This window comes from Microbacterium sp. ZW T5_45 (genome assembly GCF_044987415.1).
GTDB lineage: Bacteria > Actinomycetota > Actinomycetes > Actinomycetales > Microbacteriaceae > Microbacterium.
Genome location: NZ_JBJDRJ010000006.1, coordinates 1 through 113,672 on the forward strand (window position 1 = coordinate 1; position 113,672 = coordinate 113,672).

Annotated in this window: 110 protein-coding genes and 3 pseudogenes (1 of these 113 running past the window's edge); 80 read left to right on the forward strand and 33 right to left on the reverse strand. The window is 66.9% G+C overall.

The window, feature by feature from the left end:
- From ACI3KS_RS04095 to ACI3KS_RS04115, 5 genes are all read left to right on the forward strand, one after another.
- The coding region (locus ACI3KS_RS04095) for an integrase core domain-containing protein (protein WP_404915485.1) at positions 1-244 on the forward strand (244 nt) is incomplete at its 5' end.
- A gap of 517 nt (positions 245-761) precedes the next feature.
- Positions 762-1,298: a TetR/AcrR family transcriptional regulator gene (locus tag ACI3KS_RS04100; protein ID WP_404915487.1), complete on the forward strand. Its 537-nt coding sequence runs from the start codon at positions 762-764 to the stop codon at positions 1,296-1,298.
- Positions 1,295-1,645, forward strand: coding sequence for a DMT family transporter (locus ACI3KS_RS04105; RefSeq protein ID WP_404915489.1), 351 nt, complete (start codon positions 1,295-1,297; stop codon positions 1,643-1,645). The genes ACI3KS_RS04100 and ACI3KS_RS04105 overlap by 4 nt, the downstream gene beginning before the upstream one ends.
- Positions 1,642-1,968: a DMT family transporter gene (locus ACI3KS_RS04110; protein WP_404915491.1), complete on the forward strand. Its 327-nt coding sequence runs from the start codon at positions 1,642-1,644 to the stop codon at positions 1,966-1,968. Before ACI3KS_RS04105 ends, ACI3KS_RS04110 begins: the two co-directional genes overlap by 4 nt.
- Before the next feature lie 38 nt (positions 1,969-2,006).
- Positions 2,007-2,612 (forward strand): GNAT family N-acetyltransferase, encoded by a 606-nt coding sequence (locus tag ACI3KS_RS04115; protein WP_404915493.1) that lies wholly within the window; start codon positions 2,007-2,009, stop codon positions 2,610-2,612.
- Positions 2,613-2,668: 56 nt separating this feature from the next.
- Here ACI3KS_RS04115 and ACI3KS_RS04120 read toward each other — a convergent pair whose 3' ends face one another.
- From ACI3KS_RS04120 to ACI3KS_RS04165, 10 genes and pseudogenes are all read right to left on the reverse strand, one after another.
- Positions 2,669-3,049 (reverse strand): ACT domain-containing protein, encoded by a 381-nt coding sequence (locus tag ACI3KS_RS04120; protein WP_404915495.1) that lies wholly within the window; start codon positions 3,047-3,049, stop codon positions 2,669-2,671.
- Positions 3,046-3,738 (reverse strand): GntR family transcriptional regulator, encoded by a 693-nt coding sequence (locus ACI3KS_RS04125; protein ID WP_404915497.1) that lies wholly within the window; start codon positions 3,736-3,738, stop codon positions 3,046-3,048. Before ACI3KS_RS04125 ends, ACI3KS_RS04120 begins: the two co-directional genes overlap by 4 nt.
- Before the next feature lie 107 nt (positions 3,739-3,845).
- Entirely contained in the window at positions 3,846-4,457 is a 612-nt protein-coding gene (cysE, locus tag ACI3KS_RS04130; protein ID WP_404915499.1) for a serine O-acetyltransferase, read from the reverse strand.
- Positions 4,458-4,549: 92 nt separating this feature from the next.
- Positions 4,550-4,783, reverse strand: coding sequence for a glutaredoxin domain-containing protein (locus ACI3KS_RS04135; RefSeq protein WP_404915766.1), 234 nt, complete (start codon positions 4,781-4,783; stop codon positions 4,550-4,552).
- Between the two features lie 102 nt (positions 4,784-4,885).
- Positions 4,886-5,839, reverse strand: a pseudogene (trxB, locus tag ACI3KS_RS04140) (thioredoxin-disulfide reductase); the annotation flags it as partial.
- A gap of 63 nt (positions 5,840-5,902) precedes the next feature.
- Entirely contained in the window at positions 5,903-6,262 is a 360-nt protein-coding gene (locus tag ACI3KS_RS04145; protein WP_404915501.1) for a thioredoxin family protein, read from the reverse strand.
- A 223-nt stretch (positions 6,263-6,485) separates the two neighbouring features.
- Positions 6,486-6,827 carry a hypothetical protein gene (locus ACI3KS_RS04150; protein ID WP_404915503.1) on the reverse strand — a complete coding sequence of 114 codons (342 nt, stop codon included), beginning with the start codon at positions 6,825-6,827 and terminating at the stop codon, positions 6,486-6,488.
- Positions 6,824-7,684, reverse strand: coding sequence for a cytochrome c biogenesis CcdA family protein (locus ACI3KS_RS04155; RefSeq protein ID WP_404915505.1), 861 nt, complete (start codon positions 7,682-7,684; stop codon positions 6,824-6,826). Before ACI3KS_RS04155 ends, ACI3KS_RS04150 begins: the two co-directional genes overlap by 4 nt.
- Positions 7,685-7,691: 7 nt before the next feature.
- Positions 7,692-8,447: a DsbA family protein gene (locus ACI3KS_RS04160; RefSeq protein WP_404915507.1), complete on the reverse strand. Its 756-nt coding sequence runs from the start codon at positions 8,445-8,447 to the stop codon at positions 7,692-7,694.
- A complete protein-coding gene (locus tag ACI3KS_RS04165; protein ID WP_404915509.1) occupies positions 8,444-9,100 on the reverse strand; it encodes a TetR/AcrR family transcriptional regulator in 657 nt (218 codons plus the stop codon). Before ACI3KS_RS04165 ends, ACI3KS_RS04160 begins: the two co-directional genes overlap by 4 nt.
- Before the next feature lie 112 nt (positions 9,101-9,212).
- On the opposite strand from ACI3KS_RS04165, the gene ACI3KS_RS04170 reads away from it, so the two are divergent.
- From ACI3KS_RS04170 to ACI3KS_RS04180, 3 genes are all read left to right on the forward strand, one after another.
- Positions 9,213-9,962 (forward strand): SDR family NAD(P)-dependent oxidoreductase, encoded by a 750-nt coding sequence (locus ACI3KS_RS04170; RefSeq protein ID WP_404915511.1) that lies wholly within the window; start codon positions 9,213-9,215, stop codon positions 9,960-9,962.
- A 73-nt stretch (positions 9,963-10,035) separates the two neighbouring features.
- Positions 10,036-10,413 carry a carboxymuconolactone decarboxylase family protein gene (locus tag ACI3KS_RS04175; protein WP_404915513.1) on the forward strand — a complete coding sequence of 126 codons (378 nt, stop codon included), beginning with the start codon at positions 10,036-10,038 and terminating at the stop codon, positions 10,411-10,413.
- Positions 10,414-10,462: 49 nt separating this feature from the next.
- On the forward strand, positions 10,463-11,131 hold the full coding sequence (locus ACI3KS_RS04180) for an SDR family NAD(P)-dependent oxidoreductase (protein WP_404915515.1): 669 nt from the start codon (positions 10,463-10,465) through the stop codon (positions 11,129-11,131).
- Positions 11,132-11,188: 57 nt separating this feature from the next.
- Here the strand turns inward: ACI3KS_RS04180 and ACI3KS_RS04185 are convergent, their stop codons facing one another.
- The 4 genes and pseudogenes from ACI3KS_RS04185 to ACI3KS_RS04200 all read right to left on the reverse strand — a co-directional run bounded on the left by ACI3KS_RS04185 (position 11,189) and on the right by ACI3KS_RS04200 (position 17,357).
- On the reverse strand, positions 11,189-12,106 hold the full coding sequence (locus tag ACI3KS_RS04185; RefSeq protein ID WP_404915517.1) for a ketopantoate reductase family protein: 918 nt from the start codon (positions 12,104-12,106) through the stop codon (positions 11,189-11,191).
- A 641-nt stretch (positions 12,107-12,747) separates the two neighbouring features.
- Complete coding sequence (locus tag ACI3KS_RS04190) at positions 12,748-13,692, reverse strand: Ig-like domain-containing protein (protein WP_404915519.1); 945 nt, start codon at positions 13,690-13,692, stop codon at positions 12,748-12,750.
- A 137-nt stretch (positions 13,693-13,829) separates the two neighbouring features.
- A pseudogene (locus ACI3KS_RS04195) lies at positions 13,830-14,957 on the reverse strand (glycosyl hydrolase 53 family protein); the annotation flags it as partial.
- A gap of 129 nt (positions 14,958-15,086) precedes the next feature.
- Positions 15,087-17,357 carry a beta-galactosidase gene (locus tag ACI3KS_RS04200; protein WP_404915521.1) on the reverse strand — a complete coding sequence of 757 codons (2,271 nt, stop codon included), beginning with the start codon at positions 17,355-17,357 and terminating at the stop codon, positions 15,087-15,089.
- Positions 17,358-17,649: 292 nt separating this feature from the next.
- Here ACI3KS_RS04200 and ACI3KS_RS04205 point away from each other — a divergent pair, with 292 nt between their 5' ends.
- From ACI3KS_RS04205 to ACI3KS_RS04220, 4 genes are all read left to right on the forward strand, one after another.
- A complete protein-coding gene (locus ACI3KS_RS04205; protein ID WP_404915523.1) occupies positions 17,650-18,954 on the forward strand; it encodes an ABC transporter substrate-binding protein in 1,305 nt (434 codons plus the stop codon).
- Positions 18,955-19,026: 72 nt separating this feature from the next.
- Positions 19,027-20,001, forward strand: a complete 975-nt coding sequence (locus ACI3KS_RS04210; RefSeq protein ID WP_404915525.1) for a carbohydrate ABC transporter permease — start codon at positions 19,027-19,029, stop codon at positions 19,999-20,001.
- A gap of 3 nt (positions 20,002-20,004) precedes the next feature.
- The gene (locus ACI3KS_RS04215; protein ID WP_404915528.1) at positions 20,005-20,952 is read left to right on the forward strand and encodes a carbohydrate ABC transporter permease; all 948 of its coding nucleotides are present in this window, start codon (positions 20,005-20,007) and stop codon (positions 20,950-20,952) included.
- A gap of 19 nt (positions 20,953-20,971) precedes the next feature.
- Complete coding sequence (locus ACI3KS_RS04220) at positions 20,972-22,051, forward strand: LacI family DNA-binding transcriptional regulator (protein WP_404915530.1); 1,080 nt, start codon at positions 20,972-20,974, stop codon at positions 22,049-22,051.
- Positions 22,052-22,105: 54 nt separating this feature from the next.
- Here ACI3KS_RS04220 and ACI3KS_RS04225 read toward each other — a convergent pair whose 3' ends face one another.
- Entirely contained in the window at positions 22,106-23,386 is a 1,281-nt protein-coding gene (locus ACI3KS_RS04225; RefSeq protein ID WP_404915532.1) for a bifunctional o-acetylhomoserine/o-acetylserine sulfhydrylase, read from the reverse strand.
- Between the two features lie 234 nt (positions 23,387-23,620).
- Between ACI3KS_RS04225 and ACI3KS_RS04230 the strand changes: the two genes are divergently transcribed.
- From ACI3KS_RS04230 to ACI3KS_RS04250, 5 genes are all read left to right on the forward strand, one after another.
- Positions 23,621-24,001, forward strand: coding sequence for a thioredoxin family protein (locus ACI3KS_RS04230; RefSeq protein ID WP_404915534.1), 381 nt, complete (start codon positions 23,621-23,623; stop codon positions 23,999-24,001).
- Between the two features lie 118 nt (positions 24,002-24,119).
- Positions 24,120-25,538: a rhodanese-like domain-containing protein gene (locus ACI3KS_RS04235; protein WP_404915536.1), complete on the forward strand. Its 1,419-nt coding sequence runs from the start codon at positions 24,120-24,122 to the stop codon at positions 25,536-25,538.
- Positions 25,539-25,636: 98 nt separating this feature from the next.
- Positions 25,637-25,912 (forward strand): rhodanese-like domain-containing protein, encoded by a 276-nt coding sequence (locus ACI3KS_RS04240; protein WP_404915538.1) that lies wholly within the window; start codon positions 25,637-25,639, stop codon positions 25,910-25,912.
- Between the two features lie 21 nt (positions 25,913-25,933).
- Positions 25,934-26,251, forward strand: coding sequence for a hypothetical protein (locus ACI3KS_RS04245; RefSeq protein WP_404915540.1), 318 nt, complete (start codon positions 25,934-25,936; stop codon positions 26,249-26,251).
- A complete protein-coding gene (locus ACI3KS_RS04250) occupies positions 26,241-26,516 on the forward strand; it encodes a metal-sensitive transcriptional regulator (RefSeq protein ID WP_404915542.1) in 276 nt (91 codons plus the stop codon). The genes ACI3KS_RS04245 and ACI3KS_RS04250 overlap by 11 nt, the downstream gene beginning before the upstream one ends.
- Positions 26,517-26,548: 32 nt before the next feature.
- On the opposite strand, the gene ACI3KS_RS04255 is transcribed toward ACI3KS_RS04250, so the two are convergent.
- Genes ACI3KS_RS04255 through ACI3KS_RS04270 form a run of 4 tightly spaced genes read right to left on the reverse strand, consistent with a single transcriptional unit; the run spans position 26,549 to position 29,699 of the window.
- Positions 26,549-26,884 (reverse strand): hypothetical protein, encoded by a 336-nt coding sequence (locus ACI3KS_RS04255; RefSeq protein WP_404915544.1) that lies wholly within the window; start codon positions 26,882-26,884, stop codon positions 26,549-26,551.
- Positions 26,885-26,933: 49 nt separating this feature from the next.
- The gene (locus tag ACI3KS_RS04260; protein ID WP_404915546.1) at positions 26,934-28,097 is read right to left on the reverse strand and encodes a hypothetical protein; all 1,164 of its coding nucleotides are present in this window, start codon (positions 28,095-28,097) and stop codon (positions 26,934-26,936) included.
- Positions 28,094-28,963, reverse strand: coding sequence for a cytochrome c biogenesis CcdA family protein (locus ACI3KS_RS04265; protein WP_404915548.1), 870 nt, complete (start codon positions 28,961-28,963; stop codon positions 28,094-28,096). Before ACI3KS_RS04265 ends, ACI3KS_RS04260 begins: the two co-directional genes overlap by 4 nt.
- Before the next feature lies 1 nt (position 28,964).
- Positions 28,965-29,699 (reverse strand): DsbA family protein, encoded by a 735-nt coding sequence (locus ACI3KS_RS04270; protein ID WP_404915550.1) that lies wholly within the window; start codon positions 29,697-29,699, stop codon positions 28,965-28,967.
- Between the two features lie 116 nt (positions 29,700-29,815).
- Between ACI3KS_RS04270 and ACI3KS_RS04275 the strand changes: the two genes are divergently transcribed.
- Genes ACI3KS_RS04275 through ACI3KS_RS04285 form a run of 3 tightly spaced genes read left to right on the forward strand, consistent with a single transcriptional unit; the run spans position 29,816 to position 31,772 of the window.
- Positions 29,816-30,397: a hypothetical protein gene (locus tag ACI3KS_RS04275; protein ID WP_404915552.1), complete on the forward strand. Its 582-nt coding sequence runs from the start codon at positions 29,816-29,818 to the stop codon at positions 30,395-30,397.
- The gene (locus tag ACI3KS_RS04280) at positions 30,394-30,771 is read left to right on the forward strand and encodes a BlaI/MecI/CopY family transcriptional regulator (RefSeq protein ID WP_404915554.1); all 378 of its coding nucleotides are present in this window, start codon (positions 30,394-30,396) and stop codon (positions 30,769-30,771) included. Before ACI3KS_RS04275 ends, ACI3KS_RS04280 begins: the two co-directional genes overlap by 4 nt.
- Positions 30,768-31,772 (forward strand): M56 family metallopeptidase, encoded by a 1,005-nt coding sequence (locus tag ACI3KS_RS04285; RefSeq protein WP_404915556.1) that lies wholly within the window; start codon positions 30,768-30,770, stop codon positions 31,770-31,772. Before ACI3KS_RS04280 ends, ACI3KS_RS04285 begins: the two co-directional genes overlap by 4 nt.
- Positions 31,773-32,094: 322 nt before the next feature.
- On the opposite strand, the gene ACI3KS_RS04290 is transcribed toward ACI3KS_RS04285, so the two are convergent.
- The gene (locus ACI3KS_RS04290; RefSeq protein WP_404915558.1) at positions 32,095-32,289 is read right to left on the reverse strand and encodes a three-helix bundle dimerization domain-containing protein; all 195 of its coding nucleotides are present in this window, start codon (positions 32,287-32,289) and stop codon (positions 32,095-32,097) included.
- A 132-nt stretch (positions 32,290-32,421) separates the two neighbouring features.
- On the opposite strand from ACI3KS_RS04290, the gene ACI3KS_RS04295 reads away from it, so the two are divergent.
- The 3 genes and pseudogenes from ACI3KS_RS04295 (at position 32,422) to ACI3KS_RS04305 (ending at position 35,357) form a co-directional block, all read left to right on the forward strand.
- Entirely contained in the window at positions 32,422-33,087 is a 666-nt protein-coding gene (locus ACI3KS_RS04295; RefSeq protein WP_404915560.1) for a hypothetical protein, read from the forward strand.
- Positions 33,084-34,106: pseudogene (locus ACI3KS_RS04300) on the forward strand (AMP-binding protein); the annotation flags it as partial. The gene ACI3KS_RS04295 and the pseudogene ACI3KS_RS04300, both read left to right, overlap by 4 nt.
- A gap of 58 nt (positions 34,107-34,164) precedes the next feature.
- Positions 34,165-35,357, forward strand: a protein-coding gene (locus ACI3KS_RS04305; RefSeq protein WP_404915562.1) for an IS3 family transposase whose coding sequence is annotated in 2 segments (ribosomal slippage) — positions 34,165-34,449 and positions 34,452-35,357 — 1,191 coding nt in all. Because the reading frame shifts where the segments join, the coding sequence is not laid out codon by codon here.
- Positions 35,358-35,894: 537 nt separating this feature from the next.
- On the opposite strand, the gene ACI3KS_RS04310 is transcribed toward ACI3KS_RS04305, so the two are convergent.
- On the reverse strand, positions 35,895-36,551 hold the full coding sequence (locus ACI3KS_RS04310; RefSeq protein ID WP_404915564.1) for a hypothetical protein: 657 nt from the start codon (positions 36,549-36,551) through the stop codon (positions 35,895-35,897).
- Positions 36,552-37,319: 768 nt separating this feature from the next.
- Here ACI3KS_RS04310 and ACI3KS_RS04315 point away from each other — a divergent pair.
- From ACI3KS_RS04315 to ACI3KS_RS04325, 3 genes are read left to right on the forward strand one after another with little or no spacing between them, the layout of a single operon-like run.
- Positions 37,320-37,871: a hypothetical protein gene (locus ACI3KS_RS04315; RefSeq protein ID WP_404915566.1), complete on the forward strand. Its 552-nt coding sequence runs from the start codon at positions 37,320-37,322 to the stop codon at positions 37,869-37,871.
- A gap of 33 nt (positions 37,872-37,904) precedes the next feature.
- Complete coding sequence (locus ACI3KS_RS04320; RefSeq protein ID WP_404915568.1) at positions 37,905-39,005, forward strand: fatty acid desaturase family protein; 1,101 nt, start codon at positions 37,905-37,907, stop codon at positions 39,003-39,005.
- The gene (locus ACI3KS_RS04325; protein WP_404915570.1) at positions 39,002-40,003 is read left to right on the forward strand and encodes a diacylglycerol/lipid kinase family protein; all 1,002 of its coding nucleotides are present in this window, start codon (positions 39,002-39,004) and stop codon (positions 40,001-40,003) included. The genes ACI3KS_RS04320 and ACI3KS_RS04325 overlap by 4 nt, the downstream gene beginning before the upstream one ends.
- Here ACI3KS_RS04325 and ACI3KS_RS04330 read toward each other — a convergent pair whose 3' ends face one another.
- Entirely contained in the window at positions 40,004-40,168 is a 165-nt protein-coding gene (locus tag ACI3KS_RS04330; protein ID WP_164479568.1) for a hypothetical protein, read from the reverse strand.
- Positions 40,169-40,802: 634 nt separating this feature from the next.
- Between ACI3KS_RS04330 and ACI3KS_RS04335 the strand changes: the two genes are divergently transcribed.
- The 9 genes from ACI3KS_RS04335 to ACI3KS_RS04375 all read left to right on the forward strand — a co-directional run bounded on the left by ACI3KS_RS04335 (position 40,803) and on the right by ACI3KS_RS04375 (position 50,665).
- Complete coding sequence (locus ACI3KS_RS04335) at positions 40,803-42,164, forward strand: acetyltransferase (RefSeq protein ID WP_404915572.1); 1,362 nt, start codon at positions 40,803-40,805, stop codon at positions 42,162-42,164.
- Between the two features lie 282 nt (positions 42,165-42,446).
- On the forward strand, positions 42,447-44,150 hold the full coding sequence (locus tag ACI3KS_RS04340) for an MDR family MFS transporter (RefSeq protein ID WP_404915574.1): 1,704 nt from the start codon (positions 42,447-42,449) through the stop codon (positions 44,148-44,150).
- Between the two features lies 1 nt (position 44,151).
- Positions 44,152-44,607 (forward strand): MarR family winged helix-turn-helix transcriptional regulator, encoded by a 456-nt coding sequence (locus tag ACI3KS_RS04345; RefSeq protein WP_404915576.1) that lies wholly within the window; start codon positions 44,152-44,154, stop codon positions 44,605-44,607.
- A 67-nt stretch (positions 44,608-44,674) separates the two neighbouring features.
- Complete coding sequence (locus tag ACI3KS_RS04350; RefSeq protein ID WP_404915578.1) at positions 44,675-45,208, forward strand: MarR family winged helix-turn-helix transcriptional regulator; 534 nt, start codon at positions 44,675-44,677, stop codon at positions 45,206-45,208.
- Positions 45,209-45,319: 111 nt separating this feature from the next.
- Complete coding sequence (locus ACI3KS_RS04355; protein WP_404915580.1) at positions 45,320-46,150, forward strand: NADPH-dependent oxidoreductase; 831 nt, start codon at positions 45,320-45,322, stop codon at positions 46,148-46,150.
- A gap of 197 nt (positions 46,151-46,347) precedes the next feature.
- The gene (locus tag ACI3KS_RS04360) at positions 46,348-48,366 is read left to right on the forward strand and encodes a DHA2 family efflux MFS transporter permease subunit (protein ID WP_404915767.1); all 2,019 of its coding nucleotides are present in this window, start codon (positions 46,348-46,350) and stop codon (positions 48,364-48,366) included.
- The gene (locus ACI3KS_RS04365) at positions 48,359-48,946 is read left to right on the forward strand and encodes a TetR/AcrR family transcriptional regulator (RefSeq protein WP_404915582.1); all 588 of its coding nucleotides are present in this window, start codon (positions 48,359-48,361) and stop codon (positions 48,944-48,946) included. The genes ACI3KS_RS04360 and ACI3KS_RS04365 overlap by 8 nt, the downstream gene beginning before the upstream one ends.
- A gap of 80 nt (positions 48,947-49,026) precedes the next feature.
- Positions 49,027-49,611, forward strand: a complete 585-nt coding sequence (locus ACI3KS_RS04370; RefSeq protein WP_404915584.1) for an NADPH-dependent FMN reductase — start codon at positions 49,027-49,029, stop codon at positions 49,609-49,611.
- A 415-nt stretch (positions 49,612-50,026) separates the two neighbouring features.
- A complete protein-coding gene (locus ACI3KS_RS04375; RefSeq protein ID WP_404915586.1) occupies positions 50,027-50,665 on the forward strand; it encodes a hypothetical protein in 639 nt (212 codons plus the stop codon).
- Between the two features lie 75 nt (positions 50,666-50,740).
- On the opposite strand, the gene ACI3KS_RS04380 is transcribed toward ACI3KS_RS04375, so the two are convergent.
- From ACI3KS_RS04380 to ACI3KS_RS04390, 3 genes are read right to left on the reverse strand one after another with little or no spacing between them, the layout of a single operon-like run.
- Entirely contained in the window at positions 50,741-54,202 is a 3,462-nt protein-coding gene (locus tag ACI3KS_RS04380) for an error-prone DNA polymerase (RefSeq protein ID WP_404915588.1), read from the reverse strand.
- Positions 54,202-55,740 carry a DNA polymerase Y family protein gene (locus ACI3KS_RS04385; protein ID WP_404915590.1) on the reverse strand — a complete coding sequence of 513 codons (1,539 nt, stop codon included), beginning with the start codon at positions 55,738-55,740 and terminating at the stop codon, positions 54,202-54,204. Before ACI3KS_RS04385 ends, ACI3KS_RS04380 begins: the two co-directional genes overlap by 1 nt.
- A complete protein-coding gene (locus ACI3KS_RS04390; protein ID WP_404915592.1) occupies positions 55,737-56,585 on the reverse strand; it encodes a hypothetical protein in 849 nt (282 codons plus the stop codon). Before ACI3KS_RS04390 ends, ACI3KS_RS04385 begins: the two co-directional genes overlap by 4 nt.
- A 141-nt stretch (positions 56,586-56,726) precedes the next feature.
- Between ACI3KS_RS04390 and ACI3KS_RS04395 the strand changes: the two genes are divergently transcribed.
- Genes ACI3KS_RS04395 through ACI3KS_RS04415 form a run of 5 tightly spaced genes read left to right on the forward strand, consistent with a single transcriptional unit; the run spans position 56,727 to position 59,992 of the window.
- Positions 56,727-57,197 carry a prepilin peptidase gene (locus tag ACI3KS_RS04395; RefSeq protein ID WP_404915594.1) on the forward strand — a complete coding sequence of 157 codons (471 nt, stop codon included), beginning with the start codon at positions 56,727-56,729 and terminating at the stop codon, positions 57,195-57,197.
- A 37-nt stretch (positions 57,198-57,234) separates the two neighbouring features.
- Entirely contained in the window at positions 57,235-57,447 is a 213-nt protein-coding gene (locus tag ACI3KS_RS04400; protein ID WP_404915596.1) for a response regulator, read from the forward strand.
- Positions 57,440-58,072, forward strand: coding sequence for a CYTH domain-containing protein (locus tag ACI3KS_RS04405; RefSeq protein ID WP_404915598.1), 633 nt, complete (start codon positions 57,440-57,442; stop codon positions 58,070-58,072). Before ACI3KS_RS04400 ends, ACI3KS_RS04405 begins: the two co-directional genes overlap by 8 nt.
- A 52-nt stretch (positions 58,073-58,124) precedes the next feature.
- On the forward strand, positions 58,125-59,282 hold the full coding sequence (locus tag ACI3KS_RS04410; RefSeq protein ID WP_404915600.1) for a type III polyketide synthase: 1,158 nt from the start codon (positions 58,125-58,127) through the stop codon (positions 59,280-59,282).
- Positions 59,279-59,992 (forward strand): methyltransferase domain-containing protein, encoded by a 714-nt coding sequence (locus tag ACI3KS_RS04415; protein ID WP_404915602.1) that lies wholly within the window; start codon positions 59,279-59,281, stop codon positions 59,990-59,992. The genes ACI3KS_RS04410 and ACI3KS_RS04415 overlap by 4 nt, the downstream gene beginning before the upstream one ends.
- Positions 59,993-60,044: 52 nt before the next feature.
- On the opposite strand, the gene lpdA is transcribed toward ACI3KS_RS04415, so the two are convergent.
- Both lpdA and ACI3KS_RS04425 read right to left on the reverse strand, forming a co-directional pair.
- Complete coding sequence (gene lpdA / locus ACI3KS_RS04420; protein ID WP_404915604.1) at positions 60,045-61,442, reverse strand: dihydrolipoyl dehydrogenase; 1,398 nt, start codon at positions 61,440-61,442, stop codon at positions 60,045-60,047.
- Between the two features lie 9 nt (positions 61,443-61,451).
- Positions 61,452-62,096 carry a copper resistance protein CopC gene (locus tag ACI3KS_RS04425; protein WP_404915606.1) on the reverse strand — a complete coding sequence of 215 codons (645 nt, stop codon included), beginning with the start codon at positions 62,094-62,096 and terminating at the stop codon, positions 61,452-61,454.
- A gap of 102 nt (positions 62,097-62,198) precedes the next feature.
- Between ACI3KS_RS04425 and ACI3KS_RS04430 the strand changes: the two genes are divergently transcribed.
- From ACI3KS_RS04430 to ACI3KS_RS04440, 3 genes are all read left to right on the forward strand, one after another.
- Complete coding sequence (locus ACI3KS_RS04430; RefSeq protein ID WP_404915608.1) at positions 62,199-62,684, forward strand: FHA domain-containing protein; 486 nt, start codon at positions 62,199-62,201, stop codon at positions 62,682-62,684.
- Positions 62,684-63,367 carry a MerR family transcriptional regulator gene (locus ACI3KS_RS04435; RefSeq protein ID WP_404915610.1) on the forward strand — a complete coding sequence of 228 codons (684 nt, stop codon included), beginning with the start codon at positions 62,684-62,686 and terminating at the stop codon, positions 63,365-63,367. The genes ACI3KS_RS04430 and ACI3KS_RS04435 overlap by 1 nt, the downstream gene beginning before the upstream one ends.
- Before the next feature lie 99 nt (positions 63,368-63,466).
- The gene (locus ACI3KS_RS04440; protein ID WP_404915612.1) at positions 63,467-64,012 is read left to right on the forward strand and encodes a MerR family transcriptional regulator; all 546 of its coding nucleotides are present in this window, start codon (positions 63,467-63,469) and stop codon (positions 64,010-64,012) included.
- Between the two features lie 88 nt (positions 64,013-64,100).
- On the opposite strand, the gene ACI3KS_RS04445 is transcribed toward ACI3KS_RS04440, so the two are convergent.
- Entirely contained in the window at positions 64,101-64,913 is an 813-nt protein-coding gene (locus tag ACI3KS_RS04445; RefSeq protein ID WP_404915769.1) for a ParA family protein, read from the reverse strand.
- A 92-nt stretch (positions 64,914-65,005) separates the two neighbouring features.
- Here ACI3KS_RS04445 and ACI3KS_RS04450 point away from each other — a divergent pair, with 92 nt between their 5' ends.
- The 3 genes from ACI3KS_RS04450 to def all read left to right on the forward strand — a co-directional run bounded on the left by ACI3KS_RS04450 (position 65,006) and on the right by def (position 71,037).
- On the forward strand, positions 65,006-68,413 hold the full coding sequence (locus ACI3KS_RS04450) for a pyruvate carboxylase (protein ID WP_404915614.1): 3,408 nt from the start codon (positions 65,006-65,008) through the stop codon (positions 68,411-68,413).
- Between the two features lie 63 nt (positions 68,414-68,476).
- On the forward strand, positions 68,477-70,546 hold the full coding sequence (locus ACI3KS_RS04455) for a MinD/ParA family protein (RefSeq protein ID WP_404915616.1): 2,070 nt from the start codon (positions 68,477-68,479) through the stop codon (positions 70,544-70,546).
- Complete coding sequence (gene def, locus ACI3KS_RS04460) at positions 70,546-71,037, forward strand: peptide deformylase (RefSeq protein WP_404915618.1); 492 nt, start codon at positions 70,546-70,548, stop codon at positions 71,035-71,037. Before ACI3KS_RS04455 ends, def begins: the two co-directional genes overlap by 1 nt.
- 66 nt (positions 71,038-71,103) lie before the next feature.
- On the opposite strand, the gene ACI3KS_RS04465 is transcribed toward def, so the two are convergent.
- On the reverse strand, positions 71,104-72,936 hold the full coding sequence (locus ACI3KS_RS04465; RefSeq protein WP_404915620.1) for an AMP-dependent synthetase/ligase: 1,833 nt from the start codon (positions 72,934-72,936) through the stop codon (positions 71,104-71,106).
- Between the two features lie 128 nt (positions 72,937-73,064).
- Between ACI3KS_RS04465 and ACI3KS_RS04470 the strand changes: the two genes are divergently transcribed.
- Both ACI3KS_RS04470 and ACI3KS_RS04475 read left to right on the forward strand, forming a co-directional pair.
- On the forward strand, positions 73,065-73,763 hold the full coding sequence (locus tag ACI3KS_RS04470) for a lysophospholipid acyltransferase family protein (protein WP_404915622.1): 699 nt from the start codon (positions 73,065-73,067) through the stop codon (positions 73,761-73,763).
- A 27-nt stretch (positions 73,764-73,790) separates the two neighbouring features.
- Entirely contained in the window at positions 73,791-75,131 is a 1,341-nt protein-coding gene (locus tag ACI3KS_RS04475) for a class II 3-deoxy-7-phosphoheptulonate synthase (protein WP_404915624.1), read from the forward strand.
- 147 nt (positions 75,132-75,278) lie between these two features.
- Here ACI3KS_RS04475 and pknB read toward each other — a convergent pair whose 3' ends face one another.
- Positions 75,279-77,225: a Stk1 family PASTA domain-containing Ser/Thr kinase gene (gene pknB, locus ACI3KS_RS04480; protein WP_404915626.1), complete on the reverse strand. Its 1,947-nt coding sequence runs from the start codon at positions 77,223-77,225 to the stop codon at positions 75,279-75,281.
- Positions 77,226-77,301: 76 nt separating this feature from the next.
- On the reverse strand, positions 77,302-78,303 hold the full coding sequence (locus ACI3KS_RS04485) for a LysM peptidoglycan-binding domain-containing protein (protein WP_404915628.1): 1,002 nt from the start codon (positions 78,301-78,303) through the stop codon (positions 77,302-77,304).
- 129 nt (positions 78,304-78,432) lie between these two features.
- Between ACI3KS_RS04485 and ACI3KS_RS04490 the strand changes: the two genes are divergently transcribed.
- Complete coding sequence (locus tag ACI3KS_RS04490) at positions 78,433-78,786, forward strand: Rv2175c family DNA-binding protein (protein ID WP_404915630.1); 354 nt, start codon at positions 78,433-78,435, stop codon at positions 78,784-78,786.
- On the opposite strand, the gene ACI3KS_RS04495 is transcribed toward ACI3KS_RS04490, so the two are convergent.
- Positions 78,787-79,875 (reverse strand): polyprenyl synthetase family protein, encoded by a 1,089-nt coding sequence (locus ACI3KS_RS04495; protein ID WP_404915632.1) that lies wholly within the window; start codon positions 79,873-79,875, stop codon positions 78,787-78,789.
- Positions 79,876-79,972: 97 nt separating this feature from the next.
- On the opposite strand from ACI3KS_RS04495, the gene ACI3KS_RS04500 reads away from it, so the two are divergent.
- From ACI3KS_RS04500 to ACI3KS_RS04630, 27 genes are all read left to right on the forward strand, one after another.
- Complete coding sequence (locus ACI3KS_RS04500; RefSeq protein ID WP_404915634.1) at positions 79,973-80,350, forward strand: DUF3040 domain-containing protein; 378 nt, start codon at positions 79,973-79,975, stop codon at positions 80,348-80,350.
- Between the two features lie 246 nt (positions 80,351-80,596).
- Positions 80,597-81,028 (forward strand): division/cell wall cluster transcriptional repressor MraZ, encoded by a 432-nt coding sequence (gene mraZ, locus ACI3KS_RS04505; protein ID WP_404915636.1) that lies wholly within the window; start codon positions 80,597-80,599, stop codon positions 81,026-81,028.
- Positions 81,029-81,133: 105 nt separating this feature from the next.
- Positions 81,134-82,072 (forward strand): 16S rRNA (cytosine(1402)-N(4))-methyltransferase RsmH, encoded by a 939-nt coding sequence (gene rsmH / locus ACI3KS_RS04510; protein WP_404915638.1) that lies wholly within the window; start codon positions 81,134-81,136, stop codon positions 82,070-82,072.
- Positions 82,069-82,638 carry a hypothetical protein gene (locus tag ACI3KS_RS04515; RefSeq protein WP_404915640.1) on the forward strand — a complete coding sequence of 190 codons (570 nt, stop codon included), beginning with the start codon at positions 82,069-82,071 and terminating at the stop codon, positions 82,636-82,638. Before rsmH ends, ACI3KS_RS04515 begins: the two co-directional genes overlap by 4 nt.
- A 29-nt stretch (positions 82,639-82,667) precedes the next feature.
- Positions 82,668-84,449 carry a peptidoglycan D,D-transpeptidase FtsI family protein gene (locus tag ACI3KS_RS04520; protein ID WP_404915642.1) on the forward strand — a complete coding sequence of 594 codons (1,782 nt, stop codon included), beginning with the start codon at positions 82,668-82,670 and terminating at the stop codon, positions 84,447-84,449.
- A 31-nt stretch (positions 84,450-84,480) separates the two neighbouring features.
- A complete protein-coding gene (gene murF, locus ACI3KS_RS04525) occupies positions 84,481-85,893 on the forward strand; it encodes a UDP-N-acetylmuramoyl-tripeptide--D-alanyl-D-alanine ligase (RefSeq protein ID WP_404915644.1) in 1,413 nt (470 codons plus the stop codon).
- Positions 85,890-87,002 carry a phospho-N-acetylmuramoyl-pentapeptide-transferase gene (gene mraY / locus ACI3KS_RS04530; protein WP_404915646.1) on the forward strand — a complete coding sequence of 371 codons (1,113 nt, stop codon included), beginning with the start codon at positions 85,890-85,892 and terminating at the stop codon, positions 87,000-87,002. The genes murF and mraY overlap by 4 nt, the downstream gene beginning before the upstream one ends.
- The gene (gene murD / locus ACI3KS_RS04535; RefSeq protein WP_404915648.1) at positions 86,992-88,530 is read left to right on the forward strand and encodes a UDP-N-acetylmuramoyl-L-alanine--D-glutamate ligase; all 1,539 of its coding nucleotides are present in this window, start codon (positions 86,992-86,994) and stop codon (positions 88,528-88,530) included. Before mraY ends, murD begins: the two co-directional genes overlap by 11 nt.
- Entirely contained in the window at positions 88,499-89,704 is a 1,206-nt protein-coding gene (gene ftsW, locus ACI3KS_RS04540; RefSeq protein ID WP_404915650.1) for a putative lipid II flippase FtsW, read from the forward strand. The genes murD and ftsW overlap by 32 nt, the downstream gene beginning before the upstream one ends.
- A complete protein-coding gene (locus ACI3KS_RS04545) occupies positions 89,701-90,786 on the forward strand; it encodes a UDP-N-acetylglucosamine--N-acetylmuramyl-(pentapeptide) pyrophosphoryl-undecaprenol N-acetylglucosamine transferase (RefSeq protein ID WP_404915652.1) in 1,086 nt (361 codons plus the stop codon). Before ftsW ends, ACI3KS_RS04545 begins: the two co-directional genes overlap by 4 nt.
- A gap of 75 nt (positions 90,787-90,861) precedes the next feature.
- Entirely contained in the window at positions 90,862-92,262 is a 1,401-nt protein-coding gene (gene murC / locus ACI3KS_RS04550) for a UDP-N-acetylmuramate--L-alanine ligase (RefSeq protein WP_404915654.1), read from the forward strand.
- Between the two features lie 2 nt (positions 92,263-92,264).
- Positions 92,265-93,206, forward strand: a complete 942-nt coding sequence (locus ACI3KS_RS04555) for an FtsQ-type POTRA domain-containing protein (RefSeq protein ID WP_404915656.1) — start codon at positions 92,265-92,267, stop codon at positions 93,204-93,206.
- Positions 93,207-93,388: 182 nt separating this feature from the next.
- Positions 93,389-94,543: a cell division protein FtsZ gene (gene ftsZ / locus ACI3KS_RS04560; protein WP_404915658.1), complete on the forward strand. Its 1,155-nt coding sequence runs from the start codon at positions 93,389-93,391 to the stop codon at positions 94,541-94,543.
- The gene (locus ACI3KS_RS04565) at positions 94,540-95,262 is read left to right on the forward strand and encodes a YggS family pyridoxal phosphate-dependent enzyme (protein WP_404915660.1); all 723 of its coding nucleotides are present in this window, start codon (positions 94,540-94,542) and stop codon (positions 95,260-95,262) included. Before ftsZ ends, ACI3KS_RS04565 begins: the two co-directional genes overlap by 4 nt.
- 43 nt (positions 95,263-95,305) lie before the next feature.
- Positions 95,306-95,785 (forward strand): cell division protein SepF, encoded by a 480-nt coding sequence (locus ACI3KS_RS04570; protein ID WP_404915662.1) that lies wholly within the window; start codon positions 95,306-95,308, stop codon positions 95,783-95,785.
- A 5-nt stretch (positions 95,786-95,790) separates the two neighbouring features.
- A complete protein-coding gene (locus ACI3KS_RS04575) occupies positions 95,791-96,087 on the forward strand; it encodes a YggT family protein (protein ID WP_404915664.1) in 297 nt (98 codons plus the stop codon).
- A gap of 152 nt (positions 96,088-96,239) precedes the next feature.
- Entirely contained in the window at positions 96,240-96,836 is a 597-nt protein-coding gene (locus ACI3KS_RS04580; protein WP_404915666.1) for a DivIVA domain-containing protein, read from the forward strand.
- Between the two features lie 9 nt (positions 96,837-96,845).
- Entirely contained in the window at positions 96,846-97,490 is a 645-nt protein-coding gene (lspA, locus tag ACI3KS_RS04585) for a signal peptidase II (protein WP_404915668.1), read from the forward strand.
- Positions 97,491-98,411, forward strand: a complete 921-nt coding sequence (locus ACI3KS_RS04590; protein ID WP_404915670.1) for an RluA family pseudouridine synthase — start codon at positions 97,491-97,493, stop codon at positions 98,409-98,411.
- 31 nt (positions 98,412-98,442) lie between these two features.
- Complete coding sequence (locus tag ACI3KS_RS04595; RefSeq protein WP_404915672.1) at positions 98,443-99,015, forward strand: GNAT family N-acetyltransferase; 573 nt, start codon at positions 98,443-98,445, stop codon at positions 99,013-99,015.
- Positions 99,016-99,072: 57 nt separating this feature from the next.
- Positions 99,073-99,678, forward strand: coding sequence for an RNA polymerase sigma factor (locus tag ACI3KS_RS04600; RefSeq protein ID WP_404915674.1), 606 nt, complete (start codon positions 99,073-99,075; stop codon positions 99,676-99,678).
- Positions 99,653-100,654, forward strand: a complete 1,002-nt coding sequence (locus ACI3KS_RS04605) for a hypothetical protein (RefSeq protein WP_404915676.1) — start codon at positions 99,653-99,655, stop codon at positions 100,652-100,654. The genes ACI3KS_RS04600 and ACI3KS_RS04605 overlap by 26 nt, the downstream gene beginning before the upstream one ends.
- Before the next feature lie 158 nt (positions 100,655-100,812).
- Positions 100,813-104,331, forward strand: coding sequence for a DNA polymerase III subunit alpha (gene dnaE / locus ACI3KS_RS04610; protein ID WP_404915678.1), 3,519 nt, complete (start codon positions 100,813-100,815; stop codon positions 104,329-104,331).
- Positions 104,332-104,398: 67 nt separating this feature from the next.
- On the forward strand, positions 104,399-105,868 hold the full coding sequence (locus tag ACI3KS_RS04615; protein WP_404915680.1) for a hypothetical protein: 1,470 nt from the start codon (positions 104,399-104,401) through the stop codon (positions 105,866-105,868).
- A 2-nt stretch (positions 105,869-105,870) separates the two neighbouring features.
- Positions 105,871-107,175 (forward strand): histidinol dehydrogenase, encoded by a 1,305-nt coding sequence (gene hisD, locus ACI3KS_RS04620; protein WP_404915682.1) that lies wholly within the window; start codon positions 105,871-105,873, stop codon positions 107,173-107,175.
- Positions 107,176-107,184: 9 nt separating this feature from the next.
- Complete coding sequence (gene nrdR, locus ACI3KS_RS04625) at positions 107,185-107,643, forward strand: transcriptional regulator NrdR (protein ID WP_404915684.1); 459 nt, start codon at positions 107,185-107,187, stop codon at positions 107,641-107,643.
- A gap of 23 nt (positions 107,644-107,666) precedes the next feature.
- Entirely contained in the window at positions 107,667-108,689 is a 1,023-nt protein-coding gene (locus ACI3KS_RS04630) for a quinone-dependent dihydroorotate dehydrogenase (RefSeq protein ID WP_404915686.1), read from the forward strand.
- A 72-nt stretch (positions 108,690-108,761) separates the two neighbouring features.
- Here the strand turns inward: ACI3KS_RS04630 and ACI3KS_RS04635 are convergent, their stop codons facing one another.
- Positions 108,762-109,331 carry a DUF3043 domain-containing protein gene (locus ACI3KS_RS04635; RefSeq protein ID WP_404915688.1) on the reverse strand — a complete coding sequence of 190 codons (570 nt, stop codon included), beginning with the start codon at positions 109,329-109,331 and terminating at the stop codon, positions 108,762-108,764.
- A 46-nt stretch (positions 109,332-109,377) separates the two neighbouring features.
- Between ACI3KS_RS04635 and ACI3KS_RS04640 the strand changes: the two genes are divergently transcribed.
- The 4 genes from ACI3KS_RS04640 to ctaD all read left to right on the forward strand — a co-directional run.
- Entirely contained in the window at positions 109,378-110,781 is a 1,404-nt protein-coding gene (locus ACI3KS_RS04640; RefSeq protein ID WP_404915690.1) for a dipeptidase, read from the forward strand.
- Positions 110,782-110,856: 75 nt separating this feature from the next.
- Positions 110,857-111,219, forward strand: a complete 363-nt coding sequence (erpA, locus tag ACI3KS_RS04645; protein WP_404915692.1) for an iron-sulfur cluster insertion protein ErpA — start codon at positions 110,857-110,859, stop codon at positions 111,217-111,219.
- Positions 111,220-111,316: 97 nt separating this feature from the next.
- Positions 111,317-112,219, forward strand: a complete 903-nt coding sequence (gene coxB / locus ACI3KS_RS04650) for a cytochrome c oxidase subunit II (protein ID WP_404915694.1) — start codon at positions 111,317-111,319, stop codon at positions 112,217-112,219.
- 3 nt (positions 112,220-112,222) lie between these two features.
- On the forward strand, positions 112,223-113,672 hold the 5' portion of the coding sequence (ctaD, locus tag ACI3KS_RS04655) for a cytochrome c oxidase subunit I (RefSeq protein WP_404915696.1). It continues 281 nt past the right edge of the window; the window shows 1,450 of its 1,731 coding nt (coding positions 1-1,450); the start codon lies at positions 112,223-112,225; the stop codon falls past the right edge of the window.

Sequence of the window (113,672 nt, forward strand, 5' to 3'; positions counted from 1 at the left end):
GGTCGGCACAGTCGGCGACAGCTATGACAACGCCCTCGCCGAGGCCGTGAACGGGCTCTACAAGGCCGAACTCATCCATGCCCGCCCAGCCTGGCCCTCCGTGACCGAGGTCGAGTTCCAGACGATGAACTGGGTCGACTGGTGGAACAACAAGCGTCTCCACGAAGCTCTCGACTACGCCACACCAACCGAGATCGAAGCCGCCTACTATCAATCACAGAACGCCGAACCGGCGCTCACATAGACAACGGAACAGAACCCAGGGCGGTTCAGTTCGTCGTCGACCAGCACAATACGCATAAGCCGAAGCGTCGCAACACAATCTATGGCGAGTCTAAGAAGAGCCTCCGGGCCGCAATCGCGATGTCAAGAGCAGAAAACGAAGGCGAATGAACACATTCGAAACGAACTCCGCTTCCCAGCCCTTCAGCATGCGGCGAGATGTCGCTGAGGGTTCGCGCTTGTCGCGTTCCTCTGTCTGATTCCCGTAATCGAGAGAATCGTCCACGGCAGGGCCGGCGTGCTCCTTGTAGAGCAGTTCGCTCACCCCGCACTCAAGATCGCGAGCCGCTGGTGATCAAGAGCGGGAACGTGACGTCTCAGGGGTGGCCGCGGGCTTGCTGGACGACGAATCGTGACGGTCGGCCTACACGGGATGAGGTGTGGATCACCACTCTCTAGCATCCCCTTCTCTCGCTCATTCTCTCGCTCACAGCGTTCTGCCAGCGAAACTCTACCGTACGTAAGGTAGGGTTATGATCATGAGAACAAGTTCACGCACAGATATCCTCGAGGCTGCGATGCGCGTGGTAGGTGATGTCGGCGGCGCCGACATCACCTACCAGTCCGTCGCCAGCGAAGCGGGGCTGACCAAGGCCGGCCTGATGTATCACTTCGCCACGAAAGACGCGCTGATGATCGCAGTCATCGAACATGTGATCGAACGGTGGCAAGCCGAACTGCAGCACGTGCTCGACGTGCCGATCACTGAGTCGACACTCGACGAGCGCGTTCGTGCTTTCGTGCGGTTCGCGGGCGAGGGCGGCGTGACGCAGGGGGAATTCGTGGTGTTCTCCGAAGCTGTCCGCCGCCCCGAGCTCTCCCGGCCATGGCTGGAATACCTGCAGACCTGGTTCGGGTTCGGCGACGGCGTCGACACGACACCGCTGCTGCTGGTCTGGTTGGCGGCGAACGGGCTGTGGGTAGCTGAGGCCACTGGCATTCTGACCATCGCTCCCGCTCAACGAGAGGCTCTGCTGATGCGTCTGACTGCACTGATCGAAGGGAGTCTCGAATGAAGAAATGGCTGATCCTGGGCGGGGCGATCGTTCTGGAAGTTGCCGCGACTCTGTCGTTGCGTGGCGCGATCGACAATCCGTGGTGGGCGATTCTTGCCATAGCGGGCTACGCCGGTGCGTTCGTGGCGTTGTCACTCCTGCTGCGCCTCGGTGCCCCGATCGGCGTCGTATACGGCATCTGGGCCGCCGCCGGCGTCGCGCTTACTGCGGTGATCGCATCGGTGATCTTCGGTGAACCCTTCACCTTCATGATCGGACTAGGGATCGCGATCGTGATCGCCGGTGTCGTTCTGGTCGAGACCGGCCATGGCGCGCCGAAGGCTGCTGACACGGAGGTCTCCTCATGACTTGGCTCTTGCTCGCCGGAGCGATCGTGACCGAGGTCGCTGCGACCATGTCTCTGCGGGCTTCGGAAGGGCTGCGGAAGAAGCGATGGATCGCACCGGTCGCCGTGTTCTACATCTCCGCCTTCTCATTGCTGACGATTGCACTTGCTCAAGGGATGCCGGTCGGCATCGCCTACGGGATCTGGGCGGCATCCGGTGTCGCACTCACGGCGGTCGGTGCCCGCGTGTTCTTCAAAGAGCGCCTCACCTGGCGGATGATCGCCGGCATCGTCCTCATCGCCGTCGGCGTGTTCGTCATCGAGCTCGGCGCCTCGGCCCACTGATTCGTCGCATCCGCGGCTACCGACCAGAAAGCACACCCATGTTCACCATCGCTCCCGCTTCCTCCGCCGACGTTCCCGAGGCGGCCTCCATGCTCGCATCCGCGTTCGCGCATGACACCGTCATGGGCACCCTCGTCGACGGCGAACACAAGCAATCTCGCCTCGCACGACTCTTCCGGGCGCTCCTGCGAGTCGGCGCGCTCCGTACGGGACGCATCGACCTCACTCGGCGAGACGTCGACGGCGGGCTGCTCGGCGCCGCCATCTGGGAGCCACCAGGACAGCACACCTCGCTCCTGGACCAGGCGCGAGAGCTGCCGAGCTTCCTCCGCGCGCTGGGCTGGGGAGGGCTCGGCAGGGCCGTACGGATCCAGACGGCCCTGGCCCGCCACCGTCCGGCCGAACCGCATTGGTACCTGGCACAGATTGGAGTGAGTGCTGAGGCTCGAGGGATGGGAGTCGGGTCTGCGTTGCTGGAGTCCAGGTTGAAGAAGATCGATGCGGAAGGACTGCCTACCTATCTTGAGTCGTCCAACGAGCGCAATCGATCCCTATATCGACGCCACGGCTTCGAGAGCATCGCATCGATCGACGGCATTCCGAATGCATCACCCGAGGCGATGTGGCGGCCGGCTCAGCGGTAGGCGACGCGCTTGCCGGTGGGCATGACCGCGCGAGTGCGCTGCGCGACTACGTGACTTCATGTCCGGCGTCGCGCAGCGCGGCCGCCTGCGGCGTGCGCGCTAGGCACCAGGATGAGGTCGCTGTCGAAGGTCGACACGACGAACATGGGGATTGCTCGTGCGGATATCGGCGACACAACCGACTGAACGACGCCGGTGACGTTGAACGGGATGGGGCCATCGATATACCAGGCGCACCAGGGTCCGACGGTATTTGCGCCCGTCGGATCGAGGGCGGGCGGGCACACAATCGGCAATTCGGAACTCGTCCGGGTGACCGAGAGAAGCTGCGCGTCCGCGGCGAACAGTTCCGGCGGGAGGGGCGCAGCCGGGTCGAGCCTTACGATGACGAACTCCTCATCGATGCGGGAGAGGCCAACACTTGGGGGAGGGATCATGGGGTTGTTTGTCGGAGTTGCCGGCGGTCGGCCTCTCGTGCGGGATCATTGTCAGACTGGGCCGTGCCGTACGTCCCGGCGAGGTGATCGCGTAGGGCCGCGGCGAAGTCTTCGGCGTTGTCGCTCGCGAGATGACCGACAAGGCGCTCGTGTTCGGCGATGATCTCGGCGCAGCGGGCGAGGAGGAGGTCTCCGTAGCTGAAGAGCAGGAAGCGCTGCCGGTCGGCGAGCCGATCGTTCAACTCGAGCAGCACCGTATTCTCTGCCGACTCCACGAACGAGCGATGGAAGTCGATGGTCGATTCGATGAAGGCTCGGACGTCGCGAGCGGCGAACGCCTCGCGTTGCACTCCGATCGATGCGGTCAGTCGGCTTGCCAATCCGTGGCGGGCCTGCGTTGACGCGCGCGCGACACCTGCGGTTTCGAGCATGAGGCGTGCGTCGGCGAGATCGGCGGCTGCGCGTTCACTCAGTCCGTTCACGAGCGCTCCGCGCTTCGGGTAGACGGTGATCCATCCCTCGTCCTGCAACCGAGCAAGAGCTGAGCGGACGGGGGTGCGGCTCACTCCGATCTCCTGGGCCAGTGACGCTTCGCCGAGCATCGAGCCGGGGGCGTGGATCCCGTCGAGGATGCCGTTACGGATCGTCTGATATGCCCGCTCGTTGGCGCTCGGGTTGCTGTCTGACACAAACGTCTCCACCTCAGTTGTCGTGCGCTCTCAGGATACGACGTGGGACCGGGGCTCACCTGTGGTGAGGGGGAAACAGAGCGCGATCGGACGCCGCCGCTGTCACATCAGGCAGCGGCGCGGTCTTGCCAGTCGTTGCGACTGCGGAGCGTCGCGACGGCGCAGTCGGCTACGGCTGTGGTCTTCACGGACTCTCCTGGCACACCGACGATAGTGGTGCCGGCGGGAAAGCTCCTCGTGACGACTGCTCCTGCGCCGATGGTGGAGTAGGCGCCGATCGTGATCGGACCGAGGACTGCTGCGCCCGCACCGATGGTGACCCCGCATCCTATGGTCGGGTGCCGCTTGCCCGGTTGAGGACGTTGCCCGCCGAGAGTGACTCCGTGGTAGACCAGCACATCGTCACCGACTTCCGCGGTTTCACCGATGACGACACCCATGCCGTGGTCGATGAACACTCGCCGGCCGATTCGGGCCGCAGGGTGGATCTCCACTCCCGTCAGCGTCCGTGTCGTCTGTGCGCCGAGTCGCGCGATGAACCGGTGTCCTCGCCTCCACAACCAGTGGTGGATGCGGTGGGCCCAGATCGCGTGGAGCCCGGGGGAGAGCATCATGACGGCGATTGCGGAACCGGCTGCGGGATCCTTGGACTGCGCGGTGGCGATGTCTTCACGCAGCCGGCACCACGGGATGCCCGGATCGTGGCGGAGTCGCTTCATGGTTCTTCCAATGTCCAAAGTCTCTTTGATCCTGGGCGACCGTGCCGCCCGTGCGCCAGGATGCGGGTCCTGGCGCACGGACGGCTCGGGCATCAGATGATCGACAGCTCACGGAGTTTCGCGTCGACCTCGGCATTACTCGGCTCGACCATGTGGGTGCCGTCGGGGTAGACGACGACGGGGATGTTGGTCCGACCTGAAATGGCTTTGGCCTTTTCGGCTGCCTCAGCATCCGCTTGCACGTCTATATAGACAGTCTCGACACCCAGCCCGTCGAGCTGCCGCTTGGTGCGCCGGCAGTCGCCGCACCAATCAGCCCCGTACATCGTGATGCTGGAGCCACCAGTCGTCGCGCTAACTCGAAGGTCGTCAGATCGCTCACTCGGGACGACGGACTGTCTCACCGCAGGCGTTGCCGGACGGACCTCAGCGGCGGGCTGCGCGTCCTGCGCCGGGCCCTCGTCGAGGGCTGCGAGGTAGCGCTCGGCGTCCAGAGCTGCCACGGTTCCTGAACCGGCTGCGGTGACGGCCTGACGGTAGTGAGGATCGATGACATCGCCGGCGGCGAACACACCGGAGAGGTTCGTCAGCGAGCTGCGTCCAGCCACGGCGACTGTCCCGTCTGAGGTGAGATCGAGTTGGCCGTGCACGAGGTGCACACGAGGGTCGTTGCCGATCGCCACGAAGACACCCGTGACGTCGAGGTCCCTGGTCTCTCCGGTCACCGTATCGGTGAGTTCGAGACCCGCCACGCTGCTCGCGCCCCGGATGCCGGTCACGGCGGCGTTCCACACGAACTCGATCTTGTCGTTCGACAATGCCCGCTCCTGCATGATCTTCGACGCACGCAATTCGTCACGCCGATGAACGATCGTCACCTTGGACGCGAAGCGGGTCAGGAACAACGCTTCCTCCATCGCCGAGTCGCCACCACCGATCACCGCGATGTGCTGCTCGCGGAAGAATGCCCCGTCGCACGTGGCGCACCAGGACACGCCGTACCCGGACAGCCGATCCTCGTCGGGCAGACCGAGTTTTCGGTACGCCGAGCCCGTGGCGAAGATCACCGTGCGGGCCTCGTGCACCGTGCCTGAGCCGAGGACGACACGCTTCGTGTCACCGGTGAGCTCGAGTTCAGTCACGTCGTCATAGACGAGTTCGGCCCCGAAGCGCTCTGCCTGCTGCTGCATGCGCTCCATGAGCTCGGGGCCTGTCACGCCTTCCGGGAACCCGGGGAAGTTCTCGACCGTGGTGGTGTTCATCAATTCGCCGCCTGCCTCGACGGAGGAAGCGATCACCAGTGGAGCTAAACCGGCGCGCGCAGCATAGATCGCTGCGGTGTATCCGGCGGGGCCGGAGCCGATGATGATGATCTGTCTCATGAGTGATCAGTCCTTTCGTGCGTTCCCGCGTTCACCTTCACGATCGCTGGAGTACTAGTCGCTTCAGCCCTGCTGTGTCGCGTGGGCGCGGACCTCGTCCATGTCGAGTGCGCGAACTTGTCCGATCAGGTTCTCCAATGCGGGCGCAGGCAAAGCTCCTGCCTGGGAGAACACAAGAATTCCGTCGCGGAACGCCATCAGAGTGGGGATCGACGTGATCCTCATGGCTCCCGCGAGGTCCTGGTTGGCCTCTGTGTCGACCTTGGCGAACACGATGTCCTCATGCTTGTCCGCGGCAGAGTCGTAGACGGGCGCAAACGCGCGGCACGGGGGGCACCAGGCCGCCCAGAAGTCGACCAGGACGATCCCGTCGGATTCGACAGTGGAGGGGAAGTCGGCCATTGAGAGGTCGCGTGTGGGCATGGGTTCTTCCTTTCGTGGGACGGCGGCACTTGTGGTCCGCCCTGAGGGGCATCGTGGCCACGCAGAAGGGTGATCGCTATACGACACACCGATCCGTGTTGTATCCAACATGAATGCTAGGACGGTGTAACGCGAAACCCGACGGAATATTCCGCGCTGCTCGATGCCTATGGAAACCCGGCTGTGCGCGCCGTCTCCCGCACGATGTTGCGCCGCGGATGCCCTATAGACGCACGTACGCTGCGCCGGCGCGTTGCGCGAACACGATCGCAACGGCGGCAGAGTCGACCAGGCTGACCGGCGTCTGAAGTTGGCTCTCGTCGATGCCTCGCCGGCTGAGGCCGACTCTGCATGCCTCGATCGTGACTCCGTCTGTCACCTCGACTGCGGGCGCGGAGTCGAGGAGGCCGCCGAGCGCCGGGCCGTTCACGATGATCCGTACCTGCAGCGTCCGGTCGGCCTGAGTGATGGCGGTTGCTGCCCCGGTAGCGCGCGCGACGTCCTCGGGGTTGTCGGCGACATGCACGATGACTTCGTGACGCTTCTGGGTGAGCTCCGTTTTCATCTGTTGTTCTCCTTGATCGGTGGTGTCGGGGAGGGAAGCGACAACTCGCGGATCGCGCGTTTCTTGCTCACGCGGACGATGATCCAACCGATGAGCGCGGCGACGCACGCCACGCCGATGACGACGCCGTCCGGGATGCGGGCGGCTTCGCGAAGAACGGTGCCTTCGAGCGCGGATTGGTCTGATGCGCCGAGGATGCCGCTCAGCGAGGTCGTGCCTGAGGTGACCAGGAGGAGGACCCCCACGCCGACGGTAAGCAGACCGCCGATCAGGCCGGTCCAGGTGTTGCGCCAGCGGCCGATGATGATCTCGCGCGGTCGGATGAGGCGTTTGACGAACGGAAGCCGTCCCCACAGCAGCGAAGCGACCAGAAGGGGAAGCGCCATGCCAGCGGCGAAGACGAGCAGGATGATGCCGCCGGAGAGGGCATTGCCCGAGACGGCGGCGACCGTGAGGACCGCGCCCAGGATGGGTCCTGCGCAGACGCCGGCCAATCCATAGACGGTGCCGAGTGCGTATACGGCGACGTTGGAGGTGCCCTCGGTCGTCTCGCGTCGAGCGAGCAGGGGGACGGGAATGTTCAGCACCATGACCAGCCCCAGCGCGATCACGATGACGGAGGCGATAGTGACGAAAGTGAATCGATGTTCGTTCACGAAGGCGCCGAATGTGCCAGCGAGCACTCCGAGCGGTACCAGGCTGGTGATCAACCCGAGGTAGAAGATGCCGGTACGAGCGAGGAGCTCTGCGGGGCGAGCGAACGCGTATGAGAAGAACGCGGGCAGCAGCATCGCCGAGCACGGGCTCAGCAGTGTGAGGATGCCCCCGAGGAATGCGCCGAGAAGGCCGATGTCCATGCGGGTATCACTTCGCCGCTTCTAGCGACGCGTCCAGGAACTGGCGAAAACTCTCGAGAGGCTGCGCCCCGGAGAGCGCGGTGTCCCCGGCGACGAAGAAGGGGACGCTGTTCACGCCGAGTTGCTGCGCCGACAGCGTGCTCGCCTTCGCCTCCTCCCTGAGCGCGGGGTCATCGAGGTCAGCCGTGAACTGCTCGATATCGGGCACACCTGCTTGCTCGGCGAAATCGATGAGGGTCTCACGGGGTAGATCTGCGTGTGCGCCTTCGGGGGCGACATCGTAGATCGCGGTGGCGAACTCCATGAACCGTCCCTGGTTCGCGGCCGCCCGTGCGGCAACGGCAGCGTCTTCAGATTGTTCTCCGAAGAAGGCGACGTCGTGGAACTCGACGCGCACGAGGCCTGTCTCCACGTATTCCTCGATCAGCGCGGGCAGTGTGTCGCGGCTGAACACCGCGCAGAAGGGGCAGCGCAGGTCCGTCCACTGCGTCAGCACCACGGGGGCGTCGACGTCGCCGATCGCCATCGGATCGTCGGCCTCGCGCCGCACGAAGGGCATCTCGTCGGCCTGGCCCGGTTGTGAGGACGCCGATGCGGCGGGCCCCGAGGGCGGTGCAGAAGTCGGAGACTGGCCGGGCAGGAACTGGGCGACGACGACGATCGCGAGGAAGACGACGATCGCGACCAGGGCGACGGTCCATCGCCGTGAGCGGCGAAACTTCTCCTTCAGCGCGGTCATGGATTCGGCCTCTGAACTAGTCACCTTTGTAGGATACAAGATGGATCCAAGGCGGCGGTCCGACTCTCTGGGTCAGGGATCGGACTCGTGCGGCGCGGAATCACGTGAGCGGCGAGCGTGGCCGCGGAAATCAATTCTTCTCTCGGGGCGCCCGAGGCCGCTTCGATGCTCATTCCGTCGATGGTGGCCATGACGAATCGGGCCAGCACTGTACAGTCGGCGTCATCCGGGAGGTCGCCATCAGAGGCGGCGTCCCTGAGTCGCGACAAGACGGTTCGTCGCGTTCGTTCGCGTGCGTTCGACAGCAGGCCTGCAATCTCATGGCCGGGGTCGCCGGATGTCAGCCCCGCCTGAACCGTCATGCAGCCAGAAGGCTGCCCCGGTTCGGTGAAGATCTCCGCTCTTCCCGTTAGGAGAGCGAGCATCGCCTCGTGAGCAGTCGGGTGCGCCATGGCCATCTCTACCTGGGCGGTTCGGTCATCCATGTAGCGCTGAAGCGCCTTCTCGAACAGGTCGCGCTTACTACCGAAGGCCGCGTAAAGACTCGGAGGGTTGATGCCGAGCGTTCGGGTGAGGTCGGTAATGGAGGTGCCTTCGTATCCTCGGCGCCAGAACAGCTCCATCGCTGCCTGCAGCGCCTCCTGATCATCGAACCCGCGCTTGCGACCTCCGGGCATGTGCTGTCTCCTCAGCCTGATCTGTGCGAGAGTTGCGCACATTCTGTAACGTCCACTACAGTATAGCTTACAAGTTATTTAGTGAACGCTACAGAATGGAATCGTACTCACCATGGGCAAGTTGACTGGCAAGACGGTAGTGATCACCGGCGGCAGCACGGGCATCGGCCTCGCAACCGCAAAGCGGTTCGTTGCCGAGGGCGCCAGCGTGTACATCACGGGTCGTCGTGAGGAGGAGCTTGCCAAGGCGAAGAAGGACATCGGTGGAGATGTCACCACCGTCCGCGGCGACATCGCAGACCTCGCCGACCTGGACCGACTGTGGGCGCAGGTGAAGCAGGAGCGCGGCTCGGTCGACATCATCGTGGCCAACGCGGGAATCGCGGAGCCGGCGCCGCTGCCCGTCGCCACCCCGGAGCACTTCGATCGTGTCTTCGGCATCAACGCGCGAGGCACCTTCTTCACCGTGCAGAAGGCGCTGCCGCTCCTCAACGACGGCGGTTCGATCGTCCTCATCGCCGGAGTAGCACACCAGGTCGGCTGGCCGGACTTCCCCGCCTACTCCGGAAGCAAAGCCGCCATCCGCTCCTATGCGCGCAGCTGGGCCGCCGCACTTCTTGACAGGAACATCCGCGTCAACTCGATCAGCCCCGGCCCGATCGAAACCCCCATCCTCGACGGGCTGTCGACTCCCTCGAACGATGGCGCAGCTGTGCGCGCCGGACTCGCCGCCACGGTGCCCATGGGGCGTCTTGGCGAAGCGGAGGAGATCGCGTCATCCATCCTGTTCCTCGCCTCGGACGACAGCAGCTACATGACCGGCACTGACCTCGCCGTCGACGGCGGCTCCACTCAGCTCTGACTCGCGCTCGGGCCGGCTGCGTTCTCCCGTAACCGGCCCGGCCTCTCGTATTGACCGACTTAAGGAGACAAACATGACTTACCACGAGCACACCGACCACCGTTACCTTCGCAACCTCCGCGCAGGGGCGCCCGACGCGGTGAAGGCCTTCCTGGCGTTCGACCAGGAGGCGCTGAAGGGCGCCAACAAGGTGATCTCACGCAAGAACACCGAGCTGATGGCCGTCGCCGTCGCTCTGACGACCCAGTGCGCCTACTGCATCGAGGCGCATGTGCTTGCGGCAAAGGCTGAAGGTGCTTCCGTTGAGGAACTCTCCGAGACCGTGATGATCGCCTCGGCGTTGCGTGCAGGCGGCAGCTTCGCCCACGGATTCATGGCGATGAAGTTCTTCGACGCTGCGACGGGACCTGACGCAGCACCCGAAGCCGGTTCACTGGTAGAAAATGCCTAGTCTTGCCGACCGTACTGCTGGATAATCCGACGATAGGAAAAAGACACTCATGACCACGATCGCTCTCATCGGCGCCGGGCGGGGACTCGGCGCAGCCGTCGCGCGCCGATTCGGTGCCGAAGGCTTCGACCTCGCCCTGATCTCCCGCAGCATCGAACGCGTGGAGACCCTTGCCGCCGAGCTCCGCGACGAAGGTCTCACTGCACGTGGGTATGCGGCCAACGTTCGCGAGCCGCAGACGATCGTCTCGGCACTCGACGAGGCGACCCAGGATCTCGGCCCGATCGAGGTGCTGGCGTACGCTCCACTTCCCCAGAAGGAGTTCCTGCGGCCCGTGCTGGAGACAACAGTCGAGGACCTCCGAGCAGCTGTGGAGTTCTCCATCTACGGACCGGTCACGGCCGTGCACCACGTCTTGCAAGGAATGCGTTACCTCGGCAGGGGCAGCATTCTCTTCGTCAACGGCAGCAGTGCCGCCCGTCCCAGCGCAGGCGTTGCAGGCACCTCCATTGCCTTTGCTGGAGAGTCCGCGTACGCACGGATGTTGCATGACACCCTCACGACGGAGAGCATCCACGTCGGGCAACTCATCATTCCCAGCGCCATCACACCCGGCCATCCCACGCACGATCCCGGCGTTCTCGCGGAGAAGCTTTGGACGATGCACGCGAGCAGGGGCGAGTTCCGCGTCTTCGCCGAGCCGATGGCGGGCGTGTAGCCGCGGCGAGAAGAGTGATACCTGCTCCCGATTGGTTGGAGCGGACGAGCGAAGGACTCAGTCGGCGGCAGCCACGCGAGACAACTCGGCCGCTCGAATTCGGATCAGAGCCAGGTCCAGCAGCGGGGTGCTGACGCTGAGATTGCGAGCTCTCCGGGCGAAATCACCGAGAATGTGCTCGGCCTCCGTAGTATTTCCGGCCGATAAGTCTCGGAAAAGTGACGAGGTGAATGCCGACCCCGGTTCGGTAAGGATCGCCACTGACTGTGCATGGGCCGCTTCCCGCGGCCCATGCACGGCGGCGGTTACGACGAGTTCGGCCTCCGAAATAGCTGACTCGATGTGGGGGAGCCCGCCGGCCTCTCGGATGTGCCCGACAGTGTTGTCGAACAAGCAAGTGACGACGCCGGCCGCTGAGATGAACGCCCACTTCTCCCAAAGGTCCTGTTGCACGTCGGCCGACTCCGCGACAGACAGACCCGGCACGGCGAGGGCCGACTGAACCCAGGACGGTAGCGGCTTCGAGTCGAGCGAGCCGATCGTGACTTCGGCGAGTGAAGTCATCTGCACTGCCCCGCCCTGGTCGTCGAGAGATGCGACGATCTTGATCAGCCCTCCGGCGACGTGTCCGGGGTACCGCGCATGCAGCAAATCGATATGCCGCATGCCGTTCAGGAACGGGAGGATGATTGTTTCAGGTCCGACTGCCGGGGCGATCTCTTCGACCACCGTGGCGATCGCGCCGGCCTTCACCGCCACGATGATTAGATCGAACTGCGCGGTGAGCTCGGAGTTGACGATCGTCGCTGCGTCGTGGGTGTATCTTCCCTCTGGCGCGGTCAGCACAGCGCCGTAGCGCTGGAGCGCCTCGCGGCGGCCCGCACGAACGAGGTACGTGACGTCCCGCCCGTGATGGGTGAGGCGAACTCCGACCGCTATTCCTGTTGCGCCTGCGCCGACGATCAGAATTCTCATGACTCCATCGTCGCCCAATCCGCATACGTCGCGGGCCATATCCGCAAGGATATCTTCGGCCGGCAACCTCGGTTGCTTTCAATGGGGGAGGGGGCGCGTGCAAGCGCTTGAAGAGCTACCTGCAGTCTCCTATCGACTCGTCAACGATTGCTCGAGAGCGAAACAAGTGCTGCCACTCCGATACCTGCGTCGATCGGCCCGCCCCCTGACCTGCGGGTCGCCCCAGCTGGAGCCGCGCGCTCGCCAGGGGCAGACGCCCCTGCGTCTCGTCCTACAGCGTTGTCCGCCGTGATCTCTGGGTGACACGCCACCGCGCTCGCTATCGTCGACGTGAGCGGAGTCCAATACATCGGAGCCGGTTTGTACTCACGGCGGCAGCGAGGGATCCCCATCGCGGGTGGTGGTTACTGGAGATGGGCGAAGGTACTGTTGTCGTCGACCGGGGCAGCCAAGGCAGCCTGGCACGTGAACCACGATCGGCCACGAAGACAGCATCCAGACGCCGCGAAACTTGATCCGACAGCGTCTACTCGTATGAATCGTGAGATGTCGACTGGATGCCTCGGCTCGCTGCGACCCCTCGAGGGAAAGAGCGGCGAACCTTGGAAAGATCGCCGCCCCTGCGGTCCCTTGTCGAGCTGCTACCCCTCGGCACCTCGGAGCTTCTTCACTGCCTTTTCGACGAGCTTCGTCGCATGCTTCACATCGTTCCCGGTCGCGGTCGATCCGGCGAGCACGATCTTGCCGACGGAGACGGCGTAGTCGAGATCGTCAAGCGAGTCATCCGTGTACCGATCGCGGGCGACGTCAGCAGCCCGAGCCAATGCTGCGGACAACGACGCGGTGTCGGTGGGTTCAGGAGTCGGTACCGCGACGAGCCGCAGGTCATCGAGCACGCCCCAGGCACCTGCTGAAAGCGCAAAATCAGCGCGCAATTCCACGATTCCGTCTGCTCCGACAACCACGGCAGGCAGCGTCGCGGTGTGCATCTCGTTCCACACCGTGAACTCCAGCGGAGCGTTCCAACTGCCCACCGAAGTCGTCGCCGAAAGCACGCGGGAGTCGTTCGATCGACTGCCCTGCGTGGTCGCCTGCACCATGTACGTACCGGCCGGCACGCCCGACACGGTCTGCGAGGCCGAGGTCGCATACGCCTGGCCATCCCAGAAGGTCAGGGCGTGTTCGCCATCCGAACCGTCGGCGGTCTGTGAACGAGTGGCGGGACCAGTGAGGGTCCAGGCGCTCATGTCTGACGACTCGAATGATCCGTTCTGCACGAGATTTGCAGCCAGCACGGTCACAGATGCCGTCACGGAGAGACCGGATGAGGTGCGTCCCTGTACCGGATACACGCCGGGACCGCGAATCCACTCGACGACGTCGCTCCAGACGACGGGAGGATGCTCGATGCTGCCGTCGTCATAGGTCACCGCGATCGTCGCCGGCAGTGTGATCGCCGCACCGTCCGCCACCGACAGGTCCACTCGTTCGATTTTGAGGACTTCTCGCGGTGCGATCGCGCCCGTGTACACGTATTCGAAGGTGCGCAGCGATCCGAGCGGCACGCCATCCCATGCAAACAGCAACTGGTTGTCCCACGCCGACCCCCCCCATAGGAATCACCGACGTGCGCCGGGTAGTAGTCAATGGCGAAGCTGGTCGCCCAGCCCGAGCCGTCACGCTCCCAGAGCAGTCGGTTTTCCGTGAGCTCTGTTGCCGACCCCACCGGCAGCCATGCCGGCTCCCAGTAGAAGACGCCGATCCCGGCGTCGCCGACGTCCGCGACGGCCGCGATGACGTCCCGTAGCTGGGTCGCCTGCCCCTGCACGCTTGCGGGGTAGTCGTCGGTGATGGTGCTGTCATCGATCACGTGCGGGGAGCCGTCACCGTCCTCGAGCGTGTGCGCCCAGGATCTCTCCGCGACCATGACCTGCTTGCTCTACGTCGTTGCGACGTGCGAGAGTGCTGAGGTCAGGTTAGCGGTTGAGCCGTGCCAATAGGGGTAGTACGAGCTCCCGAACACGTCGTAGTCGACGCCGAACTGCTCAAGTCCCGCCGCATAGCCGGAGTACCGGCCCGCGGTCTCCGGAGTCGTGAAGTGCACGGCCACCCGTGCTTCTGGCAGCACTTCGCGCACCGCCTGGCTGCCCGCCGAGATGAGTGCTGTGAAGTGCGCGTCGATCTCACTCCCGGGGCGTGAATAGCCCGCGATCGCTTTGTTCGTCTCATTGCCGACCTGCACCATGCTCACATCGACGCCGGCGTCTTCGAGAGACTGCAGCGCGTCGGCGGTGAAGTCGTGTAACGCCGAGAGGGTGTCTTCGGGCGACAGGCCCTGCCAGGCCTTCGGAGCGAGCTGGCGACCAGGGTCGGCCCAGAAGTCGGAGTAGTGGAAGTCGACGAGCACGCTGAGCCCCGCGGCCGTCGCCCGCGAGCCGATTTCGACCGCGCGGGGGACGTCGACATTGCCGGCTCCGTAGCCGTTGCCGGACGCGTCGAACGGGTCGTTCCAGACCCGGACTCGTACGGTGTTCACGCCGTGGTCGGCGAGTAGGGTGAACAGGTCGGCCGGCTGGCTGGCGTCGTCGCGGAAGACCACGCCGCTCTCCTCGAGCGAGAGCACCGTCGACACGTCGACCCCATTCGCGAAGTCGGGGGAGAGACCGTCGACGCGTTCGACGTAGACGCCCGCTTCGACGGGAGTCCCTGTGGTGCCCGTACTGGTAGCGCCGGTGTCGCTGCGCACCGCCGCCCAGGCCGGCGATGCGCCTGCCGCCGGTATGGCGACCACGACCGCGAGCGCCGCCGCGAGCGCGACGGCGCCCTTCCTTGCTGGGAAATGTTGGTGCACGATCCTGTTCCTTTTGCAGTCGGCCGCCCGCGAGGGTTGCGCCCGGAGAGGCGAGGTGATCCGCGGCGCTGCGGTGTCGCTCTGCCCGGGCGGGCTGAACGAGCTTGGTGGTGGAAGAGCGGAGGAGGGTCAGCTCTCCCGCCAAAGTGGTGCCTCGACGAGATGCACGCTCTCCAGGGCGAGTAGCGGTCCTGACGTAGCACGTCGTCGTGCCGCGGCCGCCGCCGGCAGATGAACGTCTGCCTCGGGATGCAGTGGAACGATGCGCAGGGTGAGCGCGGCGGCATCCGCGATGCCGAGCGCATCGAGCCCGATGGTCCACGATGTACCGTCCCAGAACCGGTCGGCGACCACGACGCCGTCGGCTTCGAGTCGAGCGACGTCGCCCACCCACTCAATTTCGAGATAGCGCCGGCCTTGGCGGTCGGTAGGAAGCTCGATTGTCCAGCTTGTCCCGTGACGGGCAACGTGGTCTCGGGTGGGCGCGGAGGCACGTCCGAGTCGCTCGCCGTAGCTGGATGGCGGGGGCGTCCCGTGAGTGGGCTCGCTGAGAAGCGCGGGCAGTGTACGACCCATCCGGGCGGGGTCTTCATCGGCATCGGACGCCACGACGCCGACTTCGAGGTCGACGAACTCTCCTCTTGCTGGCAGATACTCCTGCACGGAGGGAGCGCGGACTGTGCGCGCGCACACCTTGCCGTCGGCGTCTTCGAACACTGCGTCGCGCGAGAGCAGGAGGCGGCGGTTGCCGCCACCATCGAGCACCCACACGGTGTCAGCGATGGACGCCGGCACGAGCAGCAGCGTGAGCCGCCCCTCGTCCTGTTGCAGTTCGAGGACTTGCAGGACACCGACTTCGACGCTCACGACACCCGCCTCAGGGTGGCTCACTGTCCCAACGGATCCGGTGACCGCCGCCGCTGTTGCGAGCTCGACCGGAACGCCTGCCTCGGCGACGAGCACGAGAGTCGGGTGCTCACTGTCGAGGACAGTGAGCGGTGAAGCCGTCACCCAATTGAGGTGCACGCCACCGAGCGCGAGATGCAACGGCCAGTGGGCGATCGTGCCGACCGGCACGTCGATCGGCGTACGCGGAAACACCGTCGTGCCAGCATCGAGCGTCACGGCGAACTGCACATCCGGGACGCTCTCAAGCGATCGATGTGGTTGTTGCCAGGTCACGAACACCCATCCGGAAGCGCCATCGCTGCGCAGTGCCCATCGCAGAGTCTCTGCGTCATCGACGTTCGCAGGCAGCCGCTCCGGCAGCGTCGACGGCATCAGTGCCAAGCGGTCGCCGAAGGCGGCGAGGAACGCGTGTTGGCGGCGTAACGCGGCATGGCTTGCGGTCACCACCCCGGCGGCCCCGAGCGGCGCGTGGAAGTCGTAGTCGAACTCGGGCAGATCGTTCGGATACCCGGTTGCGTGCGATTCCTGCAATCCCGGTCTGGGGTTGGTGCCGCCGGCATACATGTAGTACCCCTGCCAGCCCGAGCCATTTCCAATCTTGTTGTGCGCGACCGCGGCGATGTCCGCCCCGCTCGGAAGGGGACGCCGGTGGTACGCCGTGGCCATGCCGCCGCCGAGTTCGCACGTGGCCGCGGGGAACGATGCCGAGGGCAGTCGAGGAGTCTCCCCGCGCCGGCCGATGCCGGGATGATCGCGCAGGTCAGCGCCGATGCCCGGGTCATCCCACGTGTGCGAGAAGAAGAAGTGCTCGCGGAAGGTCGTATCCCAATCGTGGTCGGCGTCGACCCAGAACCCATCACCGTAGCCACCGTAGAGCGGCAGTACATCGCCGTGAGGCAGCTCGGCGCCGCCCCACGCGGTCGCCGTGTAGATCGGGGCGATGAGACCCTTGGCGCGGGCGAGTGCCTTGAGCGTGGCGAGGTGGCCGGGCTGATCGTACAACTCGTTGTCGAGCTGAATGGCGATGACGTTGCTGCCGGTGCCGCAGAGCGGCGCGAGCTGCTCGCCCAGCGCGGAGAACCACGGTTCGACGAGGGTGAGGTAGCCGGGGTCGTCTGTTCGGTGCGCGACCGGTGCCTGTTGCACCCAGTCGGGGAAACCGCCGTTGCGCACTTCACCGTGACACCACGGGCCGACGCGCAGGACGACATCGAGGCCAGCTGCAGCGGCGCAGCGCACGAAAGCGGCGACGTCGAGATTGCCGTCGAAGCTTGGCCGCCCGCGCTCGGGCTCGTGATGGATCCAGATCAGATAGGTGGCGACGACCGTGACCCCACCCGAGCGCATCAGTCGCAGCCGCTCGTCCCACTCCGCCCGCGGAACGCGACTGAAGTGCATCTCGCCGGAGACGGGAATCACTGGCCGCCCCGCAAGTTCGACGTAGCGGTTGGTGAGCGAGACACGGTCGTGTCGGTCAACCTCGTTGCTCATTGCAGGGCGCGTGAGTGGCTCTGCCCACGGCTCATGGGTCACGGTAAGCAGGTCAACGTCGCGTGCGGGCGACGGAACGGATGTCACGACGGAAACTCCTTCAAACCGAAACACTGACTGTGTGCGGTCACAGTTCTAACACAAATGCCGCGTCACACGCCATCCGCGGATCCTCTAGTTGACAAGTGTTTGCGGACTGTGTGTAACTAGGAGCGCTCACAGGCACACCGTCGTCCTTTGGATCGCGGGGCCGCCGGGCATCCGCAATCACAGCTTTCGACAAGGAGGACGAATGCGTGCAGCATTCCGCAGCGGCGCCGTGGCGACGCTGGCAACAGCAGCGCTCATCATCACGGGCTGCTCAGCAGACACAGGTTCGGCGGGCACCGCCGAGGACCCGATCGAACTCACCTATTGGACATGGGCCGACCTCGACGAGGTGGTCGACCTCTGGAACGAGGAGCACCCCGAGATCCAGGTCACCGTCAACAAGCAGGACGGCGGTGACCCCGCGATAACCAAGCTCCTCACCGCCATCAAGGCCGGCAGCGGTGCGCCCGACCTGATCCAGGCCGAGTATCAGAAGATCCCGACGCTGGTGGCATCCGAGGCGCTCGCCGATCTCTCGGGCACGATCGACGGTGAACTCGCCGGTGAGTTCACCGAGGGGGTGTGGGATTCTGTCACGCTCGGAAGTGACGCCGTCTACGCGATTCCGCAGGACACCGGGCCGATGATGTTCTACTACCGGGCGGACATCTTTGAGCAACACGGGCTCACCGTGCCCACGACGTGGGACGAGTACGCAGAGACTGCTCGCGCTTTGCGGGCGGCCGACCCGAATGCCTATCTGGGCACCTTCTCTGCCAATGATGCTGGCTGGTTCGCTGGGCTCGCGCAGCAGGCGGCGGCCGAGTGGTGGTCTATCGACAGCGATTCGTGGGGCGTCGGTATCGACGAGGCCCCCACCAGGCAGGTCGCCGAGTTCTGGGGCGGCCTCGTTGAAGAGGGCGTCATCGACAATAAGCCGATGTACACGCCCGAGTGGAACGCCGCATTGAACGACGGCACGCAGGCCGGCTGGCTCGGCGCAGTTTGGAGTCCCGGTGTGCTCAGCGGCAACGCAGCCGACACCGCTGGTCTCTGGAAGGCAGCACCACTGCCCACCTGGGGCGGGGAACCAACGAATGGAAATTGGGGCGGCTCGTCCACGGCGGTCACCTCTCAGTCCAAGCACGTCGAGGCTGCCACCGAGTTCGCGACGTGGCTGAACACCGACCCAGAGGCCGTGCAAGTGCTGGTCGACACGGCCAGCATTTACCCGGCATCCACGGATGCCGCAGCATCCGCCCTCACAGAAGCACCGGAGTTCTTCAGCAACCAGCCCGACTTCTACGACATCGCAGCAGATGCCGCGGCATCCGTCGTGCCGTTCCAGTACGGCCCGAACGTGAACGTCGCGTTCAGCGCCTACAACGATGAGTTCGCGAAGGCAGCAGAAGCGAAGACCGCCGACGCTTTCACCGCGTCGGTCGCAGCGATGCAGAAGATCACGGTCGACGACCTCGAGTCGAGCGGCTTCACCGTCACCAAGTAGATCGCCGCCGGTCGAGGAGTCCGCACGACATGACTCCTCGACCGGCACCCGCACCACCCGGAAGGAACGAACATGACCGCCACGGTCGAAGCTTCACGCGACGCGACGCGACGCACACCGGCCAAGCCCGCTCAGCGGAGGCCGGGCACTGCTCGCCGCCACCTCACGCCGTGGATGATGCTCACCCCCGGCATCGTCCTGTTCACCCTGTTCATGGCGGCGCCGATCCTCTATACGTTCGGGCTCTCGTTCCAGGGCGAGTTCGTGCAGGGGCTCGGGCTCGGCTCAGGCGCACGCACCCGGGAGTTCGTAGCCTTCGACAACTATGCCGCGGCCCTCAGCGACCCCGAGTTCCTCGCAAGCGTCGGGCGGGTGCTGCTATACGGACTCATCCTCGTGCCCACGATGCTCGGTCTCGCGTTGCTGTTCGCATTGCTGCTCGACGCCCGCCGCACTGGCGCCAAGGGCTTCTCCCGCGTCTCGATCTTCCTTCCCTACGCTGTGCCGGCTGTCATCTCGTCGCTGCTGTGGGGCTTCCTGTACCTGCCTGCCGTCAGCCCGTTCTACTGGATCTTCGAACGCCTCGGCTGGGATGTGCCGTCGATGCTCTCACCCGGCCTTGTTGTCTTCGCCATCGCGAACATCGGGCTCTGGGGCGGTGTCGGCTTCAATATGATCGTCATGTACACCTCGCTGAAAGCCGTGCCGAGCGAAATCTACGAGGCGGCACGCATTGACGGTGCATCCGAAGTACAGATCGCCTGGCGCATCAAAGTACCGATCATCATGCCCGCACTCGTCATGACCGCACTGTTCTCGATGATCGCCACTCTGCAGGTCTTCGCCGAGCCGACCACGCTCCGTCCGCTCACGAACAGTCTCTCCACCAGTTGGTCACCGCTGATGCTCGTGTACCGCGACGCGTTCATCCGCGACGACATCTACTCGGCCGCGGCAACATCCGTCGTCATCGCGCTGGCGACCTTCGCAATCTCCTTCATCTTCCTTCGCGTCGTGCAGCGACGCGCCTTCGGCCAGGAGGACTGAGCCATGACCATCACCACTGAGACCCGCGCCGCCGTGCTGCCCGAACTCGACACGGCATCGGCTCGCCGTGCGCGCCGTGCAGGGAGCCGTCGGCAGTTTGGATCGAGCGGCGGCGACCGACGCGTGCCGATCGCTGCCGGCTCGACCGCGGTGCTGCTGCTCGGCGCTCTCTACTGCCTGTTACCGGTTGCCTGGGTGGTGATCGCGTCAACGAAGGACGCCTCCGAGCTCTTCTCGACGTTCACCTTTGCGCCGAGCACCCACCTTTGGGACAACATCGTCGCGTTGACCGAGTATCGCGACGGCCTCTACTGGCGTTGGATGCTGAACACCGCCCTCTACGCCGGTGTTGGTGCGATCATCTCGACCTACGTGTCGGCGCTGTCCGGCTATGCGCTGGCGAGGTACACGTTCCCCGGCAAGGGGGTCGTGTTCAAGGCGCTTCTCATGGGAGTTCTCGTGCCCGGTGTCATCCTCGCCATTCCGCAGTACCTGCTGCTCGCGCAGGCCGGCCTCACGAACTCCTACTGGTCAGTGCTGCTGCCTCAGCTGATCAGTCCGTACGGGATCTACCTTGCGCGGATCTACGCCGCGGCCGCGGTGCCGACAGACATCATTGAGTCGGCCCGCACCGAGGGGGCGCGCGAACTATATATCTTCCACCGCATCGCCCTGCCGATGATGGGGCCCGGACTCGTGACGATCTTCCTCTTCCAGTTCGTCGCCGTATGGAACAACTTCATGCTGCCGTACATCATGCTCGGCAACGACGAACTCTTCCCGATCACGGTCGGTCTCTCCGGCCTGCTGAACCAAGGGGCGTCGATGCCAGCGATGTACACTCTCGTCATCATCGGCGCGTTGCTGTCGGTCCTGCCGTTGATCACGTTGTTCCTCGTGCTGCAGCGATACTGGCGCGTCGATCTTGCAGCCGGCGCGGTGAAGGCGTGAGAGCTCTAGGCTGATCGTCGTGACAGAATCCTCCGCGCGTCGGCGCCCGACGATCGACGACGTCGCCCGAGAGTCCGGCGTCTCGCGCGGCACGGTCTCACGTGTCCTCAACGGAGGGCACTGGGTCAGCCCCGCCGCCGCTGTCGCCGTCGAGCGTGCGATCAAGAAAACCGGCTACCGGATTAATCCGCACGCGCGGAACCTCGCGACAGCGCGGGCGAACTCTGTCGCGTTTCTGTTGACCGAATCACAGGATCGGCTTTTCGAGGACCCCAACTTCTCGGTGCTCATGCGCGGAGCCGCCGATGCCCTCGCCGCACGCGACATCCCGCTCGTACTGCTCATGGCCGGTTCCGATGACGAGCAGCGGCGGGCGACCGAGTTCATCATGGCCGGACACGTCGACGGGGCGTTGCTTGTCTCGTCGCACCGTGGGCGCGAAGGGTTCCTGAAGACGCTCGTGGCCGCAGAGCTGCCATTGGTGGCGTGCGGGGTACCGCTTGGCTACGAGCGGCGCATCGGATATGTGGCCGCCGATGATCTTGAAGGCGCGCGCGACATGGTGGCGTTCCTGCGCGACGGCAGCCGTGCACCGGCGGGCGGTTCAGAAGTCGAGACCCAGCAACGGTCGGACTCGTCCCTGCGCGGCCGCTCTCGTATCGCCACCATCACGGGGCCCCTGGACACCTCCGGCGGCATCTGCCGCCTGGAGGGATATCGGCTCGAACTCGGCGACGCGTTCGACGAACGGCTCGTCGCCGAGGGCGACTACTCACGCGCGAGCGGGGCCCGTGCCATGGAGCAACTGCTCGACCGGGTGCCGGACCTCGATGCGGTGTTCGCGGCGAACGATGTGATGGCCGTCGGTGCGATGGACGTGTTGCGCGAACACGGTATACAAGTGCCGGAGGATGTCGCCGTCGCCGGGTTCGATGACGCCCCGATCGCGACCCGGGTCGAACCCGCCCTCACGACCATGCGTCAGCCGCTCGAGCGCATCGCCCACGAGATGGTGCGGATGCTGCTCGATGTGATCGACGGACAACCCGCCGGCCGCATGACCTTGCCGACGGAGTTGGTGGTGCGGGCGTCGATCTAGCCCCATACAAGACAACTCCGTCCCACGCCGCAGGGACGGAGCTGTTTTCTCGGGTTAGTTCAATGCCTGTTGGAGGTCGGCGATGATGTCGTCGATGTGTTCGAGGCCGATGCTCAGGCGGATCATCCCCGGAGCGATCCCGGCATCCAGGAGCTGTTCAGGCGTCAGTTGCGAGTGCGTGGTCGATGCGGGGTGGATGACGAGTGAACGGACGTCGCCGATGTTGGCTAGGTGGCTGAACAGGGACAAGCTGCGGACGAACTCGCGGCCCGCGTCGATGCCTCCGACGATCTCGAAAGAGAACACCGACCCGACGCCTTTGGGCGCATACTTCTTGGCGGCTGCATGCCACGGAGATGCGGGAAGTCCGGCGTGATGGACCATGGCTACTCTCGGATGCTGCGACAGCCACGCTGCGACCGTGAGCGCGTTGCTGCAGTGGCGCTCCATCCGCAGGCTCAGAGTCTCGATGCCCTGCATGATCTGCCAGGCGCTGGCCGGGGCGATTGCCGGGCCTAGGTCGCGCAGTAGCTGCACGCGGGCTTTGAAGATGAACGCGAGTTCGTCGCCGACGGCCTCCGTGTACCGGAGACCGTTGTACGACTTGTCGGGGGCGTTGAGTTCGGGGAACCGGTCCGCATGCGCGGACCAGGGGAATCGGCCGCCGTCGACGATCGCCCCACCGAGCACGGTTCCGTGCCCGCCGAGGAACTTCGTTGCCGAATGGATGATGACGTCCGCGCCGTGCTCGAACGGACGGATCAAGTACGGGGTGGCGATCGTGTTATCCACGACCAGGGGGATACCGGCGTCGTGGGCGATTTCCGCAACGGCAGTGATATCGAGCACATCGGTGCGCGGATTGCCGATCGTCTCGGCGAACAGCAGGCGGGTGTTAGGGCGGATGGCTCGCCGCCACTCATCCATATCGTCCTGATCGCGCACGAATGTCGTCTCGATGCCAAGCCTGGCCAGGGTGTGTGCGAACAGGTTGTGTGTGCCGCCATAGATGCCGCTTGAAGAGACGATGTGATCGCCGGCGCCAGCGATGTTCAGCACGGCAACGGTCTCCGCAGACTGGCCGCTGGCGAGCATCAGTGCGCCGGTACCGCCCTCTAGCGCGGCCAGGCGTTCCTCGACGACCGCGGTGGTCGGGTTCATCATTCGGGTGTAGATGTTCCCGGGCCGTGACAGCGAGAAGAGGTCGGCGGCCTGGTCGGCATCTTCGAACACGTACGACGTCGTCTGGTATATCGGCGTAGCTCGGGCGCCCGTCGTCGGATCCGGTGCCGCGCCCGCATGGATCTGCCGTGTCTCGAATCGCCATTCCTGCATGACTGGGCTCCTCCGCCTTCACTTCTCGTCGCGTCTCCGCTTCGACTGGAGGTCAGTTTGGACGCAAGATGCATTCTAGTTGCGTTGATCGGTTCTTGCGCCTTCGGCGGCCATGTGGCGTCCGCCACGATCTCCAGGATGCCACCGTGTCGTTGCGCGGGAGAGTATGCGCTTGGACCAGTGAATTACGACATCGGCTGTTGGAATAATACCCTTGGGGGTATATTTGGTTCCATGGCAACGATCGAGATCACCAAGGACAACCTGCAGAGCGCTATCGAGGGCGAGGGTATCGTTCTGCTCGACTTCTGGGCGGAGTGGTGTGGGCCGTGCCGTGCCTTTGGGCCCGTGTTCGAGAAGGCCTCCGAGGATAGCGACGACATCGTCTTCGGGAAGGTGGACACCGAAGCGCAGCGCGAGCTGGCTGCAAGCTTCCAGATCACCTCGATCCCGACGCTGATGGCGTTCCGCGACGGCATCCTCGTCTTCTCCCAGCCCGGGGCGTTGGGTCCGGTGCAGCTGGGACAGGTGATCTCCGGGGTCCGGGGCCTGGACATGGACGAGGTGCGCACCAAGGTCGAGGAGGCCACCCGCGCCGGGGGCTCCATGCCGTGAGCGTGGCTGTTCGCCGCGGAGAGTGGTGATCAGAGATATGTGCAGAGCGGTCACCTGCCGTGTGTGCAGGGCGACCATCCACTCCCGCATGTTCGGGCGATAGCCGAGAGGACCAACCATGCTGCTGGAACGCATTTACGACGAGGATCTCGCTCAAGCGAGCTACATCATCGGCTGCCAGACGACAGGCGAGGCGCTCGTCGTCGACCCGCGCCGCGACATCGGTGTCTATCTGGACATCACCGAAAAGAACGGCATGCGTATCGTCGCGGTCGCGGAGACGCATATCCACGCCGACTATCTCTCCGGCACCCGCGAGCTCGCAGCCGCGACCGGTGCCGCCGTCTATGTCAGCGACGAGGGCGGTCCCGACTGGACGTACGGCAGCGGCTTCGACGATGCGGTGCGCATGAAGAACGCGCACCGCATCCGTTTCGGCAACATCACCGTCGAGGCGGTGCACACTCCTGGCCATACTCCCGAGCACCTGTCCTTTCTCGTCACGGACGGCGCACAGTCGGACGAGCCCGGGTTCATGCTCACCGGTGATTTCGTGTTCGTCGGTGATCTTGGACGCCCGGATCTGCTCGATGAGGCCGCTGGCGGCGTCGACACCCGCTTTCAGGGAGCCAGGGATCTGTTCGCAAGTCTCCGTAACCGCTTCCTGACCCTGCCCGACTACGTACAGGTGCTCCCCGCCCACGGATCCGGGTCGGCCTGCGGCAAAGCGCTGGGATCGATCGCCGCGTCTACGGTCGGCTACGAGCGTCGCTTCTCCTGGTGGGCGAAATACCTCGCAGACGACGATGAGCAGGGATTCATCGACGATCTGCTGCACGGGCAGCCTGACGCGCACGCCTACTTCGGCCGCATGAAGACGCAGAACCGGATCGGCCCGAAGGTGATCGGCAAGGCACCCGTGCTGCACGAGTACACGGCCGCCGAACTGGCCGACGAGGTCGCTGCCGACCGGGCGATCTTCGTCGACACCCGCACCCACGACGACGTGCACACGGGTACAGTGACGCGGTCGCTGAACATCCCGGGTGTCGCGAAGGCGGCCAGCTACGGCGCATGGGTTTATAACCCTGAGGCAGAGCATCGCCCGCTCGTGCTGCTCTCCTCTTCGCGCGAGGAAGCCGAAGAGCTGCGGGATCATCTGCTCCGCGTCGGAATCGACACCGTGCGCGGGTTCATCACCTCCCTCGAGAGCATCGACCTCGTCACACCGACGATCGTGAGGCCGGAGGAACTCAACCGGTTCGAGCGTGTGCTTCTGCTCGACGTCCGCAACAAGGCCGAGTATGCGGCCGGCCACCTTCCTGGCGCCGAGCAGCTCTCCGGCGGTCGCGTGCTCTGGCATCTTGACCAGCTCCCCGCGACGAACGCCGGCACCATCGTCACCTACTGTCAAAGCGGGGTGCGCAACAGCGTCACAGCCAGCGCGTTGCGCCGTGCCGGATACGACATCGCCGAACTCGACGGCAGTTACCTCGGATGGACCGCGATTTCCGGGAATATCCCGGTCGCATCATGATTCCGCGGGACGCAAGGGAATCATACGGTTCATCGTAGCGATCACACCACTCGGCCTCGAATGAGGCTGAGACCCCTTCTGGCAGAAAGAGAGATCCCTTGGACGACGACACCATCATCCTTGACGTGCGCACGCCTGACGAGTACGCGAGTGGGCACCTCGCAGGCGCCCGATTGCTCGACTACGCTGGCGGCGAGGTCGCCGCTGCGGTGCCACACCTCGATCCCGATGCCGATTACCTGCTCTACTGCCGTTCCGGGAATCGCTCCGGGCAGGCGCTGGAGCTTATGGAGCGGGCCGGGTTCACCTCGCTGACCAACCTCGGCTCGCTGGCTGACGCCGCCGATGCCATTGGCCTTCCGATCGTCCGATGAACATCGAATCTTGTGAGGAGATTGATCGACATGTTCCGTAAATTGAATCGGGTGGCAATGTGCCGCTCCGGATACGGTGTGCGCACCGTGCAGGGCGTCGTTGCCGTGGTAGTCGCGGCATTCGCGGTGGGTGCAGGATGGAGCCAGCCCGTCATCGCGATCGTTGCTGGTGTGCTCGCCCTGGGGATCGCTGCGATGGCGGTCACGGGACGGTGCCCGCTCTCCCCGGGGTCTGCCGATCAGGACGCGGGAGAGCCGGTTGAGGTGACGTTCATGGACGCGAGGGATCTCGTTGACATCACCGCGTCGGGGAGGAAGGGGGAATGTGATGAGCGCTGAATCGGTCGAAGCCAAGAGGCGTGTGGCGAACCGTCTTCGACGAGCACGGGGACAGCTGGACGCGGTGATCTCCGCGGTGGAGGCGGACGCGCCGTGCCGCGATGTGGTCACCCAGCTCTCCGCAGTGACGCACGCGCTGCGGCGAGCCGGATTCGTCGTCGTCGCAACTGCGATGGAGGAGTGCCTCGCCGAACCCGCCCCGGGAGATGAGGACGATCCATTGACGACGTTGGAACTGGAGAAGCTGTTCCTTTCCCTTGCCTGAGCTGAGCGGGTGGTCGCGACCGCCCGCTCAGCTCAGAGTCGGATGTAGGCGGCTCCGGCCCACTGTTCCTCGACGATGGCAACGGGAGCAGTGGGAATGATCTCGACGCCGTCGGGGATATCGGCCTCGTCGATGTTGCGGCGGTGCAGTCCTATCCGGCAGACGCCGACCTCGACGCCGTCGGGTACATCCTCCGGCGCCAGCGCGGGCACGGCGCCGAGGGCTGCACCGTTGACGATGATGCGCACCCGGGCGTCGGGGAATGCTTCGCGCAGCGTCGAGGCGGTGCCCACGGCGCGAGGGACGTCTTCGGGGGCGTCGAAGGCGTGGATGACGACGGCGCGGCCTCTGGACTGGTTCTCTTTCATGGTTTTCCTTTCAGTCACGGCGACACGAATGCGCCGTGTGGGCGAGGGGTCAGCGGTCACTGACGACGACGAGGAGGGGACGCCCGGTGGGTCCGATGAGGGCGGCTCCGCGGCTGGTGATTCGGTCAGGCACGTCGACGCGCAGAGCGGTTGCACGGGCTGTGCCGGTGGCGCTGTCGTATACATGGATGCCGTCGGGCGTACGTAGATAGAGTGCGCCACGGCCGGCGGAGACGAGGGTGCTGTCCGCTGGCGAATCGTGCTCCCAGGCCAGAGCGCCGGTGTCGTCGTAGCCGGTCAGGTGGTCGCCGAGAGCGATGAGCGTGCCTGTGGAGTCGTCGACGGTGGCGTCTTGCACGTCGCGGGCGAGGATCGCACCGTCGCCGAGCCGGATGAGGGTGTACCCGGAAGCTGCGTCGCCGAGCATCGCTGCGTCGTCGCTGAGCTGTATGTCCTCCATCACGCTCGCCCCGGCCGTGGCCCATCCCACTTCCTCGAGCGGGAGAGACCAGAGGACCTGCTCGCCGTCGCTCGTCGCTGTGAGCTCGTCCTGATCGGCTATGAGGACGATGCCGCCCTGTTCTCCGACGATGCGGGCGCCGGGGAGTTCTCGCTCGTCCGCAAGGATCGTCCCGGCGGACGGGTCGAGGGCAACGCGCGGCCCGCTGCTGCCCATGAACTGCTCCGGCGGTGCGGCGAACACCAATCCGGGTCCCTGGTGCGGGCCGGGCACCTTCACTGGTCCCCAGATCTCCTCTCCGGTGCGCAGGTCGTACCCGGTCGCCGTGGAGACGACGAAGGTGTCCGTACCCGCTCTGAGGTCCATGAGCACCCCGATGGGTCGATCCGCGGCCATGGTGGCAACGGATGCGGAGCAGATCATCGGCCGCTCTGCCTCCCACAGCACGGAGCCGGTATCCGATACCGCGCTGAACACCACTCGGTCGGTTTCCTCGCGCAGGCCGAGGAAGATCCCGCCCGCCTCTTGAGGGGTTGCTATCCACCCCGGATCAAGAAGGGGCGCGTTTTCGAACTCCTCCGGCAGTGCGAGGTTCGTCGCTGCTGCTGTGGGAGCCGGGGCGTCGACCCCGTACGGGGTCGGATCGAGATCTGCTGGCCTGCCGTCAACGATGCCGTCGGAGGAACAGGCGGAGAGTGCTACGGTCGCGCATGCGAGAACGGTGACTCCTCGCAGGAGCGATCGTCTGGTCATGATCTGGCCTCCGCAGCTGGCTGCGGATCCGCCCGGTGGGCTCGGGACCGTCTGCGGGCGAGTGCCCACCCGACCAAAGCGAGGACGGTGAGCGCTAAGATCGCGATGATGTCGAAGACCGGATCCGCCAGGAGCTCGCCACGCACCTGGAGCCAGCTCAGCAGATCGGTGGGGACCGGGCTAGGCAGGCTGACCAGGCCGTTGGTGAACCAGAACAGCACCCCCACCCCGGCGATCAGAAGACCGGTGATGACGGAGGTGGTGTGGAACTCCCGTCCGTGCACGTGAAACGTGCGGCCACGCAGCATCCCACGCCCACGTGCTCCGAGCCGCTGCCACACCGCGGCGATCACCACCAGGGGGACGACCATGCCCGCGCCGTAGACGGCCAGCAGCACGCCCGCGCTCCATAGATCGCCCTGGGCGAGCGCGATCGTCAGGATCGTGCCGAGGATGGGGCCGGCGCAGAAGCCCGCGACCCCGCCGACCGCTCCGAGCAGGAAGGTGCGCACCAGGCCCGTGCCGGTGGCGGCTTTCTGCTGAAGCGCCGACGCACCCGGGAACAGGCGGGATAGGTCGAATCCGAAACCGAAGATCTGCGCGACCCCCAGCGTCACGAGTACGACCGAGGTGACCGCGATGATCAGGCCTCGCTCGGACATGATGAGGGATCCCAGGGCGCCGATACCCAGCCCGAACGGCACCAGAGTGACCAGCAGGCCGAGATAGAACACGGCGCCGTGCGCGAGCAGCCGTAGCCGGACTCCCACCGTCGATGCGAAGAAGGCGGGCAGAAGCAATGCGCTGCACGGGCTGAGCAGAGCGAGCATCCCGCCCAAGAATGCCGTGACGAAGCCGATCTCCACGTCAGTCCTTCTCCGACAGCGCGTTCTCGATGATGTCCGTGAACACGCTGCTCGGCTGCGCGCCGACAACCGCCCGTCCATCGAGGATGAACGACGGCGTGCCGGTGACGCCGAGGTCTCGTCCCTCCTGCGCGGTCTTCTCGACCTGCTCACGAACCGCGGCAGAGCCCATGTCGGCGACGAAGCGGTCGACGTCCAACCCGAGTTGCCCGGCCAGGTCCTGAAGAGCCTCGTCGGTCAGCTGATCGGCGGGACGGTGTTCCCCGCCCGCATACAGCGCGTCGTGGAACTCCCAGTACTGCCCCTGCAGGCCGGCGGCATGCGCGGCGCGCGCCGCACGTTCCGAGGGCTCACCGTACATATTGATGTCGCGCCATTCGATACGCAGATCACCCGCCTCGGCATATTCCATCATCTCCGGGAGCGTGTCCTGGCTCCACTTCGCGCAGAACGGGCATTGGTAGTCGGAGAACACCACCAGGGCGACCGGTGCGTCCTCGGGGCCGGCCGCCTCGACGTCGTCCGGGTCTCGCCGCTCGATCTCCTTCAGCTCGGGACGCTCCGGCGGCACGGCCGTCAACCCGTCCATGGTCTCGCCGCCGGCCTCCGCCGCGGGAGGCGTGGTCTGGTCCCGCACCTGCAGAACCACGAGGGCCAACAGCAGGGCAGCGATGAGGAGGATGCCAGCGGGCACCAACCATCCGGAAGCCTTCCGGCTCGTCTTCGGCTCAGTCATGCAGGACGCTCCTCATCGTTGTGCCCGGCGCCACAGGAACGGTTGCACCGAGAATCGGTCTACTATCTTACATAGTTGACTATGTAAGATAGTAGACCATGAGGCATAGTAGTCACATGAGTCGCTTCACCGCTTGGGTCAGCCGGCAGATGTCATCCGTTGTTATCGCTGCGCGGGCATTGCGTTCCTGGGGGCCAAGGCAGATCATCACCGCGGTCGTCGCCGCTCTCGCCACCGCGCTAGTGATCGGGGTGGCGACGGTGCTGATCCCGAACTCGTTCTTCGCCCGTGACATCCCTCCGGTGTGGTGGAACTACCCGGTGTGGATCCTCACATCCGCGATGACCGGCATTCTGACCGCCACCTATATCCGTCCGCGCGACGCGGATGGGTCCGTTGCCGATGAACCCACCGACGGCTCGGCGATACTCGCGAACGGCGAGGGCGCCAGTGATCGCAGGGGTGGGCGGTTCGCCGTCGCCGGGGGCTTGCTCGCCTGGTTTGCGGTGGGATGTCCGGTCTGCAACAAGATCGCGCTCCTGGCGCTCGGCTATACCGGTGCGCTGACCTGGTTCGCCCCCCTGCAGCCCGTGCTCGCGATCACCGCGATGGTCTTCTCCACGGTCGCTGTCGTCTGGCGGCTCAAGGGACAGGTCGCGTGCCCGCTGCCTGCCGCACGAGAGACAGTGCCCGTATGACGAGCGAAGAACGCGGCGGACCGCTGCGCCTGGGCACCTTGGAACAGCAGGTGATGGATGTCCTGTGGGACCAGGCGCCGGTGAGTATCCGCGAACTGATCGACAGTCTCGGCGGCACGCACGCCTACACCACGATCGCCACAGTCCTGGGCAACCTCGAACGCAAGCGGCTCGTCCGCCCCGAGAAGGAAGGGCGTTCCGTCCGGTACGCGCCTCGCTGCACCCGCGAGATGCATGCGGCCCGACTGATGGAGCAGGCGCTGTCCACCAGCAACGACCGAGCCACATCCATCCTGCACTTCATCCACGCGATCGACCCCCGCGATGTCCAGCTTCTGCGGGAGTATCTCGCTGGGCGGGAGGACGACGGATGAACGCGGTCCTGGTCCCGTCCGTGCTCGCGCTGGTGCTCGTCATCAGCGCGTTCGCCGGGCCCCGGCTGATTCGGACGGCAGCGCCGTTGCTCATGCGCGTGCCTCGTCTGGCCGTCATGGTGCTCGTCGCAGGTGTCGGCTTCTGGGCGCTGTCCGTCGCGTCCCTGAGTCTCATGCTCGCGTGGACAGTGACCGGCCCCAGCATTCTTCCCGCCCCTGCCGCGGACGTCTGCCAGCGTTGCCTTGCCGCTGCCAGCCCGTTTGGAACCGTCGGAACCATCGATACCGTGATCCCCTCGGCACTGCTGCTCCTTCTCCCAGCGCTCGGAGCTCTCGTCGCGACAGCGATCGGCATCAGGCGGTCGCTCGCTATCCGACGGCGTACCCGGGTACTGTCCCGGGAGATCCTTGCGACCGCACGGCTGCAGATCGTGAGCGAACACCGAGTCCTCGTCCTCGATGACGAACGGCCGATCGCATTTTCGCTGCCGCGACGATCCGGGGGCGTCGTCGTCTCCACCGGCCTCGTCACCGTCCTGGATGCGGATGAGCTCGCGGCCGTTCTCACGCACGAGCAGGAGCATGTGCGCGGCAAGCACCACCTCGTCCTCTCTCTCCTCGATCTCATGACCGCGTCCTTGCGGTGGGTGCCGCTGGCCAGGGACGTGGCGCACGCCGTCCCGCACTACCTGGAGATCGCCGCCGACAACGCTGCCCGACGACAGACCGGAACCCCGACGCTGGCCGGCGCCCTACTCAAGCTCGGCAGCCCCGACAAGGTCTTCACCGCTGCCCACGTGCATGACACGGCCAGTCCTGTCTTGCACGCCGCAGGCACCGACCGGATCGCGCGCCTCGTCCGCCCGCCGCGCCTGCGTCCAGCCGTGCTCCCCGCTGCCGCGCTCGCACTTCTCCTCGCGGCGTTCAGCGCTGCTGCCGTTGCCGTCCACGGACCTTACCTCTCCGTGATCCTCACTGGTTGCCACCTCCCGGCCTCGTGACTTCCGATTGTCTCGCCTCCGCGGTGAGGTGATCGTCTAACGGGTGAGGGTCGGGAAGCTCCACCGATAACACTCATGGCTCGATCAGGGCACTTGGAGCTCGTCATCCGAACGCGAATTGGCCAGGTTACCCCAGGGCTCGGCGGACAGCCTTCTTGAGCTGTGTCTTCTGCGGACGTTCGGGCTGCGCATCGTCGGCGGCGATCTGACCGAGGACGACCGCAGTGCCTGGATGCGCATCCATGTCTCGATGTCCGCTGGAAAGAGTCGGGCGACGAAGTGAGTCGATCCTGGCATCGAATACGCGACCTGGCCGCAACGATCAAGCCTTCAGCCGACTCCGTACCGCGCGCTCGGTGAGCACCGCGAAATAGTCAGTGACCCTGCTACTCGAGATCTTCTCGAGTTCCTCCCTGGCCAGCGACGAGATGTGCTCGCGGTTCACCTCGGTATAGCTCTCCGAGATGCGGTCGGTGACCTGCTTCACGATTTCGTCCGGGTCGATGTTGGTTGCCACAGTCGACATGCTATGCCGCATAGCCACTGCCGATGAGCGAGTTCTCCAACTGTTCTTGTTGACGCGGTACGCTGTGCGCCGCAAGCAGCGTGTCGTTCCCCTCGGCGCGCCGGTGGAGTGGAGAGAGTCACGATGGCGAAGACGACGAAGGCCGTGAAGTCGGCCCACGCAGCTCTGGATGCCGCAGCGGAAGCCGCGAAGGATGCGAAGCGCCTGAGCAGGACGCTGCCGAAGAAGGACGCGAAGAAGCTCCGCGATCTCGCCGCTGAGGCGAAGGACGTCGCCGGTGCGAAGAAGAAGAAGGTGGAGCGCAGTCCGCGCAAGGTCGAGAAGAAGGCTGTCGCCGCGATCGGCCGCCTCGAGAAGGCCGCCGGCAAGATCGAGACACGACTCGCCGCCGAAGCGGATGCCGCGAAGCGGGCCGCCGAGAAGGCGGCGAAGGCTGCGAAGAAGGCTGCCGCGAAATCGACCGAGAAGGATGCGCAGAAGGCACCGAAGGCGCCGAAGGTCGAGCGGGAGCAGACGCCCGTTCCGGCGCCGGTGGATGCAGCTATCCCGGGCGCTCAGCCCGACGCGATCCCGGCGGCGGAGCCTGTCGCAATCGCCGCCGAGAAGCCGGTCGTGATCCCGCCGACGAAGCCGGCCGCGCCGGTACGCACGAGCCCGCAGAAGGCCGGATCGTCGACCGACCTCTCGAGGCTCACGGTGATCCAGCTGCGCGCGCAGGCCCGGGACCGCGGACTTTCCGGATACACGAGGCTCACCAAGGCGCAGCTGCTCGATCTGCTCTCCGTTTGACCGCCGTGCAGGAGTATCTGGACCGCTCGACGGCTGCGACCGACCCGCGAACGCTGATCGACATCCTCCGGGCGTCGGCGGCGGAGTATCCGCAGGCTTCGGCTCTGGAGGATGCGGCAGGCGCGCTGAGCTACGCCGAGCTGATGGCGCTCGTCCGGCAGACGTCCGCACGCCTGCACGCGCTCGGCGTGCAGGCGGGAGATCGGGTCGGCGTCCGCATGCCGTCGGGCGATCGAGAGCTCTACGTGTCGATCCTCGGCATCATGGCGGCCGGTGCGGCCTACGTGCCGGTCGATGCGGACGACCCGCCGGAGCGTGCGGATCTGGTCTTCCGCGAAGCCGCGGTCGTCGGTGTGATCACCGGCAGAGGGCGCTATGAGCCGCGGGACGCGGACGCGCGGCCGGCGACGAGCAGGAGGCTCTTCGACGGCGAGGCCCCGCACCCCAGCACGAGCACGCTTCCCACGGTCCCTCCGCCGACGCCCGATCAGGATGCATGGATCATCTTCACCTCCGGCTCGACGGGTGTGCCGAAGGGCGTCGCGGTGACGCATCGTTCCGCCGCGGCCTTCGTCGATGCGGAGGCGCGCCTCTTCCTGCAGGGCGCACCGCTCGGCCCCGGCGACCGGGTACTGGCCGGCCTCTCCGTCGCGTTCGATGCGTCCTGCGAGGAGATGTGGCTCGCCTGGCGGCATGGCGCGTGCCTGGTCCCGGCTCCACGGGCCTTGGTGCGCTCGGGCGAGGACCTGGGGCCGTGGCTCCTCGGTCATGGGATCACCGTGGTGTCGACGGTGCCGACGCTCGCCGCGCTGTGGCCGCAGGATGCCATCGAGAATGTGCGCCTCCTGATCTTCGGGGGCGAGGCGTGCCCACCGGAGCTCGTCTCCCGGCTGGTCGCCGATGGACGCGAGCTCTGGAACACGTACGGTCCGACGGAGGCGACGGTCGTGGCGTGCGCCGCCTTGCTGGATGGCGAAGGTCCGGTACGAATCGGTCTCCCGCTGGACGGCTGGAGCCTGCACGGATAGGTGACACCTGATCTGTGGTGCCTGAGGGTGCTGCTGGGAGGATGTCATCATGCCCAAGCCCTATCCGCGCGAGTTTCGTGACGACGTCGTGCGCGTCGCTGTGAACCGTGAACCCGGAGTTCCGTTGCGTCAGATCGCGGCGGACTTCGGGATCAGTGAGACCTGCCTGCAGAACTGGGTCCGCGAGGCCGCCGTCGAGACCGGCGCGAAGCCGGGCGTGACCCGGGCCGAGGCCGACGAGGCCCGTGAGCTGCGTAAGCGGGTTCGTCTGCTGGAGCAGGAGAACGAGGTACTGCGCCGCGCGGCGGCGTATTTCGCGCAGGCGCATCTGCCGGGAAAATGACGTACCCGCTCGTGACAGAGCTCGCCGCTGACGGGATCCCCGTCGCGGTGACGTGCCGGGTCCTCCAGCTCTCCCGCCAGCCTTACTACCGGTGGCTGGCGAACCCCGTCACGGAGAGTGAGGTGGTGGAGGCGTATCGCGCGAACGCGTTGTTCGATGCGCATCGTGATGACCCGGAGTTCGGGCACCGGCTTCTGGCCGATGAGGCCCGCGACGCGGGGCAGGCGATGGCGGACCGGACCGCGTGGCGGATCACCTCCTCGAACGGATGGTGGTCCGTGTTCGGGAAGAAGCGTGGCCGCAACGGCACGAGGCCCGGGCCCGCGGTCCATGACGACCTCTGCGTTGTGACCGACGAGAACGGCCGGGTGCGGCACGAGTTCACCGCCAACAGCCCGAACCAACTCTGGTTGACCGACATCACCGAGCACAAGACCGCGGAGGGCAAGCTCTACCTCTGCGCGATCAAGGACGTGTTCGGGAACAAGATCGTCGGATACTCCATCGACTCCAGGATGAAGTCGAGTCTCGCGGTCAGCGCGCTCGAGAACGCCGTCGCGATGCGTGGTGACGTCGCCGGCTGCGTGGTCCATTCGGACCGCGGATCGCAGTTCCGCAGCCGGAAGTTCCTGCGCGCTCTGTCCCGGCACCGCCTGGTCGGATCGATGGGCAGAGTCGCGTCCTGCGGCGACAACGCGGCGATGGAGAGCTTCTTCAGCCTGCTGCAGAAGAACGTCCTGAACCGCCGCTCCTGGACCACCCGGGAGCAGCTGCGCATCGCGATCGTGACCTGGATCGAACGCACCTACCATCGGCGACGGCGACAGGCAGCGCTGGGCCGTTTGACACCGGTCGAGTTCGAGACCATCATGACCAAGACCCTGGCCCTCGCGGCCTAACCAAAACTGTCACCTATCCGTGCAGCAGACCCGGCGATCGTTTCGACTGGTGCTGCACCGTTTTGTAGGAGTCGGTCGATCTCTCGGGCGTCTTTCTCGCCTTTCTCGGTGTCTGGGCGGTCGAGGAGCGCGGCGATCTTGGTCGCCGTGTGGGCGTGGATGTTGAGCAGTCGCCATCCCTTCACCGGTGCGGGTTCCGTGTGGTCGATGAGCTTCTCGACTTTTGAGTCGCAGTTTGGTGCCCAGTGCTGATTCCCAGGGGATGTAGGCATCGACGTGCACGCCGTCTTTGGTGCCGCGTCCCTTGCGTCCGCCGCTGTGGATGGTGTTCTCGCTGTAGTCGGGCAGGACGTCCCTGAGTTTCTGACGGAGTTTGGGGGTCCATGATGATGAGGTCGATGTCGCGGCTGACGTCGCCGCCGACTCGCATCTGTGTGGCCCATCCGCCGATGAGGATTGATGGTTCCAGGTCGTAGCCGAGGTGGTCGAGTAGTCCTTGAACGCGTCCGAGTTCGTCTTCGGTCAGAATCATCGTGGTTACTCCTGGTCCCAGTCGCGTTTGCCTAAGAATTTTTCGTTGAGCGCTAGCCGGAACTCAGAGGCTTGCCAGCCGGGAGTGGCGAACAGGTCCGCGTAGGTCTGCGCGAAGGGGGTGTGGTCTGGCCAGGTGCGTGCAGCTCGAGGGTCTGCCCGCAGGAGCGTGACGTTGCCGCGATCGCGACCGTACCCTGTGTGGCGAGTGACTTCCATGCGCGACAACATGTCATCCATGGCCGCGGTTGCCTGGCTGTCTCGGAGGTAGAGCACGTGCTCGGAGTAGTCAGACACAGTGTTTGCCCCGCCAAGCAATCTCACCGATGCGGCAGCACCGCCGAGGATCACCCCGTGGCTCGGGAACGAGTCAAGGAGGTGACGAAGGTCCTCACTATCCAGCGTCAGCGCTGCGTGTGTGTCGGTCATGATGCTGCGTGCAGCGCAAAACAGGGTGAGCACCTTCTCCGGGTTCACGACGCTGAAGCCCGCGTGATGCTGCTGGATAGCCCCGATCTCGATCAGTCGACGGAGCGCGTAGGAGGCAGTCGTGGAGGCGACGCCCGCACGGCAAGCGAGGTCATCGACGTTGTCCCATCGGCGTTGCTCACGCATGACGGCAGCATCAACGAGCTCGCGCCACACCAGCTCATTCTTCTTCACCGTCCGACCTCTCATCCGATCTGCAACTTTTCCTGCGAACCAGTCTACAACTTTTCTTGTGAATGGGTTCCCAATTTTTCTTGTGAACGATGGATGCATCGAGCCCGAGATGATGCCATGACGTCGGAGGGACGGGGCGGGCCTCGACCGAGCCTGTCGCTCCGTCTTCGCTCAGGATCCCAATGATTCGCGCGTGTATGTCGTGCAACGCGGCGTCCCCGAGCTCGTGATTCCAGTCGTACCTGATGGTTGAGGAGGGAGCGCGGTGAGCCTCTCGTAAACCCCACGCAAACCCCTGACGGATCAGCGGTCGGCTACGAAGAACCGGGACCTGGCCGGGACCTGATGCATGCAAACCATGCAATCCATGACGTGAAATAGGGCCGTTTGAGGGGCAGGGAAGCCCGGAAAATCAAGGATCTGAGCTGAACCGTCTACCTGGGGGTCAAGGGGTCGCAGGTTCAAATCCTGTCAGCCCGGCCGAGAAAGGCCCGGAAACTCGCAAGAGTCTCCGGGCCTTGTCCATGTCCGGAGAGCGGCGAGGGCGTCAGAAGGTTTCTGGGACGTCCCACGAGGCTGATCTTGCTGAAGCATCCAGTCTCCGGACATGCCCGGGGCGACTCAGGGCGCTTCATGCGAGCCGAAGTCGTTACGTCTCGAGCGTGCTCTGACACAGGGGGCGAGGATGTTTCTGGGGTGGTCCTCAGCGACGCGCGCACGTTCGCGTGAACCTGTGAGCCGTACATGTTAGGGGCGTAACGTCGGGTCATGGAGACACAGACACGAACGAGCGGTACGGATACCGCGACGCTGGGCCTGGGATCGGTGCTGGTGGGTTCGTTGCCTGCGGCGCTGATGACTGATGAGGCCCCGGATCGTTACACGGTGGAGGCGGTGTTCACACGTCGCCCCGAGCGTGACGAGATCACGGACATCCTGGGGAGCGAGACACGGGATCGTCTCGCGCGGGCAGGATACTCGACCGTTGAGCTGACGATCTCGGATCGTCGTATGGAGATCGCGAACACGAATCTCGAGGAGTTGCGCGACGGTCTCGGTGGCGTGCTCGCTGACCGTCTTGCGGAGATCAGCGATGATGTCCGGGCGCGGCAGGACGCGGCTGCGGTGCGATTCCGCGCGGCGGCCGCGGGTGAGCAGGACAGAGCGGCCTCTGTCGCGGCTTTGGCGGAGTCGGTGACTTTCCGCACCTCTGCGGATGAAGCGTCGGGAACGGGATCTGAGCCGGATCAGCGATCTGCGGCGACCGACGATCGTGCCCGTATCGACGACCGGGCAGACGAGAGCGGTCACGGGCGTTGACGACGTCTGTGACCTTCGAACGTGGAGCGCATCATGGATGGGTTTCGTTCGACCACATCGCGTTCAGAAGATCGACGCGGCAGCCGGACCGGTAGCGATTTCACTGCTCTGGCGAAGACGATCCGGGATCAGGGGTTGCTGCGTCGCCGATACGGGTATTACTGGTCGAAACTGATCGGCCTACCGCTCGTGCTCGCCGGAGGTCTGCTGGCGTTCGTGTGGATCGGTGACACCTGGTGGCAACTGTTCACGGCGGCGTTCCTGGCCATCGTGTTCACGCAGATCGCCTTTCTCGGGCACGATTCGGCGCACCGGCAGATCTTCGTCTCGGGCAAGTGGAACGACTGGGTGAGCCTCGTCCTCGGCGACCTGCTGGTCGGGATGAGCTATGGATGGTGGCAGCACAAGCACACGCGCCACCACGCGAATCCGAACAAGCTGGGCGCCGATCCCGACATCGAACTACCGGTGATCGTCGTCGCCCCGGAGCGTGCCGCGCCGAGAGGACGGGTTCTATCGTGGCTGCGTTCGCACCAGGGCATCTTCTTCTTCCCCATACTGCTCCTGGAAGGGGTCTCGCTGCATGCGTCCGGGGTCCGCCGGGTGGTCACCCGTGGGCCGTTGAGCAGGCGATGGGTCGAGATCGGGTTCCTCCTGATCCGGCTGGCCGGGTTCCCTGTGCTCATCTTCCTCGTGCTGTCGCCGGGCATCGCGTTCGTGTTCCTTGCGGTACAGCTCGGGCTCTTCGGCTTCTACATGGGCGTCTCGTTCGCCCCGAACCACAAGGGGATGCCGATCGTGCCCCGAGACGCGAGCTTCGACTTCCTGCGCCGGCAGGCGATGATGAGCCGGAACGTCCGGGGTGGCCGTCTGCTCGACACCGCGATGGGCGGGCTGAACTATCAGATCGAGCATCATCTGTTCCCCTCCATGCCGCGACCTCACCTGCGCAAGGCAGCGCCCATCATCGCCGCGTACTGCCGGAGCCACGATGTGCCGTATGTGCAGACCGGGCTGCTGGCGTCCTATGTGATCATCGTGCGGTACATCAACCGCGTCGGACTCGGGGAGCGCGACGTGTTCACCTGCCCCTTGGTCGAGCAGCGCCGCTACATCACCGCAGTCCCGCAGTGAGCACGCACGATCACCCGGCAGCCGGGCGACGACACGCCGCTGTCGTCTACAACCCCGTGAAGACCCCGCTGGAGCGGCTTCGCCCCCTGGTTGCGGAGCGTGAGGCCCAGCACAGGTGGGCGCAGACGCGCTGGTACGAGACCAACAGCGACGACGCAGGCCGGGCTGCCGCGGAGCATGCTCTCGTTGCTGACCCGGCGGTGGTGATGGTGGCAGGCGGCGACGGTACGGTCCGAGCCGTCGCGGAGGTGGTACACGGGACCGGGGTTCCGATCGCGCTGGTTCCCCTGGGCGCCGGCAATCTTCTTGCTCGCGATGTCGGTGCGCCGCTCAACGACATCGCCGCCTGCGTCTCCGCTGCCTTCGCAGGTGAGGACCGATCCGTGGATGTCGGAGTGGCTGAGCTGGAGGACGAGAGCGGCGCTCGCCGCACGCACACGTTCATGGTCATGGCGGGCATCGGGCTGGACGCGGAGATGGCGGAGAGCACGAGCACGATCGCGAAGAAGCATCTCGGCTGGTTCGCGTATATCACGCCGATCGCCCGCTCGGTCATCGCGAACAAGCTCTTCCATCTCGACTATCGGATCGACGGAGGGCGGGTGAGGTCGACCCGGGCGCACACCGTCATCGTCGGAAACTGCGGAACCCTGACCGGGAACATGTTGCTGATCCCCGCCGCGATCATCGATGACGGACTGTTGGACGTCGTGATGATGCGCCCGACAGGCCGCTTCGGGTGGGCGCGGATCGGAACCCGCCTCACCCTGCAAGGCCTCGCCCGCCGATCCCCGCTCAGTCGCAGACTCCTGCAGCAGAGGCCTGACCTCCACGCACTCGCCTACGTTCAAGGGCACCGGTTCGAAGCCCGGTTCGACGCTCCTCACCTCATCGAACTCGACGGCGACAGCTTCGGTCACATCGCCCGTGTTCGCGTCAGCGTCCGCCCTGGCGCCCTGCGCGTGCGTGTGTCGGCCGCAACGAACCGGGAAGGGTGACTACGCCTTGGCGCGCTTGGCGCGCTGCCGGAGGATCCCGAAGATCAGGGTGCCGACGAAGAGCACGATTCCGATGATGGCCAACCAGAGCAGGCCCTCGAACACGAATCCCACGATCGACAGCACCACCCATGCCACAAGCAGGATGAGAAGAACTGTCCACATGCTCCTCACCCTACGCTCGATCACCCGAGAAATCCGGTGATCAGTGACATTGCCTCTGCGCGATGTGTCGGGCCTGCGGCTGACCGGAGGATTCACAGCACGGGCTGACATAGTGGAGGGGATGCTCCGCTTCGGTGATGGCATACCGATCCGAGGAGAAGAGACGCTCATGCCCGCATGGTGGGAACAACTTCTCCACCTCACCACCGGTCGCATCAGCCGCCACCACGAACTACCCGATCTCCGGCACCTTGCGACACGGCCTGTCGCACTGGAACGAACCCACTACCTCGTGAACGATCGCGAGCGCGACAGCCAAGCCCCTCGCGCCTACGTCCTCCGCACCCAGCCCCGCACAGGACGATCCCCCGCAGGGGTCGCCGTCACCTCCAACGGACGCGGCGTCGGCCATCTGTCCACAGATGCGGCAGACGTCATAGGACCGCTTCTCGACCAACTCGGCGGGGCAGCGATCGTCAACGGCATAGGACCGCAGACGGGAAGCATCCGGCTCCGGATCGACCTGCCAACCTCTGAAGCGGTCGGCGAGTTCATCCATGCATCCGGCAACGCGAACCCAAGATGAGGCCCGTATCGCGATGGCCTCCATCGCCGGCGCGGATACGATGTGGCCATGATGGATCAGTCGAACCAGAGCGTCGGGTTCATCGGGCTGGGGATCATGGGCGAGCCCATGGCGACCCGCCTGGCTCGCGCAGGAGTTCCCCTGGTCGTGTGGAACAGGTCGCCGCGAGCGCTGGATGAGCTGGCTCGGGCGGGTGCGGATATCGCCCCCACCGTGGAGGACGTCTTCCACCGCTCGCAGGTCGTCATACTCATGCTCGCCGATACGGATGCCGTCGACGCGGTGCTCGGATCGGCGGGACGGCCCCGTGCCGAACTCTTCTCGGGCAAGACGATCGTCAACATGGGCACGGTGCCGCCCGCATATTCACGACGCCTCTCCGACGAGATCCGGGCCGCAGGCGGCTCGTTCGTCGAGGCGCCGGTCTCGGGTTCACGCCGTCCCGCCGAAGACGGAGTCCTCGTGGGAATGCTCGCCGGCTCGGAACGAGCCGTGGAACAGGTGTCGCCCGTCATCGCGCATCTGTGCGCATCCCTCACCTATTGCGGTGAGGTGCCGGCGGCGCTCACGATGAAGCTCTCCGTCAACGTGTTCCTCATCGCCGTCGTCACAGGTCTCGCGGAGTCGTTCCACTTCGCGCAGCGGCACGGGCTCTCCCGTGACGTCCTCCGTCAGGTGCTCGATGCCGGCCAGATGTCCTCTCCGATCTCCCGAGTGAAGAGCGCGAAGATCGCCGAGGACGACTGGACGCCGCAAGCGGCGATCCGGGATGTGCTGATGAACAGCGAGCTCATCACGGATGCCGCGAGGGCGCGCGGCATCGCCAGTCCACTTCTGGACGTCTGCCGGGATCTCTACGACGAGGCCGTCCGCCGTGGAGACGGCTCGCTCGACATGGCCGCCGTCATCCGCGCGATCGACGACCGGACGATCTCGACGGCGTCGAAGCCCGTGCGAGATGAGTCGGTGCGCATTCGGCCGTCGAGAGGCGAGTCGGAGTACCCGACCCTGGTGGCCATCTGGCGGCACGCGGTCGACGCGACCCATGATTTCCTCACCATCGGCGACAGGAACGACATCGAGTCCCGGCTCAGCGCCGAGTACTTCCCGGCTGTGGTGCTCTCGGTCGCCGAGGCCGGCGGCCGGCCGGTCGGATTCAGCGGCGTGCTCGACGGTTCGCTGGAGATGCTGTTCGTCGAGCCGGAACATCACGGTGGTGGAATCGGCACGGCGCTTCTGCGACACGCCATCGCGGAACTCCAGGTCGGCACGGTCGATGTCAACGAGCAGAACACCTCAGCCGTGCGCTTCTATCAACGCCGCGACTTCGAGATCGACGGACGAAGCCCGACCGACGAGGCAGGGCGTCCGTACCCGCTGCTGCACCTGGTGCTTCCCGCCTCGCGGTGACGGCCTTCCATCGCCCCCAGGCGCATCCCAGCACGTCGGAGTATCGTCGTAGACCTGGGGGACTGCCGCTGAAGCGGTGGCAGTCATGGGAACGGGTCTTCGTGACTCCGCGACTTCAGAAACAGAGATGGCCCCCGCTGAGCTCCGGCTCGAGCGGGGGCCATCTCGTGTTTCCGCTGAGAAGAGACGCCGCAAATGGTTGCCCTGCGTCGATAGTTGCATTTTCGCAACTACAAGAGTATGGTTGACGTCGATCAACTTTCTATGCAGGAGCATCCCACTGTGACCCACACTTCAACCGTTCAACCCGAGGCGACACGATCGCCGCGCGAGGTGTTCACCGCGATCTCCGGACTCGTCGTCGGCATGTTCGTCGCCGTGCTCTCGGGCACCGTGGTGTCGACCTCGATGCCGGTCATCATCGCCGACCTCGGTGGCACCCAGTCCCAGTACACCTGGGTGATCACCGCGAGCCTGCTGGCGACCGCCGTCTCGACCCCGATCTGGGGCAAGCTCGCCGACCTCGTCGACCGCAAGATCCTCGTGCAGATCTCGCTCATCCTCTTCACGGTCGGCACCGTGATCGCCGGGTTCTCGACCGACACCAACATGCTCATCGCCGTCCGCGTCGTGCAGGGCATCGGCGTCGGCGGTCTCATGTCCCTCGTCATGATCGCCGTCGCCCTCATCATCTCGCCGCGTGAGCGTGGCAAGTACATGGGCGTCGTCGGCGGCATCATGGCCCTCGGCACCATCGGCGGCCCGCTCCTCGGTGGCCTGCTCACCGATGTGTGGGGCTGGCGCTCCAACTTCTTCGTCGGCGTCCCGTTCGCGATCCTGGCCCTCGTGCTGCTGCAGTTCACGCTGCACCTGCCCAAGCCTCAGCGTGACAGCAAGGTGTCGATCGACTACTTCGGCATCGTGCTGCTCGCGGTCGGGGTCTCGACCCTGCTCATCTGGGTCTCCATGGGCGGCAGCCAGTTCGATTGGGACTCGTCGACGAGCATCATGCTCGCCGTGATCGCCGTCGTCGCGATCGCCGCGTTCATCACGGTCGAGTTCTTCGTCAAGGAACCGATCGTCCCGATGTCGCTGTTCCGCAACCGCACCTTCACGCTGTCGGTGATCGCGTCCATCGCGATCGGCGTCTCGATGTTCGCGACCTCGGTGTTCCTCGCGCAGTACTTCCAGCTCGCCCGGGGGGCCACGCCCACTGAGTCCGGACTGATGACCATCCCGATGATCATCGGCCAGATGGGCGCGTCTATCATCATCGGCCAGCTCGTGAGCCGCTTCGGCAAGTGGAAGGGCTGGATGCTGACCGGATCGGTGCTCACCACCATCGGCGTCAGCCTCATGGCGACGCTGCGCTACGACACCCCGTTCACTCTCGTCGCCGTGTACATGTTCGTCCTCGGCGCGGGCCTGGGCATGGTCATGCAGAACCTCACCCTCATCGTCCAGAACGACACCGACCCTCAGCAGTTGGGTGCCGCTTCATCGAACGTCAACTTCTTCCGCACGATCGCGGGCACCATCGGCGTCACGATCATGGGATCGCTGCTCTCGACGAGCGTGGCGGGCTACATCACCGACGGTCTCGAGGGCTTCGCGCCGACCACGCAGGAGGAGATCGACGCCCTTCAGCACCTCGGCTCCGGCGACGTGCCGAAGGTCGGGCAGCTGCCCGAGACGATCCGTGCGATCGTCGAGGGTGCATACGGCCACGGCATCGCGGATGCATTCATCATCGCGATCCCCCTCGCGGTGATCTCGATCATCGCGATCGCGTTCATCAAGAACAAGCCGCTGTCGACGAAGAACGCCGCCGAGCAGCTGCGCGAGCAGGCCGAGGAGTCGGTGCTGGAGGTCTCGGAGGCCGAGGTCGGTGCGACCCTGTCCACGGGCGCGATCCGGATCACGGGCGCGGCCCCCGCCACCTCGGCGACCGTGATCGAGCGTGACCGCGAGGAGCAGGGGCGCTGACATGACCGCCTCGGGTGCAGCGACGGTTCCGGACCTGGAGGATGCGATCGGCGACCTCCAGAGCCATCTGAACCTCATCTTCGCGAGGACTCGGACGCTCTGGAAGGAATCCGCGGCGCAGATCTCTCCCGAGCTCCAGGTGAGCGGATACAAGCTGCTGACGTTCATCGATCGCTCGGGAACCACGAGTGCGCACGAGCTTGCCGAGCGGTTCGAGATGGACAAGTCGGTCATCAGCAGACAGGTGCGGATGCTCGAGGACCTGAGTCTTGTCGAGTCCTGCGCCGACGACCGTGACGGCCGCCTCCGGGTGCTGTCCGCCACGACGAAGGCGCAGGCCGTGCTCGCAGATCTCCGACGAGCACACAGCGTCCGTCTGCGGACTGTTCTGGCCGAGCTGACACCCGACGAGATCCTCGCCGCATCGAAGGTGTTCCGCCTCCTCGCGGAGATCTGACCCGAGCGGCCGCCCGCGGAGCCCCGCCGTCCCTGCGACGGCGGGGCTCCGTTCTAAGCTGGCAGACATGACCTCCACCGACGACATCGCCCGCTCTGCGCCTGCCGCCGAGACCTCGGCGAGGGAGAGCGCCGAGACCTCGGCGGGGGAGAGCGCCGCACCCGCGGCAGAGTCGGAGATCGATGCCGCGGTCCACCGCGTCGAACACGAGCTCGGGCGGCTGTTCGCGCGCATCCGTGTCAGCTGGCGCGAGGCCGCACTCACCGTTCACCCCGATCTGCAACCGCTCGGCTACCAGGTGCTGACATCGATCGCGACGGGCAAAGCCACGTCTGCGGGAGCCATCATCGAACGCCTGCAGACCGACAAGTCGGCGGTGAGCCGGCAGGTGCGTCAGCTCGAGCAGCTCGGTCTGGTCGAGAGCATCCGAGACCCGCACGATCGGCGCGCCAGAGTGCTCGTCGCCACCGAGCTCGCGCAGGAGCGCGTCGCGCTCGCGCGGTCCCAGTACGAGTCCCGTCTCGAGGCGAGGTTGCGCCGATGGTCGGCCGGCGATCTCGACCACTTCACCCGACTGCTGTCCGAACTCGGGGGAGAGTAGCCCTCCCTGCGCGGCTCCTGGCCAAACGGGGATGACGTCGCGTGTCGCCCGGCGCAGACGTGACGACGCACGTTCCTAGGGTGGTGATGTCCGCATCGATGAGGAGATCACATGACCGACACCCCATGGGCCGCGCTCTGGCATGACCGCTACCGCACTCCGGCCGATGCGCCGACGGAGGACGTGCCCCTCACCGCGGTCATCGAGCAGCAGTACCGGCATCGTTCGGTGCGGCGCTTCCTCGACGCCGACGTCTCGGATGCAGAGATCCGTGCCATCGTCGGCGCCGCGCAGTCGGCATCCGTCTCCTCCAACCTGCAGGTCTGGTCGGTCATCGCCGTGCGCGACCCCGACAGGCGCCACCGCATCGCGACCGCGATCGGCAACCGGGGCTTCATCGAGGCGGCATCCGTCCTTCTCGTCTTCGTCGCCGACTTCGCCCGGGCGACACACGTCGTGCGGGCGACGGGGGAGCCGACCGAGGCGATCGACTATCTCGAGAACACGCTCGTCGGCTTCGTCGACGCGGGCATCGCCGGACAGAACGCCATCCTCGCGGCGGAGTCGCTCGGCCTCGGCGGGGTATTCCTCGGGTCGATTCGCAACGCCCCGCTCGCTGTCGCCGATGTGCTCGGGCTTCCGGAGTACGTCTTCCCCGTGTTCGGCATTGCGATCGGGCATCCCGATCCGGAGGACACGGCCGGGATCAAGCCGCGGCTTCCGCAGAGCGCGGTGCTGCACTGGGACGCCTACGACGTCGACGCGTGGGAGACCTCGGCGGACGCGTACGAAGAGCGGATCGCCGAGTACTACGACGAACAGGAGCAGCACGGGTACAGCTGGAAGGCCACCCTGGCGAACCGGCTCCGCAGCGTCGAGGGTCTGCATGGTCGCGATGCGATCCGTGCGCAACTCGCTCAGCAGGGTCTGCCTTCGAACTGATCCCGCGAGGAGGAGAGCGCGACTCCGTCGGGTGCGGATGCTGCGGCATCCGCGATTCCCAGCCCATCCAAAAGTTGCACGGGTGTAAAGTTGCGCGTCTGCAAAAATCATCGAGCCTTCGAAGGGCTGGAATGTCCACTGTCTCCACGTCGACCGGGTCGGTCCCGATCGTGAACCCCGATGCCGCGAAGTCGATCATGACGCACCGTCAGATCATGTTCGTGATCTACGGCCTCATGGCCGGAATGTTCCTCTCGTCGCTCGACCAGACCATCGTCGGCACAGCGATCCGCACGATCGGCGACGATCTGCAGGGACTTGATCAGCAGGCGTGGGTGACCACCGCCTACCTCATCACGTCGACCATCTCGGTGCCGATCTACGGCAAGCTCTCCGACATCTTCGGCCGTCGGCCGCTGTTCCTCTTCGGCATCGCCGTGTTCATCCTCGGCTCGCTGCTCTCGACGTTCTCGACGTCGATGCTCATGCTCGCGGGTTTCCGCGCCCTCCAGGGCATCGGCGCGGGCGCGCTGATGTCGCTGCCCCTCGCGATCATGGGCGACATCCTCGCCCCGCGGGAGCGCGCGAAGTACCAGGGCTACTTCTTCGCCGTCTTCGGCATCTCGACCGTCATCGGTCCGCTCGTCGGCGGACTGTTCGCCGGCGCGAACGAGATCCTCTGGGTCGACGGCTGGCGCTGGGTCTTCCTCATCAACGTCCCGGTCGGCCTTCTCGCGCTCGGAATGGTGATCGCGTTCCTGCACCTGCCGAAGATCGGCATGCGTGAGAACCCCCGCATCGACTGGTGGGGTGCCACCGCCGTCATCGTCGCCCTGGTGCCGCTGCTGCTCGTCGCGGAGCAGGGGCGTGAGTGGGGATGGGGCTCGATCGGAGCCATCGCCTGCTACGTGATCGGTGCCGTCGGCGCGATCTCCTTCGTGCTCATCGAGATCGCGATGAAGGACGACGCGATCATCCCCATCAAGCTGTTCCGCTCCGGCACCTTCTCGATGGCCACCGTCATCGGCGTGCTCGTCGGCTTCGGCATGTTCGGGGCGATGATGACGATCCCGCTGTACATGCAGATCGTCGTCGAGCTCACCCCGACGGAGTCCGGTCTCGCGATGATCCCGATGGTGCTCGGACTCATGATCGCCGCGATGACCTCCGGCCAGATCACCGCTCGCACGGGCAAGTACCGCATCTTCCCGGTCACGGGCAGCCTCTTCACCGCCATCGGCTTCTTCGTGCTGACGTTCATCCGCTACGACACCCCGCTCTGGCACATGATGATCGGGATGTTCATCGTCGGACTGGGACTCGGCCAGCTCATGCAGACCCTGGTCATGGCGAGCCAGAACTCGGTCGAGCCGAGCGACATGGGCGTCGCGTCGAGTTCTGCCACGTTCTTCCGGCAGATCGGCGGCACGCTGGGCACGGCGATCATGCTCTCAGTGTTGTTCACCGTGCTGCCCACCAACATCGTCGGCAGCATGTCCGATCGTGGCACCCTGACATCGGCACTCGACGCCGCGCTCGATCCCACGGTCGCCACGGCCCCGGCGAACGAGGCCATCATGGCGCAGCTCTGGAATCCAGTGGTCGACCCGATCAAGACCGGCGTGCAGGACCAGCTCGACTCCGCGGTGAAGACCGCGAACGAGAAGGCCGAGCGGAGCGTGACGGATGCCGTCACCGCCGCCGTCCAGCAGCAGGTGGACGCGGGGGCGCTCCCGGCATCCGCCGCCGCCGCCGTCATTCAGCAGCAGGTCGCCGCGGCGCTGCCGGATGCGCAGCAGAAGGCGCTGCAGGCCGTTGCGGAACAGGCGCACGCGTCGGTCGCCGACGGCACCGTCGCAGTGGACTGGTCGGATGCAGACCAGCGCAGCTACTGGGTCGATCAGCTCTCCGACAAGCTCGTCGACCAGGTCAAGGGTGGCGACACCTCGGCCACCGAGAGCGCGAGCGGGTCGGTCAGCGACACGTCGTTCCTCACCGGAGCGGACCCGCGTCTGTCGAAGCCGTTCATGGTCGGCTTCACGCAGTCGGCCGTGACGATCTTCTGGGTCGGCTTCGCGGTGCTGCTCGCGGCATTCGTGCTCAGCTGGTTCTTCCGTGTCCCGCCGCTGCGCACGAGGTCGGCGCTCCAGCAGCGTGCGGACGAGGCCGGTGTGAGTGACACCGGCACGATCCGGACACAGGGTCGACATGGGTGACGTTCAGCCCTCGGGTCTTCGGGAGCGCAAGAAGAAGCGGCGGCGTGAGGCGCTCCATGAGGCCGCCCTGCGTCTGATCGAGCAGCAGGGGCTCGAGCGCACGACGGTCGAGCAGATCTGTGAGGAGGTCGGTGTCTCACCTCGGACGTTCTTCAACTACTTCCCGTCGAAGACCGCCGCTGCGCTGAACCTGCCGGAGCAGATCATCACGCCCGATGCGGCGGAACGCTTCCGGCAGGCGCAGGGCGAGCTCATGCCGGCCATCTGCGTGCTGCTGGCGGACTCGATGGCCTCGGGCGGTCTCGAACGGGTGCGGTTGAAGCGGCTGATCTCCGATCAACCCGAGCTCGTGGCCGCGTTCACGCAGTGGATGGGGGCGCTGAAGGAGGAGTTCCACCATCTCGTCGCCGAACGCGCAGGTTCGGAGGAGATCGCGGACGCCGCCGTGATCCTCGCCCTCAGCGCCATGCGCACGCTCGTGCACCGGCCGACGGACGACGCCCGGCCGGATGCCGAGCGGCTTCTCGAGACCATGGACCGGCTGATCGCGGTCAGGCACGTGGAGATGGTCAGCGCCTGACCGCTCCGCTCGGTGATGCTCCTGGCAGGATCGCGCTGCCAGGCGTATACCGGAGTCATCCACTCAGGAAGGGACATGTCATGGCTCATCGCATCGGGTACATCGTCGGAAGTCTGTCGACGGACTCCATCAACAGGGTGCTGTCCCAGGCGCTGATCGGGCTGGCTCCGCCGAGCATCGAGATGTCGGAGATCTCGATCAGGGCGCTCCCGCTCTACAACCGCGACGATGAGCTCGATCCGGTCGACGCGGTCACGGTGTTCAAGGAGGCGATCGAGCAGGCCGAGGGCTTGCTGATCATCTCGCCGGAGTACAACCGCTCGATCCCTGGGCCGCTGAAGAACGCGATCGACTGGGGATCCCGTCCGTGGGGTCATAATTCGTTCGCCCGTAAGCCCACCGGGATCATCGGCGCCTCCACCGGTGCGATCGGCACTGCCGTGATGCAGTCGTCGATGCGAAGCGTCCTGAGCTTCCTCAACGCGCCGCAGCTCAACGCCCCGGAGGCGTACATCCGCTTCGATCCCGAGCACTACGGCGCCGATGGACGGGTGACGGATGCCGGAACCTCGCAGTTCCTCACGCACTACATGGGCGAGTACGCGGCGTTCGTGGAACGGGTGCTGTCGCTGACCGCACCGGGCCACGTCGGAGACCGGGACTGACCTCGATCGACCGTCATCCGCGGGAGGAGAGGAGCGCCCCAAGCGGCCGGATCGTGCGGTGCTTCAGCAAGCTCACGCATCGCGAGGTCGGCGCTGTCGCTCGATCTGTGGCGCCCCCGGATGGTGGTAGCTCGAAGAGGATCTTCGGATCCTGGAGAGGTGCCCTCCCGAGTCGTCTGCCCCACACAGATCTCTCGAGAGGGCTCACCGTCCTTCCCGGACGGCAGGGGAGGCGGCGAAAGTGAATTCGCTGTCTCATCGGCCGCTTCCCCAGTTATCGGCCGGTAGCCCCCGCTACTGCAATCAGAATATCGCTTAATCCTCTTGTCCGCCATTTGGGGGACAAAGAAATCTACGAATATTCTGAGCCCGGGTGCCTCTGGCTGTGCGACGGGTCGCTTCGTAGAGTGGATGCATGGAGACGAGGCTCGTGTTGCACGGTCGGATCACGATCGAGCCGGGCCATCGTGTCGAGGTCGCCGAGGCCATCGATGCCGTGTCCGAGGGGGTTCCGGCGCCCGGAGGCGTTGCGGTGGCTGAGGGTGGCGTGATGCCCGAGCATGTCGGTGCGCCCGCGGGCGCTGCTTCTGAGGGTGCTGCTTCTGAGGGCGCTGCTTCTGAGGGCGTCCTCTCGGAGAGCGCCGTCGATTCCCCGCCCGGCGGACCGGTGAGCATCCCGTTCGGCGCTCTCGGCGTCGCCGTCATCGGTGCCGATGATCCCGGTGTGCTCTCCGGCCCCCACGGTCTGGCGAGCCCCGAGCCTGTGCGATCGGTCATCGCGATCGTGGACCTCGACACGGGTGTGCGATACCAGGCGACCGAGACTCTTCGTGCGGGACGGCGCTGGGCGGCGCATGTCGTGGACTGCCTCGTTCTGCAGGACGGGCAGGACACGCGAACCGTGCTGACCGTCGCCCCGGTCGAAAGCGCGCGCACCGGCGCGAGCGACGCACTCCGTGATGCGACTGCGGCGGTCGATGCGGCGAAGGCGGAAGCCGCGCGATGGGGTGGGAGCATCCGTACCCAGATCCCGTCCCACCCGCGGGTCTGGTGATCGACGGCGTTTCGTGCGCGATCGCGGAGGCCGGGTGCTCCTTCGCGGCTCGGGAGGCGACGGGGCCGGTGGGGATCATTGGAAGTCCCGTGAACGGTGGGCGAAGCCGGTGCGGAGGTCTTCGAAGGCGTCGGCGAGCACGTTGACCACGCCTTCGGGAGAGCGTTCGACGATGCCGCGGATGATGAGTGCGGGGGAGGTGCGGGCGATGCGACGGTAGCGCTGCCAGACGCCACCCGAGCAGATGACGTTCACCAGACCGTGCTCGTCTTCGAGGTTGAGGAACGTCACCCCTGATGCGGTCTCCGGGCGCTGTCGGTGGGTCACGAGGCCGGCGACCTCGATGCGCCGTCCCGTCTCGTGCGTGCGCAGCTGAGCCGAGTCGAGCACCCCTCGCTCGCGCAGCTGTGTGCGGAAGTGCGTCATCGGATGGTCGTCGATCGAGACGCCCGTCGCCCAGAGATCGGAGGCGAGGCGCTCATAGCTCGACGGGTCGGCGAACAGCGGCGGCTGCACCGAGACCGTGGTGCCCGGCAGATATCGGGAACGATCCTCGGCCGCGGCGCCCGCCATCCAGATCGCCTCGCGTCGACTGAGCCCGAGGCACTCGAACGCTCCGGCCGTCGCCAGCGCCTCGAGCTGCGCCGCCGTGGCATCGGTGCGGCGTACCAGGTCGTTCAGGTCGCGATAGGGGCCGTCGGCTTCTCGTTCGGCGACGATCCGTTCGGCCAGTGCCGTGCCGATCCCGCGGATGCCGCCGAGCCCCAGTCGTACGGCATAGGCGCCGTCGCGGCGGTGCGCAGCCGTCTCGTCCGGAGCGCTCCGATCGAAGCGGGTCTTCACCGTGGGATCGACCTGGACGAGGCAGGCGTCCAGCCCCGTGGGAGCGCGATCCTCCCCGAGAGGTTCCAGGATCTCGGTGGCACCGGAGGCGTGCAGGTCGGGGCGCAGCACCGTCACGCCATGTCGACGGGCGTCGCCGGTCAACGTCGCCGGTGAGTAGAAGCCCATGGGCTGGGAGCGCAGGAGCCCCGCGAGGAAGGCTGCGGGGTAGTGCAGCTTCAACCAGGAGCTCGCGTACACGAGCAGCGCGAAGGAGAGCGAGTGCGACTCGGCGAAGCCGAAGTTCGAGAACGCCTGGATCTGCGCGTAGATGCGGTCGGCCTGCGCCTCATCCAAGCCGTGTCGCTTCATTCCCCTGTAGAGCTGCGTCCTGATGGTCTCGATCTTCTCCAGCCCGCGCTTCGAGCCCATCGCCCGGCGCAGCGTGTCCGCCTCGTCGGCCGTGCAGTCGCCGATGGCCGTCGCCATCTGGATCAGCTGCTCCTGGAAGATCGGCACTCCGAGCGTGCGCTTCAGCACCGGCTCCAAACGAGGATGCGGGTAGGGGATGTGCATCTCTTGCGGTTCCTCGCCCCGAAGCGCCCGCTCCTCGTTCTCGGCTTCCACCCGGTCCTTCTCCATCTTCAGCCGTACGAAGGGATGAACGGCCCCTCCTTGGATGGGCCCCGGGCGGATGAGGGCGATCTGGATCGCGAGATCGTAGAAGGATCGCGGCTGCAGCCGGGGGAGCAGCCCCATCTGCGCACGGGACTCCACCTGGAACACGCCGATCGAGTCGGCGCGGCAGAGCATGTCGAAGACGCCGGGTTCCTCCTTCGGGATGGTCTCCAGCATCCATCGCTCACCGGTGCTGTCGGCGATCAGATCGAAGCAGTGGCGCAGCGCCGACAGCATCCCGAGACCCAGCAGGTCGAACTTCACCAGTCCCATCCAGGCGGCATCGTCCTTGTCCCACTGGATGACCGTGCGGTTCTCCATCCGCGCGTGCTCGATGGGGACGACCTCGCCCACCGGGCGCTCGGTGAGGACCATCCCGCCCGAGTGGATGCCGAGGTGCCGTGGTGCCTTCAACAGGCTGTTCGCGTATGCCAGCACCGTCTCGGGGAGCTCGTCGTCGCCGTCCATCGTGACCTCGCTGCCCCAGCCGTCGACCTGACGCGACCAGGCGTCCTGCTGGCCGGGGGAGTAGCCCAGCGCTCTGGCCATGTCGCGGACCGCGTTCTTGGGGCGGTACTGGATCACGTTCGCGACCTGGGCCGCTCGGTCGCGCTCGTACTCCTGGTACACCCATTGGATGATCTCCTCGCGGCGCGACGAGTCGAAGTCCACGTCGATGTCGGGCTCCTCCTCCCGAGTGCTCGCGAGGAACCGTTCGAAGGGGAGGCCGTAGAGGATCGGATCCACCGCGGTGATCCCCAGCAGATAGCACACGGCGCTCGCCGCCGCCGAGCCCCGCCCCTGACACAGGATCTTCCGTCGTCTCGCTTCCTGGACGATCCCGTGCACGATGAGGAAGTACCCGGGGAAGTCCTTCGCCTCGATGACGTTCAGCTCGTGCTCGATCCGCCTGCGACCATCGGCGTCCAGACGGGGATACCTCTCCGGAACGGCCGCCCACACGAGCGATCGCAGCCAGCTCATCGGCGTGTGTCCCTCGGGCACCTTCTGCGTCGGCAGGGCGGGCCGCGCTCGCCGCAGGGGGAAGGCGGATGCCGCGGCGATCTCGAGCCCGTGCGAGATCGCCCCTGGGTAGCGCCGGAAGCGCTCGGTCATCTCCTTTCCGCTGCGCATGTGCGCTCCGCCGTGGGCTGGCAGCCAGCCGTCGAGATCGTCCATGCTCCGCACCGCGCGCACTGCGGCGATGGCCTCGGCGAGGCGAGCCTGATCCGGGGCGGCGTAGTGCACGTTGTTCGTGGCGACCACGGGCAGCCGCATGCTGCGCGCCAGCTCGGACAGAGCGTCGTTGCGGCGGGTGTCGAGCGGATCGCCGTGGTCGAACAGCTCGATGGCGACATGATCAGGGCCGAACAGGTCGACGAGTCGGCGCAACGGGGTCTTCGCGTCGCCGTTCTCCAGCCCGCGCCGGACGGCTCCCTTGCGGCATCCGGTGAGGATGGTCCAGCGTCCATCCGCCCGGGCCTGCAGATCGTCGAGGTCGTAGACCGGGCGTCCCTTCTCGCCGCCGCGCAACTGGGCCGCGGTGATGGCCCCGGAGAGACGGTGGTAGCCCTCGAGCCCGTTCGCGAGCACGAGCAGATGGTCTCCACCGGGGTCGGCGATGCCGCGCTGCGGCGCATCGAGATCGAGGGAGAGCTCGGCACCGAACACCGTCTGCACCTTCGCTTTCATCACCTCGGCCATCTCGGCGAACCGAGCCGCCCCGTAGAAGCCGTCGTGGTCGGTGAGGGCGAGCGCGTGGAGCCCGAGTCGTTCGGCCTCGATGAGCATCTCGACCGGGGAGGACGCCCCGTCGAGGAACGAGTACGACGAGTGCGCGTGCAGCTCGGCGTAGGGCACGGCATCGTCGGGACGGGGGACCTCGATCGGCGGCGGGGGCTTCCTCTTCCTGCTCATGGGGCCCGGGTCCTTGCGGGCGACCAGCGGGTCGTTCGCGACCGGGACCCCTGCAGGATCGGCTCCGGTCAGCGTGCGCTCCAGCTCTTTCCAGGACAGCGGAGGGTTGTGCCAGCCCATCAGCGGTACCTCCCCTCGGCCCACCAGCGGACTCCCGTACGGAAGACCAACCAGGCTCGATCCTTCTCGTCCACGATCTGCAGGCGGTGGCCGCTGCGCCCCCGCGTGCGATCCCAGAGCTTCTCGTGCACGGGCCAGGGGCCGGCCCAGGCGCGCACTTCGGCGCCGTCGATCCGTGCGGGGGGAGAGGAGAGCGTCCCCCGATCGTCGATCTGCACGGCAGAGCCGTCCGGCCCCATCACCCCGATCGGGCGGGGCGGGCGGAACACCTCGGCCGGGATCGGATCCGGCAGGCTCCCCGGCCAGGGGCTGTCCGGGTCTCGGGGCGGTACGGTCCGCTCCCCCCAAGGGGTGAGCACCTGGCGGTCGGCGAGCCAGCGTCCTCCGGACACGGCGGCGGTGACGACTCCCTGATGGCCGAGCAACGTCTGCACCCGGGAGACGGCATGGTGCAGCCGCTCATCGGTTCCCGAGCCGAAGAGGCCCGGCTGGTGATGGGCGGCATCGTCGACGGCGACCGGGACGATGCGCACCGCCACGATGCCGCCGAAGGCCCTGGCCTCGTCGACCGGCTGGGTCGCGGTCTCGGTCGCCAACGCCTCGAGCTGCCAGCGCACCCGGTCGACGAGGTCGGCGGCGTCGAAGCAAGTCGGATGCAGCCAGTTGCGCGAGTACACCCTGCCGTTGTCGTCGGTGAGCTCGATGCGCACCTCGGTGCAGACCGCGCTCGCGTCTCCGAGCGCGAGGATCACGGCATCCGCGGTCTGCCGCACAGCGAACGCGACCTGATCGGCGCCGGCCAGTGCCGGTTCGAACTCCACGACCCGGACGAGTTCGGGATCGGGCGGGCGAGGGGTCGGGACACGGGAGTCCGCACCGGCGGCGAGCGCATGCAGCCGGGCACCGTGCTCGCCGAAGCGGTCGCGGACCTCGAGTCCGTCAAGAGCGGCGAAGCCGCCCAGCGTCTGCACGCCGAGTCGGATGAGCAGGCCTGTCAGCTGCTGATCGCGGAGCACGGACACCGGAAGCGGGGCGAGGAACTCCGCCGCCTGCCCCGCTGGGACGATCGTGCAGGCCTCTCGTCCTCGTGCCGCGAGCTCGGCGGTGAACGGGCCGTCGGCGACGCCGATCCGAACCTCGGGGAACCCCGCCTCCGTGAGGATCGCGACCAGCGCACGACCGGCTTCGGCCTCACCCCCGTGATAGCGGGACACACCGCGGGCGCGGAGGACCGCGAGACCGGGGCGCAGCAGAGTCGCCCCGGGGGCGTGCCGTTCGATGAGCTGCAGCACCGGGAGGAACGCGCGCTCGTCCTTCGCGGGGTCGTGGGGGAGCACCTGCAGGGTCGACAGCAGGCCCTGGGCGACTCGACGTCGCTGTTCGGCACGGACCCCGTGCTCTCGGGCGGATGCGGTGCAGGCGACGACCGTGTTCGCCTGCATGAGCGCTGTCGGCGGATGCGGCCCCGCTCCGCCGAGGGCGGCACGCACCGGCCAGTCGGGGAACCACAGCACGAGCACGCGCAGGGGAGCGGTCATCCGGCCACCGCCCAGGACAGATGGTCGACGGATCGGCGATCGACGGAGGCATGATCGGCCGACGGGCGGTCGGCGGTCGGACGCTCGGTCGTATGGTCGACGGCCGCGGCGACATCGCGGTCAGGGCGGAGCGGAACGGGGGCGGCGACGGTGGGAGGCAGAGCCTCGACGCCGCCCTGGGGGCCGGGGAGGAGCACCTGGACGCTCGAAGGACGCGGACTCCTCCGGGTCTCGGCGGTCACGGTGACGGTGCAGTCCGAGAGCAGCCCCCAGCCCGTGCCGAGGCCGTGCCACTGCGGATCGCGAAGGCGGATGCGTCCCTCGCTCTGCGGCCAGGCCCCCATCGCGACCGACTCGGTGACCAGGAGCGTGGTGCCGCGATCCCGCAGACGCGCTCCGAGCCGGGACACCTCGGCATCCGTGACCCTGCTCATCGGCTGCACGACGATCAGGGGGACGACCTCGGTGAGCGCCGAGGCCACGGCCAGCCAGCGCTCGCCAGGCTCGGGGACGAGGATCAACCGGGAGAGATCGATCCCGAAGCCCGCGGCTGCTTCGACACCCAGCGTGGGCATGCCGATCACCGCGCACCAGTGCCCCTTGCGACTGGCGGCGCCGAGCAGGGCGAGCACCAGCGAGGGGGAGGAGGAGACGGTGTAGGCCACGCCGGTGGCGAGTCCTCCGTCGGGGAGGAGATCGCCGAGCGCGGGGTCGAGAGGCAGTATCGGATGCTCGCTGCGACGCCGCTGCATCCGGCTGATCTCACGGCGCAACCGGAGCACCTCTCCGGCGCGGATGTCGCTGTGCGGAGAGAGTGCGGTCATCGTATCGAGCACGTTCCCCATGCCCCCATCCTCGAATATATGTACGACTAAATCAAGTGACGGGAGTGACGCTAGTTCGAACGTCGGACATTCGCACGTCCGGTTATCCACACCTGTTCCGCACCCCCTCCACGGGCTGCGGAGATCTCCTAGCCTTCCGACATGGATCCGCGCACCGTGCTCATCGTCCTCGCGCATGTCGCCCTCCTCGGCATCGCGGGGTGGCTCGTGATCGTCGATGCGCGGACGCATCGGCTGCCGAATCGGATCGTGCTGCCGACGCTCGCCGGCACCGTGCTGCTCGCCGTCATCGACGCCGTGTGCACGGGAAGCGACGCCGCTCTCTTCCGTGCGGGAGGTGGGCTGCTGATCCTCGGCGGCTTCTACCTGGTCCTGCGCCTCCTGAGCCGATCGGGTATGGGCGGAGGCGACGTCAAGCTCGCTGCCCTCATCGGCCTCGTGCTCGGGTGGCACGGATGGACCTCGCTCGCGGTGGGGGCGGCATCCGCCTTCGTGCTCGGTGCGCTCTACGCGCTGACGCTGATCCTGCTGCGTCGAGCAGACGGCTCCACCCGCATCGCGTTCGGCCCGTGGATGATCCTCGGTGCGGTTCTCGGCGTGGCCGTGGTCTGATGGCCGCGATGTCCGGGCGCGGGACTAGGGTGAGGTCATGGCACTCGCACGACTCCACGGAGGCCCGCTGGACGGGCAGATCATCCCCCTCGACGACGCGGACGACAGGCTGATCGTCCCCTACAGCGAGACCCAGGTGGTGTACGAACGCCGCGGCGAGCCCCGTAACACGGGCGAAGGCGACGGCCCCACCGAGATCGACTACTGGTTCGACGAGGCCCTCGGAGACCTCACCGCGTCGGATGACTGAGGCGCGAACCGACTCGGAGCCGACGCGCGTCGTCGAGGTCGAGCGCAAGTACGACGTCGACGCCGAGACCCCGCTCCCCGAATGGCTCGGCATCCCCGGCGTCGACGCGGTCTCCGACGGCGAGCTCCGTGAGCTCGACGCCCGCTACCTCGACACGGCCGACGCCACGCTCTCGCGGTCCGGCGTCGCGTTGCGCCGGCGCACGGGAGGCCCGGATGCGGGCTGGCACATCAAGGGTCCCCGAGAGGGCGACGGACGACTCGAGATCGGCTGGCCGCTCGGTGACGACGAGAACGTTCCGGATGCCGTGGCGCAGACTCTCGCGCGGTGGACGACCGACGACCTGACGCCGCTGGCGCGCATCGAGAACAGCCGCACCGCATATCTGCTCACGGGCCCTGCAGGCATCGTCGCCGAGTTCGTCGACGACCGGGTTCGTGCCACCGATCTCCGCCAGGGCGTGCAGCGGGGTTGGCGCGAGTGGGAGCTCGAGCTGGGGCCCGCGGCTCCTACCGACGCGGACGCTCGGGGTGCTCTCTTCGCAGCCGCGGAGAAGGCGATCTTCGCCGCCGGTGGCCGGGATGCGGCATCCGGGTCGAAGCTCGCCCGGGCTCTCGGATTCTGAGCCGCGGCTCAACCCCCTGTCCGTGCTGATCGGCGAGTGCTTGAGTGAGGACATGACCCCACCGGCCGTACTCCGATCCGTCCGGACGATCGTCCCCGACACCGTGATCCGGCAGGAGCAGATCAGAGAGGTCTTCGCCTCCCAACCCGAGATCAGCAGGCTGGCGCGCCGTCTCGTCGGGGCGTCCTTTGACGGCTCCGGCATCGAGACCCGCCACACCGTGATCGAGGAGCTCTCGCCGGGGGCCTCGTCGATCGTGGAGCCGCTGTTCCTCGATCGTGAGACCGGTCGACTGCTCGCGCCGGGAACCGGTGCGCGCAACGACGTCTACACGCGAGAGGCGGGGCGGCTCTTCGTCGAGGCCGCCCGGAGCGCGCTCGATGCCGACCCCGACATCGGCGCGGAGGACATCACCCATGTGATCACCGTCTCGTGCACCGGATTCCACGCGCCGGGGCCCGAGTACCGGATCGTCCGTGAGCTGGGTCTCCGTGGCGACGTGCAGCGCTACCACCTCGGATTCATGGGGTGCTACGCGGCGATGCCCGCCCTCCGCGCGGCCGCCCAGTTCTGCGCGGCCGACCCGAGAGCCGTGGTCCTCGTGGTGAGCGTCGAGCTGTGCACGCTGCATCTGCGGTCGTCGGACGATCCCGACACGATCGTCGCGACGTCCCTCTTCGCGGACGGCGCCGCGGCGGGCCTGGTCACCGCGCGGTCGCTGGCGAACTCCGCACCCGCTCTGCGCCTCGACGGCTTCCACACGGCGCTCGCGCCGGAGGGCGAGAGCGACATGGCGTGGACGATCGGCGACAGCGGCTTCGAGATGATCCTCTCGACCGCCGTTCCGCAGATCATCGGCGAGAGCATCATCGACGCGCTGCGACCGCTCTTCGCCGCCGACCCGGCGCTGCGGGAGCCCTACGACCACGGATCTATCTCGAGCGCCGTCGAACACTGGGCGATCCACCCCGGGGGACGCAGCATCCTCGACAGGATCCAGGAACGGCTGCGACTCGGCGATGCGCAGCTCCGGCCGGCGCGTGAGGTGCTCCGCACCTACGGCAACATGTCCAGCGCCACGATCCTCTTCGTGATGAAACGCATCCTCGATGACGGCGCAGCGCCGGGCTCGCGGGTCGCGGCCATGGCCTTCGGGCCGGGGCTGACAGCCGAGAGCGCGCTGATGACCGTGATCGGCGTCGACGCGTGAGGCACGATCTCTCGGTGCGGGATCTCGATGCCGTCGAGCTCATGGACGCCCCCGACGCTGATCTCCGGATGCTGGAGCGCACCTACGAGCGATTCCGCGTCGTCAACGCGCTGGTCGCGCACCCCGGCGGTCTCTACCGGAGGGACATCCGCCCGCGGGCACGCCGCACACTCGTCCGGGTGCTCGACATCGGGGCCGGCGGGGGAGACGTGTGCCGGATGATCGCCCGTCGCCTGCGGCGCGACGGATTGCGTGGAGAGATCACGGCATTGGACGCCGACGAGCGTGCGATCCGGTGGGCGTCTGCTCGGGATGCCGGGGACGGCGTGGTCTACCGGCACGCGCTGTCCTCCGAGGTGGTCGACGCCGGTGAGCGGTTCGATGTGATCTTCTCCAACCACGTGCTGCATCACCTGGACCCGAGCGCCTTCGACCAGGTGCTGCGCGACTCGCTGCGGCTCCTCGCCCCTGGTGGTGTCGTCGTGCATCGTGACATCGCTCGCAGCAGGACGGCGTACGCGCTCTACTCGGCCCTGACCCTGCCGTTCGCGTCGACGCTGCTGCGTGACTCGTTCATCCGGGAGGACGGGCTGATCAGCATCCGTCGCTCCTACACGCCGCGCGAACTGGAGCGCTCCGCTCCCGCCGGGTGGAGCGTGCACGCGCGGCTCCCCGCGCGACTGGAACTCCGCTGGGAGCAGGGCGGGTAGACGGACGAAGGCCCGGCGCGCGCGATGCGTGCCGGGCCTTCGTCGTCGGTGATCAGAAGTTGATCATGTGGCCGGCGAGCCCGTGGAAGCCCTCCTGCAGCGCCTCCGACAGCGTCGGGTGCGTGTGGACGTTACGGGCGAGCTCCAGAGCCGTGAGGTCCCACTTCTGGGCCAGTGTCAACTCGGGCAGCAGCTCCGAGACGTCCGGGCCGATCATGTGCGCGCCGAGCAGCTCGAGGTGCTCGGCATCCGCGATCAGCTTGACGAAGCCGACCGGCTCGCCGAGACCGTGCGCCTTGCCGTTCGCCATGAACGGGAACGTCGCGACCTTGATCTCGTGCCCCTCGTCCTTCGCCTGCTGCTCGGTGAGACCGAACGAGGCGACCTGGGGCGAGCAGAATGTCGCACGCGGCATCATGCGGTAGTCGCCCAGCGCCTGCGTCTCGGCGCCGCCGATGGTCTCGGCGGCCACGACGCCCTGCGCCTCGGCCACGTGGGCCAGCTGCAGCTTGGCGGTCACGTCGCCGATCGCATAGATGCCGTCGACGTTCGTGCGCATGTAGTCGTCGATGTCGATCGCTCCGCGCTCGGTGAGCTTCACACCGGTGTTCTCGAGGCCGAAGCCCTCGACGTTCGGTGCGAAGCCGACCGACATGAGAACCTTGCCCGCCTCGATCGACGACTGCTGGCCGTCCTTCGCGGTGTACGTGACGGTGACGGACGAACCGTTGTCGACGACGCTCTCGACCTTGGTGGAGGTGAGGATGTCGACGCCGTAGTTCTTGTACTGCTTCGTGATCTCCTTCGACACATCGGCGTCCTCGTTGGGCAGCGCGCGGTCGAGGAACTCGATGATGGTGACTTTGACGCCGTAGTTCGTCAGGACGTACGCGAACTCCATGCCGATGGCGCCCGCGCCGACGATGACGATCGAATCGGGGAGGTCGCGGGAGAGGATCTGCTCCTCGTAGGTGACGACGTTCTGGCTCAGCTGCACACCCGGGAGCAGGCGCACGCGCGATCCGGTCGCGATGATGACGTTGTCGAAGGTCACCTCTTCGGTCGTGCCGTCGGACTTGGCGACCGAGATGGCCTTCGGGCCCGTGAAGGTGCCGCGGCCGTCGTACTCGGTGACCTTGTTCTTCTTCATCAGGAAGTGGATGCCCTTGACGCGGCCGTTCGCGACCTCGCGGCTGCGGTCGAACGCCTTGCCGTAGTCGATCGTGAAGTCGCCCGAGATCCCGAAGAAGTCGGCCTTGTGCTTCAGCGTGTGCGCGAGCTCCGCGTTCTTGAGAAGCGCCTTGGAGGGGATGCAGCCGACGTTGAGGCACACACCGCCCCAGTACTTCTCTTCGATGATGGCGGTGGACAGGCCGAGCTGGGCGCTGCGGACCGCAGCGACGTATCCGCCAGGACCTGCACCGAGGACGACGACATCGTAGTGTGGCATGCCTTAACCCTATCGCTCAGACGGGGAGGAGGAGTCGGCCAGGACCCGGTTCATCCGGCGCACCTTCAGCAGGATCGTGACAGCAGCGATGGCGAGCAGACCGACGATCACGAGCACCAGAAGGCCCGTGGTGTCAGTGGGCTCCTCCGACGTCGGAGCGGCCGTGGGATCCGGCGTCGCGACGGTCTCACTCGGTTGCGCGACCGGCTCCTCCGACGCCTGCGCCGTCGGCTCGGAGGCCGGGGCCACGACCGTGCTCGTGGTCACGGTGAACGAGTACTCGCCGGACGTCGGATGCCCGTCGCTGGAGACGACCTTCCACAGCACGCGGTAGACCCCGGCCTCGGCCTCCGCGGCGAGGGGCTGGGTCACGACCGCGCCGGTGACGGTCGCAGCCCCCGTGGACACGGTTGTGCCGGCGGCGTCGGTGACGACGACTTCGGTCGCCCCCTCGCCGGCGATCAGCTCCTCGCTGAATGTGAGGGTGAGCGCCTCCGGAAGCGTGTCGACCGTGCCGTCCGCCTCGGGGGACGACGCGACGAGCGCGTCGTGGGCGGATGCCGAGAGCGGCGCGAACAGAACGAGGAACGCCGTGAGCAGGCTCGCGGCGAGTGCCAGGGGGAAGAGGGGGAGGGGGCGCACGGAGGTCTTCACGGCTCCAGCCTATGAATCCCCGGTATGCGATGGCTGGACGTGTGGACGATCCTCCCGCGGACATGCTCGGATCGGTTAGTCTGGACGACCAAGGAGGGCACAGTGACACACAACGACAGCCGCCCGGCCGGCGGCGAAGCGATCCACCGTTCCGGTGAGCAGAGGCACGACGTCACGCAGACGTTCGGGCACGACTCCGACCTCTCGTTCGTGCCGTTCGGCGTGGAGCTCACCGACGTCGAGCAGAGCGCCATCGCGGCACTTCCCTCCGGGTCGGCGCTGCTCCTGGTGCGTTCCGGCGCCCTCGCCGGGGCCCGCTACCTCCTCGACACCGACGTGACCACGGTCGGCCGTCATCCCGAGGCCGACATCTTCTTCGACGACGTGACCGTCTCGCGACGTCACGCCGAGATCACCCGCACGGGGACCTCGTTCGAGATCATCGACCAGCGATCGCTCAACGGCACCTACGTCAACGGCGAGCGGGTGGACCGCAGTGCCATCGTCGACGGATCCGAGCTGCGTGTCGGAAAGTTCCGCCTGAACTTCTTCGCCTCCCCGATCGACCGCGCTGCGGCGACCGACTGATGGCGGCATCGTCCGCCCGCGAACGTTCGACGTCCCCCGGCCTGCTCAGCATCGGCCAAGTCCTCGCCCGGCTCACGCCGGAGTTCCCCGAACTGACCTCCAGCAAGCTGCGGTTCCTCGAGGTGCAGGGCATCGTCACCCCCTCGCGCACCGAATCCGGCTACCGCAAGTTCTCCGCGGCCGACATCGAGCGCCTGCGTCTCGGCCTCACGCTCCAGCGCGACCACTACCTCCCGCTCAGCGTCATCCGTGAGCAGCTGGATGAGGCGGATGCCGCGGGCGAGGCCCCGAGCATCCTGCCGCCCTCGATCGCCCCGACTCCCCGCCGGTACCGCCGCGAGGAGCTCCTGACCGCCGCGGGCGCCGGACCCCAGCTCCTGAACGACGCGATCAGCACGGGGGTCATCGTGGCGCAGGACGCGTACCCCGAGTCGACGGTCGCGATGCTGCGGACCCTCGTCGCTCTCGACCGGCACGGCATCGAACCGCGTCACCTCCGGTCGCTCCGGCAGAGCGCCGAGCGCGAGGTCTCGCTCATCGAGTCGGCCCTGTCGACCCTGCTCCGCCGCACCGATGCGACGTCGCGTTCCAAGGCCGCCGACATGGCTCCGGAGCTCGCCGGCAGGATCGACGAGGTGCGTGCCCTCTTCGTCAAGGACGCGCTGGCCCGGATGCTTTCGTAACGAACTGATTGCGACACACCTTCAACCTCAGGTTGATGTCGTTGCTGGTGTGGGGGGCCTGCTCTAGCGTGGAGGTAACCGCCCGAGAGAGGACTTCAGATGAATGCGGATGAGCGTGCAGGCGAGCCCCGCTTCGTGAACGAACTCCTCTTCACGGATGGACTTCCCGCCATGGACGACGAGGTGGGCTACCGCGGTGCGGTCGCCGCCCGCGCGGCCGGCATCACCTATCGACAGCTCGACTACTGGGCGCGCACCGAGCTCGTCGTCCCGACCGTCCGCGGGGCGAGCGGATCGGGATCGCAGCGCCTCTACGGCTTCCGCGACATCCTCGTGCTGAAGCTCGTGAAGAGCCTGCTCGACACGGGAATCTCCCTGCAGCAGATCCGCACCGCGGTCGAGGAGCTGCGTCGTGCCGGCATCCGTGATCTCGCGGGGACGACTCTCATGAGCGACGGTGCGTCGGTGTATCTCTGCACGTCCAACGACGAGGTGATCGACCTCGTGAGCCGTGGCCAGGGCGTGTTCGGCATCGCCGTGGGCAAGGTCCTCCGCGAGGTGGAGTCCACGCTGGTCGAGTTCGATCCGACCGCACCCGACCCCGTCGATGAGCTGTCCGCACGTCGCTCGCGTCGCTCCGCCTGAACGGGCCATCTCTCCACGGACACGGGTCCGCCGGAGACACGAAACGCCCGCTCGATGAGCGGGCGTTCTGCGTGCAGCGTATGGGATCTCAGGCCTGCGGGCCGGATTCGGGAACCGGGACCCGACCCGTGCGGATGATCCGGTCGAGCAACTGATCGAAGTCGGCGGCGAGTTCCTGCGCGGAGTCTCCGGGCCAGATGTGCAGCGGCTTGGCGGCACCCTGCGCCTGCTGCAGAGACGTGCGCTCGGGCAGCTGAGGCGAGAGCACGAGAGGACCGAACATGTCGCGAAGCTCTTTGATGCGGAACTGGTGCTCGATCGACTGGGGGCGTACGCGGTTCACGACGATGCCGAGCGGCTGGAGTCGCGGCGAGAGGCCGCGGCGGATCTCCTCGATCGCACGCAGCGCACGGTCGGCGGCGGCGACGGAGAACAGCCCGGGCTCGGTCACCACCATCACGCGGTCGCTGGCCGCCCAGGCGGTGCGGGTGAGCGCGTTCAGCGAGGGAGCACAGTCGATCAGGACGAGGTCGTAGTCGGCCTCGACCGCGGCGAGGGCTTCCTCGAGCTTCCACACGTCGCGCACACTGGGGTGCGGACCGTCGAAGTTGATCGCGGAGGGGCTGCCGATGAGCACGTCGATCGTGCCGGGGTGCACCTTCGCCCAGCCGCTGGAGGTGATCGCCTGACGGACGACCTTCTCCTTCGGGTTCGCCAGGACATCGGCGACGTTGAGCCGCCCTGCCACCTGGATGTCCATGCCGGTGGAGACATCGGACTGCGGGTCGAGGTCGACGACGAGCGTCCGCACACCCCGGGCGAAGGCCGCAGAGGCCAAGCCGAGGGTCACGGTCGTCTTGCCGACGCCTCCCTTGAGAGAGCTGACGCTGAGTACGTGCACGGACTCCACGTTACCTTCCCCTAGGCTGGGGGAACACTCAGCCCCGCCCCATGCGCGACGAAAAGTCGTGCATCGAGCTTTCAGAGGTGTGCATGTTCACGAAGATCCTTGTGGCCAATCGCGGCGAGATCGCGATCCGCGCCTTCCGTGCGGCATTCGAAGTGGGGGCGCGGACCGTCGCGGTGTTCCCCCATGAGGACAGAGGCTCGGTCCATCGGCTCAAGGCAGATGAAGCCTATGAGATCGGGGATCGCGGGCATCCGGTGCGGGCGTACCTGAGCGTGGACGAGATCATCCGCGTCGCGCTCGAGTCCGGTGCCGATGCGATCTATCCCGGCTACGGCTTCCTCTCGGAGAACCCCGAGCTCGCGGAGAAGGCCGCGGCGAACGGGATCGTCTTCATCGGTCCACCGGCGAAGGTGCTCGAGATGGCCGGCAACAAGGTCGAGGCCAAGCGGCACGCGATCGAGGCCGGGGTCCCCGTGCTGCGCTCGACGGAGGCGTCGGACGACGTGGACGAGCTCGTCGCTCAGGCGGAGGAGATCGGCTTCCCGCTCTTCGCGAAGGCCGTCGCTGGTGGCGGTGGTCGGGGAATGCGCCGCGTGGCGACGAAGGCCGAGCTCGCACCGGCTCTCGCCGAGGCGATGCGCGAAGCCGCGAGCGCGTTCGGCGATCCGCGGATGTTCCTCGAGCAGGCGGTCATCCGCCCCCGGCACATCGAGGTGCAGATCCTCGCCGACAAGACGGGCGAGACGGTGCACCTGTTCGAGCGGGACTGCTCGGTGCAGCGCCGCCACCAGAAGGTGGTCGAGATCGCTCCGGCTCCGAACCTCGACGACAGCATCCGCACTGCCTTGCACGGCTACGCTGTCGCCTTCGCCCGGTCGATCGGATACGAGAACGCGGGAACCGTCGAATTCCTCCTCGAGACCGCAGGTGAGCGCGCCGGTGAGGTCGTCTTCATCGAGATGAACCCGCGCATCCAGGTCGAGCACACGGTCACCGAGGAGGTGACCGACGTCGATCTCGTGCAGAGCCAGATGCGCATCGCCGCGGGTGCGAGCCTCGCAGAGCTCGGACTGCAACAGCGGAACCTCCACCTGCGCGGGGCGGCCCTGCAGTGCCGCATCACCACGGAGGACCCGACCCAGGGCTTCCGCCCCGACACCGGCAAGATCACCACGTACCGGTCGCCAGGCGGCGCCGGTGTGCGTCTCGACGGCGGAACCGTGCACCAGGGCGCGCAGATCAGTCCGCACTTCGACTCGATGCTGGCGAAGCTGACGTGCCGTGGCCGTGACTTCCCCGCTGCGGTCGCCCGTGCGCGACGTGCGCTGGCTGAATTCCGCATCCGCGGGGTGTCGACCAACATCCCCTTCCTGCAGGCGCTTCTCGACGACGAGTCCTTCGTGTCGGGCGACGTCAGCACGTCGTTCATCGACGAGCGGCCGCAGCTCTTGCGAGGGCGCGTGTCGAAGGACCGCGGCACGAAGATCCTCAACTGGCTCGTCGACGTCACCGTCAACAAGCCGCATGGCGCACGCCCCGGCGTCATCGACCCGGTGGCCAAGCTGCCGTCGATCGACCTCTCCTCCCCGCCTGCACCCGGCTCGCGTCAGCGCCTGTTGGAGCTCGGCCCCGAGGGCTTCGCCGCCGGCCTGCGCGCGCAGACCGCGCTCGCGATCACAGACACGACGTTCCGGGACGCGCACCAGTCGCTGCTTGCGACGCGCGTGCGCACCCGCGATCTCGTCGCGGTGGCACCGCACCTCGCACGCCTCACGCCGGGGCTGCTCTCCGTCGAGGCCTGGGGCGGCGCGACCTACGACGTCGCCCTGCGCTTCCTCGGCGAGGACCCGTGGGAGCGGCTCGACAAGCTCCGCGCGGCGTTGCCGAACATCGCGATCCAGATGCTGCTCCGCGGGCGGAACACGGTCGGCTACACGCCGTACCCGACCGAGGTGACTGAGGCCTTCGTCAGCGAGGCCGCGGCGAGCGGCGTCGACATCTTCCGCATCTTCGACGCCCTCAACGACGTCGAGCAGATGCGACCGGCGATCGACGCGGTGCGCGCCACCGGCACGGCCGTCGCCGAGGTCGCCCTGTGCTACACGGGTGACCTCCTGAACCCCGCAGAGGATCTGTACACGCTTGACTACTACCTGAGCCTGGCCGACCAGATCGTCGCCGCCGGTGCGCACATCCTTGCGATCAAGGACATGGCGGGGCTCCTGCGTCCGGCCGCGGCGGCGAAGCTCGTGACCGCGCTGCGTGAGCGATTCGATCTGCCGGTGCACCTGCACACGCACGACACCCCCGGCGGGCAGTTGGCGACACTGCTCGCCGCGAGCGCCGCCGGCGTCGACGCGGTGGATGCCGCCTCCGCACCGCTGTCCGGGACCACGAGCCAGCCCTCGCTGTCGTCGCTCGTGGCCGCGCTCGCACACACAGAGCGGGACAGCGGCATCGACCTCGACGGGGTGTCGGATCTCGAGCCGTACTGGGAGGCGGTGCGCCGCCAGTACGCGCCGTTCGAGTCGGGGCTTCCCGGACCCACGGGGCGCGTGTACCACCACGAGATCCCTGGCGGACAGCTGTCGAACCTGCGACAGCAGGCCAAGGCTCTCGGCCTCGCCGATGACTTCGAGCTCATCGAGGACATGTACGCGGCGGCGAACCGCATCCTCGGGCGCGTGCCGAAGGTCACGCCATCGTCGAAGGTCGTCGGCGATCTCGCCCTGCACCTCGCTGCCGTGAAGGCGGACCCCGCCGACTTCGAGGCCAACCCCGAGAAGTACGACGTGCCGGACTCGGTGGTCGGCTTCATGGCGGGGGAGCTCGGAGACCTGCCGGGCGGGTGGCCCGAGCCGTTCCGCTCGAAGGTGCTCGCCGGACGCTCGGTGCGCGCCGGTGTCACCGAGATCACGGCGGACGACGAAGCCGCACTCGCAGGAGACAGCACCTCGCGTCGCGCCCGGCTGAACCAGCTGCTGTTCCCGACCCCGACCCGCGAGTTCGCGCAGATGCGGGAGCTGTTCGGCGACCTGTCGGTGCTCGACACGAGCGACTACCTGTACGGACTCGTCCAGGGACAGGAGCACCTCGTCGAGATCGACAGGGGAGTGCAGCTCTACGTCGGGCTCGAGGCGATCGGCGACGCCGACGACAAGGGCATGCGAACGGTCATGACGACCCTCAACGGCCAGCTGCGCCCGGTGTTCGTGCGGGACCGCTCGGTCGCCGTGGTGGCCCACGAGGTCGAGAAGGCCGACACCTCGGTGACCGGCCAGATCGCCGCGCCGTTCTCGGGCGTGGTGACGCTCAAGGCCGAGGTCGGCGACACCGTCCGCGCCGGGGAGCCGGTCGCGTCGATCGAGGCGATGAAGATGGAGGCGGCGATCACCGCCCCCGTCGACGGCGTCGTCGAACGACTGGCGATCGGGCGCACCCAGCAGGTGGATGCCGGAGATCTTTTGGTCGTGGTCCGCCCCTCGCACTAATCTTGTGCGGGCGAGAGGCGCATTCCCATGCGCCCTCGCCCGCATGCGCTGGGGAGAGAGATCATGAGCACCAAAAAGCCCGAAGAACCCGCCGAAGACGAGTCGAGGGGGATGCTCGATGACGCCGCATCTCTCGACACCACGAGCCTCGGCATCATTCTCACGCACACCGCCCAGGTGAACGTCATCCTCCCGCAGGAGGTCGACGAGGACCTCGACGACGAGGCTGTCGTCGAGGGAGAGGTGGTCGACGTCGACCTCGAGGACGTCGTTCTCGAACCCGCACGGGTGCAGAGCAGCGATGAGACGGATGCTGTCGGGACGGATGCTGTCGAGACGGATGCTGTCGAGACGGATGGCGTTGTCGACGACGACGATCCTGTCGATGTCGATGTCGATGTCGATGTCGATGTCGAGGACGAGCCGGATGTCGCAGTCGAGGATCGTGCAGAGGACCTGATCACGGACGAGCCGGCCGCTGCTCTCCTCGAGACGGCGAGTGGCGAGGACGAAGCCATCCCCGGCGAGCTGGAGGCGATCGCAGGAGTCGACTCCGTCGAGGCCTCCGATCGCGGGCGCACTGAGGCGACCGCTGCTCTCGAGTCGATCGTCATCGAGTTGCCGCAGGAGGAGGTCGTCGAGCCGGAGGACGAGGTCGTCGAGCCGGAGGACGAGTCCGAGCCTGACGTCGCCGTGGCAGCGACCGTCGAGCCTGAGCCTGAGCCTGAGCCTGAGCCTGAGCCTGAGCCTGAGCCTGAGCCTGAGCCTGAGCCTGAGCCTGAGCCTGAGCCTGTCGAGTCCCGCATCGAGGTATCCGCCGAATCGGATCCGGCGCCGGCCACCATCGAGCCGGAGCCTGCTCCCGCGGCGTCCGTCGAGCCGCGGCCCGAACCCGTCGCGGTCGAGGCTGTGCCGGTCGTGGCTGAGCCTGCACCGATCGCCGTCACGCCTGAGCCGGTTGCGGGCTCGGCTCCGACCGCGATCCCGGATGACGCTCCCGTCGACTCGTCGAAGTCCGAGACCGCTTCGAGCTCGCCGGCCACTTCGCCCATCCGCATCCGTTCCCGAAAGGCGCAGGCGGCTACGGCATCCGAAGGCCGTACCTCGCGCGCAGATGCCGTGAAGGAGAAGACGACGACGCAGCCGACACCCTCCTCGCGTCGGATCGACGAGCTCGGAGACGCTTCCCGCGAGAGCGCGGACCTCCTCACCGCCGATCGACTGCTCGACCCGAGCCGGTTGACCAAGCCCGAACCCGAGGGGGCGTGGAGCCACTTCCTCTACACGGTCTCCGGACACCGCATCAACATCGGCGACGGCCGACGGGCGAGGGAGCGCAAGGCGCTGACGGCGCGGATCGCGGCGCCCCTGCCGGGAGGTGCGAAGTTCGTGCCCGTGCTCTCTCGTAAGGGCGGGGTGGGCAAGACCGCGGTCACCGCGCTGCTCGGGATGGCTCTCGCCGATGCCCGCGAGGACCGTGTCATCGCCGTCGACGCCAACCCCGACCGTGGCACCCTGGCCGATCGGGTGGCCCGCGGCCACCACACGAAATCGATCCGTGACCTCGCGCGCATCCACGATGAGGTCCGCGGCTATCACGACATCTCCGCCATCGTGGCGCGGGATGCGACTCGACTCGACGTGCTGGCGTCGGACTCCGATCCCCGTATCGCCGAGGCGTTCGGCGACATCGACTATCGAGACGTCGCGGAGGTCGCCGCGCACTACTACTCGCTCGTGCTGACCGACACCGGCACCGGCATCGTGCACTCCGTGATGGCGGCGGCTCTGGGGTTGGCCGACCAGATGGTCATCGTCTCGGGGCTCAGCGTCGATGAGGCGCGCCTGGCATCCGAAACGCTCACGTGGCTCGAGACCAACGGCTTCGCGGAGCAGGCTCACGACGCGATCGTCGTGCTCAACCAGTCGACGCCGGGAACGCCTCTCGTCCGGCTGAACGAGCTCGAGTCGCACTTCGCGACGAGGGCGAGGAAAGTCGTGCGGATGCCGTACGACCCGCAGATCGCAGGGGGTGGGACCATCGAGTTCGCCGCCCTGCAGCCGGAGACGCGTATCGCGGCGCGTGAGCTCGCCGCGCTGCTCGTCGAAGGCCTTCGAGTGAAGGTGGCCTGATGACCGTCCGTGAGATACGAGTGTTCGGCGATCCCGTGCTGCGCACGGTCTGTGCACCGATCGAGAAGATCGACGACGGAGTGCGGGCGCTCGTGACCGATCTCGTGGAGACCGTGGAACTCCCCGGCCGTGCCGGCGTCGCCGCCCCGCAGATCGGTGTGGCGCTCCGAGCGTTCAGCTACAACATCGACGGAGACATCGGTTACGTTCTGAACCCGGTGCTGACCGAGGTTCGCGGCGAGCCTGTGCCGACGGGGGAGGGCTGTCTCTCGGTTCCGGGCCTCTGGCACGATGCCCTCCGTCATCCCTGGGCACGTGTCGAGGGCATCGATCTCGACGGCGAACCGATCGTGCTCGAGGGCGACGGTCTCCTCGCGCAGGCGCTGCAGCACGAGACCGACCATCTCGACGGCAAACTCTATCTGACCCGGCTCGCGCCGGAGACCCGCAAGATCGCGATGCGCGAGGTGCGCGAGAGCTCCTGGTTCTGAGCACGGATACGAGGAAGGCCCCGCCGATCGGCGGGGCCTTCCTCGTAGAGGGCGAGATCGGAGCGGTCAGCCGCCGATCGAGACGTTCGTCGTCGTGACGGGCTCGTCGTAGATCGCCGCGATCTCGTCGGCGAAGTCGCTCATGATGACATTGCGCTTGATCGACAGCTTCGGGGTCAGATGTCCCGACGCCTCGGTCCACTCGGAATCGAGGATGGTGAACTTGCGGATGGACTCCGCGCGCGACACCCTGGTGTTCGCCGCATCCACGGCCTTCTGAACCTCGGCCCGAACGGCGGCGTTCTTCGCCGCATCCGCCAGAGTCATGTCGGCGGGGAGACCGTTGTTGGCCAACCACGTCGGCAGCATCTCGGAGTCGAGAGTGACGAGTGCGGAGATGAACGGACGCTGGTCGCCGACGACGACGACCTGACCGACGATCGGGTTCGCGCGGATCGGGTCCTCGAGCGCTGCGGGGGCGACGTTCTTGCCGCCGGCCGTGACGATGATCTCCTTCTTGCGACCCGTGATCGTCAGGAAGCCTTCGGAGTCGAAGCTGCCGATGTCGCCGGTGCGGAACCAGCCTCCGTCGCTGAAGGCCTCCGCTGTGGCTTCGGGGTTGTTCCAGTACTCCTTGAACACGTTGATGCCGCGGACCTCGATCTCGCCGTCGTCGGCGAGGCGGACGCCGACGCCGGGCAGCGCGGGACCCACCGTGCCGATCTTCGACTTGTCCGCGAGGTTCACCGTGGCAGGGGCGGTGGTCTCGGTGAGGCCGTAGCCCTCGAGGATCACGACGCCGAGGCTGTGGAAGAAGTGTCCGAGACGCGGACCGAGCGGGGCGGAGCCGGACACCGCGTACGTGACACGGCCGCCCATGGCCTCACGCAGCTTGCCGTAGACGAGCTTGTTGAACAGGGCGAACTTCAGCTTCATGCCGAAGGGGATCGGCTTGCCCGCCTCCAGCAGCTTCGAATGCTCGATCGCGACATCCGCGGCAGCGCGGAAGATCTTGCCCTTGCCGCCGGCTTCCGCCTTCTGCTCGGCCGAGTTGTAGACCTTCTCGAACACGCGAGGGACCGCGAGCAGGAAGGTCGGCTTGAAGGAGCCGAGCGCCGGCAGCAGCTGACGCGTGTCGGGCTGGTGGCCTGTTCGCACACCCGCGTGCACATCGAGGATCGAGATGAACCGGGCGAACACGTGCGCCGTGGTGATGAACAGCAGCGTCGACGCTCCGGGCACGCGCACGACCTCATTCAGCGAGACAGCCGCGTTGCGGGCGAGCTCGACGAAGTTGCTGTGCGTCAACACGCAGCCCTTCGGGCGGCCCGTCGAGCCAGACGTGTAGATGAGCGTGGCGATGTCGCTGCCGACGGCGAGCTTGCGGCGTCGCTGGATCTCGTCGTCCGCGATCGACGAGCCCTGCGCGGTGAGTGTGTCGATCGCCCCGAGGTGCATCTGCCAGATCTCGCGGATCAGGGGCAGATCCCCGCGGACCTCATCCACGCGGGAGAAGTGCTCGGCGGACTCGACGATGAGTGCGACCGCGCCGGAGTCCTCGAGGATCCACTGGATCTGCGAGGGGGAGCTCGTTTCGTAGATCGGCACCATCACGGCACCGGCATAGAACAGGGCGAAGTCGACCAGGGTCCACTCGTACGTGGTTCGGGCGAGGAAGCCGACCTTGTCGCCGGGCTGGATGCCGCCGGCGGCGAAGCCCTTGGCCAGCGCGATCACGGCCGTCTCGAAATCGGCGGCGGAGATGTCGCGCCAGGATTCTCCGTCCGGCACGGCGAACAACGCCAGATTCGGAGTGTCCTTCACCCGTTCGGCGAGGATGTCCGAGATGTTGGCGTTCGGATCGGCGGGGACGACGGCGGGGACTTCGAACTGGACCACGGCAGCTCCTTCGGTACCGGTCGGGCTGTGTCTTTCCCCGAGTCTAGGGCATGGCACTGGATTCCACTCAAGGTGGAACTGGGTCGCGAGGCCGAACGGCGGGCTGTCCCGGCGCTAGACTGCACCCGATGTTCTACTGGCTGATGAAATACGTCGTGATCGGCCCCGTGGTCAAGGCCGTCTTCCGACCGTGGGTGGTCGGCCGCGGAAACGTGCCGCGAAACGGCGCGGCGATCCTGGCCAGCAACCATCTCTCGTTCGCCGACTCGATCTTCCTGCCCCTGATGCTCGATCGCCCAGTGTCCTTCCTCGCCAAGAGCGACTACTTCACCGGACGAGGCATCAAAGGCTGGGCGACGAAGTTCTTCATGAAGGCCACGGGGCAGCTTCCGATCGACCGCTCCGGCGGGAAGGCGTCGGAGGCATCGTTGAACACCGGCCTGCAGGTGCTTGGACGGGGAGACCTGCTCGGCATCTACCCGGAGGGAACGCGCAGTCCCGACGGCAAGCTGTACCGCGGGCGCACCGGCATCGCGCGCATGGCGCTCGAGGCGAAGGTCCCGGTGATCCCGGTGGTGATGGTCGACACGGACACGGCGATGCCGATCGGGCAGCGCATCCCGAACATCATGCGCGTCGGCATCGTCATCGGTGAACCCCTGGACTTCTCCCGCTACGAGGGCATGGAGAACGATCGGTACATCCTCCGATCGGTCACCGACGAGATCATGGTGGCGCTGCAGCGACTGGGGGAGCAGGAGTACGAAGACGTCTACGCGTCGACCGTGAAGGACCGCCTTCCGGCCGCCGCCGCACGACGTCCCTGAGCGCCGCCGACCACTAGGCTGGTGGGCATGCTCCCGCACCACACCGACGCACTCGACGCGTGGCGTTCGCTCCCGATCAAGCAGCAGCCGCAGTGGCCCGACGCAGAGCGCGTCGCAGAGGTCTCGCGCCAGATCGCGTCCCTCCCACCGCTGGTCTTCGCCGGCGAGGTCGACAACCTCCGCGATCGACTCGCCCGTGCGGCATCCGGTCAGGCGTTCCTTCTCCAGGGCGGCGACTGCGCCGAGACGTTCGCCGGAGCCACTGCCGAGCAGATCCGCAACCGCATCAAGACCGTGCTGCAGATGGCCGTGGTGCTCACGTACGGCGCGTCCATGCCGGTCGTGAAGATGGGGCGCATGGCAGGGCAGTTCGCCAAGCCGCGCTCGAGCGATACCGAGACCCGTGGCGACGTCACGCTTCCCGCCTACCGGGGCGACATCGTCAACGGCTACGACTTCACCGAAGGATCGCGCCAGGCCGATCCCGGCCGGCTGCTGCAGGGATACCACACCGCGGCCTCGACGCTGAACCTCATCCGCGCCTTCACCCAGGGCGGGTTCGCCGACCTCCGCGAGGTGCACTCGTGGAACCGAGGCTTCGCGCAGAACCCGGCCAACCAGCGCTACGAGCGCATGGCGGTCGAGATCGACCGCGCCATCAAGTTCATGGAGGCCGCTGGGGCCGACTTCGACGAGCTCAAGCGCGTCGAGTTCTTCACCGGTCACGAGGGTCTGCTCATGGACTACGAGCGCCCGATGACCCGTATCGACTCGCGGACGGACACGCCGTACAACACCTCGGCGCACTTCCTCTGGGTCGGCGAGCGCACGCGTGAGCTCGACGGTGCGCACATCGACTACTTCTCGAAGATCCGCAACCCCATCGGCGTCAAGCTGGGGCCGACGACCACTCCCGAGACGGCCCTCGCCCTCATCGACAAGCTCGACCCCGAGCGCGAGCCGGGTCGGCTGACCTTCATCACGCGCATGGGGGCGGGCAAGATCCGCGACGCCCTGCCGCCGCTGCTCGAAGCGGTACGCGACTCGGGTGCCACTCCGCTGTGGGTCACCGACCCCATGCACGGCAACGGGATCACGACGCCGACCGGTTACAAGACCCGTCGTTTCGACGATGTCGTCGACGAGGTCCGCGGATTCTTCGAAGCCCACCGAGCGGTGGGCACGTTCCCCGGCGGCATCCACGTCGAGCTCACCGGCGATGACGTGACCGAGTGCCTCGGCGGCTCGGAGCACATCGACGAGGCAGCGCTCGCGACGCGCTACGAGAGCCTGTGCGACCCGCGCCTGAATCACATGCAGTCGCTGGAGCTCGCGTTCCTCGTGGCCGAGGAGCTCGAGAAGCGCTGACGAGACCGTCGTCGCACGAAGCCCGTCCCCGAGTGGGGCGGGCTTCGTCGTTCATCGGCGGGGGCGGCGCCGAGCCCGGCTCATCGGATGCCGGATACCGGATGCCGGAACCCAAAAGTCGGGCGTCCCGCTCCGGCGATCAGAAGATCAGAACGGGCTGCTGCGGATCTGGAGCGTGATCTGGGTGCCGAGGCGGCGCATCGCGCCCTCGGACGGATCCGTGCCGGTGACCTCGGTGAAGGAATCGGGGAATGCCGACCACAGTCCGTTCCAAGTCGGCTCGAAGCCGGCATCCCGCAGCTTCGCCGCCGCTTCGTCCCTCGTCATGCCGGAGACGTCGGGCACCTCGTAGAGCTGCGGGCCCTTCGACACGATGAGCGTGACGACATCGCCCGGCTGCCACGGGCCTTCCTCAGCGCGATCGGCGATCGCGATGACCTGGCCCTCGGCGAAATCATCACTGAACTGCTCGGTGCGCTCCGAGTTCACTTCCAGACGCTTCGCGTTCAGGGTGTCGGTCGCCTGACCGACGGTCATTCCGCTCACATCCGGCACCTCGCCGAGCGATACCTGCACGACCGCCGAGTCGTCCTCGAACACGTCACAGCCGTCGCCACAGGCGTACGGGTCGCCGCCGGCGCGTGGCGTGATGCGCACGTTCAGCACCGATCCCTCTGGGACGTCCGAGGAGAAGTACTCCTCGTCGTCGCCGATGTTCACCGCGGCCGTCGTCAGTATCGTCCGCACGTCGTCGGCGGTCCTCCCCGCGAGGGCTTCGAGCGTGTGCGATGCGGGGCCGTCGGAGATGACGACGGTCACCTCGGAGCCCTTGTCACGACGCTGACCAGGGGCGGGGTCCGAACGGATCGCCAGGCCCGCATCGACGTCGATCGAGTTCTCGTGGGCCTCGACGGCGACGAGATCGTGCTCCGCTAGCTGCGCCTGCGCGGTCGCGAAGTCGACTCCGACCACATCGGGGACGGCGACCAGCGATCCGGGGCCGGAGCCGAACCACCACCCGACTCCGCCGGCGACGGTCGCCAGGAGGAGGACGAGAGTGAGCAGGAGTGCGCCGCGCGCACGGCGACGCGACGATCGCCGGCGCAGGAGCGTGGCGTTGTCGACGACCCGTGGTGCGGTGCCGGTGGCGTCCGGCACTGGAAGGGTCCCCGGCATGACCTTCGTGAGGTCGTTCGAATCCGCCTGGGACCGCGATGCGGGTGCCGTGCTGGCTGCCGCGGGGGAGACGCCGATCTCGCGCTCGATCTCGCGCAGTCGATCGAGCATCTGCTTCGCATCGTCCGGGCGTTCGTCCGGCGACTTCTCGGTCGCCCAGAGCACCAGTTCGTCGAGCTGCTCCGGAACGCCCGGGTTGCGCGCACTGGGTCGCGGCACGGACTCGGTGGCGTGCTGGAACGCGATCTGCATGGGCTGCTCGCCCTTGTACGGCTGCTCGCCGACGAGCATCTCGTAGAGCATGATGCCGAGGGCGTAGATGTCGCTGCGCGCGTCTGCGGTTCCGCGGGTGACGAGCTCTGGGGCAAGGTAGGCGATGGTTCCCAGCAGCTGCTGGCCGGTCGCGGTGTTCGCCGTCGTCGCCCTGGCGAGGCCGAAGTCGCCGATCTTGATGCGGCCGTCCTCGGCGAGCAGGACGTTCTCGGGCTTGACATCGCGGTGCACGATGCCGGCGCGGTGCGCGGCGGAGAGGCCGGACAGCACAGCATCCATGATCGTGATGGTCTGCGAGATCGTGAGGCGCTTCTGCTCGCGGAGGAGCTCGCGCAGCGTGATGCCGGGCAGGTACTCCATGACGAGGTAGGCGAGTTCGCCGTCCTGCCCCTGATCGAACACGTTGACCACGTGCGGGTCGGCGAGCCGCGCAGCGGCGCGGGCCTCCTGGATGAACCGGCTCTGGAAGGCGGAGTCATCGCTGAGGTGCGCGTGCATGACCTTGAGCGCGATCCGCCGCTCGAGGCGGAGGTCGGTCGCGACGTAGACCGTCGCCATGCCGCCGCGTGCGATCCGAGCCCGGACGCGGTACCGACCGTCGACAAGCCGCCCGATGAGGGGGTCGGCCTGCTGATTGGTCGTCACGTCAAGATTCTATTGATCGCAGCCTGAAAGCCTCGGCAACGGCTCGCCCCTGACGGGTGCGGGTTTGCCGGGACCGTCACGACAGCTGTGCCAGCCACCGCATGGCCTGCGACTCCCACCGCCCGTAGATGTCCGGATACCCGGAGATCTGCACGGCCTGGGCCGCCGCCGAGAAAGGGAGCTGCTCCCAGCCGGTGATGTCGAGAAGGCCGCGGGTCTGGGAGCCGTCGGGATCGCCGACGCCGCCGAAGAAGACGCGGATGCTGCGATCGGCGTCGAGGATCTGCTCGGGAGTTCCCCAGCCGGTGCTGGGGCGCTGCTGGAACAGGCCGAGGGAGTCGCGATCGCCGTGCGCGACGTTGCGCAGACTGGATTCGGCCATGGCCGTGGCCAGAGCGATCGCGATGCCGCGATCCCCGACGCCCCGCTCTCGACCGATGCGGATGATGAGGGCGGCGTTCGATCGCTGTTCGGCGTCGAGGTCGGCAGACAGCTGATCGGTCCCGGCGACCGGCGCCGCCACACGGATGCTCTGGCCGGGGTAGATGATCGACGAGCCGTCTAGGCCGTTCCACGAATACAGCGAGTCGAGGGTGACGCCGTGGGTGCGTGCGATGCCGAACAGCGTCTCTCCGGCGACGACGACGTGCGCGGCGTCGGACTCGTCGGAGGCTGAGGCGTCCGACACGGGCGAACTCGTCGCGGCGGGCGCGATGGCAGCACCCACTCCGATCGTGAGGGTCTGCCCTGGTCGGATGATCGAGTCGCGGGTGAGTCCGTTGGCGGAGAGGACGGCATCCACCGTGGTCGAGTGGCGCTGTGCGATGTCCCAGACGGTGTCGCCCGATCGCACGGTGTACGTGGTCGCGGCGTCCGCGCCGGTGGTCGGGGTCCGAGCCGGGAGAGCGCCGCCTCCGACGGCGGTGGGGCGGGGCGCATCGACCCGCGCTTCCACCGGGTGGGATGCCGACGCTGATGCCGGGGGAGCGGCGAGGGTGCCGGCGAGCGCGCCGATGGCGGCAGCCGCGGGTACTCCGATCCGCAGGCCACGCGCTTGTCCGGCGATCTTCGGTCTCATGGAAGCCCCCTGGTTCGGCGTCCATCCACGCTCGCATGTGAGGAAACAGATGTCAATCAGAGTGGCTGGAGTGACAGATGTGACAGGTGTGAAAATGCGCCCTGCGGGCGGAGATGAGATAGTTGCATCGTGTCTGCAACAGGAAACACCGAGATCGCCGCCTCCGACTGGCTGACCCTGCCCGACCTCGTCGAGGTCCTGGACGAGTCCCTCGGACGGGTACGCCGACTGATCGATGAGCACTACCTCGTCGGGTCCAAGCGCAGCGGTGTGTTCGCGGTGCCTGCCGTCTTCATCGTGGATGGACATCCGCTGCCGTCGCTGCGCGGAACGGTCATCGCGCTGCAGGACGCCGGGTTCAGCGACGACGAGCTGATCGACTGGCTGCTGGGGGAGGACGACACGCTGGGGCGATCGCCGATCGCCGCGCTGCTCGCCGGGCACAAGAGCGAGGTCCGTCGGCTCGCGCGCACCCTCGCCTGATCAGGCGGATCGGATCGTCGCGGCGGTCGCGAGCTCGCGCAGCGCGCCGACAGCATCCTCGTCGAGCGACGCACCGCTGAGAGCGCGGTCGGCACTGGCGGCGTAGTCGTCGATCATCGCCTCCAGCCGAGCGAGCGCTCCGGACCCGTCGATCATCGTCTGCAGCGCGGCCACCTGCTCCGAGGCGAGTCCGGGGTCGCCGAGCATCCGGTCGAAGGCGGTGCGCGATGGGGCATCCAGTGTCTGCCGCGTCAGCGCGACGAGAGCCGTGCGCTTGCCCTCGCGGAGGTCGTCGCCGGCGGGCTTGCCCGTCCGCGACTCATCGCCGAAGACGCCGAGCACGTCGTCTCGCAGCTGGAAGGCCATCCCGACCGGATGGCCGAACCGGCGGAGTGCGCGCAGCTGTCCGTCGTCGGCGCCTGCAAAGGCCGCGCCGAGGACGAGGGGCTGCTCGATGCTGTATCTCGCGGACTTCAACGAGGCGATGCGCAGCGCACGATCGAGATGGGACTCGGGGTCGTTCACGCTCCATGCCGACTCCTCGGCGATGTCCAGGTACTGGCCGACCGTGACGTCACGGCGCATGCGGCCGTACTCGCGGCGGACCACCTGCGCATGCTCCTCATCGCGCAGAGCCTCCTCGAGCAGATCGTCGCTCCAGGCCACGAGGAGGTCTCCGAGCAGGATCGCCGCTGAGCGTCCGAACGACGCCGGATCCCCGGTCCAGCCCGCGTCGATGTGCGCGCGTTCGAGGAGTCGGTGCGCGGAGGGGCGTCCGCGGCGGGTGTCGGAGTTGTCGATGATGTCGTCGTGAACGAGCGCCGCGGACTGGAAGATCTCCAGCGCCGCGCACACATCCCAGAGGGCCGTCGTCTCGGTTGCACGGGGGTCACGGACGCGCGCGACCGCGCGCCAGCCGGTATGGCAGAAGCGTGCGCGCAGTCTCTTGCCGCCGACGAGCGTGGCTGCGGCGGCATCGATCATCGCCGCGGCGTCCTCGCCGTAGTCCGACGCTTCCGACCTCCTGGTCTCGAGGAACTTCTCGAGGCGGGCGGCGACGGCTTCGGAGACGGCGGGGGCGGACGACACGACTCCCAGCATACGTAAAGGGAATCCAGGGCCGAACGGCTACCCGATGCGGATCGCGCGCGCGTAGAATGATCGGAAGATACCCGAGGGGGACGAAATGCCACTCTCCGAACAGGAGCAGCGTCTGCTCGATGAGATGGAACGCCATCTCCTCCACAACGACGCAGACGTCGTCAGCGCGCCGAACGGCGAACGAACGCTGAGCTATCGAAATCTCGTCTATGGAGCACTGCTCCTGCTCGCCGGCGTCGGCGGACTGGTCGTCGGAGTCGTGCTCGGAGACGTCTGGGGAATCGTCGTCGGGGTCGTGGCCTTCGCGGCCATGCTCGGCGGTGTGATGGTCGCCGTCACCCCCGTTCGTCGCTCGGCCGCCGCTCCTCCCCGCGAGAAGGCGAGCGCTCGCCAGACCCAGAAGTCGGGGTCGTTCATGGACCGCATGAACGACAGGTGGGATCGCCGCCAAGACGGTCACTGACCGCACACATCTCGAAAGGCCCGGATGCATCGCATCCGGGCCTTTTTGCTGTCCCTGCTACGTCACCCTCCTCCATTTTCCCTCCACTCGGCCTCCACCGCGGATTTCCCCGGAATTCCGGGCGTCACGGCGAGTGCTGATCACCGCCGATGAGCATGCCACCGAGATTTCCATAGGTTTGTGGAGTGAAGTGGAGTAAAGTGGGGCGCACCTCGAGTTGGCCGGACGTAGAGGGGGTGATGGCTGATGCTGCTGGGAACGCATTCTCCGAAGTTGGACGACAAGGGGAGGGTCATCCTCCCTGCGAAGTTCCGCGAGGACCTCGGCAGCGGAATCGTCGTCACTCGAGGTCAGGACCGATGCCTCTACGTCTTCAGTACGGCCGAGTTCGAGGTCGTGCACGAGAAGCTCCGTCAGGCGCCGCTCGCGAACAAGCAGGCGCGTGACTTCATGCGCATGTTCCTCTCCGGTGCCAGTGCGGAGATGCCCGACAGCCAGAACCGCATCACCATCCCGCAGCATCTCCGGCAGTACGCCGGGCTCCAGAAGGAGCTCGTCGTCACGGGTGTCGGCGCCCACGCCGAGATCTGGGACGCCCAGAGCTGGAACGACTACCTCGCCGCCGGCGAGGAGACCTACGCAGACCTGGAGCAGGAGGTGATCCCGGGACTCTTCTGACCTGCGGTTGTGATGCCCCGCCGCTCCTGCCCCGACGCCACTTCCCCGGCGCCGGGTCGAGAAGCGGAGGGGGATCAGAACCGAAGGTCGCACCCGAGAAAGATCATGAACCTCCGAGACATCCACACCCCCGTCCTGCTCGATCGATGCGTCGAGCTGCTCGCTCCTGCCCTCCAGGCGGACGGAGCGGTGCTCGTCGATGCGACGCTCGGCATGGGCGGGCACTCCGAGGCGCTGCTCGAGCGATTCCCGAACATCCGCCTCGTCGGGCTCGACCGCGACACCGACGCCCTCCGCATCGCGGGGGAGCGATTGGCGCGCTTCCGCGATCGCATCACCCTCGTGCATACGGTGTACGACGAGATCGGACTGCACGCGCAGGGCGCCGCCGGCATCCTCTTCGACCTGGGCGTCTCGTCCCTGCAGCTCGACGAGGCGGAGCGTGGTTTCGCGTACTCCAAGGATGCGCCGCTCGACATGCGGATGGATCAGACGAAGGGCGTCACCGCCGCGGAGGTCATCGCGACGTACAGCGAGGGCAATCTCCGTCGGATCTTCGAGCGCTACGGCGAGGAGAAGCTCGCCGGACGCTATGCGCGATTCATCATCGATGCCCGCCAGAAGGCGCCGATCACGCGGTCGGGTGAACTCGTAGACATCCTCATCGCCGCGACCCCGGCTGCAGCCCAGCGCGCAGGACACCCGGCGAAGCGGGTGTTCCAGGCCCTGCGCATCGAGGTCAACGCCGAGCTCAACGTGCTCGCCGACGCGATCCCCGCCGCCATGGATGCTCTGAGCGTCGGTGGGCGGATCGTCGTGATGTCCTACCAATCGCTCGAGGACCGACTTGTCAAGCAGGCGTTCGCCGCTGGCGCCGCGTCGACCGCCCCGAAGGGGCTGCCCGTGGAGCTTCCGGAGCATGCGCCGAAGTTCCGCATCCTCACACGCGGTGCGGAGCTCGCCGATGACGATGAGCGCGCGCGCAACCCGCGGGCGATCCCCGTCCGCCTGCGCGCCGCAGAGAAGATCAGGGAGAGCGCATGAGCCTGAACGCAGCGGTCCACGCCCCGCGGATCACTCCGACGTCGGTGACTGCGCCGTCCCGTCCCCGTCTCGAAGCGGTCCCCGCCGCCGCGCCGCGTCGGCGACCGAAGCTCGTCTACGCGCTCGTCGCATTGGCGGGCGCGGTCGCGATCGGTGCCGCGCAGATCGGACTGTCACTCGCGATCACGCAGGATTCGTACACCCTCGCGTCGCTCACCGCGCAACAGCATGAACTCGATCTGCAGAGCCAAGCCCTGCAAGAGGAGCTCACCGGCACCAGCTCGCCGCAGGCCCTCGCGACGAGCGCCGCGGGGCTCGGCATGATCGTCGCCGGATCTCCGTCGTACCTGAGGCTGAGTGATGGATCGGTGCTCGGCAGCGGTGCTGGATCGGGATCAACGTCGACGGTCGACCCGAACGGCACGGGCGCGGTCAGCAATTCGCTGCTCGTTCCCCCTGCTGCCGCTGACGCGAACGACGCGCCGGTGACGGAGCAACCGACGCCGGAGGCGGAGCAGCTGCCGCCGGCGATCACCGATGGACTGCCCAGCCCCACCACGCACTGACCCCGACCCATCCGACGGAGACGATCCCCATGACGACACGAGCCACCCGGAGTCCCCGGCGACGCACCGTCGTCGCACTGGCGGTCATCCTGTCGATCCTCGCGGCCTTCATCGTGCGGCTCGTCGACATCCAGGTCGTGAACGCCGACGAGCACGTCAACGAGTCGCTCAACTACCTCAGCGGTGGGAAGACCATAGCCGGGCAGCGCGGCACCATCGTGGATGCCGACGGCACAGTGCTCGCGGAGAGCGTCACGGTGTACGACGCCCAGCTCAGCCCGCAGGTGATCCGGCTCACCGAGGAGAACGAGAAGAACCCCCCGAAGCTGCCCTGGGCCGAGGCGTCCACCCGCATCGCGGAGATCGCCGGCCTCGACGCCGACACCCTGCGTGCGGACGTCGCCGCGGCGCTGGCGGAGAACCCCGACTCGCAGTATCTGTTCCTGAAGAAGGGGCTCACCACCGAGCAGTACATCGAGCTGAAGGACCTCGGGGTGACGTCGTACCTGAGCATGCAGCCGCGCGAGGAGCGGGTGTACCCGAACGGTGCGGTCGCGGCGAACCTCGTGGGCTACCTCAACGGCGCTGGCGATGCCCAGACCGGTGTCGAGCAGATGGCGCAGAAGTGCCTTGCACCGACCGACGGAGAGATCAGCTACCGCTCGGGTGAGGGCGGGGTCGTGATCCCCGGCAGCGAGCGCACCGTGCCCGCCGTTGACGGCGGGACCGTGCAGCTCACGATCAACAGCGACCTGAACTGGTACCTGCAGCAGATGATCGCCGAGGAGGCGCAGATCCAGGGGGCCCAGGGCGGCACCGTCACAGTCGTCGAGGTGAAGACCGGGAAGATCAGGGCGGCCGCCGAGTGGCCGACCTACGACCCCAACGACCTCGACGCGACGGACCCGAACACGTGGACCAGCAAGCTCTTCAGCTATCCGTTCGAACCGGGGTCGACCTTCAAGGCGATCACCGCCGCCGCGGTCATGGAGAACGCGGGCGTCACGCCGACCAGCCCGACGGTGAGCGCATCGTCCCGCGAGAACTTCCCGAACGGCGCCGTCATCAACGACGCCTTCTCGCACCCGACGTACAACTACACGCTGGCCGGAGCCCTGATCGACTCGTCCAACGTGGCGCTGTCGAAGTTCGGCACCATGGTCAGCCCTGACGTGCGATACGACTATCTCCAGAGGTTCGGCGTCGGCACGCCCACGATCGGGTTCCCGGCTGAGGCATCAGGTGACCTCCACCCGACGAGCGACTGGGACAACCAGTCCCTGTACACGACCACGTTCGGCCAGTACTTCACGGTGACCGCACCGCAGGTCGCCGGCGCGTACCAGGCGATCGCGAACGGCGGCGAGAAGATCGACCTGTCCCTGATCGAGTCGTGCACGGATGCCGACGGCACGGTGCACGAGTCGCCGGCACCCGAGCACGAGCAGATCATCCAGCAGTCCACGGCATCCGATCTCATGCGCATGCTCGAGAACGTGGCCGTGCAGGGCGGCAACGCCGAGCGGATCGAGGTCCCGGGGTACCGGATCACGAGCAAGACAGGTACCGCGCAGATCCCCGACGGCAACGGCGGATACAAGTCCGGCGTGTATTACACGAGCATGGTGGGCGTCGCTCCCGTCGACGACCCCCAGTACGTCGTGATGGTCACGCTCGACCAGCCGACTAGAGTTACATCGTCCGCCGCGACGGCCACCGCCTTCCAGAAGGCGATGACGCAGGTCCTGAAGACCTACCGCGTCCAGCCCTCGACCGTCCCCATGGACGACCTTCTTCCCAAGTTCAACTAGCCGGCGCCCCGACGCCGCGCCTGGAGATGTCATGATCGCCCTGTCGCTCGCTGAGATCGCCGCCGTCCTCGGTGGTGAGCTGCGCCTCGCCGGAACCGATTCGGCGGATACCGTCGTCGACGGCGTCGTGGACACCGATTCCCGGAACATGTCGTCCGGATCGGTGTTCGTCGCCAAGCCCGGAGCGGAGACCGACGGACACCGTTTCGTCGGTGCCGCGGCGCAGGCCGGAGCCGCCCTCGCGATCGTGGAGCATCCCGTCGACGTGTCGATCTCGCAGATCGTCGTGCCGGATGCCGTCGCTGCGCTGGCCGACCTCGCCCGAGAGGTCGTCTCCCGGGTGCGGGCCGGCGGTCGCCTCAAGATCGTCGGCATCACGGGTTCCAACGGCAAGACCACGACGAAGAACTTCCTCGCACGCATCCTCGCCGACGAGGGCGAGACTGTCGCCCCGATCAACTCGTACAACAACGAGGTCGGCGCTCCGGTCACGATGCTGCGGTTGACGCACGACACGCGGTACCTCGTCAGCGAGTTCGGCGCGGACGGCCCCGGAAGCATCGCCCGTCTCGCCGGCCTGGTCGAGCCGGATGTGGCGGTCGTGCTCATGGTCGGATTGGCGCACGCGGGCGGGTTCGGCGGAATCGAGGCGACGGCCAAGGCGAAGTCCGAGCTCGTCGCCGCGGCGCTCCCGTCGGGAACCGCCGTGCTGAACGTCGACGACCCGCGTGTCGCCGCGATGCGCGAGATCGCGGACTCCCGGGGAATGACGGTCGTCGGATTCGGCCAGTCGACCGCGGCCAATGTCCGCGCCCACGACCTCGTCGTCTCCGCCTCCGGCACGACGAGCGTGATCGAGGTCGCCGGCGAGCGGTATCCGCTGCGTCTGCGCGTGCTCGGCGCCCACCACGTGAACAACGCCCTCGCCGCGATCGCCGCGGCCGGAGTGCTCGGCGTCGCACCGGCGGACGCGATCGCCCGGCTCGAGACCCTCGACATCGCCGAGCGTTGGCGCATGCAGCCGCTCGGCAACGACCGGGTGCGGATCATCAACGACGCGTACAACGCGAGTCCCGACTCCATGGCGGCCGCTCTGCGCACGCTCGCGCAGATCACCGGACCCGAGGAGCGCACGGTCGCGGTGCTGGGAGCCATGAGCGAACTCGGCGAGACCGCGGGGGAGGAGCACGACCGGATCGGTCTGCTCGCCGTGCGACTGAACATCCAGCGGATCGTCGTCGTCGGGCCCGAGGCGCGGCGCCTCTTCATCTCCGCCATCGGCGAGGGATCCTGGGACAGTGAAGCCGTGTTCTTCGAAGATCAGGACGCCGCGTTCGATTACCTCACGACCGAGCTGCGCGACGGTGACCGCGTTCTCGTGAAGTCGTCCAACTCCGTGGGGCTTCGGCACCTCGGCGATCGTCTGGGAGAATTGTTCTCGTGAGGTCTCTCATCATGGCGGCGGCCATCTCGCTCGCCTTCTCCCTGTTCCTGACCCCGGTCTTCCTCCGACTCTTCCGGAAGTGGGGCTGGGGGCAGGTCATCCGAACCCCCGAAGCGATCGAGAACCCCAGCCACGAGGCGAAGCGGGGTACCCCCACGATGGGCGGCGTGATCTTCATCGTCGGCACGATCGTCGGCTACTTCACCGGCGTCTACGTCGGCGGCGGCACCCCAGGTCTCTCCGCGCTCCTGGTCATCTGGCTGATGATCGGCTTCGGAGGCGTCGGCTTCATCGACGACTACATGAAGGTCCGCAGTCAGCGCAGCCTCGGCCTCTCGGGCTGGCGCAAGATCATCGGCCAGCTCATCGTCATCATCCCCTTCGGCATCGTCGCGCTGAACTTCCCGAACAAGTTCGACCAGACTCCGGCATCCGGGGCGATCTCGCTGTTCCGGGACATCCCGTGGCTCAATCTCTTCGCGTTCACCGCGATCGTCGGGTGGGCGCTGTATCTGATCTGGATCTCGGTCATCGGCGTCGCGACGTCGAACAGCGTCAACCTCACCGACGGCCTCGACGGTCTCGCCGCGGGCGCGGGCGTCCTCGTCGTCGGCGCGTACAGCCTGATCGCCTTCTGGCAGTTCAAGCAGTCCTGCGTGGGCGACGGTGTCGAGAGTGCCGCGCTGGCGGGCTGCTACGAGGTGAGGGATCCCTTCAGCCTCGCGATCATCGCCGCCTCGTTCGCGTCGGGACTCGTCGGCTTCCTGTGGTGGAACGCGCCGAAGGCGAAGGTCTTCATGGGTGACGTCGGCTCGATGGCGATCGGCGGTGTGATCACCGCGATGGCGATCCTCACCCGCACCGAGCTCCTGCTCCTCGTGATCGCCGGCGTGTTCATCATCTCCTCGGGTTCGGTGATCCTGCAGCGCATCTACTTCAAGGTCACGCGCGGCAAGAGGCTGTTCCTGATGAGTCCGTTCCACCACCACCTCGAAATGCGGGGGTGGTCGGAGGTGACCATTGTCGTCCGGATGTGGATCATCGCAGGTCTCCTGGCGGTGTCGGCCGTCGGGCTCTTCTACGTGGAGTGGCTGACCCGTGTCGGTTGACGAACGCCTCGCCGGACTCACCAGCTGGAACTCCGACTGGTCGGGTCTCCGCGTCGCGGTGCTCGGCCTGTCGATGACGGGCTTCTCGGTCGCCGACACGCTCACCGAGCTCAAGGCCGAAGTCCTCGTGCTCAGCGAGTCCGCCGACGAGGAGTACGAGCGGCTGCTGCCGGTGATCGGCGCGGGCCTCGCCCTCGGCTCTCTCGCCGAGGTGCCGCCGGCCCTTGTCGCCTTCGCTCCCGATGTCGTGATCGCGTCACCAGGGTTCGCACCCTCGCATCCGGTCATCCGGTGGGTGCGGGATGCCGGGATCGCCCTGTGGGGCGACGTCGAACTCGCCTGGCGTCTGCGCGACAAAGTCGTGCGTGCGGACGGGACGCCCGCGGACTGGGTGCTTATCACCGGAACCAACGGCAAGACGACGACGACGCAGCTCACCGCGTCGCTGCTCGTCGAGGGCGGCCTTCGCGCCGCTCCCTGCGGCAACATCGGCGTGCCCGTGCTCGACGCCGTGCGGGATCCGGCGGGCTTCGACGTCTTCGTCGTCGAACTCTCCAGCCATCAGCTCTGGTATCTGGGGCAGTCGCGCATCGAGGGGCAGTTGTTCCCCCATGCGGCGGTGTGCTTGAACCTCGCCGACGATCACCTCGTGTGGCACGGCAGCGCCGAGGCCTATCGCGACGCGAAGGCCCTCGTCTACCGCAACACCCGGGTCGCCTGCGTGTACAACAAGGCCGACGAGGCCACGCGCCGCATGGTCGAGGAAGCCGAGGTGGTGGAGGGCGCCCGTGCCATCGGCTTCGATCTCGGCATCCCCGGCCCCAGCGATCTCGGTGTTGTCGAGGGACTGCTCGTGGATCGCGCGTTCCTCGACGACCGCCGCAGCACCGCTTTGGAGCTCACGACGATCGCCGATCTCGAGAGCGTCGGTCTCGCCGCTCCGCACATCGTCCAGAACATCCTCGCCGCGAGCGCCCTCGCCCGGTCCCTCGGCGTCGCCCCCGAGGCGATCCACTCCGCGCTGCAGGCCTTCACGCTCGACGCGCACCGCATCCAGGTGATCGCGCGTCACGAGGGCATCACCTGGATCGACGACTCGAAGGCGACGAACCCGCACGCCGCAGCGTCATCGCTCCGCGCCTATCCCGGCGCCGTGTGGGTCGTGGGCGGAGATCTCAAGGGCGTCGACATCGCGGAACTCGTCGCCGATGCGGGCGCGACCGCGCGTGCCGCGGTGGTGATCGGCGTCGAACGCGACGGCGTCGTTGCGGCATTCCGGCGACACGCGCCTGGGGTGCCGGTGTTCGAGGTGGATGCCGCCGAGACTGGACAGGTCATGAACCGCGTCGTGGAGATCGCGGCCGGGATCGTCGATGGCGAGGGCACGGTTCTGCTGGCCCCCGCCGCGGCATCCTTCGACCAGTTCTCCAGCTACGCGGATCGGGGCCACCGCTTCGCCGAAGCGGTGCGGGGCTGGATCGAGCGGGGGAACGCCGATGACGCAGGTGGAGCGCACACCGCGCACTGACTCCTCGGAGCGCTCGTTCCGCGGACTCGCGGCTCGGGTGTCACTCGGCCGCCGGTTCACGCCGCCGTCCACCGAGTTCCTGATGATCGCCTCGACGGCGCTCCTGCTCACGGTCTTCGGCGTCGTGATGGTGCTCTCGGCGACGAGCGCGATGGCGGTCGCCGACGGGCAGAACCCGCTGGACGGAGCCCTCCGTCAAGGAGTGTTCGCCGTGATCGGCATCCCCTTGATGTTCGTGATCTCGCGGTCGCCGATCGCGTTCCTGAAGAAGATGGCGTGGCCGGCGCTGTTCGGCGCCGTGGCGCTGCAGATGCTCGTGTTCACGCCTCTCGGGATCGAGGACGGCGGAAACCGCAACTGGATCAAGATCGCCGGCTTCCAGCTGCAGCCGTCCGAGTTCCTCAAGCTCGCCCTCGCGGTGTGGATCGGCTACGTGCTGCTGCGCAAGCAGACCATGCTGAACACGTGGCACCAGGTCTTCATCCCCGTGGTGCCGGTGAGTGCGCTGGCGATCGGCACAGTGCTCGCCGGCAAGGATCTCGGCACCGCGATGGTGCTGGTGCTCGTGCTGCTGGGCTGTCTGTTCTTCTCGGGCGTCAAGCTGCGGCTGTTCATCATTCCCGTGATCCTCGGCGTGCTCTCGGTGCTCGCGCTCGCGCTGACGAGCGAGGACCGGATGCGGCGTATCACCGCGGTGTGCACCGACATGTCCGCCTACACCGACAACTGCTACCAGTCGATCCATGGCATGTGGGGCATGGCCACCGGAGGGATCTTCGGCGTCGGTCTCGGCAACTCGCAGGAGAAGTACGGGTGGCTGCCCGCCGCGGGAAACGACTTCATCTTCGCGATCGTCGGCGAGGAGCTGGGCCTCATCGGATGCCTGATCGTCCTCGCGCTGTTCGCGATCTTCGCCGTCGGCGTCTTCCACATCATCCGCAAGACGCGCGACCCGTTCATCCGTGTCGCGGCCGGCGGGATCACGGTGTGGATCGTCGGTCAGGCGATCCTCAACATCGGCGTCGTCATTGGGATCTTCCCCGTCATGGGCGTGCCGCTGCCGTTCATGTCACAGGGCGGTACCGCCCTCCTCGCCGTGCTCATCGCCTGCGGCGTCCTGCTGGCCTTCGCGCGCACTCTTCCTGCAGCCGAGCGGGGTAAGGTCTCTCAGTGACCACGTACCTTCTCGCCGGCGGGGGAACCGCCGGCCATGTCAATCCGCTGCTCGCCGTCGCCGACGGTCTCCGCGAACGCGACGGTTCGGCCGAGGTCCTCGTCCTCGGCACGGCGGAAGGCCTCGAGGCGCGGCTCGTGCCGGAGCGCGGCTACGAGCTCCTGATCGTCGACAAGGTGCCCTTCCCCCGCCGCCCGAATCGGCAGGCCCTCGCTTTCCCCGGGCGCTTCCGGAGGGCGATCGCCCAGGTGCGCGCGCACATCCGCGACCATGGAGTCGATGTAGTCGTCGGCTTCGGCGGCTATGCCTCCGCTCCCGCCTACGTCGCGGCGCGACGGGAGGGAATCCCGTTCGTCGTGCACGAGGCCAATGCCAAGCCCGGTCTCGCCAACGTGCTCGGCGCGCGTGGGGCCGCCGCGACGGGAGTGGCGTTCGACGGCACGCCCCTGCGCGGCGGAGAAGTCGTCGGGATGCCGCTGCGGCGCGAGGTGATCGCCCTGGACCGCGCTGCGCGCCGGGACGAGGCCGCCGAATACTTCGGGCTCGACGCCGGGCGACCCGTGCTGCTGGTGTTCGGCGGCTCCCTGGGCGCACAGCGACTCAACGAGGCCCTCGCCGGGTCGTGGGCCGACGTTCTCGCGGCCGGCTGGCAGCTGCTGCACGTCACCGGCGAACGCAGTGATCTCGCCGACCCCGAGGTGCCCGGCTACGCCCTTCGTCGGTACGTCGACCGCATGGATCTCGCCTTCGCCCTCGCGGACCTGATCGTGTCCCGCTCCGGCGCGGCGACCGTCAGCGAGATCAGCGCCCTCGGCATCCCCGCGCTGTACGTACCGTACTCGGTGGGCAATGGCGAGCAGCGGCTCAACGCGGCGTCCGCCGTCGCTGCCGGCGCAGCGGAGCTGCTCGATGATGCGACGTTCGACGGAGACGCCGTTCGGCGCATCGTGATCCCGCTCCTCGCGGACCCCGCACGCATCGCGCGCATGGCGGCTGCCGCCGAGAAGGTCGGCACCCGCTCCGGCACCGAGAACGTCATCGCGCTGGTCGACAGGGCGCTGGTCGACAGCGGCTCCCGCTGAACGCCGCGACGCCGATCGCGCCGACGCCCCACGGCTCCGGCCCCACGGCCGACCCGAACGTAGACTGAGGACGACATGATCAGACCTGACCTCTCCCTCCCCATCCCCGAGGACATCACCTCGGCGCACTTCATCGGCATCGGCGGCTCCGGCATGAGCGGCCTGGCTCGGATGTTCCTGGATGCCGGCATCCGCGTCTCCGGTTCGGACCGAGCCGACAGCGCCGCGCTGCGCTCCCTCGCCGAGGCCGGTGCCACGGTGCACGTCGGCCACGACGCCGCGCATCTCGGCGATGCGGACACCGTGGTGCACACGGGAGCGATCTGGCCGGAGAACCCCGAGTTCGTGCTCGCGAAGGAGCGCGGACTGCACGTCATCCACCGTTCCCAGGCGCTGCACTGGCTGATCGGGTCCCGTCGCCTCGTCTCGGTCGCCGGTGCACACGGGAAGACCAGCTCGACGGGGATGATCGTGACCGCCCTCCAGGCGCTCGGTGCCGACCCGAACTTCGTGAACGGCGGAGTGATCGAGCAGCTCGGCGTCTCGAGCGCCACAGGTTCGAGCGACCTGTTCGTGATCGAGGCCGACGAATCCGACGGCACCTTCCTGCTCTACGACACAGCCGTCGCACTGATCACCAACGTCGATCCCGACCACCTCGATCACTATGGCTCCGACGAGGCGTTCCACGAGGCGTTCGTCCGATTCGCCGATGCCGCCTCCGAGGCGGTCGTCATCTCGAGCGACGACGCCGGCGCGCTGCGCGTCGGTGCCAGGCTGTCGCATCCGAACGTGATCACCTTCGGCTTCGCCGACGACGCGGCCGTCCGGATCACCGACGTGACGACCGGAGCGGGGGTCGCGGCCACCGTGACCCACGCGGGCGAGACGACGCGTCTGCAGCTCGCGGTTCCCGGCGTGCACAACGCCGTCAACGCGACCGGCGCGATCGCCGTGCTGCGGGCCCTCGGCTTCGGTCTGGAGGAGTCCGCCCGTGCCGTCGAAGGATTCGCCGGAACCGTGCGGCGACTCGAGAAGCACGGCGAGGAGCGCGGGGTCGCCGTCTACGACGACTACTCCCACCATCCGACCGAGGTTCGCGCCGCACTGGAGGCGATGCGCTCCATCGCGGGCGCAGGACGCATCATCGCGATCCAGCAGCCGCACACCTACTCGCGCACCCAGCACATGTACCGCGAGTTCGCCGAGGTGCTCGAGCAGTACGCCGACCACACCGTCATGCTCGACGTCTACGGCGCGCGGGAGGACCCCGTGCCCGGCGTGACCGGCGAGCTCGTCTCCGGCGCCTTCGCCGACCCTGAGCACGTCCACTACGTCCCGGACTGGCAGGAGGCGGCCGACTACACCGCGCGCGTCGCCGGCGAGGGGGACTTCGTCATCACGCTGGGCTGCGGCAATGTCTACCAGATCATCCCGCAGGTCCTCGATTCCCTGCGCGCACCCGCCCGGGGCTGACCATGCGGCGCCCCGCTCCTCTTCCGAGCACCCCGGAGCGTCCGCGGCGCGAGGATCCTCCTGCACGTCGGAGTCCACGGGTTCCCGTCGTCGGTGACGAGCCGGAGCAGAGCGAGCGCGACGAGCATGTCCCCGGCGGGGAGACGGCCGTCATCGACGAGGCGGCGATCATCGACGAGAGCGAGCAGCCGACGTCTGCACGCGACGTGTGGCGGGCGTCACGGGCGCGGCGGAAGGCGCTGCGAGCGGAGATCCGCCGCTTCACCCAGCGATCGCGACGTCGTCGCCTCGTCTGGCTGAGCGCGCTGGGTGCGGTGCTCCTGCTCATCGGCGGCAGCGTCGCGGCGGCGTACAGCCCGCTGTTCGCGGTCGAGAAGATCACCGTGGTCGGTGCGTCGACGCTCGATCCTGCCGCCGTCGAAGCCGCATTGGGTGATCAGATCGGAACTCCGCTCGCGCTGGTGAGCTCGAGCGAGATCAAGGCGGCCCTGCTCGCCTTCCCGCTGATCGAGACGTATGCCCTCGAGGCGCAGCCGCCGCATGATCTGACCGTGCGCATCGTCGAGCGGACGCCGGTGGGAGTGATTCGATCGGATGCCGGTTACACCCTGGTCGATGCGGCGGGGGTCGTGCTCTCGACGACGACCGACCAGCCCGCGGGGCAGCCCATCCTCGATATCGCGGGGGGAACGAACTCGCGGGCCTTCGAGAGTGCAGGTCTCGTCGTCCGGTCGCTTCCCGCAGACGTGCGGGCGATGCTCACCGGGGTCACGGCCTCGACGGCGGACGACGTCACACTCACGCTCGCATCCGGATTGACGGTGATCTGGGGGAGTGCGGAGGACTCGGTCGTGAAGGGGGTCGCGCTGGCAAGGTCCATCGCGATCAATCCGGACGCGGGATCCATCGATGTCAGCTCTCCCGACGTCGTCGTCATCGGGTGACGGGTTTCCACGCCAAACACACGACACGCCCGTGCCGGTGGCAGATCGGTGCGCCGTCGGCGCTTACCTTCGAAACAAGAGAAACAGATACCGGGAAATACTTTACACTTCTAGTTGAGGTTTAAGGTTCAGGCTTTCGGTATCACCCTAAACATCAGGCTCGAATACCTCGGAGGCCGGCCATGAGCCAGAACCAGAACTACCTCGCCGTGATCAAGGTCGTCGGCGTCGGCGGTGGCGGCGTCAACGCCGTGAACCGCATGATCGAGCTCGGCCTGCGCGGCGTCGAGTTCATCGCCGTGAACACCGACGCCCAGGCGCTGCTCATGAGCGACGCCGACGTCAAGCTCGACGTGGGCCGCGAGCTCACGCGCGGTCTCGGCGCGGGCGCCGACCCCGAGGTGGGTCGTCGGGCCGCAGAGGACCACGCCGAGGAGATCGAGCAGGCCCTCACCGGGGCCGACATGGTCTTCGTCACCGCGGGTGAGGGCGGCGGAACCGGAACCGGTGGCGCGCCCGTCGTCGCCCGCATCGCGAAGTCGATCGGCGCGCTGACCATCGGTGTCGTGACCAAGCCGTTCTCGTTCGAGGGGCGTCGTCGCCAGAGCCAGGCCGAGGCTGGCGTCGCCAAGCTCAAGGAAGAGGTCGACACCCTCATCGTGGTGCCGAACGACCGTCTCCTCGAGATCAGCGACCGGGGCATCTCGATGATCGAGGCGTTCGCCACCGCCGACCAGGTGCTCCTCGCGGGTGTCCAGGGCATCACCGACCTCATCACGACCCCCGGTCTCATCAACCTCGACTTCGCCGACGTCAAGTCGGTGATGCAGGGGGCGGGGTCCGCGCTCATGGGTATCGGATCGGCGCGCGGTGCGGATCGTGCGATCAAGGCCGCCGAGCTCGCGGTCGAGTCGCCGCTGCTCGAGGCGTCGATCGAGGGAGCTCACGGCGTGCTGCTGTCGATCCAGGGCGGATCGAACCTCGGGATCTTCGAGATCCACGATGCAGCAGACCTCGTGAAGGAGGCGGCGCACCCCGAGGCCAACATCATCTTCGGAACGGTCATCGACGACACCCTCGGCGACGAGGTGCGCGTGACCGTGATCGCGGCAGGCTTCGACGGAGGCGAGCCCTCTCTCCGCCTCGACCCGATGGTCGTGTCGCGCCCCGCCGCGACGACGCTCCCCGAGGTCGCCCTCGCTGAGGAGACCACGGAGTCGGCTCCGGTGGAGAAGCCCGCCGAGGCGGAGCCGGTGCAGCAGCAGCGCTACGCGACGACCAGCATCGAGCCGGCCATCGCGGATGACGACATCGACATCCCCGAATTCCTGAAGTGATCGGAAGCGAGGCTTCCGCCCCCGGAGGGCGGGAGCCCGTCGGCCTTGCCGAGCGGCTGTCGGCGATCGATCTGCGGATCGCTGACGCCGCGCGGTCGGCTGGGCGAGATGCGAGTGAGATCACCCGCATCGTCGTGACGAAGTTCCACCCTGCGTCCCTCGTGCGCGAGCTCCATGGGCTCGGCGTGAGGGAGGTCGGCGAGAACCGCCAGCAGGAACTCAGCGCGAAGACGGCCGATCTCACCGACCTCGACGATCTGCGGTGGCATTTCATCGGCCAGGCCCAGACCAACAAGGCCGCGGCGATCAGACGGAGTGCGGATGCCGTGCACTCCGTGGACAGATCGAGACTCGCCGACGCGCTGCATCGTGCCGCCGACTCGGATGACGTGCTGGACGTCCTCGTGCAGGTCAACCTGACGGACGACCCGGGGCGGGGCGGTGTGGCGCCCGGCGAGGCCCGCGCACTCGCCGAGCACGTCAAGACGCTTTCCTCTCTGCGATTGCGCGGAGTAATGGCCGTAGCCCCGCTCGACGAGGATCCGACCCCGGCCTTCGAGCGTCTGCGGGTGATCGCCGACGGCATCCGCTCGGTCGATCCTGCGGCGACGTGGATCTCCGCCGGGATGACCGGCGACTTCGAGATCGCCATCGCTGCGGGCGCGACACACCTGCGGATCGGCTCCGCAATCACCGGACCCCGGCCTGACCGGGGTTAACCTGTCACAAGACCAGCCCGAATCGTTCGAACCGGAGGACACGATGGGTAACCCGCTGAAGAAGACCATGGTGTACCTCGGCCTCGCCGACGAGGAAGAAGTCTACGAAGAAGAGACGCAGGCTCCGGCGCGTTCCCAGCGGGAACGTGAGCGCGAGCGCGAGCGCGAAGAGCCCACTCCGGCTCCCATCACTCCGCTCCGCCGCCCGGTCGCCGTGCGTCAGCCCGCAGGAGGGGCAGTGAACGAGATCCTCACCGTGCACCCGAAGCAGTACCGCGATGCGCAGTTCATCGCCGAGAGCTTCCGTGAAGGCGTGCCGGTCATCATCAACCTGTCGCAGATGAGCGATGCGGACGCACGTCGTCTCATCGACTTCGCCAGCGGTCTCTCGCTCGGCCTGCACGGCCGCATCGAGCGCGTGACGTCGAAGGTCTTCCTACTGTCGCCCGAGAACATCGCGGTCTCCGGTCACGGCGGCATCGCGCACGCAGACTCCGAGTCTGCGGGCTTCGACCACTCCTGACATCCGTGGGGCTGGTCTCCGTCTTCGCCAGCATCGTCCATCTGGCGCTGCTGCTGTATCTGCTCGTGCTGTTCGCGAGGCTGATCCTCGACTACATCCCGATGTTCAATCGGGAGTGGCGACCCAAGGGATTCGGTCTGGTCGCCGCCGAGTTCGCGTACACGATCACCGATCCGCCGATCCGGTTCTTCCGCCGGTTCATCCCTCCGCTGCGGATCGGTACGATCTCCCTGGACTTCGGCTTCTCGCTGACGATCCTCGTCGTCCTGATCCTCATGAACATCGTCAGCATCTTCACCTGACCCCGACGTCACTTCGTGACCCCGGGGTGTCGCGACATCGCGCCTGACAGGTGCGGGGGCTATGCTTGGCTCCCAGGTGCGCGCCCCGGGTTCGCGCCTCATCACGACCGCGCCATTCACAACTGGCAACCGAACTCATCGAAGGAGCCATCATGGCACTCACCCCGGATGACGTCGTCACCAAGCAGTTCCAGCACGTCCGCTTCAAGGACGGTTTCGACCCGGACGAGGTGGACGACTTCCTCGACGAGATCGTCATCGAGTGGCGCAAGGCGCTCGAGGAGAACGCCGAGCTGAAGGCCAAGCTCGCCGCATACGAGTCCGGCGAGGCGACTCCCGCCGAGGCGGCCCCGGTCGCCGAGGTCCCTGCGCCCGTCGTCGAGCCTGCACCGGTTCCCGCGGAGCCCGCGCCGTCCGGCTCTGCAACCGCGACCGCAGGCATCATCGAGCTCGCCCAGCGCCTTCACGACGAGCACGTCGCCGAGGGTGAGGCGAAGCGCAACCAGCTCATCGCAGACGCCGAGAACGAGGTCAACCGCATCCGCACGGAGGCTGAGACCAAGCAGCGCGAGGAGACCGCCCGCCACGAGCGCGAGCGCAACGCCCTCGAGGCTCGCATCACCGAGCTCCGCAACTTCGAGCGCGACTACCGCACGCAGCTGCGCAGCTACATCGAGGGCCAGCTTCGCGACCTCGACGAGAAGTCGGCGTCGACGGACAACACTCCGGTCTCCGCGATCGGCCTGTAAGGCGCCCTCTTGTCAGGACGTCGTCCCCTTCGTCGGTCGGCGGCCGGTGCCATCGTTGCGATTCTCGCAGCGGTGGTGCTGGCCGCCGATCAGTTTGTGAAGTACCTCACGGTCGAGAACCTGCCTCTGCACGAGGCGGTCCCGGTTCTCGGTGAGTTCCTTCAGCTGTACTACGTGCGCAACTCGGGTGCCGCCTTCTCTCTCGGCTCCGAGGTCACCTGGATCTTCACGATCGCACTCACGGTCGTCGCCGTGGTGATCGTCTGGAAGGCCACGGGCCTGCGCTCGCGCCTCTGGGCCGTCGTGCTCGGCTGCCTGCTCGGCGGAGTGCTGGGCAACCTCGGCGACCGGCTCTTCCGGGAACCGGGATTCGCCGTCGGACACGTCGTCGACATGATCTCGATGCCGTGGATGCTTCCCGCGATCTTCAACGTCGCGGACATCTTCATCGTCAGCGGAATGATCTCGGTGGCTCTGCTCGTGGTGTTCGGGCTCCGTTTCGACGGGACCCGCGAGCGCGACCACGCGCCCGTGGAGACCGATGAGGAAGCCGAGGCGGCTGCGATCGCCGAGGAGGCGCCTGAGCCCGCCACCGACGCCGAGACCGAGGTCGGCGGTATCACCGACGCGGGCACTGCGACAGGGGAGCGCTGAGTGGAGTCCCGCTCCCTGCCCGTCCCCGACGGACTCGACGGTGTGCGCGTGGATGCGGCGCTGGCGAAGATGCTGGGATTCTCTCGGACCTTCGCCGCGGAGGTCGCCGCGGCCGGCGGCGTGAGCCTCGACGGCGTGGCGCTGGACAAGTCCGATCGGCTGCGCGGCGGCGGCTGGCTCGACGTCGAATGGCAGCCGAAGGAGGAGCCGCGGATCATCCCTGTGGCTGTTCCGGAGCTGGGGATCGTCTACGACGATGACGACATCGTGGTGGTGGACAAGCCGACCGGTGTCGCGGCCCATCCGTCGCTCGGCTGGGACGGACCCACCGTGGTCGGTGCTCTCGCCGCGGCGGGCTTCCGCATCGCCACCAGCGGCGCGCCCGAGCGTCAGGGTGTGGTGCACCGTCTGGACGTGGGCACCAGCGGCTTGATGGTCGTCGCGAAGACCGAGAGCGCGTACACCGCGCTCAAGCGGGCGTTCAAGGAGCGCACCGTCGAGAAGATCTATCACGCGGTCGTGCAGGGTCACCCCGATCCGCTCGTCGGCACGATCGACGCGCCGATCGGCCGTCATGCGAGTCATTCGTGGAAGTTCGCGGTGCGGCCGGACGGCAAGCCATCCGTGACGCACTACGAGACCCTCGAGGCTTTTCCCGGAGCGTCGCTGCTCGAGATCCATCTCGAGACCGGCCGAACGCACCAGATCCGGGTGCACATGGCCGCGATGCGGCATCCGTGCGTCGGCGACCCGCTCTACGGAGCCGACCCGACGCTGTCCGCGCGGCTGGGTCTTACCCGGCAGTGGCTGCACGCGCACCAGTTGGCGTTCACACACCCGGCGTCGGGGGAGTGGGTGCAGTTCGAGTCCGGCTATCCCGCCGACTTCCAGCATGCTCTCGAGGTGCTGCGAGGCGAGTGAGGATGTCGGATGCCGCTGGCACACTGATCCTATGAGAATAGAGGTGCGTCCGGCCACGGAGTTCGACGATGTCGCGGCCGTCGTCGGACCGAAGAACCCCTCATCGAACGTGTGCTTCTGCCTGAACTACCGGCTGGGATCGACCGAGGCGAAGAAGCTTCGCGAGCCGGATCGGTCGGCGAAGGTACGCGAGCTGTGCGATCACGACCCGCCGCCGGGCGTCATCGCATACATCGGCGGCGAGCCGATCGGGTGGGCGGCGCTGCATCCACGACGAGACACGAGTTTCGCCAGTAATCGCCTGATCCCGCATATCGATGATCTCGACGTGTGGTCGCTGTGGTGCTTCAGAGTGCGCCCGGGGCATCGCGGACAGGGCGTGTTGCATGCACTCGTCGACGGAGCGGTCGCTTATGCGCGTGAACGCGGGGCTCCGGCGATCGAGGGGTATCCGCTCGACAATGCCGGTGCTGCCGTGAACCAGACGATGGCCTACGTCGGCACCAGGTCGCTGTTCGAGTCGGCAGGGTTCGCCAAGGCCGCCGACACGGGGTCGGTCCTCGATGGTTTCCCGCGGGTGCTCATGCGACGGGATCTGCGCTGAGCTGCGCCGGCGCCGAGAATTCGTGAACCGAAACCCCGCGCACGGGCAATACATAGTGTGAGCACAGACAGCGAGATCATCCTGCGGTCGTTGGATGACCCCGGCGCATTCGCCGAGATCTTCGAGAGGCACGTCCGCTCGGTGGGAGGGTACATCCGACGCCGTGTCGGCACGGACGCTATCGAGGACGTCCTCAGCGAGACGTTCCTCGTCGCCTTCCGCAAGCGTGCGGGATACGACCAGGATGCGGCGTCGGCGCGACCGTGGCTCCTCGGGATCGCGACCCGGCTCGTCGCACGCCATCGTGCGGACGAAGCGCGGCAGTGGCGCGCGTTCGCGGTGTCGGCATCAGCGAGCGAAGCGGCTGCGGAGACACCGCATCTCGCGTCGGATGCGCGCCTCGATGCGGACGCCGCGCTGCGGGATCTCGCGCCCCGGATCGCCGCGCTGTCCTCGAGGGACCGCGACACACTCCTGCTTCATGCATGGGGAGACCTGACCTATGAGCAGATCGCCGATGCGCTGGGCGTGCCGGTCGGCACCGTCAGGTCCCGACTGAATCGCGTCCGCCGCAAGCTCGCACCGCCAGGTTCGCACAGTGCGACCCGGCTGACCTGGATGGCGAAGGAGGAGAACGATGGAGCTTATCGAGCGGGTGCGTGAGATCGGGGTCGAGGAGGCGACGGTCACGGACGACTCCGTGCGGACGGCGCGGTTCGCCCTCACGCGCGAGGTGGCGCGTAGTGCCCGGCCGGAGCGGACTCGACGGCGGCAGAGGGCATGGGCGGGTGCGGGCATCGGCGGACTCGTGGCCGGAGCCGCCGTGACGGCACTGGTCGCAGGCTGGGTGCTCGCACCGGCGGAGGCGCCGAGCGCCGCTGCGGCCGAGGTCTTCGAGCAGGCCGCACTGTCGGTGCGCCCTGTCGGCCCGCTGCTGGAAGCCGGCCAGTACCTGCGGACCGATGTGACGACGGACTACCTCGTCACGAACGCCGACAACGGCGTTCCCCGCGACCCGAGCGCGGATGCCGGATTTGTCGAGCGCGTCATCACCGTCTACTACGTGCCTGCGGATCGTGCCGACGACTGGCTCGTCGACGACCGCGCGCCTCGGGAGATCGTCGAGATGATCGGCTCAGGGGCAGAGGACTTCCTGGAGAGCGTGCGTGCCGGTGGGGAGACCCGATCCGGCCGGATAGAGGCGCTTCCGGCGGGGATCCAAGGGGGCGCCCCCTTGGACCGGTTCCGTGACCAGTACGACAGCCTTCCCCGCGACCCGGAGGAGCTGCGCGCCTGGGCGAAGGAGGAGGGGCAGGGCAGCGAGGTGAAGCCGCTGATGGACCTCGTCTGGCTGGACCTTCCCCCGGCGGACCTGCGGGCAGCGGCCTATCGCGCCCTTGCGCTCGTGCCCGGTTTCACGGTGACCGACAGTCGAGACGGACTCATCACGCTCGAGCGCAGTGAGGAGATCGGCGCGGGGGAGACCCTCGTCTCGACGCTGGTGGTCGACGTCGCCAGCGGTCAGATGCGCTCCTACTCCTCGTCGATCCAGCGGAACACAGGACCCGGCATCGCACCCGACGGGGTTCCGGACATGCGCATGACGTTCACCTCCGAGGTCGTGGACTCTGCGCCGTAGTCTTGGCATCCTTCTCGCCCGGGGCAGGCGATCCCGCCGGAGAGAGAACGGTCTGCGAAGGATCCTTCTCGGCGAGATCGCCTGCGTCTGCCTCCGGGACAACGCCGATACCGCGGCGCACGGCCTGCGATGTCGGATGCCGAAAGTAGACTCGAACCATGGCATCCGACTCCTTCGTCCACCTGCACGTGCACAGCGAGTATTCGATGCTCGACGGAGCGGCGAAGATCAGCGCGATGACTCAGGCAGCCGCCGATTACGGCATGCCGGCGATCGCCGTGACGGACCACGGCAACACCTTCGCGGCCTTCGAGTTCTATCGCGCGGCGCAGAACGCCGGTGTCAAGCCGATCATCGGCCTCGAGGCCTACGTCACCCCCGGAACGCACCGCAGCGACAAGACCCGCGTGCAGTGGGGGTCGCCGGACCAGAAGAGCGACGACGTCTCCGGTTCCGGCGCCTACACGCACATGACGCTGTGGAGCCAGAGCACGCAGGGCATGCACAACCTGTTCCGCCTCAGCTCCCGGTCGAGCATGGAGGGCTACTACTTCAAACCGCGGATGGACCGCGAATTGCTGCAGACGTACGGCAAGGGGCTCATCGCGACGACCGGATGCCCCTCGGGCGAGGTGCAGACGCGGCTGCGACTCGGACAGTACGAAGCGGCGCGCGCTGCGGCAGCCGAGTTCCAGGACATCTTCGGCAAGGAGAACTACTTCGCCGAGATCATGGACCACGGCCTCTCCATCGAGCGCCGCGTCATGACCGATCTGCTGCGACTCTCGAAGGACCTGGGAATCCCGCTCGTCGCGACGAACGACTCCCACTACACGCATCAGCACGAGGCCGACGCGCACGCCGCGCTCCTCTGCGTCCAGTCCGGCTCCACGCTCGACGACCCGAACCGGTTCAAGTTCGACGGCGACGGCTACTACATCAAGACCGCTGCCGAGATGCGTCAGATGTTCCGCGACCACCCGGAGGCCTGCGACAACACGCTCCTCATCGCCGAGCGCTGCGAGGTGGAGTTCAACACCTCGGCCAACTTCATGCCCCGCTTCCCCGTCCCCGACGGGGAGACCGAGGACAGCTGGCTGATCAAAGAGGTCGAGAACGGCCTGCACTACCGGTACCCGGGTGGCATCCCCGACAAGGTCCGCAAGCAGGCGGAGTACGAGACCGACATCATCCTGCAGATGGGATTCCCCGGCTACTTCCTCGTCGTCGCCGACTTCATCAACTGGGCGAAGGACAACGGCATCCGCGTCGGTCCGGGGCGTGGTTCCGGTGCAGGGTCGATGGTCGCCTACGCCATGAAGATCACCGACCTCGACCCGCTCGAGCACGGCCTCATCTTCGAACGCTTCCTCAACCCCGATCGCGTGTCGATGCCCGACTTCGACGTCGACTTCGATGACCGTCGCCGCGGCGAGGTCATCGAGTACGTGACCGAGAAGTACGGCTCCGAGCGCGTCGCGCAGATCGTCACCTACGGGACGATCAAGTCCAAGCAGGCGCTGAAGGATGCCGGCCGCGTCCTCGGCTTCCCTTTCAGCATGGGCGAGCGTCTCACGAAGGCCATGCCGCCGCCCGTCATGGGCAAGGACATGGAACTCGGCGGCATGTTCGACTCCGAGCACAAGCGCTTCAAGGAGGCCAGTGAGTTCCGTGCGCTCATCGAGACCGATCCCGAGGCCAAGACGGTGTTCGACCGTGCGCTCGGACTCGAGGGCCTGAAGCGTCAGTGGGGTGTCCACGCCGCCGGCGTCATCATGTCGTCCGAGCCGCTGCTCGACATCATCCCGATCATGCGCCGTGAGCAGGACGGCCAGATCGTCACTCAGTTCGACTATCCGTCGTGCGAGACGCTCGGGCTGATCAAGATGGACTTCCTGGGCCTGCGAAACCTGACGATCATCTCGGATGCTCTCGACAACATCCGCATGAACAGGGGAGAGGAGCTCGACCTCGAGCACCTGGCCCTCGACGACAAGGCGGCCTACGAACTGCTCACCCGCGGCGACACGCTCGGCGTGTTCCAGCTCGATGGCGGACCCATGCGCTCACTGCTTCGTCTGATGAAGCCGGACAACTTCGAAGACGTCTCGGCCGTCATCGCGCTCTACCGCCCGGGGCCCATGGGCGCGAACTCGCACACCAACTACGCGCTGCGCAAGAACGGCCTCCAGCCGGTCACCCCGATCCATCCCGAGCTCGAAGAGCCGCTCAAGGACATCCTCGACATCAGCTACGGCCTGATCATCTATCAGGAGCAGGTCATGGCGATCGCGCAGAAGGTGGCCGGGTTCTCCCTCGGTCAGGCCGACATCCTCCGCCGCGCGATGGGAAAGAAGAAGAAGTCCGAGCTCGACAAGCAGTACGAGGGCTTCCACGACGGCATGGTCGAGCGCGGCTTCGGCGAGGGTGCCATCAAGGCGCTGTGGGACATCCTGCTCCCGTTCTCCGACTACGCCTTCAACAAAGCCCATTCGGCCGCGTACGGTCTCGTGTCGTACTGGACCGCGTATCTCAAGGCGCACTATCCCGCCGAGTACATGGCCGCGCTGCTCACCAGCGTCGGCGACTCCAAGGACAAGATGGCGCTGTACCTGAACGAGTGCCGTCGCATGGGCATCAAGGTGCTCCCGCCCGACGTCTCCGAATCGATCAACTTCTTCGCGGCCGTCGGCGACGACATCCGTTTCGGTCTCGGTGCCGTGCGCAACGTCGGCAGCAACGTCGTCGACGGAATCGTCGCGGCGCGCAAGAACGAGCGCTTCACGTCGTTCCATCACTTCCTCGACAAGGTGCCGCTGCACGTCTCGAACAAGCGCACCGTGGAATCCCTGATCAAGGCCGGTGCGTTCGACTCCATGGGAGACTCCCGGCGCGCGCTGATGGAGATCCACGAGGATGCCGTGGAAGCAGCGGTGGACCGCAAGCGCAACGAGGCCCAGGGAGCGATCGGTTTCGACTTCGACAGCCTCTACGACGACATGGAAGAGGCGGCCCCGGCCAAGGTGCCCGAGCGACCGGAGTGGGTGAAGAAGGACAAGCTCGCATTCGAACGCGAGATGCTCGGGCTCTACGTCTCGGACCACCCGCTCGCCGGCCTTGAAGTACCGCTCGCGAAGCACGCGTCGATCTCGATCCACAACCTCAACAACTCCGAGGACATCCAGGACGGCGACCAGGTCACCGTCGCCGGACTCGTGACGAGCGTGCAGCACCGCGTCGCCAAGGCGAGTGGCAACCCGTACGGCATGATCACGGTCGAGGACTTCAACGGTGAGGTCACCGTGATGTTCATGGGGAAGACCTACACCGAGTTCCAGCACATCCTGCAACAGGACTCGATCCTCGCCGTCCGGGGGCGGGTGTCACGGCGCGACGACGGACTGAACATCCATGCGCAGTCCGCATTCTCTCCGGACGTCGGCTCCTTCGATGCCGCCGGGCCGCTCGCGTTGGTCCTCGCGGAGCAGAGGGCCACCGAGCGCGCCATGAACGATCTCGCGGAGATCTTGCGCCGCCACAGGGGAGACACCGAGGTCGTGCTCCGCGTGTACCGAGGAGGCACAGCGAAGGTGTTCGACGTGCCCATGCCGGTGAAGGTGTCCGCAGATCTGTTCGGTGACCTCAAGTCACTCCTCGGACCTTCCTGTCTGGGTTGACCAGGTACTATCGCAGGGCGTTAAGCACGCGATCCCCCCTCCGCGTGCCGTGACGAAAGGAAGACCGATGAGCACCGAGCTGCCAGAGAACACCGATCCCGACTTCGTGGACACTGACGCTGAGGACTCCGACATCGAGGACACCGATGCCGAGTACATCGACGATGGTGTGCTGTACGACGACGAGGTCACGCCGGAGTACGGCATCCTCGGGTTCACCCTGCGGGAGCTGCTCATCGTCGGCGCGTGGGCGCTCCTGTTCATCGTCTCGTTCTTCCCCCTCGGCTGGTCCGGCTCGCTGTGGGAGCAGGGCATCTCCTGGATCCTTCCGGTGGGAGCGCCGACCGCAGCCGTCTTCCTGCTCGTCCTGCGCCGGTTCTCGCCCGACGGCATCCGCCGGGTCGGATCCCTCGGCATCGACCAGTTCGCATCCGTCACGTTCTCCGTGGCGGCGATCTGGTGGGCGCAGCAACTGTGGCAGTACGTGAGCGTGATCCTGGGCGTCGGCTCCGACGCGATCGTCTGGGTGCCGTGGGTCCAACTGGTGCTCTCGCTCGCCCTCGTCGTCTTCACCGTGTTCGCGCCGATCGTGCCCGGCCTCAAGGAGGACTTCCACGGGAGGCTCGTCACCCTCGCACACCGGAACGCGAATCCCGTTCGCCCGGTGATCCCGCGGCCACAGCCCGAGCGCGTGGCGGTCGAGCCCGGTACGTCTGCCGCCGCCGGGTCGCAGGCCCAGCCGATCGATGACGTCGATCCCGATGCCACGTCCGTCGTTCCCACATCCGGCTTCCCCACTTCTGCTTTCCCCACGTCGGTCGCACCCCCCGTCGCCGGGCAGACGACCGAGCGGAGTTCTGCCACCTCATCGAACGCGCCGGTTCCGAGCGCGACCTCGTCTTCGCCGGAGCAGGTCGACGTCGCGCACCCGTCCGAACCTGAGGCGTCGGCACCCGAGATCGAAGCGCCGCCCGTCGGGCAGGATGTCCCTGTCGTCGTCGTGGACGACGCGGCCCCGATGGCGGACTCTGAGACACGGCAGCTCCCGCAGCTCGACGTCGAGCTCTCCGACCTCGAGACCACCGACCAGTTCGCGCGCGGTGACCTGGCGCCCCGGATCGGGCTGGCCGAGCATGCCTCCGGGGGCGGAACCGGGAACAGCGATGCCGCGGCCGACGAGGACTACACGCCCTCGTACTCGCGTCGATCGCGTGGCCAGGAGATCGCGTACGACACCGACAGCATCCTCGAACTCGTGACTCCCGACCCGGATCCCGAGCCGGCCGTGGGCCACCGCGGTCCGGACAACGACGTCGAGACGACGCGGCCTCGTGAGGCCGTCCTCGACGCCCAGCCCTTCTGGATCCTCGCAGGCACCGAACGGGACGTGCACGATGAGCGCGGCGAGGTGCTGTTCCGGATCGGTCCGTCCGCGTGGACGCTCGTGATCGAGGACCGCGGGGGGGCCTACGTCGTCCGACATGACGATGGGCGCATCGGCTACCTGCACGACATCACGAACATCACGAGAGGCTGACAGTGCGCACGATCGACCTGCGGGGGCGCGAGCTCTCGCCCGCTGACATGCTCGCCTCTGTTCCCCGCGCCACGCAGGCGCGCGCCGAGGCCCTCGACACCGCCTCGCGCATCGTCGATGACGTCCGCGATCGTGGTGAGGAAGCTCTGCGCGAGCAGGCCGAACGATTCGACCGGGTGAGCGGGCACGCGATCCGCGTTCCGCTCGCACACATCGACGATGCGCTGGCGGGCCTCGACCCGGACGTGCGAGCCGCGCTCGAAGAGGCCATCCGCCGCGTGCGCATCGGCTCGGCCGCGCAGGTGCCGGAGCCCCAGGTGACCGATCTCGGCCCCGGCGCGAGGATCACCCAGCGCTGGCAGCCCGTGCACCGAGTCGGGGTGTACATCCCCGGCGGCAAGGCCGTGTACCCGTCCAGCGTCGTGATGAACGTCGTCCCCGCACAGGTGGCGGGAGTGGAACAGATCGCGCTCGCGTCGCCCGCGCAGCACGACCAGGACGGCCGCATCCACCCCACGATCCTCGCGGCTGCAGGTCTGCTCGGAATCACCGAGGTCTACGCGATCGGCGGCGCCGGTGCCATCGGTGCCTTCGCCCACGGCGTCGCATCGATCGGGCTCGATCCGGTGGATGTGATCTCCGGCCCCGGCAACAACTACGTCGCCTCGGCGAAACGCGCCGTCGCCGGCATCGTCGGCACGGATTCCGAGGCCGGTGCCACCGAGATCCTCGTGGTGGCCGATGCTCACGCAGATCCTCGCCTCATCGCTGCCGATCTCGTGAGCCAGGCGGAGCACGACGAACAGGCCTCAGCGGTGCTCGTGACGGACTCCGTCGAGATCGCGGAACGCGTGGCGACGCACGTGGCCGCCCTCGCGACGGCGACGCGTCACTCCGAACGTGTGAACGCGGCGTTGGACGGCCCGCAGTCGGCGATCGTCCTCGTCGACGATCGCGCGATGGCCACAGCCTTCAGCAACGCCTATGCGCCCGAACACCTCGAACTCCACCTCCAGGACGCAGAGGATGCGGCATCCGCCTTCACCAGTGCTGGCGCCGTCTTCGTGGGCGACCATACTCCGGTCAGCCTCGGCGACTACATGGCAGGCAGCAACCACGTGTTGCCCACCGGGGGACAGGCGAGGTACGCCCCCGGACTCGGTGCGTACACGTTCCTGCGCCCTCAGCAGGTGATCTCTTACGATCGCGAGGCGCTCCGCGTCGTCCGCGACGGTGTGGTCGCTCTCGCGGCGAGCGAGGTGCTGCCCGCGCACGGCGAGGCGATCGAGGCGCGCTTCTCGGCGTAGGATCTTCAGGTGCACTGCCCTTTCTGCCGCCACCCGGACTCGCGCGTCATCGACTCGCGCACCAGCGACGACGGCCTGTCCATCCGTCGACGCCGTCAGTGCCCCGAGTGCGGCGGACGCTTCACCACCACTGAGACGGCGAGCCTGAACGTGATCAAGCGATCCGGCGTGATGGAGCCGTTCAGCCGCGACAAGGTCATCGCGGGAGTGCGGAAGGCCTGCCAGGGTCGCCCCGTCACGGAGGCCGACCTCGCGATCCTCGCGCAGCGCGTGGAAGAGGCTGTGCGCCAGACCGGAGTGTCCCAGCTCGAAGCGAACGAGATCGGTCTCGCGATCCTCGGGCCGCTCCGTGATCTCGACGAGGTCGCGTATCTCCGTTTCGCGAGCGTCTACCAGGCTTTCGACTCTCTCGAGGACTTCGACGCGGCGATCAGCGACCTGCGAGCGGATCACGCAGAGCAGGCGTAGTCCGGCCCAGTAGTCTGGCAGTGATGTATCCACTGCTCTTCCGCGCCGTTCTCACGCGCTTCGACCCCGAGTTCGCCCATCACGCCGGCATGGCGGTGATCCGTGTGCTCGGGACGAGGCCGTTCTCCTGGGCGACGTCGGCGTTCACCAAGCCCGATCCGTCCCTCGCGGTCGAGGCTCTCGGACTGACCTTCCCGACACCGTTCGGCATCGCCGCCGGCTTCGACAAGAACGCCGTCGGCGTCCGGGGGCTCGCGGCGCTCGGCTTCGGCCACGTCGAGGTCGGCACCATCACCGCGATCCCGCAGGACGGCAATCCCCGGCCTCGTCTCTTCCGCCTCGTCGCCGACCGCGGCGTCATCAATCGCATGGGCTTCAACAACAAGGGAGCGGATGCCGCTGCCCGAAGGCTCGCCCGGCTGCGACGCGGTGCCCCGAACACGATCATCGGCGTCAACATCGGCAAGAGTCGGGTCGTGGAGGTCGAGAACGCGACCGCCGATTACGTCGAGTCCGCGAGGAAGCTCGCCCCGCTCGCCGACTACCTCGCCATCAACGTGTCTTCGCCCAACACGCCGGGGCTCCGCGGCCTCCAGGCGGTCGAGACCCTCGCTCCGCTCCTGCGAGCGGTGAAGGAGGCCTCAGCCGGCACTCCGCTGCTGGTCAAGATCGCTCCCGACCTGCCGGACGAGGAGATCACCGCGATCGCTCAGCTCGCCGTCGCCGAAGGACTCGACGGCATCATCGCGAACAACACGACGATCTCCCGAGAGGGCCTGCTCACAGACTCCACCGAGGTCGAGGCGATGGGGGCGGGCGGACTCTCCGGCGCTCCCCTCAAGGAGCGTTCCCTGCAGGTGCTGCGTGTCGTGCGGGCGGCCGTGCCCGAGGAGTTCTGCGTCATCGCCGTCGGAGGAGTCGAGACCCCCGCCGACGTGCAGGAGCGTCTCCAGGCCGGAGCCGATCTCGTCCAGGGATACACCGCCTTCCTCTACCGCGGTCCGTTCTGGGGCCGGGAGATCAACAGGGGCCTGCGCCGCCGCTGATCCCCATCACCGTCGAGCATGAACGATGCCCCGTGCTCCAAGGAGCACGGGGCATCGTCGTGAGTCGGTGGATCAGGCAGGGTAGTCGCCGCGCCGGACCTGAGGCTTGGGCAGGCGCATGAAGCGCATCTGCAGCGAGCGCATCGCGGCGTACCATCCGAGGCCGCGCTCGAGGCGCTCCTTGCCGAACTTCGCCGCCGCTTTGCGCTTGACGCGCTGGGCGAGGAGGACCATGCCGCCGATCGAGATGACCAGATAGCCGAGCATGACGAGGTACGCCCAGTAGGCGATGACCGTGATCGGCACGAGCGAGGCGATGATGACCAGCACCATGATGCCCATCACGAACTCGGCCGGGTGCCACCCGGCATCCACATAGTCGCGCACCCAACGGCGCTGCGGGCCCTTGTCGCGCGCGGGGAGGTACTTCTCCTCACCGGCCGCGAGGCCGGCCTGCGCGCGATTGCGGCGCTCGTTCAGCTCGGCGCGCGCCGCTGCCTTCGCCTCCTTGGTGTTGGCGACGAGCGGGCGTCGGCGTGCGGCCTCCTGCTCGGCGCGGGTCGGCGTCGCGCGACCCTTCCCGGAGGTCGGCGTCTCCGGAGCGTCGTCGTTCGTCGGAGGGGAGACGGGGTTCTTGGGCACGAGGTTCCTCGGTTCACATTCGGTGGATCACCTTAAGATTACTCGCATGACCTCTTCAGCACCTGCCAGCGCCCACGACTCCGCGGTTCTCGAGAGCGTGGCGACCGGCATCCCGGCGGCGCTCAACGATCTCGGCGCGCTCGTGCGCATTCCCGGTATCGCATGGCCGGCGTTCGATCAGACGCAGCTGGAGCGCAGCGCGGATGCCGTCGCCGAACTCGCTCGCGACACCGGGGTGTTCGACGATGTGCGGGTGCTGCGCGCGGCGATCCCCGGAACGGAGGAGCACGGGCAGCCGGCGGTGCTCGCCACGCGCGCCGCCCGCAACGGAAAGCCGACGATTCTGCTCTACGCGCACCATGACGTGCAGCCTCAGGGCGATGACGCGCTCTGGGAGACGCCGCCGTTCGAACCGACCGTGCGGGACGGACGTCTCTACGGACGCGGGGCAGCGGACGACAAAGCGGGGATCATGGCGCACATCGCCTCCATCCGTGCTGTCGCGGATGTCATCGGTGACGACCTCGATCTCGGCATCGCGATGTTCATCGAGGGAGAAGAGGAGTACGGCTCCCGTTCCTTCGCGCAGTTCCTCGCCGACAACAAGGAGGCACTGCGCGCCGACGCGATCGTCGTCGCCGACTCCGGCAACTGGGACTCGGTCACTCCGGGACTCACGGTCTCGTTGCGGGGTAACGCCCGCTTCACGCTGCGCGTGCGCACGCTCGAGCACGCTTCGCACTCCGGCATGTTCGGGGGAGCGGTGCCCGATGCGATGATGGCGACCGTTCGCCTGCTGTCGACGCTGTGGAACGACGATGGGTCGGTCGCCGTCGAGGGACTCATCGCTCGGGACGCGGAGACCCCGGGGTACACCGAGGCCACCCTGCGCGACGAGGCCGGTCTGCTGCCCGGCACGTCCCCGATCGGCGACGGCAGCATCCTCAGCCGGATCTGGAACAAGCCCTCCGTGACGGTCATCGGCATCGATGCGACCAGTGTCGAAGCCGCATCCAACACCCTGCTTCCCGAGACCACGGTCGTCATCAGCGCCCGTGTCGCACCGGGCCAGCGCGCCGAGGACGCCTACGCGGCCCTCGAGTCGCACCTGCGCGCCCACGCACCTTTCGGTGCGGACCTCACCTTCTCGGACGTCGACCTCGGCAACGGCTTCCTCGTCGACACCAGCGGCTGGGCGGTGTCTCTCACCCGTGACGCGATGCGCGACGGCTACGGTGTCGCGCCGGTCGACCTGGGCGTCGGGGGCTCGATCCCGTTCATCGCCGATCTCGTCCGCGAGTTCCCGGAGGCCCAGATCCTCGTGACCGGCGTCGAGGACCCGCACTCGCGTGCGCACAGCCCGAACGAGTCACTGCATCTGGACACGTTCCGCCACGCCGTGGCGACAGAGGCTCTGCTCCTGTCGCGCATGAACGACCTCACGGCGTGATCCGGCCCTCCGTCGGAACCGGAGGGTAAAATCCAAGTACCCGCCGTGCGAGCGCGGCCCGTCCCAAGGAGCGACATGAGCGACACCATCCTCACCCCCGACACCACCCGTGCCCACGGCGTCAGCCTGACCAGCGCGGCGGCGACCAAGGTCAAGAACCTGCTCGAGCAGGAGGGTCGTGACGACCTTCGTCTGCGCGTCGCCGTCCAGCCTGGAGGTTGCTCGGGTCTGATCTACCAGCTGTACTTCGACGAGCGCTACCTCGAGGGTGACGAGACCGTCGATTTCGACGGAGTCGAGGTCATCATCGACAACATGAGCGTCCCCTATCTCGACGGGGCATCCATCGACTTCAAGGACACGATCTCCGAGCAGGGCTTCACGATCGACAACCCCAACGCGGCTGGCAGCTGCGCTTGCGGCGACAGCTTCCACTGAGCCGCAGACCCCCGGTCAACCTGCGTGGTTGGCATGAATCGGGTGTGAGGTTGCCCTAGACTTGGGTGTGCCCTGTCCGCAATCTGAAAGGTGCATCGTGCCCTCGAAACGCAGCCTTCGTTGGGTCGCTCTTCCTCTGGGAGTGGTGACGGCCGTGGCCCTGGCTGGATGTACCACCACCGAGCTGAACGGGTATCTCCCCGGCTTCGTGGAAGACGGACCAGCAGCCACGAACCAGACCGAGCGCGTCTCGTCGCTCTGGGTGAATTCGTGGATCGTTCTGCTGGCCGTCGGCATCATCACCTGGGGTCTCATGGCCTGGGCCGCGATCGCCTACCGTCGTCGCAAGGGCCAGACCGGCCTCCCGGTGCAGATGCGCTACAACATGCCGATCGAGATCTTCTATACGATCGTGCCGCTCATCCTCGTGGTCGGGATGTTCTTCTTCACCGCTCGTGATCAGGCCGAGATCGAGGCGAAGTGGGACGACCCCGACGTCGAGATCACCGCGATCGCAAAGCAGTGGGCGTGGGACTTCCAGTACGACGGCGAAGAAGAGGACAACTCCGACGCCGTCTGGACCATGGGCATCCAGGCCCAGCCCGATGCCGCAGGAAACATCGATCAGGACGCGCTCCCGACGCTCGTCCTCCCCGTCGACAAGAAGGTCACGATCGACCTTCAGTCGCGCGACGTCATCCACTCGTTCTGGATCATCGACTTCCTCTACAAGAAGGACATGTTCATCGGACGGGACAACTCCTGGTCGTTCATCCCCACACGTGAGGGTACGTATCAGGGCAAGTGCGCCGAGCTCTGCGGCGAGTACCACTCGATGATGCTCTTCAACGTCAAGGTCGTCTCGCAGTCCGAGTACGACGCCTACCTTGAGACGCTCAAGGAAGAAGGCAACACGGGCGACATCACCGACGCCTACGACCGTCTGTCGAACTATCCCGGGAAGACCGGGACGACCGGCACCGAGGAAGGAGAGGAGTAAGCCATGTCGACCACAGAAGCACCCCGCACCGACGAGGCCCCTCGCTCCCGTCCCACCACTCTGCCTCCGCGTCAGGCTGCTCTGCTGAGCTCCTCGCGCGTCGAGCAGAAGGGCAACATCGTCGTCAAGTGGATCACGTCCACCGACCACAAGACGATCGGATACATGTATCTGATCGCCTCGGTGATCTTCTTCCTCCTCGGCGGTGTGATGGCTCTCGTCATCCGTGCCGAGCTGTTCGCGCCGGGCATGCAGATCATCCCGACGAAGGAGCAGTACAACCAGCTGTTCACGATGCACGGCACGATCATGCTGCTGATGTTCGCGACGCCGCTGTTCGCCGGATTCGCCAACGCGATCCTGCCGCTGCAGATCGGCGCTCCCGACGTCGCGTTCCCGCGTCTGAACGCCTTCGCCTTCTGGCTGTTCCTCTTCGGATCGACGATCGCCGTCGCCGGCTTCCTCACCCCGCAGGGCGCGGCCTCGTTCGGATGGTTCGCGTACCAGCCGCTCGCGAGCGCGACGTTCTCACCGGGTGCGGGTGGAAACCTGTGGATGCTGGGACTCGGAATCTCCGGATTCGGCACGATCCTCGGTGCCGTGAACTTCATCACGACGATCATCACGATGCGTGCCCCGGGTATGACGATGTGGCGGATGCCGATCTTCAGCTGGAACACGCTGATCACGAGCCTCCTCATCCTCATGGCGTTCCCGGTTCTCGCAGCTGCCATCTTCGCCGCCGGCGCGGACCGTGTTCTGGGTGCTCACATCTACGACCCGGCCAACGGTGGAGTCCTGCTCTGGCAGCACCTGTTCTGGTTCTTCGGTCACCCCGAGGTCTACATCATCGCGCTGCCGTTCTTCGGCATCGTCTCCGAGATCTTCCCGGTGTTCAGTCGTAAGCCGATCTTCGGCTACAAGACCCTCGTCTACGCGACCATCGCGATCGCCGCGCTCTCCGTGGCTGTGTGGGCACACCACATGTACGTCACCGGCTCCGTGCTGCTGCCGTTCTTCGCGGTGATGACCATGCTCATCGCCGTGCCGACGGGTGTGAAGATCTTCAACTGGATCGGCACGCTCTGGCGAGGATCCGTGACGTTCGAGACCCCGATGGTGTTCGCACTCGGATTCCTCGTGTCGTTCGTCTTCGGCGGTCTGACCGGGGTCATCCTCGCAGCCCCGCCGCTCGACTTCGCGCTCTCCGACTCGTACTTCGTCGTCGCGCACTTCCACTACGTGGTGTTCGGAACCGTCGTCTTCGCGATGTTCGCCGGCTTCTACTTCTGGTGGCCGAAGTGGACCGGACGGATGCTCAACGAGCGACTCGGCTACATCCACTTCTGGATGCTGTTCATCGGCTTCCACATGACCTTCCTCATCCAGCACTGGCTGGGTGTCGACGGCATGCCCCGTCGGTACGCGGACTACTCGGCGTTCGACAACTGGA

Excerpts from the sequence above, each read along its gene's own strand:
- ACI3KS_RS04225 (WP_404915532.1), bottom strand. The coding sequence starts at position 23,386 with ATGCAGGAATGGCGATTCGAGACACGGCAGATCCATGCGGGCGCGGCA.
- ACI3KS_RS04285 (WP_404915556.1), top strand. The coding sequence starts at position 30,768 with ATGAACGCGGTCCTGGTCCCGTCCGTGCTCGCGCTGGTGCTCGTCATC.
- murF (WP_404915644.1), top strand. The coding sequence starts at position 84,481 with ATGATCGCCCTGTCGCTCGCTGAGATCGCCGCCGTCCTCGGTGGTGAG.
- ACI3KS_RS04270 (WP_404915550.1), bottom strand. The coding sequence starts at position 29,699 with ATGACTGAGCCGAAGACGAGCCGGAAGGCTTCCGGATGGTTGGTGCCC.
- ftsZ (WP_404915658.1), top strand. The coding sequence starts at position 93,389 with ATGAGCCAGAACCAGAACTACCTCGCCGTGATCAAGGTCGTCGGCGTC.
- ACI3KS_RS04280 (WP_404915554.1), top strand. The coding sequence starts at position 30,394 with ATGACGAGCGAAGAACGCGGCGGACCGCTGCGCCTGGGCACCTTGGAA.
- ACI3KS_RS04255 (WP_404915544.1), bottom strand. The coding sequence starts at position 26,884 with ATGAAAGAGAACCAGTCCAGAGGCCGCGCCGTCGTCATCCACGCCTTC.
- ACI3KS_RS04375 (WP_404915586.1), top strand. The coding sequence starts at position 50,027 with ATGGAGACGAGGCTCGTGTTGCACGGTCGGATCACGATCGAGCCGGGC.
- ACI3KS_RS04100 (WP_404915487.1), top strand. The coding sequence starts at position 762 with ATGAGAACAAGTTCACGCACAGATATCCTCGAGGCTGCGATGCGCGTG.
- ACI3KS_RS04440 (WP_404915612.1), top strand. The coding sequence starts at position 63,467 with ATGAATGCGGATGAGCGTGCAGGCGAGCCCCGCTTCGTGAACGAACTC.
- ACI3KS_RS04200 (WP_404915521.1), bottom strand. The coding sequence starts at position 17,357 with ATGAGCAACGAGGTTGACCGACACGACCGTGTCTCGCTCACCAACCGC.
- dnaE (WP_404915678.1), top strand. The coding sequence starts at position 100,813 with ATGGCATCCGACTCCTTCGTCCACCTGCACGTGCACAGCGAGTATTCG.
- ACI3KS_RS04470 (WP_404915622.1), top strand. The coding sequence starts at position 73,065 with ATGTTCTACTGGCTGATGAAATACGTCGTGATCGGCCCCGTGGTCAAG.
- ACI3KS_RS04215 (WP_404915528.1), top strand. The coding sequence starts at position 20,005 with ATGACCATCACCACTGAGACCCGCGCCGCCGTGCTGCCCGAACTCGAC.
- ACI3KS_RS04450 (WP_404915614.1), top strand. The coding sequence starts at position 65,006 with ATGTTCACGAAGATCCTTGTGGCCAATCGCGGCGAGATCGCGATCCGC.
- ACI3KS_RS04365 (WP_404915582.1), top strand. The coding sequence starts at position 48,359 with ATGGGTGACGTTCAGCCCTCGGGTCTTCGGGAGCGCAAGAAGAAGCGG.
- ftsW (WP_404915650.1), top strand. The coding sequence starts at position 88,499 with ATGACGCAGGTGGAGCGCACACCGCGCACTGACTCCTCGGAGCGCTCG.
- ACI3KS_RS04435 (WP_404915610.1), top strand. The coding sequence starts at position 62,684 with ATGGCGGCATCGTCCGCCCGCGAACGTTCGACGTCCCCCGGCCTGCTC.
- ACI3KS_RS04175 (WP_404915513.1), top strand. The coding sequence starts at position 10,036 with ATGACTTACCACGAGCACACCGACCACCGTTACCTTCGCAACCTCCGC.
- ACI3KS_RS04410 (WP_404915600.1), top strand. The coding sequence starts at position 58,125 with ATGACCCCACCGGCCGTACTCCGATCCGTCCGGACGATCGTCCCCGAC.
- ACI3KS_RS04570 (WP_404915662.1), top strand. The coding sequence starts at position 95,306 with ATGGGTAACCCGCTGAAGAAGACCATGGTGTACCTCGGCCTCGCCGAC.
- murC (WP_404915654.1), top strand. The coding sequence starts at position 90,862 with ATGATCAGACCTGACCTCTCCCTCCCCATCCCCGAGGACATCACCTCG.
- ACI3KS_RS04605 (WP_404915676.1), top strand. The coding sequence starts at position 99,653 with ATGGAGCTTATCGAGCGGGTGCGTGAGATCGGGGTCGAGGAGGCGACG.
- ACI3KS_RS04580 (WP_404915666.1), top strand. The coding sequence starts at position 96,240 with ATGGCACTCACCCCGGATGACGTCGTCACCAAGCAGTTCCAGCACGTC.
- ACI3KS_RS04275 (WP_404915552.1), top strand. The coding sequence starts at position 29,816 with ATGAGTCGCTTCACCGCTTGGGTCAGCCGGCAGATGTCATCCGTTGTT.
- ACI3KS_RS04180 (WP_404915515.1), top strand. The coding sequence starts at position 10,463 with ATGACCACGATCGCTCTCATCGGCGCCGGGCGGGGACTCGGCGCAGCC.
- ACI3KS_RS04150 (WP_404915503.1), bottom strand. The coding sequence starts at position 6,827 with ATGAAAACGGAGCTCACCCAGAAGCGTCACGAAGTCATCGTGCATGTC.
- ACI3KS_RS04390 (WP_404915592.1), bottom strand. The coding sequence starts at position 56,585 with ATGGGGAACGTGCTCGATACGATGACCGCACTCTCTCCGCACAGCGAC.
- ACI3KS_RS04360 (WP_404915767.1), top strand. The coding sequence starts at position 46,348 with ATGACGCACCGTCAGATCATGTTCGTGATCTACGGCCTCATGGCCGGA.
- erpA (WP_404915692.1), top strand. The coding sequence starts at position 110,857 with ATGAGCGACACCATCCTCACCCCCGACACCACCCGTGCCCACGGCGTC.
- ACI3KS_RS04370 (WP_404915584.1), top strand. The coding sequence starts at position 49,027 with ATGGCTCATCGCATCGGGTACATCGTCGGAAGTCTGTCGACGGACTCC.
- ACI3KS_RS04320 (WP_404915568.1), top strand. The coding sequence starts at position 37,905 with ATGGATGGGTTTCGTTCGACCACATCGCGTTCAGAAGATCGACGCGGC.
- rsmH (WP_404915638.1), top strand. The coding sequence starts at position 81,134 with ATGAACCTCCGAGACATCCACACCCCCGTCCTGCTCGATCGATGCGTC.
- ACI3KS_RS04235 (WP_404915536.1), top strand. The coding sequence starts at position 24,120 with ATGCTGCTGGAACGCATTTACGACGAGGATCTCGCTCAAGCGAGCTAC.
- ACI3KS_RS04395 (WP_404915594.1), top strand. The coding sequence starts at position 56,727 with ATGGATCCGCGCACCGTGCTCATCGTCCTCGCGCATGTCGCCCTCCTC.
- ACI3KS_RS04400 (WP_404915596.1), top strand. The coding sequence starts at position 57,235 with ATGGCACTCGCACGACTCCACGGAGGCCCGCTGGACGGGCAGATCATC.
- lpdA (WP_404915604.1), bottom strand. The coding sequence starts at position 61,442 with ATGCCACACTACGATGTCGTCGTCCTCGGTGCAGGTCCTGGCGGATAC.
- ACI3KS_RS04485 (WP_404915628.1), bottom strand. The coding sequence starts at position 78,303 with ATGAGACCGAAGATCGCCGGACAAGCGCGTGGCCTGCGGATCGGAGTA.
- ACI3KS_RS04230 (WP_404915534.1), top strand. The coding sequence starts at position 23,621 with ATGGCAACGATCGAGATCACCAAGGACAACCTGCAGAGCGCTATCGAG.
- ACI3KS_RS04595 (WP_404915672.1), top strand. The coding sequence starts at position 98,443 with ATGAGAATAGAGGTGCGTCCGGCCACGGAGTTCGACGATGTCGCGGCC.
- ACI3KS_RS04335 (WP_404915572.1), top strand. The coding sequence starts at position 40,803 with ATGATGGATCAGTCGAACCAGAGCGTCGGGTTCATCGGGCTGGGGATC.
- ACI3KS_RS04250 (WP_404915542.1), top strand. The coding sequence starts at position 26,241 with ATGAGCGCTGAATCGGTCGAAGCCAAGAGGCGTGTGGCGAACCGTCTT.
- ACI3KS_RS04210 (WP_404915525.1), top strand. The coding sequence starts at position 19,027 with ATGACCGCCACGGTCGAAGCTTCACGCGACGCGACGCGACGCACACCG.
- mraZ (WP_404915636.1), top strand. The coding sequence starts at position 80,597 with ATGCTGCTGGGAACGCATTCTCCGAAGTTGGACGACAAGGGGAGGGTC.
- ACI3KS_RS04110 (WP_404915491.1), top strand. The coding sequence starts at position 1,642 with ATGACTTGGCTCTTGCTCGCCGGAGCGATCGTGACCGAGGTCGCTGCG.
- ACI3KS_RS04640 (WP_404915690.1), top strand. The coding sequence starts at position 109,378 with ATGACCTCTTCAGCACCTGCCAGCGCCCACGACTCCGCGGTTCTCGAG.
- ACI3KS_RS04555 (WP_404915656.1), top strand. The coding sequence starts at position 92,265 with ATGCGGCGCCCCGCTCCTCTTCCGAGCACCCCGGAGCGTCCGCGGCGC.
- ACI3KS_RS04520 (WP_404915642.1), top strand. The coding sequence starts at position 82,668 with ATGACGACACGAGCCACCCGGAGTCCCCGGCGACGCACCGTCGTCGCA.
- ACI3KS_RS04295 (WP_404915560.1), top strand. The coding sequence starts at position 32,422 with ATGGCGAAGACGACGAAGGCCGTGAAGTCGGCCCACGCAGCTCTGGAT.
- ACI3KS_RS04135 (WP_404915766.1), bottom strand. The coding sequence starts at position 4,783 with ATGTACGGGGCTGATTGGTGCGGCGACTGCCGGCGCACCAAGCGGCAG.
- ACI3KS_RS04155 (WP_404915505.1), bottom strand. The coding sequence starts at position 7,684 with ATGGACATCGGCCTTCTCGGCGCATTCCTCGGGGGCATCCTCACACTG.
- ACI3KS_RS04315 (WP_404915566.1), top strand. The coding sequence starts at position 37,320 with ATGGAGACACAGACACGAACGAGCGGTACGGATACCGCGACGCTGGGC.
- ACI3KS_RS04350 (WP_404915578.1), top strand. The coding sequence starts at position 44,675 with ATGACCTCCACCGACGACATCGCCCGCTCTGCGCCTGCCGCCGAGACC.
- ACI3KS_RS04615 (WP_404915680.1), top strand. The coding sequence starts at position 104,399 with ATGAGCACCGAGCTGCCAGAGAACACCGATCCCGACTTCGTGGACACT.
- ACI3KS_RS04380 (WP_404915588.1), bottom strand. The coding sequence starts at position 54,202 with ATGGGCTGGCACAACCCTCCGCTGTCCTGGAAAGAGCTGGAGCGCACG.
- ACI3KS_RS04115 (WP_404915493.1), top strand. The coding sequence starts at position 2,007 with ATGTTCACCATCGCTCCCGCTTCCTCCGCCGACGTTCCCGAGGCGGCC.
- ACI3KS_RS04185 (WP_404915517.1), bottom strand. The coding sequence starts at position 12,106 with ATGAGAATTCTGATCGTCGGCGCAGGCGCAACAGGAATAGCGGTCGGA.
- ACI3KS_RS04385 (WP_404915590.1), bottom strand. The coding sequence starts at position 55,740 with ATGACCGCTCCCCTGCGCGTGCTCGTGCTGTGGTTCCCCGACTGGCCG.
- ACI3KS_RS04330 (WP_164479568.1), bottom strand. The coding sequence starts at position 40,168 with ATGTGGACAGTTCTTCTCATCCTGCTTGTGGCATGGGTGGTGCTGTCG.
- ACI3KS_RS04260 (WP_404915546.1), bottom strand. The coding sequence starts at position 28,097 with ATGACCAGACGATCGCTCCTGCGAGGAGTCACCGTTCTCGCATGCGCG.
- def (WP_404915618.1), top strand. The coding sequence starts at position 70,546 with ATGACCGTCCGTGAGATACGAGTGTTCGGCGATCCCGTGCTGCGCACG.
- ACI3KS_RS04205 (WP_404915523.1), top strand. The coding sequence starts at position 17,650 with ATGCGTGCAGCATTCCGCAGCGGCGCCGTGGCGACGCTGGCAACAGCA.
- ACI3KS_RS04515 (WP_404915640.1), top strand. The coding sequence starts at position 82,069 with ATGAGCCTGAACGCAGCGGTCCACGCCCCGCGGATCACTCCGACGTCG.
- ACI3KS_RS04455 (WP_404915616.1), top strand. The coding sequence starts at position 68,477 with ATGAGCACCAAAAAGCCCGAAGAACCCGCCGAAGACGAGTCGAGGGGG.
- ACI3KS_RS04475 (WP_404915624.1), top strand. The coding sequence starts at position 73,791 with ATGCTCCCGCACCACACCGACGCACTCGACGCGTGGCGTTCGCTCCCG.
- ACI3KS_RS04355 (WP_404915580.1), top strand. The coding sequence starts at position 45,320 with ATGACCGACACCCCATGGGCCGCGCTCTGGCATGACCGCTACCGCACT.
- ACI3KS_RS04630 (WP_404915686.1), top strand. The coding sequence starts at position 107,667 with ATGTATCCACTGCTCTTCCGCGCCGTTCTCACGCGCTTCGACCCCGAG.
- ACI3KS_RS04345 (WP_404915576.1), top strand. The coding sequence starts at position 44,152 with ATGACCGCCTCGGGTGCAGCGACGGTTCCGGACCTGGAGGATGCGATC.
- ACI3KS_RS04105 (WP_404915489.1), top strand. The coding sequence starts at position 1,295 with ATGAAGAAATGGCTGATCCTGGGCGGGGCGATCGTTCTGGAAGTTGCC.
- cysE (WP_404915499.1), bottom strand. The coding sequence starts at position 4,457 with ATGAAGCGACTCCGCCACGATCCGGGCATCCCGTGGTGCCGGCTGCGT.
- ACI3KS_RS04500 (WP_404915634.1), top strand. The coding sequence starts at position 79,973 with ATGCCACTCTCCGAACAGGAGCAGCGTCTGCTCGATGAGATGGAACGC.
- ACI3KS_RS04170 (WP_404915511.1), top strand. The coding sequence starts at position 9,213 with ATGGGCAAGTTGACTGGCAAGACGGTAGTGATCACCGGCGGCAGCACG.
- ACI3KS_RS04165 (WP_404915509.1), bottom strand. The coding sequence starts at position 9,100 with ATGCCCGGAGGTCGCAAGCGCGGGTTCGATGATCAGGAGGCGCTGCAG.
- ACI3KS_RS04145 (WP_404915501.1), bottom strand. The coding sequence starts at position 6,262 with ATGCCCACACGCGACCTCTCAATGGCCGACTTCCCCTCCACTGTCGAA.
- ACI3KS_RS04120 (WP_404915495.1), bottom strand. The coding sequence starts at position 3,049 with ATGATCCCTCCCCCAAGTGTTGGCCTCTCCCGCATCGATGAGGAGTTC.
- ACI3KS_RS04405 (WP_404915598.1), top strand. The coding sequence starts at position 57,440 with ATGACTGAGGCGCGAACCGACTCGGAGCCGACGCGCGTCGTCGAGGTC.